This is a genomic window from Candidatus Berkiella aquae (assembly GCF_001431295.2).
Lineage (GTDB): Bacteria > Pseudomonadota > Gammaproteobacteria > Berkiellales > Berkiellaceae > Berkiella > Berkiella aquae.
The window spans coordinates 2,709,182-2,824,524 of sequence record NZ_LKAJ02000001.1 but is presented as its reverse complement, the minus strand read 5'-3'; the positions used below and the strand labels follow the sequence as shown (position 1 = coordinate 2,824,524).

General features: G+C 38.1%; 95 protein-coding genes and 2 tRNA genes (2 of these 97 running past the window's edge). 54 read left to right on the top strand and 43 right to left on the bottom strand.

All coding sequences use genetic code 11. From position 1 onward, the window contains the following. The 5 genes from HT99x_RS15980 to arfB all read left to right on the top strand — a co-directional run. A protein-coding gene (locus HT99x_RS15980) for a DUF805 domain-containing protein (protein ID WP_075067030.1) crosses the window boundary here: on the top strand, positions 1-277 show its 3' portion. Its footprint begins 131 nt before the window's first position; the window shows 277 of its 408 coding nt (coding positions 132-408); the start codon falls outside the window, past its left edge; its stop codon occupies positions 275-277. Positions 278-563: 286 nt separating this feature from the next. Continuing rightward, positions 564-640: transfer RNA gene (locus HT99x_RS12330), tRNA-Arg, on the top strand. An 89-nt stretch (positions 641-729) separates the two neighbouring features. Continuing rightward, positions 730-1,368, top strand: coding sequence for an HAD-IA family hydrolase (locus HT99x_RS12325; RefSeq protein ID WP_075067031.1), 639 nt, complete (start codon positions 730-732; stop codon positions 1,366-1,368). Between the two features lie 27 nt (positions 1,369-1,395). After that, the gene (locus tag HT99x_RS12320) at positions 1,396-2,469 is read left to right on the top strand and encodes an NAD(P)-binding domain-containing protein (protein ID WP_075067032.1); all 1,074 of its coding nucleotides are present in this window, start codon (positions 1,396-1,398) and stop codon (positions 2,467-2,469) included. 2 nt (positions 2,470-2,471) lie between these two features. Then, on the top strand, positions 2,472-2,879 hold the full coding sequence (arfB, locus tag HT99x_RS12315) for an alternative ribosome rescue aminoacyl-tRNA hydrolase ArfB (RefSeq protein ID WP_075067033.1): 408 nt from the start codon (positions 2,472-2,474) through the stop codon (positions 2,877-2,879). Between the two features lie 10 nt (positions 2,880-2,889). Here the strand turns inward: arfB and HT99x_RS12310 are convergent, their stop codons facing one another. Beyond that, complete coding sequence (locus HT99x_RS12310; RefSeq protein ID WP_075067034.1) at positions 2,890-5,442, bottom strand: ankyrin repeat domain-containing protein; 2,553 nt, start codon at positions 5,440-5,442, stop codon at positions 2,890-2,892. A gap of 298 nt (positions 5,443-5,740) precedes the next feature. On the opposite strand from HT99x_RS12310, the gene HT99x_RS12305 reads away from it, so the two are divergent. Further along, entirely contained in the window at positions 5,741-8,149 is a 2,409-nt protein-coding gene (locus HT99x_RS12305; protein ID WP_075067035.1) for an ankyrin repeat domain-containing protein, read from the top strand. Positions 8,150-8,288: 139 nt separating this feature from the next. Beyond that, complete coding sequence (locus tag HT99x_RS12300) at positions 8,289-9,155, top strand: ankyrin repeat domain-containing protein (RefSeq protein ID WP_075067036.1); 867 nt, start codon at positions 8,289-8,291, stop codon at positions 9,153-9,155. A 4-nt stretch (positions 9,156-9,159) separates the two neighbouring features. Here HT99x_RS12300 and HT99x_RS12295 read toward each other — a convergent pair whose 3' ends face one another. After that, entirely contained in the window at positions 9,160-9,744 is a 585-nt protein-coding gene (locus HT99x_RS12295) for a hypothetical protein (RefSeq protein ID WP_075067037.1), read from the bottom strand. An 85-nt stretch (positions 9,745-9,829) separates the two neighbouring features. Here HT99x_RS12295 and HT99x_RS12290 point away from each other — a divergent pair, with 85 nt between their 5' ends. The 3 genes from HT99x_RS12290 (at position 9,830) to HT99x_RS12280 (ending at position 12,263) form a co-directional block, all read left to right on the top strand. Then, positions 9,830-10,465, top strand: a complete 636-nt coding sequence (locus HT99x_RS12290; RefSeq protein WP_075067038.1) for a universal stress protein — start codon at positions 9,830-9,832, stop codon at positions 10,463-10,465. A gap of 86 nt (positions 10,466-10,551) precedes the next feature. Continuing rightward, positions 10,552-11,712, top strand: a complete 1,161-nt coding sequence (locus HT99x_RS12285; RefSeq protein ID WP_075067039.1) for a serine hydrolase — start codon at positions 10,552-10,554, stop codon at positions 11,710-11,712. Beyond that, positions 11,709-12,263, top strand: coding sequence for a hypothetical protein (locus tag HT99x_RS12280; protein ID WP_075067040.1), 555 nt, complete (start codon positions 11,709-11,711; stop codon positions 12,261-12,263). The genes HT99x_RS12285 and HT99x_RS12280 overlap by 4 nt, the downstream gene beginning before the upstream one ends. 287 nt (positions 12,264-12,550) lie before the next feature. Here the strand turns inward: HT99x_RS12280 and HT99x_RS12275 are convergent, their stop codons facing one another. Beyond that, the gene (locus tag HT99x_RS12275) at positions 12,551-14,479 is read right to left on the bottom strand and encodes a hypothetical protein (protein WP_075067041.1); all 1,929 of its coding nucleotides are present in this window, start codon (positions 14,477-14,479) and stop codon (positions 12,551-12,553) included. A gap of 189 nt (positions 14,480-14,668) precedes the next feature. Here HT99x_RS12275 and HT99x_RS12270 point away from each other — a divergent pair, with 189 nt between their 5' ends. Then, on the top strand, positions 14,669-15,109 hold the full coding sequence (locus HT99x_RS12270) for a PepSY domain-containing protein (protein ID WP_075067042.1): 441 nt from the start codon (positions 14,669-14,671) through the stop codon (positions 15,107-15,109). A 57-nt stretch (positions 15,110-15,166) separates the two neighbouring features. Here the strand turns inward: HT99x_RS12270 and HT99x_RS12265 are convergent, their stop codons facing one another. Then, entirely contained in the window at positions 15,167-15,487 is a 321-nt protein-coding gene (locus HT99x_RS12265) for a hypothetical protein (protein ID WP_139016628.1), read from the bottom strand. Between the two features lie 204 nt (positions 15,488-15,691). After that, positions 15,692-16,885, bottom strand: a complete 1,194-nt coding sequence (locus HT99x_RS12260; RefSeq protein ID WP_158003407.1) for a hypothetical protein — start codon at positions 16,883-16,885, stop codon at positions 15,692-15,694. 369 nt (positions 16,886-17,254) lie between these two features. On the opposite strand from HT99x_RS12260, the gene HT99x_RS12255 reads away from it, so the two are divergent. From HT99x_RS12255 to HT99x_RS12245, 3 genes are all read left to right on the top strand, one after another. Beyond that, positions 17,255-17,590, top strand: coding sequence for a hypothetical protein (locus tag HT99x_RS12255; RefSeq protein WP_075067045.1), 336 nt, complete (start codon positions 17,255-17,257; stop codon positions 17,588-17,590). Positions 17,591-17,670: 80 nt separating this feature from the next. Further along, complete coding sequence (locus HT99x_RS12250; RefSeq protein WP_075067046.1) at positions 17,671-19,668, top strand: ankyrin repeat domain-containing protein; 1,998 nt, start codon at positions 17,671-17,673, stop codon at positions 19,666-19,668. A gap of 172 nt (positions 19,669-19,840) precedes the next feature. Continuing rightward, complete coding sequence (locus tag HT99x_RS12245) at positions 19,841-20,299, top strand: YbaK/EbsC family protein (protein ID WP_075067047.1); 459 nt, start codon at positions 19,841-19,843, stop codon at positions 20,297-20,299. 18 nt (positions 20,300-20,317) lie between these two features. Here HT99x_RS12245 and HT99x_RS12240 read toward each other — a convergent pair whose 3' ends face one another. Further along, positions 20,318-23,656: an AAA family ATPase gene (locus tag HT99x_RS12240; protein ID WP_083482944.1), complete on the bottom strand. Its 3,339-nt coding sequence runs from the start codon at positions 23,654-23,656 to the stop codon at positions 20,318-20,320. A gap of 159 nt (positions 23,657-23,815) precedes the next feature. Between HT99x_RS12240 and HT99x_RS12235 the strand changes: the two genes are divergently transcribed. Next, positions 23,816-24,865 (top strand): Ulp1 family isopeptidase, encoded by a 1,050-nt coding sequence (locus HT99x_RS12235; protein ID WP_075067049.1) that lies wholly within the window; start codon positions 23,816-23,818, stop codon positions 24,863-24,865. Here HT99x_RS12235 and HT99x_RS12230 read toward each other — a convergent pair. Beyond that, the gene (locus HT99x_RS12230) at positions 24,852-25,604 is read right to left on the bottom strand and encodes a hypothetical protein (RefSeq protein WP_075067050.1); all 753 of its coding nucleotides are present in this window, start codon (positions 25,602-25,604) and stop codon (positions 24,852-24,854) included. The genes HT99x_RS12235 and HT99x_RS12230 overlap by 14 nt on opposite strands. A 249-nt stretch (positions 25,605-25,853) precedes the next feature. Here HT99x_RS12230 and HT99x_RS12225 point away from each other — a divergent pair, with 249 nt between their 5' ends. The 4 genes from HT99x_RS12225 (at position 25,854) to HT99x_RS12210 (ending at position 28,806) form a co-directional block, all read left to right on the top strand. After that, complete coding sequence (locus HT99x_RS12225; protein ID WP_075067051.1) at positions 25,854-26,900, top strand: alcohol dehydrogenase catalytic domain-containing protein; 1,047 nt, start codon at positions 25,854-25,856, stop codon at positions 26,898-26,900. A gap of 74 nt (positions 26,901-26,974) precedes the next feature. Then, positions 26,975-27,051, top strand: a tRNA-Arg gene (locus tag HT99x_RS12220). Positions 27,052-27,191: 140 nt separating this feature from the next. Next, entirely contained in the window at positions 27,192-27,431 is a 240-nt protein-coding gene (locus HT99x_RS12215; protein WP_075067081.1) for a GIY-YIG nuclease family protein, read from the top strand. Between the two features lie 91 nt (positions 27,432-27,522). After that, a complete protein-coding gene (locus HT99x_RS12210; protein ID WP_075067052.1) occupies positions 27,523-28,806 on the top strand; it encodes an Hsp70 family protein in 1,284 nt (427 codons plus the stop codon). A 92-nt stretch (positions 28,807-28,898) separates the two neighbouring features. Here HT99x_RS12210 and HT99x_RS12205 read toward each other — a convergent pair whose 3' ends face one another. The 3 genes from HT99x_RS12205 to HT99x_RS12195 form a co-directional block, all read right to left on the bottom strand. Next, positions 28,899-29,657, bottom strand: a complete 759-nt coding sequence (locus tag HT99x_RS12205) for a hypothetical protein (RefSeq protein WP_075067053.1) — start codon at positions 29,655-29,657, stop codon at positions 28,899-28,901. A 128-nt stretch (positions 29,658-29,785) separates the two neighbouring features. Continuing rightward, the gene (locus tag HT99x_RS12200) at positions 29,786-30,916 is read right to left on the bottom strand and encodes a hypothetical protein (protein WP_075067054.1); all 1,131 of its coding nucleotides are present in this window, start codon (positions 30,914-30,916) and stop codon (positions 29,786-29,788) included. A gap of 177 nt (positions 30,917-31,093) precedes the next feature. After that, entirely contained in the window at positions 31,094-33,718 is a 2,625-nt protein-coding gene (locus HT99x_RS12195; RefSeq protein ID WP_075067055.1) for an ATP-binding protein, read from the bottom strand. Between the two features lie 414 nt (positions 33,719-34,132). Between HT99x_RS12195 and HT99x_RS12190 the strand changes: the two genes are divergently transcribed. The 4 genes from HT99x_RS12190 (at position 34,133) to HT99x_RS12175 (ending at position 38,318) form a co-directional block, all read left to right on the top strand. After that, positions 34,133-34,966, top strand: a complete 834-nt coding sequence (locus HT99x_RS12190) for a hypothetical protein (RefSeq protein ID WP_075067056.1) — start codon at positions 34,133-34,135, stop codon at positions 34,964-34,966. A 3-nt stretch (positions 34,967-34,969) separates the two neighbouring features. Continuing rightward, entirely contained in the window at positions 34,970-35,785 is an 816-nt protein-coding gene (locus HT99x_RS12185; RefSeq protein WP_075067057.1) for a methyltransferase domain-containing protein, read from the top strand. A gap of 99 nt (positions 35,786-35,884) precedes the next feature. Continuing rightward, the gene (locus HT99x_RS12180) at positions 35,885-37,768 is read left to right on the top strand and encodes an acetate--CoA ligase family protein (protein ID WP_259566570.1); all 1,884 of its coding nucleotides are present in this window, start codon (positions 35,885-35,887) and stop codon (positions 37,766-37,768) included. 238 nt (positions 37,769-38,006) lie between these two features. Beyond that, positions 38,007-38,318 (top strand): hypothetical protein, encoded by a 312-nt coding sequence (locus HT99x_RS12175; RefSeq protein ID WP_075067059.1) that lies wholly within the window; start codon positions 38,007-38,009, stop codon positions 38,316-38,318. A gap of 79 nt (positions 38,319-38,397) precedes the next feature. Here the strand turns inward: HT99x_RS12175 and HT99x_RS12170 are convergent, their stop codons facing one another. After that, complete coding sequence (locus HT99x_RS12170) at positions 38,398-39,051, bottom strand: hemerythrin domain-containing protein (protein ID WP_075067060.1); 654 nt, start codon at positions 39,049-39,051, stop codon at positions 38,398-38,400. Positions 39,052-39,118: 67 nt separating this feature from the next. Between HT99x_RS12170 and HT99x_RS12165 the strand changes: the two genes are divergently transcribed. Further along, on the top strand, positions 39,119-39,742 hold the full coding sequence (locus HT99x_RS12165; protein ID WP_075067061.1) for a TetR/AcrR family transcriptional regulator C-terminal domain-containing protein: 624 nt from the start codon (positions 39,119-39,121) through the stop codon (positions 39,740-39,742). Between the two features lie 174 nt (positions 39,743-39,916). Then, entirely contained in the window at positions 39,917-42,985 is a 3,069-nt protein-coding gene (locus HT99x_RS12160) for a protein kinase domain-containing protein (protein WP_075067062.1), read from the top strand. Positions 42,986-43,055: 70 nt separating this feature from the next. Here HT99x_RS12160 and HT99x_RS12155 read toward each other — a convergent pair whose 3' ends face one another. Both HT99x_RS12155 and HT99x_RS12150 read right to left on the bottom strand, forming a co-directional pair. Continuing rightward, on the bottom strand, positions 43,056-43,922 hold the full coding sequence (locus HT99x_RS12155) for a hypothetical protein (protein WP_075067063.1): 867 nt from the start codon (positions 43,920-43,922) through the stop codon (positions 43,056-43,058). A 145-nt stretch (positions 43,923-44,067) separates the two neighbouring features. Then, positions 44,068-45,336 (bottom strand): hypothetical protein, encoded by a 1,269-nt coding sequence (locus HT99x_RS12150; RefSeq protein ID WP_075067064.1) that lies wholly within the window; start codon positions 45,334-45,336, stop codon positions 44,068-44,070. 243 nt (positions 45,337-45,579) lie between these two features. On the opposite strand from HT99x_RS12150, the gene HT99x_RS12145 reads away from it, so the two are divergent. From HT99x_RS12145 to HT99x_RS12130, 4 genes are all read left to right on the top strand, one after another. Continuing rightward, positions 45,580-46,944: an FAD-dependent oxidoreductase gene (locus tag HT99x_RS12145; protein ID WP_075067065.1), complete on the top strand. Its 1,365-nt coding sequence runs from the start codon at positions 45,580-45,582 to the stop codon at positions 46,942-46,944. 76 nt (positions 46,945-47,020) lie between these two features. Continuing rightward, positions 47,021-47,359: a hypothetical protein gene (locus tag HT99x_RS12140; RefSeq protein WP_075067066.1), complete on the top strand. Its 339-nt coding sequence runs from the start codon at positions 47,021-47,023 to the stop codon at positions 47,357-47,359. A gap of 161 nt (positions 47,360-47,520) precedes the next feature. Further along, a complete protein-coding gene (gene ybiA, locus HT99x_RS12135; RefSeq protein WP_075067067.1) occupies positions 47,521-48,087 on the top strand; it encodes a riboflavin biosynthesis intermediates N-glycosidase in 567 nt (188 codons plus the stop codon). A 119-nt stretch (positions 48,088-48,206) separates the two neighbouring features. Then, a complete protein-coding gene (locus HT99x_RS12130) occupies positions 48,207-48,404 on the top strand; it encodes a DUF1328 family protein (RefSeq protein ID WP_075067068.1) in 198 nt (65 codons plus the stop codon). 64 nt (positions 48,405-48,468) lie between these two features. On the opposite strand, the gene HT99x_RS12125 is transcribed toward HT99x_RS12130, so the two are convergent. The 3 genes from HT99x_RS12125 to HT99x_RS12115 all read right to left on the bottom strand — a co-directional run bounded on the left by HT99x_RS12125 (position 48,469) and on the right by HT99x_RS12115 (position 52,568). Next, positions 48,469-50,049, bottom strand: a complete 1,581-nt coding sequence (locus HT99x_RS12125) for a coiled-coil domain-containing protein (RefSeq protein ID WP_075067069.1) — start codon at positions 50,047-50,049, stop codon at positions 48,469-48,471. Between the two features lie 233 nt (positions 50,050-50,282). Then, positions 50,283-50,786, bottom strand: a complete 504-nt coding sequence (locus tag HT99x_RS12120; protein WP_075067070.1) for a hypothetical protein — start codon at positions 50,784-50,786, stop codon at positions 50,283-50,285. Between the two features lie 180 nt (positions 50,787-50,966). Continuing rightward, entirely contained in the window at positions 50,967-52,568 is a 1,602-nt protein-coding gene (locus tag HT99x_RS12115; protein ID WP_075067071.1) for a protein kinase domain-containing protein, read from the bottom strand. Between the two features lie 171 nt (positions 52,569-52,739). Between HT99x_RS12115 and HT99x_RS12110 the strand changes: the two genes are divergently transcribed. Both HT99x_RS12110 and HT99x_RS12105 read left to right on the top strand, forming a co-directional pair. After that, positions 52,740-54,428: a hypothetical protein gene (locus HT99x_RS12110; protein ID WP_075067072.1), complete on the top strand. Its 1,689-nt coding sequence runs from the start codon at positions 52,740-52,742 to the stop codon at positions 54,426-54,428. 141 nt (positions 54,429-54,569) lie between these two features. Continuing rightward, on the top strand, positions 54,570-55,322 hold the full coding sequence (locus HT99x_RS12105; protein ID WP_158003408.1) for a methyltransferase domain-containing protein: 753 nt from the start codon (positions 54,570-54,572) through the stop codon (positions 55,320-55,322). Here the strand turns inward: HT99x_RS12105 and HT99x_RS12100 are convergent. From HT99x_RS12100 to HT99x_RS12085, 4 genes are read right to left on the bottom strand one after another with little or no spacing between them, the layout of a single operon-like run. Then, a complete protein-coding gene (locus HT99x_RS12100; RefSeq protein ID WP_083482945.1) occupies positions 55,297-55,881 on the bottom strand; it encodes an HNH/ENDO VII family nuclease in 585 nt (194 codons plus the stop codon). The genes HT99x_RS12105 and HT99x_RS12100 overlap by 26 nt on opposite strands. A gap of 52 nt (positions 55,882-55,933) precedes the next feature. Then, a complete protein-coding gene (locus HT99x_RS12095) occupies positions 55,934-56,683 on the bottom strand; it encodes an ABC transporter ATP-binding protein (RefSeq protein ID WP_075067075.1) in 750 nt (249 codons plus the stop codon). Beyond that, on the bottom strand, positions 56,680-57,519 hold the full coding sequence (locus HT99x_RS12090) for an ABC transporter permease subunit (protein ID WP_075067076.1): 840 nt from the start codon (positions 57,517-57,519) through the stop codon (positions 56,680-56,682). The genes HT99x_RS12095 and HT99x_RS12090 overlap by 4 nt, the downstream gene beginning before the upstream one ends. Before the next feature lie 5 nt (positions 57,520-57,524). Further along, on the bottom strand, positions 57,525-58,523 hold the full coding sequence (locus tag HT99x_RS12085) for an ABC transporter substrate binding protein (RefSeq protein ID WP_083482725.1): 999 nt from the start codon (positions 58,521-58,523) through the stop codon (positions 57,525-57,527). 278 nt (positions 58,524-58,801) lie between these two features. On the opposite strand from HT99x_RS12085, the gene HT99x_RS12080 reads away from it, so the two are divergent. Next, a complete protein-coding gene (locus HT99x_RS12080) occupies positions 58,802-59,593 on the top strand; it encodes a GNAT family N-acetyltransferase (RefSeq protein WP_075064672.1) in 792 nt (263 codons plus the stop codon). A gap of 209 nt (positions 59,594-59,802) precedes the next feature. On the opposite strand, the gene HT99x_RS12075 is transcribed toward HT99x_RS12080, so the two are convergent. Then, positions 59,803-60,174 (bottom strand): hypothetical protein, encoded by a 372-nt coding sequence (locus HT99x_RS12075; RefSeq protein ID WP_075064673.1) that lies wholly within the window; start codon positions 60,172-60,174, stop codon positions 59,803-59,805. A gap of 184 nt (positions 60,175-60,358) precedes the next feature. Between HT99x_RS12075 and HT99x_RS12070 the strand changes: the two genes are divergently transcribed. Next, positions 60,359-60,691 (top strand): hypothetical protein, encoded by a 333-nt coding sequence (locus HT99x_RS12070; RefSeq protein ID WP_075064674.1) that lies wholly within the window; start codon positions 60,359-60,361, stop codon positions 60,689-60,691. A 97-nt stretch (positions 60,692-60,788) separates the two neighbouring features. Continuing rightward, positions 60,789-63,215, top strand: coding sequence for an inositol phosphate phosphatase SopB (locus HT99x_RS12065; protein WP_075064675.1), 2,427 nt, complete (start codon positions 60,789-60,791; stop codon positions 63,213-63,215). Between the two features lie 36 nt (positions 63,216-63,251). Here the strand turns inward: HT99x_RS12065 and HT99x_RS12060 are convergent, their stop codons facing one another. Continuing rightward, positions 63,252-63,581: a hypothetical protein gene (locus tag HT99x_RS12060; RefSeq protein ID WP_075064676.1), complete on the bottom strand. Its 330-nt coding sequence runs from the start codon at positions 63,579-63,581 to the stop codon at positions 63,252-63,254. A gap of 151 nt (positions 63,582-63,732) precedes the next feature. On the opposite strand from HT99x_RS12060, the gene HT99x_RS12055 reads away from it, so the two are divergent. Then, complete coding sequence (locus HT99x_RS12055) at positions 63,733-66,462, top strand: ankyrin repeat domain-containing protein (protein WP_075064677.1); 2,730 nt, start codon at positions 63,733-63,735, stop codon at positions 66,460-66,462. Positions 66,463-66,486: 24 nt separating this feature from the next. Here HT99x_RS12055 and HT99x_RS12050 read toward each other — a convergent pair whose 3' ends face one another. Both HT99x_RS12050 and HT99x_RS12045 read right to left on the bottom strand, forming a co-directional pair. Further along, entirely contained in the window at positions 66,487-66,897 is a 411-nt protein-coding gene (locus tag HT99x_RS12050; RefSeq protein WP_075064678.1) for a hypothetical protein, read from the bottom strand. 18 nt (positions 66,898-66,915) lie between these two features. Beyond that, complete coding sequence (locus HT99x_RS12045) at positions 66,916-70,314, bottom strand: RasGEF domain-containing protein (protein ID WP_075064679.1); 3,399 nt, start codon at positions 70,312-70,314, stop codon at positions 66,916-66,918. 222 nt (positions 70,315-70,536) lie between these two features. Between HT99x_RS12045 and HT99x_RS12040 the strand changes: the two genes are divergently transcribed. Both HT99x_RS12040 and HT99x_RS12035 read left to right on the top strand, forming a co-directional pair. Continuing rightward, on the top strand, positions 70,537-71,619 hold the full coding sequence (locus tag HT99x_RS12040; RefSeq protein ID WP_075064680.1) for a hypothetical protein: 1,083 nt from the start codon (positions 70,537-70,539) through the stop codon (positions 71,617-71,619). A 53-nt stretch (positions 71,620-71,672) separates the two neighbouring features. After that, positions 71,673-75,797, top strand: coding sequence for a DEAD/DEAH box helicase (locus tag HT99x_RS12035; protein ID WP_075064681.1), 4,125 nt, complete (start codon positions 71,673-71,675; stop codon positions 75,795-75,797). 9 nt (positions 75,798-75,806) lie between these two features. Here HT99x_RS12035 and HT99x_RS12030 read toward each other — a convergent pair whose 3' ends face one another. The 5 genes from HT99x_RS12030 to HT99x_RS12010 all read right to left on the bottom strand — a co-directional run bounded on the left by HT99x_RS12030 (position 75,807) and on the right by HT99x_RS12010 (position 81,383). Continuing rightward, positions 75,807-77,267, bottom strand: a complete 1,461-nt coding sequence (locus HT99x_RS12030) for a hypothetical protein (protein WP_075064682.1) — start codon at positions 77,265-77,267, stop codon at positions 75,807-75,809. A gap of 49 nt (positions 77,268-77,316) precedes the next feature. Next, complete coding sequence (locus tag HT99x_RS12025) at positions 77,317-77,652, bottom strand: SMR family transporter (protein WP_075064683.1); 336 nt, start codon at positions 77,650-77,652, stop codon at positions 77,317-77,319. 119 nt (positions 77,653-77,771) lie between these two features. Next, the gene (locus HT99x_RS12020) at positions 77,772-78,668 is read right to left on the bottom strand and encodes a hypothetical protein (protein ID WP_075064684.1); all 897 of its coding nucleotides are present in this window, start codon (positions 78,666-78,668) and stop codon (positions 77,772-77,774) included. An 82-nt stretch (positions 78,669-78,750) separates the two neighbouring features. Continuing rightward, positions 78,751-80,106, bottom strand: coding sequence for a hypothetical protein (locus HT99x_RS12015; protein ID WP_075064685.1), 1,356 nt, complete (start codon positions 80,104-80,106; stop codon positions 78,751-78,753). 107 nt (positions 80,107-80,213) lie between these two features. Continuing rightward, positions 80,214-81,383 carry a hypothetical protein gene (locus tag HT99x_RS12010; protein WP_075064686.1) on the bottom strand — a complete coding sequence of 390 codons (1,170 nt, stop codon included), beginning with the start codon at positions 81,381-81,383 and terminating at the stop codon, positions 80,214-80,216. Positions 81,384-81,645: 262 nt separating this feature from the next. Here HT99x_RS12010 and HT99x_RS12005 point away from each other — a divergent pair, with 262 nt between their 5' ends. Both HT99x_RS12005 and HT99x_RS12000 read left to right on the top strand, forming a co-directional pair. Then, entirely contained in the window at positions 81,646-82,857 is a 1,212-nt protein-coding gene (locus HT99x_RS12005) for a hypothetical protein (protein ID WP_075064687.1), read from the top strand. Positions 82,858-83,014: 157 nt separating this feature from the next. Beyond that, positions 83,015-83,344, top strand: a complete 330-nt coding sequence (locus tag HT99x_RS12000) for a hypothetical protein (protein ID WP_075064688.1) — start codon at positions 83,015-83,017, stop codon at positions 83,342-83,344. A gap of 2 nt (positions 83,345-83,346) precedes the next feature. Here HT99x_RS12000 and HT99x_RS11995 read toward each other — a convergent pair whose 3' ends face one another. Together HT99x_RS11995 and HT99x_RS11990 are read right to left on the bottom strand one after the other, a co-directional pair. Further along, entirely contained in the window at positions 83,347-83,739 is a 393-nt protein-coding gene (locus HT99x_RS11995; protein WP_075064689.1) for a hypothetical protein, read from the bottom strand. Between the two features lie 4 nt (positions 83,740-83,743). Next, positions 83,744-84,973, bottom strand: a complete 1,230-nt coding sequence (locus HT99x_RS11990; protein WP_075064690.1) for a hypothetical protein — start codon at positions 84,971-84,973, stop codon at positions 83,744-83,746. Between the two features lie 310 nt (positions 84,974-85,283). On the opposite strand from HT99x_RS11990, the gene HT99x_RS11985 reads away from it, so the two are divergent. Continuing rightward, complete coding sequence (locus tag HT99x_RS11985; RefSeq protein WP_075064691.1) at positions 85,284-86,786, top strand: hypothetical protein; 1,503 nt, start codon at positions 85,284-85,286, stop codon at positions 86,784-86,786. Next, complete coding sequence (locus HT99x_RS11980) at positions 86,773-87,078, top strand: DUF7683 domain-containing protein (RefSeq protein ID WP_075064692.1); 306 nt, start codon at positions 86,773-86,775, stop codon at positions 87,076-87,078. Before HT99x_RS11985 ends, HT99x_RS11980 begins: the two co-directional genes overlap by 14 nt. 155 nt (positions 87,079-87,233) lie before the next feature. Here HT99x_RS11980 and HT99x_RS11975 read toward each other — a convergent pair whose 3' ends face one another. Then, positions 87,234-87,482 carry a hypothetical protein gene (locus HT99x_RS11975; RefSeq protein ID WP_075064693.1) on the bottom strand — a complete coding sequence of 83 codons (249 nt, stop codon included), beginning with the start codon at positions 87,480-87,482 and terminating at the stop codon, positions 87,234-87,236. Between the two features lie 227 nt (positions 87,483-87,709). Between HT99x_RS11975 and HT99x_RS11970 the strand changes: the two genes are divergently transcribed. Further along, entirely contained in the window at positions 87,710-87,940 is a 231-nt protein-coding gene (locus HT99x_RS11970; protein ID WP_075064694.1) for a hypothetical protein, read from the top strand. On the opposite strand, the gene HT99x_RS11965 is transcribed toward HT99x_RS11970, so the two are convergent. From HT99x_RS11965 to HT99x_RS11950, 4 genes are all read right to left on the bottom strand, one after another. Continuing rightward, the gene (locus HT99x_RS11965) at positions 87,896-88,609 is read right to left on the bottom strand and encodes a hypothetical protein (protein ID WP_075064695.1); all 714 of its coding nucleotides are present in this window, start codon (positions 88,607-88,609) and stop codon (positions 87,896-87,898) included. The genes HT99x_RS11970 and HT99x_RS11965 overlap by 45 nt on opposite strands. Positions 88,610-88,744: 135 nt before the next feature. After that, a complete protein-coding gene (locus HT99x_RS11960) occupies positions 88,745-89,323 on the bottom strand; it encodes a hypothetical protein (RefSeq protein WP_075064696.1) in 579 nt (192 codons plus the stop codon). Positions 89,324-89,552: 229 nt separating this feature from the next. Further along, entirely contained in the window at positions 89,553-90,362 is an 810-nt protein-coding gene (locus tag HT99x_RS11955; protein ID WP_075064697.1) for a hypothetical protein, read from the bottom strand. Between the two features lie 104 nt (positions 90,363-90,466). Beyond that, positions 90,467-90,994 carry a hypothetical protein gene (locus HT99x_RS11950; protein WP_075064698.1) on the bottom strand — a complete coding sequence of 176 codons (528 nt, stop codon included), beginning with the start codon at positions 90,992-90,994 and terminating at the stop codon, positions 90,467-90,469. Positions 90,995-91,137: 143 nt separating this feature from the next. On the opposite strand from HT99x_RS11950, the gene HT99x_RS11945 reads away from it, so the two are divergent. The 7 genes from HT99x_RS11945 (at position 91,138) to HT99x_RS11915 (ending at position 98,431) form a co-directional block, all read left to right on the top strand. Further along, on the top strand, positions 91,138-91,488 hold the full coding sequence (locus tag HT99x_RS11945) for a YerC/YecD family TrpR-related protein (protein WP_075064699.1): 351 nt from the start codon (positions 91,138-91,140) through the stop codon (positions 91,486-91,488). Positions 91,489-91,670: 182 nt separating this feature from the next. Next, the gene (locus tag HT99x_RS11940; RefSeq protein ID WP_075064700.1) at positions 91,671-93,011 is read left to right on the top strand and encodes an alpha/beta hydrolase; all 1,341 of its coding nucleotides are present in this window, start codon (positions 91,671-91,673) and stop codon (positions 93,009-93,011) included. Positions 93,012-93,203: 192 nt separating this feature from the next. Next, entirely contained in the window at positions 93,204-93,938 is a 735-nt protein-coding gene (locus HT99x_RS11935) for a methyltransferase domain-containing protein (protein WP_075064701.1), read from the top strand. Position 93,939: 1 nt separating this feature from the next. Continuing rightward, positions 93,940-95,412, top strand: coding sequence for a hypothetical protein (locus HT99x_RS11930; protein WP_075064702.1), 1,473 nt, complete (start codon positions 93,940-93,942; stop codon positions 95,410-95,412). Then, entirely contained in the window at positions 95,409-96,476 is a 1,068-nt protein-coding gene (locus tag HT99x_RS11925) for an NAD-dependent epimerase/dehydratase family protein (RefSeq protein WP_075064703.1), read from the top strand. The genes HT99x_RS11930 and HT99x_RS11925 overlap by 4 nt, the downstream gene beginning before the upstream one ends. A gap of 91 nt (positions 96,477-96,567) precedes the next feature. Further along, positions 96,568-97,650: an NAD-dependent epimerase/dehydratase family protein gene (locus tag HT99x_RS11920; protein ID WP_075064704.1), complete on the top strand. Its 1,083-nt coding sequence runs from the start codon at positions 96,568-96,570 to the stop codon at positions 97,648-97,650. Then, on the top strand, positions 97,637-98,431 hold the full coding sequence (locus tag HT99x_RS11915; RefSeq protein ID WP_075064705.1) for a glycosyltransferase: 795 nt from the start codon (positions 97,637-97,639) through the stop codon (positions 98,429-98,431). Before HT99x_RS11920 ends, HT99x_RS11915 begins: the two co-directional genes overlap by 14 nt. 53 nt (positions 98,432-98,484) lie before the next feature. On the opposite strand, the gene HT99x_RS11910 is transcribed toward HT99x_RS11915, so the two are convergent. Beyond that, a complete protein-coding gene (locus HT99x_RS11910; protein WP_075064706.1) occupies positions 98,485-99,858 on the bottom strand; it encodes an arginase family protein in 1,374 nt (457 codons plus the stop codon). Between the two features lie 102 nt (positions 99,859-99,960). Between HT99x_RS11910 and HT99x_RS11905 the strand changes: the two genes are divergently transcribed. Beyond that, positions 99,961-102,972: a sulfotransferase gene (locus tag HT99x_RS11905; protein WP_075064707.1), complete on the top strand. Its 3,012-nt coding sequence runs from the start codon at positions 99,961-99,963 to the stop codon at positions 102,970-102,972. Here the strand turns inward: HT99x_RS11905 and HT99x_RS11900 are convergent. From HT99x_RS11900 to HT99x_RS11890, 3 genes are all read right to left on the bottom strand, one after another. After that, positions 102,947-104,107 (bottom strand): aminotransferase class I/II-fold pyridoxal phosphate-dependent enzyme, encoded by a 1,161-nt coding sequence (locus tag HT99x_RS11900; RefSeq protein WP_075064708.1) that lies wholly within the window; start codon positions 104,105-104,107, stop codon positions 102,947-102,949. The genes HT99x_RS11905 and HT99x_RS11900 overlap by 26 nt on opposite strands. Before the next feature lie 131 nt (positions 104,108-104,238). Continuing rightward, complete coding sequence (locus tag HT99x_RS11895; protein WP_075064709.1) at positions 104,239-105,642, bottom strand: macro domain-containing protein; 1,404 nt, start codon at positions 105,640-105,642, stop codon at positions 104,239-104,241. Between the two features lie 144 nt (positions 105,643-105,786). After that, the gene (locus HT99x_RS11890) at positions 105,787-106,683 is read right to left on the bottom strand and encodes an alpha/beta fold hydrolase (RefSeq protein WP_259566531.1); all 897 of its coding nucleotides are present in this window, start codon (positions 106,681-106,683) and stop codon (positions 105,787-105,789) included. A gap of 100 nt (positions 106,684-106,783) precedes the next feature. Between HT99x_RS11890 and HT99x_RS11885 the strand changes: the two genes are divergently transcribed. After that, positions 106,784-108,364 (top strand): autotransporter domain-containing protein, encoded by a 1,581-nt coding sequence (locus tag HT99x_RS11885; protein WP_075064711.1) that lies wholly within the window; start codon positions 106,784-106,786, stop codon positions 108,362-108,364. A gap of 48 nt (positions 108,365-108,412) precedes the next feature. Further along, a complete protein-coding gene (locus HT99x_RS11880; RefSeq protein ID WP_075064712.1) occupies positions 108,413-111,943 on the top strand; it encodes an autotransporter domain-containing protein in 3,531 nt (1,176 codons plus the stop codon). Between the two features lie 126 nt (positions 111,944-112,069). Here HT99x_RS11880 and HT99x_RS11875 read toward each other — a convergent pair whose 3' ends face one another. Then, positions 112,070-112,588: a thioesterase family protein gene (locus HT99x_RS11875; protein WP_075064713.1), complete on the bottom strand. Its 519-nt coding sequence runs from the start codon at positions 112,586-112,588 to the stop codon at positions 112,070-112,072. A 161-nt stretch (positions 112,589-112,749) separates the two neighbouring features. Here HT99x_RS11875 and HT99x_RS11870 point away from each other — a divergent pair, with 161 nt between their 5' ends. Next, a complete protein-coding gene (locus tag HT99x_RS11870; protein WP_075064714.1) occupies positions 112,750-113,604 on the top strand; it encodes a DJ-1/PfpI family protein in 855 nt (284 codons plus the stop codon). A 52-nt stretch (positions 113,605-113,656) separates the two neighbouring features. Here HT99x_RS11870 and HT99x_RS11865 read toward each other — a convergent pair whose 3' ends face one another. After that, complete coding sequence (locus HT99x_RS11865; protein ID WP_075064715.1) at positions 113,657-114,028, bottom strand: hypothetical protein; 372 nt, start codon at positions 114,026-114,028, stop codon at positions 113,657-113,659. A 290-nt stretch (positions 114,029-114,318) separates the two neighbouring features. Here HT99x_RS11865 and HT99x_RS11860 point away from each other — a divergent pair, with 290 nt between their 5' ends. Further along, entirely contained in the window at positions 114,319-114,699 is a 381-nt protein-coding gene (locus tag HT99x_RS11860; RefSeq protein WP_075064716.1) for a hypothetical protein, read from the top strand. Here the strand turns inward: HT99x_RS11860 and HT99x_RS11855 are convergent. Next, a protein-coding gene (locus tag HT99x_RS11855) for a hypothetical protein (RefSeq protein WP_075064717.1) crosses the window boundary here: on the bottom strand, positions 114,689-115,343 show its 3' portion. It continues 203 nt past the right edge of the window; the window shows 655 of its 858 coding nt (coding positions 204-858); its start codon lies off the right edge, out of view; it ends in the stop codon at positions 114,689-114,691. The genes HT99x_RS11860 and HT99x_RS11855 overlap by 11 nt on opposite strands.

The window sequence follows — 115,343 nt, the reverse complement described above, 5'->3', positions numbered from 1 at the left end:
AATATTTTTTCCAACAGATGGGCCTGTATATTGTGGCTTCATGATATGTTTTAAACTAGCATGTTTTATAGCACTATTTTATTCTCTGATTTGTTTGGCAATGAAAAGAATTCGAGATCTCGATTTGTCAGAATGGTATATTTTGCCGTTTGCTTTCATTCTTTTTTTATATCCTATCATTGATTTAACTTTTCTAGTTGTAGTTACACTTTCATTACATACCTCAAGTAGTCTTCGTATCTTTTTTCCGAATATATATTACAAGAATCAGATCTAACCAAAGAAAGGGTAGTGAAATATTTGAGATTGGCTCGGGATTTGTCGTAGCTAAGCAAAGGTGGGTTGCGTAGATGCATTAAGGAAGCGAACCCTGTCCGGCAAAGCTCAAGGCGAGACGGATGTTTTTTAAATATCAAAGGTTCTCATCAAATTCAGCGCTCTTCTAGCTTCCCATGATATCATCCATATGCGATAGATATAAAATAGTCAACTAAATCAAAAAGATACGGATGAGCAAAATCAATTGACAGCGCGGGGCAATATCGTGATAATGCCCCATCTTCGCGCCCGTAGCTCAGTTGGATAGAGTACCTGGCTACGAACCAGGTGGTCGGAAGTTCGAATCTTTCCGGGCGCGCCAGATAACAAAACAGCCACCCTTCGGGTGGTTTTTTTTATCTGCATCCGTTTGATAAACTAAGTCTTCTGCTTCTTCAGAGAAATCTCATCATGAAAGCCATATTTTTTGATCTCGATGACGTCCTGGTCTTTAGCGAGCGTTCGCATACTAAAGCTTGGCAACTTGCTTTGCCTCGTTATGGCGTTGATCCCGATTTAATTGATTTTCAAAGCTTGGTTGGGGTTTCTGATAGCCAGCAAGCGCAGATGTTTAAAGAAATATTTCATATCGAGGAAGATGCGGCGGCTATCTGTGAACATAAGCGCTTAACTTTTTTAGAAATGACGCAACATGGATTTGAGTCTGCGCCTGGTCGAAACCAGTTTCTGGAAAATATGACACAAAAGTGTATTATGGGTGTTGTGTCTTCTTCCCCTCGAAGTGTTATTGAGCCTGTATTAGCAGTAGAAGGCATCAGCGATTATTTTCAATTTATTATTGGTCATGAAGATTGTGTAAAACACAAACCAGATCCCATGCCTTATCAAAATGCATTGGCTTTGACGGGGCTCAAGCCTCAAGAAGCTTTAGTCATTGAAGATTCTGTTTCTGGTATCACGGCAGCACAACGGGCCATGATTCCCATCTTTGGTTTGTTTAAAGATCAAAGACCTGATCAAATTGTTCATCATGTGCAATATTACAATAATTTTATTGAAATTCAGGATGCCTTGATCAAGGTTGCTTAATCTATGGAATCGTTTTAAGAGCCGTCTATGCTGCATCAGTTTAAGCCCACGCACACTATCCATACCATCGTTATCGGAGCTGGGCCCACAGGACTGGCAGCCAGCTATTTGTTAAAGGAACAAAATATTCCTCATATCCTTTTAGAGCAGACACAGCTTGTTGCGAGCAGTTGGCATCGCTTATGGAATAATTATAAATTGGCGATGCCTGCTAAAAAAGTCGAGATGCCTGGTGTAAATCTAGGGGATTACATAAGACAAGATCAACATCCATCACGCGATGAAATGATTGCCTTTTTTGAATGGTATGCAGCCTATCACGCATTGCCTATTTGTTTTAAAAGTAGCGTACTGAGTATCCGCAAAAGTTTTGGAAATAAATTTATCGTGGATACGAATAGCGCTACGTATTTTTGTGACAAGGTGATTTGTTGCATTGGCCCAAGACAAAACCCCAAATATCCCATTGATGAGGCGAAAATAGCTAAGGTAACTCAAACACAGTTAATGCATAGTAGCGACTATCAATCTTGTGCTAATTTTGATCCAGCAAAAAAAGTATTGGTGGTTGGCAGTGGCGCAAGTGCTTTAAGTATTGCTTACGATGTGCTTAACCAAGGATATATGGTTGAACTTGCTTGTGCTTTTTCGCAGGAACATATTTTAGCGGCTAATCAACACCTTTATGAGTCATCCGATGAGACGATTGTGCCTACTTTAGGCTTTTTAGAAGAGGCAGGGATACTCAATCGAGGACGATTAATAGATATTGTCGATAATACGCTTATCTTTGAAAAAGAAAGTGAGATAGCGAAAATGGTTTGCAAGGACTATGGGGTGATTATTTGTGCGACGGGTTATCAACCTTCCTTCCAGTTATTAAATCATCTATTTCGTTATGTGGATTTAAGTTTAACGCCAAAGTCTGATTGTATTGGTGAAATACCTGGACTCTATATTGCAGGGATCCCCAAAGAAAATGAACAAACGGTAATTATCTCTCATGGGACAGAGCAAGCTAAAAAAATTGTTGCTGATATTATGAAATGCCAAGCAACACAAACAGTTGCAAACCACCGAAAATTTGTCGCAAAATACTAATTATGAAACAAATTGATCCAACCGAATTAAAATGGTCCCATATTCGCTCACCTGGCCCCGGTGGGCAAAATGTCAATAAAGTCGCAACAGGGGTGCAATTACGCTTTAATGTTTTTGAATCCCCTTCTTTATCAGAGGCGGTTCGAGCTCGATTAATAGCTCTTTTAGGAAACAAGCTGACTACCAATGGCGATCTAGTCATAAAAGCGATTCGTTATCGTACCCAAAATCGTAATAGAGACGATGCGTTGGCAAGATTAATGGAATGGGTAGAAAAAGCCAAAGTCGTTCCTAAAAAGCGCAAAGCAACTAAACCCAGTAAAGCTGCACAAACACGTCGCCTAGATAAGAAAAAGCGCCACAGTAGCAATAAAGCAACTCGGCGCCAGAATCCTCTATCCGATATATAAAATCCTTTTTTTATTGATAACGGCGTCGTTGTTCCTTCTTTTTGGGATAAACTTCGCGCATCACATAGAGTTTGCGAACTTTACCGTCTTTGCCTGGTATCGTTTGTTCAGCAATCCCGGTGGCACGTTCTGTCTCGCCTGTTTTTAATCGACCATAAGCCACTTTTTGCATCACCCCAAACTCAGATACCGTTTTAGTGCCTAATTTTATACCGTGTTGATTAAGACCTTTCTCTGCAATAGCAGCGACAGGAAAATAAACTGACTTGTCGGTATTGCGGATCAATTTGTAAAAAGGCGCAAAGGCTTCTGAATCTTCTGGCATGGTAATAAACAAGGTTTCATTAGGCAAACGTCTCGAGGTGATAGGGACAATCGGTGTAAAACCTAAAGGCTTTTCAAATCCATAAGTTTCCTCATGAGGTGTTAGCTCAAGCTTGGCGATTAAGCCAGCCATTGTGTCAATAGAGGTTGGCACTGTCATTGTTAAAACATTGGCGAAAGCCGTTATTGTTGACCTAAATGCTTTCAAATAAAGTGCGGATTGATTGATCATCAACTGAGTAGTCGTAATTTGTTGAAAATGTGCATTATTCTCTAAAAAGTCAAAATAGGGTGTTTGAAGATGGGGAACAAAAATAGGAATATTAACGGTTAAATAAATCTCATTCGTATCATCATTCGTGTTGACGTCGCAGGTTGGACCTAGTTCTTTTTTGATAAAGTCAACACAATCGAAAAAATGCATTTGCGTGATATCAGCATGAAGTTTCTTCAATTCGGGAATTTTAGCAGCAACAACAAGTGCTTGTTCTTGGGTTAGCAAAAACAGACTTTGTAGATAATCAATAGCATGCGTCAGTAATGCAAGCGCGCTACCGATACGGTTGTTGGTTGCTAATAATTTAGCTAAATATTCTGCTTGTTGAATACTGAGTTCTTCATAGAGTCCACCTTGACGGAGTAATTGTAATGCCTGGACTGTTTGCTTATGTGCTTTATTCATCCATCCCTGTGCAATATAGACTTCGGTAGCACTGGCTAGACACATGGCTTTAGTGACATCTGCACTGGCTTGTAATGCCGTATTATCTATTAGCATTTGATCATTTAATGCCATGGTTTCCAGTGCCAGGTTAATTGCCACATCATGCTGCCCCATCGCAAGATAAGCACGTGTGATTCTTGCGCAGACTAAGGCTCTTGCGTCAATAAGGGAATTATAAAGGTTCTGATCTGAAACTTTAAAGTTATCAGCATGAAGCTTAAGGATCCATGCAATTTCTTCATCTAAAATATTCAGAATAGGCAAAGCATCAAGGGGAGCAGTTTTCTGAATGGTTGGCATTAATACGCTAATGAAGATATTAAATCGCTGAAAGACGGTTTGGTATGTAGAACGCATGAATTGACTCAGACTAACCAGTTCATGCGTACTTTGTAAAGCACAAATAGTTAACGCCATAAAGCGTGTATCTGTAGGGTCTTGTTGGGGCATGCTCATAATAGAATGGGTTGCATTGTCCAACAATGTCAATTCAGATTGGAAACGATGTTCAAGTTCTTCAAAGGATAACTGCTTGAGAACATAAGGAGGTTCAAATTGTGCCTTTGCAAGGGAAAAAGTGACTTGAGGAATGCTAGTGCCAGCTATCTCTGTTGCAAGCAAATCACGTAATGACAAAAGGAGGGGCTCAGCATGCAGTTTTGGATGCAGGAAAGTTCGAACGATTTGTTCTGTTTCAAAATGCCACTCGGATTGATGATAGTGGTTGGCAAAATTTTCTTGAGAAACAATGATTCTTTTTTTGGTTTCTCCTGAAGATAAAGTTTCTTGACCAATCAGCAGGAAGTCTTTTATATCGCTTCGCTTAATACTATATAGAGCTAAAATTTCATCAGGAATATAATCCGGTGCTAAACCTGCCCCTGCTGCAAAAAAAAGATTTAAGCATCGAATACGATTTGCGTTGGGTTTTTGCTGACTGATAGACCATAACAGTCTATTTAATGCAGGTAAATCAGCAGGAATTGCACAGCTGGTTGGATGCGCTAATAAAAGGGATAATAGCACAGGGTTCATTGAAACTAATGCTAATCCGATGGGCGTGAGTCCATGAATATCACTGGTGTTGACGCTAGCACCCAACGCTAATAATTTCTTGACAAGATTAATATCCCCTTTTTGCGTTGCTAAAAATAACGGTGTGGCACCTTCTCGTGTTTGAGCATGAAGAATTTCTAATGGTGCATTATGAAGAATAATCTCAACCATCTCGTTAAGGCCATTACTAACACAATGATGCAAAACATTATGACCCCATGGTGGTAGTGTTTTAGTTGCATTAAAACCCGTGCGTAAGAGATAAGTTAATATTGCAGGATAGCCACTATTCGCAGCAGCAAAGAGTACATCGGCACTTAAGGCGGATTGCTTGTCTGCTTCAGCAATGATCTGTTTCAGTTGAGGATCATTGGCATTAAAAGATGTCTTGATAACTTTGAGGGCTATTGTTGGATTTCTATACCGTTTTTTTAGTGTAGATAATAATTTTTCAAACATTTTGTCAATACCAAGTTCCAATAATAGTGCTCATATTAACATGATGTTATCGCCATTTTCGAATTTAAAATGGATTTTAATCTTGCCATTTGCAACGGGTTACTGAAGAGAGTACCGTTTTATCGAGAATGTCATCGAGTTCATCGTTTTTATAAGAAATTATCTTATTGGCTATGTTAGCCTAGTTCTGAAAAAGCAAATAGCAATTCCTAATTGCAGATACACAGAAGAGGAACTTTATTCCGTGTAGGAACTCTAAGTTCAAAACCTTCATTACTTAATAAAAAGGGTGATAACGATGTTATATGGTGCTAAAGATTTACAACCTCAAATACAAGAAGCGTTTACTGAATTTTTTAATAATGCAATCACAGAAAGAAAAGTGACAACAGCCGCGGTAAAAAAGCTGTTACTCGATCTTGAAAGCATGGCGCGCACGGTAGAGAATCCTTCGCAATTAACATTTAATGTCAAATGTATCATCAATGGGAAAAAAGTCTATTCGATCCAAACGCTCCTACAGAGTTTAAAATTAAATGCTTTGGAACAAGCTCTCTCTGAACTTGCAGGAAAATATGGTATTTCTTTTGCTAAACAACCATTGATTAACAAAAGCCAATTGCCCACTCGTTTCACCCAAGTCGGTAAAGTTCTGTTTGATGAAGATTCTGGTGAACAATATAATGAAACCTTAGCATTGCAAGGACGAGGCCAGGCAGGGCTTGCCAATTTTTATATGGGACCGGATGGTAAAGAAAGACTGATTAAAGAAGATGATGTAGCAACCTGCTTAATGGAAGGAACCGCTTATTATATTCGCGATATGGGAATTTTACCCGGTAACTTAGGTTCCAGTGTTAATTTTGCAACGGTGGGCACGCTCATCAAAGAAGGAAGTCAATCTCCTTCGGTTGTCTCTATTCAAGATAGAGTGATAGGTTCTGAAGGCTCAAAAGCAAGACCTTGGGATGAATTAGTTTATGGTATTAAACGTAATCCTAAAACCTTATTGAGTTTTGAAGGATGGTACCCCCAAGCGATTATTGATAATATTTCTTTTCTGAATACACAACCCAAATGGCAATTAGCCGCAGGTATTATGGGCAGTGCGATTGCGGGTGATGAAAGTTTACATGTAGGCCAATTTATGGCTATTGTAGATAAAAATGGCCATATTGAAGGTATTAAGAGAATCGATTTAGGCGCACGTGAACGTTTTGCTGTTGCCAGAGTCAATAGTAAGACCACAATGCCCGATCCCTACCACGCCTCAAAATATTACCAAGCAAGTGGGCAATATGGAAAAGATTATGTAAGCTATTTATTGGCAGAACCAACGCTCAATAAAATGTATACCATGTTATGGATGAATTTATCGTTGACGCCCAATCTTGAAAAGCAAATTATCCAAGGTAGTAAAGAAGCCTTTATCCAGCAATTTAATGCTATTCCAGAACAATTACGTGAGCAAGCATTAAAAGAGGTACTTGCTACCATTAATAAATCCGCTAAGGTACCGGTGGTATTACAATCAAGCACATTAGAGAAACAAGCAGAAGAGCTTGCCGAGTTAATTGCTGATATGGATGCCCGTCGAGTGACGAGTATGGTTGGTGCGGGTAAAAAAGCCTATCTCAACTATGTAGAAACAATGAACAGTCATATTTCAGCTCACTTCTCTTCCGATATGCGCGATTTTTGCCATAATCTTCTAGAGTTACAACAAAAGTTGATTACCTCAAAAGATTTTGATTCTGAAATGATGCACGTTGCTTTGTCACAAATTGAAAAATTGAATGTTATTGTTAAAGAATTGGTGAAAGAAGTAAATCAAGCGCCTAATGACACCACCTTATTTAATCAAATTCAATTGCTGACGGAATTAGGAAGTGATTTAGTTCATGCGACGACATTGAACCTGCAATATAGACCGGATTTTGCATTAGTCTCTAATGGACCACTCAATCACTATTTAGATAAGCTACAAACCGTTAATGATGCAGCTATTTATTGTTTACAGACTCGCTCGAAGGATAAAGTACCCCATGTGGCGAAAATCATGGCGATGGCATTACATGATGATGATGAAGTACTAAAATCTCATATTCAAAATCCTCATCTGATTGACACCTTAAAAACCCATGGTGAAAGTCTAACATTGAAGACGCATACTAAGGGTGAGTTGTTACTGCTTAATATTTTTAAACGCTATCATTTAAATGACAAGTTAGTATCAATGACAAGACAGCAACGAGATCTTATCGCCGACATTCAAGTAGGGAATTTTGAAAAAGTCGCTAACGATTTTGGGAAAAAGCTTTTAAGATTTTATGATGCAGTATCCTTTGATGAACAAGGTAAAACAGCGTTACATTATTTGATGGAGTTGGGTGGTGCCGACGCGCACTCTAAAAAAGCGATTTGTGCTATTTTAAAGTCATCACTGGGTACGGCTAAGCTTCTTGATGCCAATTTAAATATCCCTGATGCCGATGGATTAACACCCTTGGATTATTTAATGGCTAATCCGCATGCGCCGGCTATTGTTAAAGCGATTGCGGATGCCTATATTGAAAGATATCCCTATGGTGGTCAATTTAAGGTTGAAGATTTCTTTGATATGGAAAACCATGATGTAGCTTATCAAGACAAAGTAAAAATTGCGGAACCGCAACAACCTAAAGCAAGCGGTTGGTGGTTTAGTTAAACATTTTTCCTTTATAATACATCCTATTCACCAGTTTATTATTTAGTTAATCAACTAAATAATAAACTGGGCGGTACTTTACTCGCGACGAATGGCAAAGTACAATTTGTCATCTTTGTAACTAATCGTGAGTATTCCTATGACTTTATCAGCTCCTCAAAGAATGTTAATTGATGCATTAAATAGCGATAGCGAAGAACAAGCGCTTACTGCGATTCAAGCATTAGATAATCTTAATTTCATTACGTCAGAAGGGAAAATGCCCTTACACCTTGCTTGCCAAAAGCCATGGGTAAGCGTTGTTAATGCCATTCTAACCAAAGGTGCTAAAAGCCATTTTAAAACCAGAGAAGGCAATAGCGCGCTTCATTTGGCACAACAACATGGACATCTGGCAGTGGCCGTTTGTTTAACTTCACATAACCCAGCGCTTTGTACTTTGGGCAACAGGGAAGGCAAAACCCCATTACATCAAGCTGCAGGTGCTAACCTTCTTCCTTTTTTAAAACATTATTTAACTTTAGAAATTGATGTTGATGTTAAAGATTTGCAAAAAAGCACACCATTGCATGAAGCCGCCAAAGGGAAGCACCTTGAAGCGATTCAACTACTCATTGCTGCGGATGTTAACATTGAGTTGTGTGATGAAGAAGCGAAGAAAGCCTATGACCACATAGAGACTTCATTGCTGCTTGAGCATGACCCTCTGCAAGTTGAGCAGCTTCAGCAAATGATGAAGCTGCTAAAAAAAGTGCCTTCCTTGTTTTTAACCGCAGCGATACAAGCATTTGATGCCTTAGAGGATGAACAAATTAATCTTTTACCAGAGATATTGCTAGAACAAACTAAAGGAGCGGTGACTTACTATCGTGAAAATAAGGAACAACAGGTTCGCGCTGAAGAAGAAGTGGCGCAATCACGTATAGATGCGGCAATTGCTATCAAGCAAGAAATTGAGTTTGATGTTCTTTTAACCAAAATGAGAGGACTGGGTTTTCATCAGTAAATTACTAATAACGCTTGCGTCTTTTGGGACGCGGGCGTGTTTCTTTTTGCGGAACGGTTTTCAATTTATTGGCAGATCGTTTTTGATCTTGAGTTGAAAGCGTTCTGGATTTATCTCTTGGCTTAACATGCTTGTGCAAAACGCGCTGAGTTAAAGCCAACTCCTTTTCTAAAGAAGCAACCGCTTGTTCTAATTTCTCATTGATAAGTTGATTTTGATGAATTTGTCGATCAAGCTTTGCACGTTCCATTAATTCTTGATACTTCATATATCCAGCCATAATAGAAATCCCTATAATAGCGGGTACATAAAAGAATGGGCTAAAGAGAAGCTCGGGCACTAAAAAATTGAGCACGGGTGCAGCAGCAATAACCGTGATAACGGCCATTGCAATCGGCATGACTTCAATGGTTAACATAAAGGTTGAAGTTGCCGAACCCGCCGCTGAAGTGTAATTCGTAAAGGTTGCGACCTGGGGTTGGTAAATTTCCCACTGATTGGTAAAAAAGGATTTTATCCATCGCCAATAAGTTGCCGCCCAGCCTGTGTTTTGCTGTAAGCGCGTTCTGGGTTGTTTTTGTTTTGCCATAGCTAAAAGCACCTTTTTAACATTGGCAGAATACTAACATATATTCTCGAGTATTCAAGTCGGATCGTTAAATTTGGTTAGTTATATGTATAAAAAAATTATCTATGCGACCGATTTAGGTCCGCAAAGCTTTTACATCGCAGAACAAGCTTTGGCGCTTGCCAAGCTATGCCAGGCAACGCAGCTTATGCACCATGTCGTTGAACCACCACCCACAGAAAAAATGGATTTCTCGCAAAGAGAAAGTGCCATTCACCAAAAACAAAGATTGGCAGAAAAAAGCTTACGTAATTTATGTAGCCATTTGCAGATTGATGAAGCACAGCAAATATTGACGGTAGGTGAAGGCCAAGCGGAAATTCTTCGTGTTGCGAAAGAACAGCAGTGTGACTTGATTGTTGTTGGTAGCCATGGGGTTGGCGGGTATTTACATGGTCTAGGTTCAACGGCACATCATGTCATTACCTACGCCCATTGCAATGTCTTGATAGTTCAAGTTGCCCACTTAAAAGCGATCATTGAAAAAACTATCCCTAATCCAAAAGCACATCCATGGCAAACGCCAAAAACGTGGGAAAATTTACGATTTTCAAGTGGCTTTGGTGAAGAGGTTAAACGAGGCCCTCGTTTAAGTCCAAGACCGCCAGGTTCACCTTATCGAGGTGGCACAAGAAAGTCTGAAGATGATCTCGAAGCAGATGAAAAACAAGATACAGAATAATGCTCTTTCCTTCCTAGTTTTTTTGGCTTATCTTCAACAATAAGGCTAGGAAGCTTTGAATAATAATAGAATAAATAGGGACTCATGTGGTTAAGTTAACCAGTAAACTTTTTGTATTTGGAACATTACTTTGCTCCTTTCTTGCATCAGCAACCCAATCGGCTGATAAAACCGTTTCTGATATCCTGCCCACACTTGAAAAAAATATTGCACAAACGATGAAAGCCAATAACATCCCAGGTGTCGCAGTGGCAATTGTCTCTAAAGACAAGATTTACTATATGAAAGGATTTGGCGTGAAAAAGGTAGGGCAAGCCGATAAAGTAACGCCGACGACCTTATTTCAAATTGGCTCATTATCGAAACCGGTTCATGCGACTTTATTAGCTATTTTGCAAGAGCAAGGAAAATTATCACTGCAAGATCCTGTGAATCAATATGTTCCACATTTTAAAGTCAGCAATGCCAAACAACCCGTTAAAATATGTCATTTAATGAGCCATAGCACAGGGGTGCCTAATAATGGCTTTAATGAACGCATCGAAGCGTTTGCACCTCGCCAAAATATTGTGGAAAAATTGCAAAAGACGCCAGCGGTTGCACAACCTGGCAAAAATTTCGTTTACCATAATGCGATGTATGGCGTGGTTGAAGATGTGGTGAATAGCGCTTGTGGAAAACGGCTAGATACCGTTATTCACAAAGAATTATTTACACCGCTTGGCATGCAACATGCAAGCTTAGGGTATGAGTCAATGCTGATTGCCTCGGACAAAGCCTATCCTCATATTCCCAATGGTCGTGGCAAATACATGCCCGCACAAAAGTATTCCACTAGTTATTATGCATTTCCTGCAGCAGGTGGTATTAATGCCTCGGTGCAAGATCTGGCTCCTTTTTTACAATTGTATTTAGGCAAACCCTCAACCATTGTCTCAAAATCAACCTTAGCGCAATTAACCCAACCTTTTGTTAAAAATCCCAAAGCGGTGATTGTTTGGCAAGCTAAAAAAGGCAAAGTCACCAACACCAATTATGGCTTAGGTTGGCATTCAATGAATTATGGCAACAAAAAAGTGATTTACCACCAAGGTCATTTAAAAGGGTTTCGTAATTTTATGGGCTATGTTGAAGATGATGTGGGCATTATTATTTTAACCAATGCTGAAAAGAAACATGCTTCAACCATAGCTTTAAACTTTTTCGATCTTTACTTAAATGCACGTGCAAAAGGAGCTTCATCATGAGAAAAGTGATTGCCGCTTTGGTAGGGGCGACCGTTGTTTTTATTTGGTCAGGTCTTTCTTGGATGGTTTTTCCTTGGCACAATTGGGATATCAAAACCTTTAAAGAAGAAGGCAAGGTAGTTGCAGAAGCATTGAAAACGCAAAGCGATGGCCATGGGTTATATATGATCCCTTATTGCGATCCTAAAACGGCTAAAGATCCGGAAAAAGAAAAAGAGTGGATTGCCAAAGCGCAACAAGGCCCCTTTGCTTACATGGTGGTAAAACCAGAAGGCGTAAAATGGGATATGAAATTAGCTTTAGCCGTTCAGTTTTTGATCGGCCTAGGCGTTGCCTTCATTGCTGCTATTTTGCTGGGTTACTGTAAAGCTACCTCGCTTATTGGGCGCGCTTGGTTTGTCACCTTTGCTGTGACCGCAGGAGCTGTTTTAGTTCAACTCTCCAATTGGAATTGGTGGGCGTTTCCAACCACGGCGACTTTGGTGAATATTGCTGATGTTGTAATTGCGTGGTATTTGGCCGGACTGTTCATGGCTAAAATCATCAAATAAAAAACGCTTCCTCATTTGTTTATGAAGATAAAAAATCCCCCGCTCGCTTTAAAAGCGAGCTGCCCCCTTTTAATCAAAGGGGGCTATCTTTCTGCTTCCTCATTTATATTTATGAAGATAAAAATCTCCCGCTCGCTTTAAAAGCGAGCTGCCCCTTTTAATCAAAGAGGGGTATCTTTTCTTAATTCATAAACTATCATTCATTTTATTTAAAGGATGTTATCTATTCTACTGGTTTGTATCCTACTGTACGCCCCCTTTGTATAAAAAGGGGCATTATAGAGCGTTTACCTTTTCAAACACCGCTGCAACACGGCATTATTTTTTAATGTAGAATCATCCGCTGCATTTGCAAAATAATCATAAGCACTCATGTTATACATATTTTTTTCGTTTAATTCATCAGCGGCAAAGGTGGTCGCATTGAGTAATAAAGCGGCTCTTTTGCCTTGTTTTTCTTTTAGTGCCCAATGTAACGGCGTGTAGTCTTTTTCTTTTGCCGGTTTATGTAGTAGCGCTTCATTTTGCGTTGATTTAAAATGATTTATAACAAACTCGAATTCACGTAAAGAACAATATCCTGCAGCAGCGCGCCGAATGGTTTGACCATCACTAGTTGAAGCTAATTTTTGAGCAATGTTTTCTATGGTTATTCCTCGAAATGGTTGATTGCAAAAATAGGTGAGCCCAAGCCATTTGCGACAATAGTCCGCATAAGTAGAGAGCATATCGGGCATATCCTGGGTTGCCTCTGTTAAATCATATTGGGTCTGATAGTTTGCAAATCGTTTTCCTAATAAAGTACGTAGTTCCGGCAACGTGCTTTTTAAAAGAATTGCTTTATCACCTAAGATGTTAATGGGAAACCAACTAACGTTGACGATAATCCCCAAGCGCTGTTCACTTTTATGGACGGTATCAATAAAAGCAGGGCAGGGAATGGCTTCTCGCTCAAGGCGAGCAACGGGCACTTGTGCAATCAAGCTGCAAAGACGAAGGGCATAAACCGCAGCATGTTGTTGTAACGAGCCAAAATCCGCTTGGCAGGCAAAAATATGCAAAGGAATGCGGCGGCTTCGTAAAAGATATTCTAGATTACTTAAAAGATCATGTTGTGCACCACAACGCTCAGGATGGATATTGACAACAATGAGTTTAGAACGAGTTGCATCATAGTGGACGTTGAAAAGATCGACATTGCCATATGGGCTACCATAATAAAATAATATTTGTGAACCTTTGGTTTGCTGATTCTTATAAATAGTTTGGAGCTTATCAGCCAATAATTTGAGAGAATCCTTAGATGGGCAATGAAGGCTGTCTTTAAGAGGAAGCATAACCTCGATATTGCTAGCGGTTCCTAGTTGGATGGCGCGATCATTTTTTCTTTTAACATGAAATAAAAGTTCTTTAGTCGAAAAAGGTAATCTCATTTGAGCCGGGATAACGAATTGCTCTGTCTGAGGTTGATTCATAAAATCGATAATCGAATCCAATGGCTTAGAGAACATTGGCAGGAATATTCCTTTTTGAATCGTCATATCCTGAAATGCTAAAAAATGTTGAATAAATAGGAGACGCATTTCTTCAAAAGAATTTTCTTTTGCTATGTGTAAATGATAAGTCTCAAGCAGCGTATTCCAGTTGTTTATCGTATTAAGCACAGTTGATATTTTTTTGGGATCACATTTTTCATGCGCAGGGTGGGTGAGATAAACAGCAATGTTAAGACCTGTTATACACCCTAATAAAAGAAAATGTCTAATGGCTTCATGAAATATCTGTTCTTGCTCTTTTGTCTTTTGTAAATCTTCTTGGTGGTCATATAATGTTTTAAAGACATGACTAGATAAAATAAAGCACGCCATAAATCGGTTATGTAATGCTTCATAAAAATCTTTTTTGCCTGAATTGGTTGGGGTTAGTCCAATATTAGCGGCCATTTGTTTTAGTTTGACAGTATCTTTTTTGGACGCCCCTTTTAGGGATAATTGACTGAACCCTTGAGTGACATCTGAAAGGGTTGCCATTTGTTCAATGTCTTCTGCCCGAAATTTCATTATCCATGGTAATTCTTGTTGTAAACGTGTGATGGTTTCACGAATGGTTGCCCCTGACACGACTTTGATGCCACCAAAGTGTTTATTAGCGAGCGAGTAAATACACTCAAAATGTTCGAACATTTTGCTGCTAAAAGTGATGGGTGCGCCAATCATAAAGACCTCTTTTAACCATAAAAAAGAAAGAAAAACTACGCTACTTGGATTTTAAAATCAAGGCAGTTGCACTTTAAATTGTGCTTTAAGAAATTGTTATCTTGCAAAAATAGGTCTATGTAATTGAGTGATGCCGTGCAAATTAAGCGCAGCTATTTTTTACACTGTTTTAATTTAAGGAGTCTTATCATGAGCAGATCTACTTTGATAGCCGTTTGCATGGGGGCACTGATGACCATGAGTGCATCAAGCGTTTTTGCAAAGGAGGCCATTACAAGCGATATGATGCCTATGTCAAAAGCACTCAATAGCTTACAAACAAAAGGTTTTAATGTGGTGAAGAAAATTGAGTTTGAAGATGGTGTTTATGAAGCAAAAATTTTAAATGCGGTGGGTAAAGAAATAAAAGTTAAAATGAATGCAAAAACAGGTGAAATTGAAAAACCTAAAGAAGGGTTAGCCTTGCTTTCTGCATTAGAAATTGCGAAAAAAGTTGAAGATGCAGGATATCGTAATATTTCAAAAATTGATACGGAAGGCAAAGAATATGAAGTCAAAGCATTAAGTAAAGAAGGTAAGGAAACGAAACTACTCGTGAATGCGCAGTCAGGTGAAATTACAGTAAAATAAAAGCGCTAGCTTAATGAAGCACTGAGAAACAAAGTTCTTAGTGCTTCATTTGAGTTATTAACGAGTATAAATTTCGTAAGATAACCCTTCATGATTGTAGACACGATAGAAGCCACGATAATGTGAGCACTTATGGCAAAGTCCATAAGGGCATTCTGCATGTCGCATCACTCTGGTATATTGATAATCTGGGATTTTGCATTTACCACATTGAGCATAAAAATAACCATTTTTGTGCTCACAGCATTGATAGTAGTCTGGAATACATTTATTCCAACGATAATGCGGTTTGCCAATCTCGCAACAACCTGCTTGCGCAGCGGTGGCGCCTGTCACGGCTGTCAATGCAACCGCAAGACTCATTATGACTCTTCTCATAGATAACTCCATTAATCTAACCATGGTTTACGTATAGGTTCGAAGGGTAAATCGACCTATAGACTATTTCGGCAGGAATAAAAGGTTCTTGGGGAGTTTGCTGGGAAAATGAGCAGCGATTAAACAGAATAAAAAAACCCGCTGTACAGTCGCACAGCGGGTTTTTAAATGGCTTGCAAAAAATATCGTTAGAAAACGAATTTCTTACAGTGCGCGGTGTAAAGATTTAGCTTTAACGCGAGTATTCGCTTCTGCTAAAACTTCAGCTTCTTTCGCTGTACGATCTTTGCCTGTAAGAGCGTCAATTTTAGCTAACATTTTAGCTTTAAAGCCAAACGCAACAAGCTTGTCAGTCGCAGCAGGTTGTTTCTTCATCAATTCGCCGTTCTTGAACTTTCTTTCAGCGGTGTGATCAAGATCCAATACTTTGTCAAACTCTACTAAGAACTGTTTGTCAGCCTTGGAGGTGAAATGTTCAGCAAGCTTAGCTGTAAGATCTTGCTTAGCTTTCAAATCATCGTGATATTTCTGATCTTCGGTACGATTCTCAACTTCTTTGGTTTTTTCATCAGTAGCAGGAACTTCTGAAGAACCAAATAATTTGCTGATACCATAGTAACCAAGAGCAAGAACGCCGACAACAGCGATACCTACAGCAAGAGAAACGCCTACTTGTGCAGCAACAGCAGCAGCAGGAATGGTTAAGCCCGCTTTAGCTAATAATGCAACGGCGCTTGGGTAAAAACCGCTGAACCAGAAACCGGTAGCGACAATACCAACACCTGCGACAGCGCTTGCAGCAGTAACATAGGAGCTGCTTGCTTTTTGGGTATCTTCGTCTTTTTTCTCGTCAGCTTTTTTAGCATCTTCTGCTTTGTTTTCTTCAGTCTTTTTGTCTTCGTCTTTTTTAGCGGGTTCTTCTTTAGCGGAAGATTTTTCTTCGCTAGCAGATTTGCTTGCTTTTGAATCTTCGTTTGAATCTTCGTTTGAAGCATCTTTTGAAGCATCTTTTGAAGCATCTTTTGAAGCATCTTTTGAAGCATCTTTTGAAGCATCTTTTGAATCTTCATTTGAAGCATCTTTTGATGGAGATACTTCTTCTTCTGAGCTTACTGAAGGTTTAGCTACTTTTGCAGTTAAATCAACTGCTTTGTACTTTTTGTTAACGTGAGCTAATGATGCGCTGACTAATTGAAAATCTTTAGCGTCATTAGGGGTCAGTTTAAAAATATTGATGACTTCGCCATTTGCTAAATCCAACGTATCGGCATGTGTTCCCTTTTTGCCATTAGTCGTGATTTCATAAATGGGATATTGTTGTTTTTTGCCTTCACGACCGTCTCTAGCAATTTTAACGGCATCATTATAAGACGTGGTGACATCAATTTCTTTGTCCATAGGAAATGCATCACGTAATACTTGTGCATTTTGCGCATTATCAACAGAAACTGTTGAGTAGATAGCGTAATATTTCATAGTCAACCTCATAGCGACACAACAAGAAATAATTATATATAACAGTCATAAATGAATATTTAGTTAGTAGAATATTATTTATGAGAGAGCGGCCAATATTATCAATAAAGCCATCTAACCACAAATTAAATTTGCTGAAAAATTGAGTATTTATTGAAAATAAATCCGAAAAAAATGTCAGCCATAGAACTAATATAATCCAAATGGCGCATATTTTTTACTTGAAAGCATGTTTACGATACTGATAATGTGGCAGCGCTAATGTCGTCGTAAATTAAGAGGTATTACAAAATGAGACAGTTAACTTTGTCAGAATCTTCTATGGTAAGCGGTGCAGAAAGTCATGACGTTATGATTATCGATCCGGTTGCTGCTGCTCAAACTTTTCTTTATTTAATTAGCGTAACCGATCAAGACTCATTTCGCTACGGTTCAGTCGTAACGGGTATGACCCTCGGCGCAGTTGGTGGTGGATTTGTTGGTTATGTTGCTGCAGCGGGTGCAGGCGTTGCTGCCGGTGTTGCTGCAAGCGTAGCTGGCGTTGGTTTAGGTGCTGTTGCAGGCGGTTTAGTTTGCAAAGGCGCAGCTAGCTTTATGGTCACTTCCTATAACTGGATTATGGCTTAATTTTGCATTGTTGAAGAGGCAATCATGCATCTAATGGATAGATTGCCTCTTTAGCGTTAAGCGTAAGAAGGAGGCTTCTCGTGCCAAGGACATCTCACTTTGCCACCAGCGAGCTAGATATGTTGAGAGTGGTGCTCAATAAGCGACACATTGATATCTCTCAACAAGCAAACAGACAAGAAGCTATTGTCTGTGTTGAATCTGCTCTAACCGATGTAAAGCTTGTCAACTTCAATGCCGAAGCAATCGTAGAACAGTTAAAATTAGAGACTCCTTCTTCTCGTCCCTTTATTTTCAATACTTCTGAGCAGCACGCTTCATCTATTCATCTTTCACTACATCAAGCAGCCAGGGTTGGTGATCTTGCTTTAGTGAAGAAATTAATGGCTGAGGGATCCAATGTAAATCAACAAGATTTATTTGGTAGTACTCCTTTGCATATGGCGGTTATGTATGGTCATAAAGCGGTCGTAGAATATTTGTGTGACCATGGAGCTGATATTAATGCAAAGACCTATCGCATGGATGAATATGCTTATACACCACTTGATTTAGCCGCAGGTTATTCCCCCAATACGCAAGTATTTAGCTATTTACTCAATAAAGGAGCACAACCCGATCATTGGGATAATTTAGTGTTCATCATGCTCTCAAATGCGGTTGAAAGTCATGAGAAAGGGGATTTTAAAACATTTGATTTAGCATTAAGCAAAATAGAGCTTGCTGCGTTTAAAAATAAGAATGCACTTTGGGTCTATACAGAAGATGAAGTAAAACCCACCGCTGTCTTTTATTATGATTTCGCCATATCTATCAATGATAAGCAGTATTATGATCGCATCATGCAGACAGTGAAGCATCTGTATGCGGTTGATAAAAGTGCGGTCATGAACCATTATGCGAGCGCAAAAAATCTGTTACATGCATTTCCTTCCGAGGAAGTTTATACCTATCTGATTGGACCTAATAAGGTCAAAATAACAGCATCCGGTTATTTTTCATTTTTAGCCGTTGATTTAGCAGTGCAAACATTGGGAGCCTTTTCAAAATCACAAAGTACGATAGTTGATGATGACGGTTATCAAAATATATTACTATCGTATGAGGTAGATGATGCTCCATTTCTGCAAAATGCACAGCGCTTTACTCAAGAAAAATGGCAAATAATCCAGCAGACTGAAAATCATTTTAAACAAGCAGCAATTGTCGCTCAACAAGTAGGATTATTTGAAGTTAGTGTTGATTTATTCAATCGCTATGAGAATGGAGAAACCATTTTATTAACGACGGGATGGGATGGTCATGCAATCGATATTATTTTGGATAAAGAATTAAATCTTTTCATGGTTGCCAACTCAGGCGAAAGATTCTCAAAGTTAGAATCTGGCTTGAATGCCTATGATATGCATTTTGCACTAACGGTTGATGATATTTATCTCATCTTAAATAATCGCGATCAGATAGATTTAGAATTTAAAGAGTTCTATGATTTAGGATTAGAGCGAAATGATGCCTATTCTTTCAATATGCCAGAACAGCTTTATGGTAATTGCGCTTGGTATAGCCAAGAAATAGCACAAAAAGCACTCATGTTTATTGAAATGGCAAAATCGACAGGAAATCTTGATTTAGCTTTTGATGTTGCAGAACAATGGTTTGATGAATATCGTAACTTTCATCAAACTTATGTATTAAAAACCTATCTTGAAGATCCTTTTTTAGAAGTCGCTGCACTTGGCGATATCTTGGTTGATTATCATATGACATTAAGCACGCCACAAGAACGAGAGCGCGCGGAATTAATACTGGATGTTTTAACCGATGACGCACATCAAGGCGATTTTGCAAAATATTGTGAAATGCATAGCAACGAATTGACTCCTCAATTCATCGAGTTTATCGCTGACAAAGGTTATGAAATTCCAGGATTTAACCCACCGTTAGAAGTTTTGCGTGAAGAAGATGTTTTAGTCTGGGATACAGAAATGATAGTAGCGCATTCACCCATGATGCCAGTGGTTATGTATGTGGCCTCTCCCAATCCATTACCTGAAGAAATGCCATTGGCTATTTTATAGTTTTGCCTTGGAGTGGCCTGACAGCGGGATCCAGGATTCGTTATGGATGCCGCGGTCAAGCCGCGGCAAGTAGCGTTCTTTCCCGAGGCCGCACGACGCAGCATATGCACATTTATTCGCATTTAAATAGCGTTATAATATGAGAGTAAGACTCATTGAGGAGGTATGAGCTATGCCGTCTCAAAAACTACAAGCGTATCTGCAGCAAAATGAAGTGAAGTATACATCGATTGCTCACCCTTTAGCTTATTCAGCACAGCATATATCTCATATGTGTAATGTTCCTGAGCACCAATTTGCTAAAGCGGTTATTATCAAAGTGAAAGATAAGCCAGCAATGGTGGTGATGCCAGCAAATTATGAGCTTGATTTTGATAAGTTGAAAAAATCATTGCATGAAGCAACCATTAGTTTAGCATCAGAAACGGATTTTAATCGATTGTTTACAGACTGCGAATTAGGTGCGATGCCACCTTTTGGTAATTTATATGATATTGACGTTTATGTTGATAAAAGCTTGGCGAATAATAAAGAAATTGTCTTCAATGCAGGGACACATACCGAGGCAATTAAAATCGCTTATCAAGATTTCGTTAAATTGGTGAAACCAAAAGAAGCAGTAGCGCACTGAACAGTTATAGTGCGTCGATTAGCGGATGATTTTCATCACTTCATCATGAGAAAGTGTTTCTTTCTCAAGTAATGCCTTGGCTAAAGCATCAAGGCGAGTTCGGTTGTCTGTAAGAATTTTCTGAGCTCGGGCTGCGCATTCTTTTATGATATCTTCAATTTGTTGATTAACAATTTCTCTAGATGGGGAATCAAGATATTCATAAGCAATGTAACTATCATCTCTTCCCATACCGTATTTCTTTACCATATCTTGCGCAAGCTCAGTTGCCTGTTTTAAATCATTAGATGGGCCGCTCGTAACATAATTTTTACCGAAGATCATTTCTTCAGCAATTTTACCTGCTAATTTAGTTGCAATGATATCAAGATAGGCTTCTTTGGTGTATCCATAGCGTTCTAAATGTTCTTCGAAGAAAGTCACACCCAATGTTTCATCTCTTACGCCAATGGTCACTTTGTAAAATTTTAATGGGTAATTTTTTGAAAAAATTCCGACAATCGCATGTCCTGCTTCATGATAAGCTGTATTTTTTTGTTCATCGGGTAAGACATTGGCTTTCGTTTCGCGTCCTAATAAAATAATATCTTTGGCATTTTCAAAATCATTCATCGTTACTTTAGCTTTATTATTCTCATAGGCAATCATGGCGGCTTCGCTGACCAGATTTTCAATATCAGCTCCGGAAAATCCGCCAGTGGTGCTAGCCAGTTTTTTGGCTTCGACATCGCTAGCGGGTTTTATTTTGGCAAGATACATGTTAAAGATATGTTCACGTTCTGCTAAATTGGGTAAACGAATATAGACACTTTTGCCGAGACGACCAGGGCGTGTCATCGCTTCATCTAATTTATCGAGTCGATTGGTTGCACCAATAACGACAATGTTAGCGTTGCGCTCTTTATTCACATTATCAAGTTCAACCAGTAATTGATTGGTTGTTTGGGCATATTCATCGCCACCACTGTTATTGGAACGCTTTGATGCAACCGCATCTATCTCATCAATAAAAATAATAGCGGGTGAGTATTGTCTTGCGACTTCAAATAGCTCACGAACACGTGTTGCGCCAAGTCCTACCCACTGTTGAACGAATGCCGAACCACTGGTTGAGATAAAAGTGACTCCGCTCTCGCCTGCAACCGCTCTGGCTAAAGACGTTTTACCGGTTCCGGGTGGCCCATGGAAAATCCAGCCACGTGGAATATTAATGCCTGCAGCTTGCGCTTTTTCAGGATTTTTTAAGAATGAAATCATTTGCGATAGTTCTTTTTTGACGTCATCTAATCCTGCAAGTGATTTAAAGTTACTGTTTAATTGATTAGGGCGAAATATTTCAATATCCAAATCAATATCCTGTTTGGTTAGTGATAGCATCTCTTCAGACACTTTATTGCGTACTGCATTGATGTCTTCTTCAGATATCGATGTTTTGCCTTTTTTGGCTGCATAAAGTATGGCTTGATTAATGAGATTATTCAGTTCAGCAGGAGAATAGCCTTTGGTATTGCTTATGAGTGTTGCCACGTCAAAATCAATCTTGATTTTTTTTGTGTGAAGGATCTGTGTGATAAGTAACTTTCGTTCTTCATCATTGGGTAGTCGAAATAATATTTTTCTATCAAATCGTCCAGGGCGTAAAACGGCTTTATCAAGCGCACTAATATTATTGGTTGCCGCCATGATAAAAACATTGGCATTACGGGATTTATCAAGATTATCCATTTCAACGAGTAATTGGTTAATCGTTTGATTACGTTCATTATTACCGCCACCACCTGTATCAGATTGTCTTTTGACAGCCAAAGCGTCAAATTCATCAATAAAGATAATACAAGGTGCATTTTGCCTTGCTAGATTGAAGAGATTACGGATGCGCATAGCGCCTGTACCAACCCATTCTTCAATAAACTCTGAACCGCTAACATTAATAAAATTGACTTGGCTTTCTCCGGCCAAAGCTCGTGCCATCATGGTTTTACCGGTGCCTGGTGGACCATAAAGTAAAAAACCTCGAGGCGGAATCGCTCCGATCCGTGCATATTTTTCAGGTTCACGTAAACCGTCAAGCGCATCTTTTAATTCTTCTTTAACATCTTGCAAACCAGCCAAATCACTAAAGCGATTCGTGATTTCATCAGGTGTTATCAGTTGAAAATCTTTGTTTAGTGATGATGTTTTTTTGTATCTATCGTAATTTTCTTTTGCTTCAATGGTATATTGCAATGCAAATGTCAGATCTTTTTCTGAAACCCGACTATTATTTAGGTTGGCTTTTAACATGCTTTGATTAATAAAATGATAAAGATCGCTTCTGGAAAAACCTTCTGTTTGTTTGAGTATATTTTTAATATCACCTGCTTTAATGTTAAAGTCATTAAATAGCATTTTTAATAATTCACTGCGCTCTGTTTCGTTAGGTTCTTCTACTTGAATTTGATAATCAAAACGCCCTAATTTAAATGCGGCAGGATCGATTTTATATAAATTATCGGTTAAACCAACGATTAAAACCGGTTGATTATTCTCATTGAGATCATCAAACCATTTATAAAAACGTTGCATACTTTCTTGGTAATCGATATTGGTATGAGAATCTACGGGTAATAAAAATTCAATTTCTTTAATAATGACAACAAGGGGAGCGAGTGTAATAGAGTCAGCATAAAGCTCACGAATTTGTGAACGCCCTTTGCCATCAACGCCAAAATCAGGACCATTGACGACAATCACTTTTTGCCCCCAATGCTTGCCAATAGCTAAAGCGAGCTTCGTTAAATCTTCCGAACCTTGTCCATGCAGCAATAACCCATGGGGTATGGTGGTGTTTTTGTTAAGATTGCTAGAATAATTGGCTAAGATTTTTAGCAAAGACTCTAATTTCGCTTTTACCTGTGTATAGCCAACTAATTTTTCATAACCGGTTGTGATATCCGTTGGATCTAATAAATCATAATCTAGATTGTTTTGCGTCAGATTACGATAACCTTTAAATGCAACCGGTCTTTCTATGGTTGGTGAAGGTTTTTCTGCTGGATCGCTATGAGTGGTTTCTTTGAAATCTTCAGCTTCTTCGAACTCTTGGGCATCTTCATTGCTCTCTTGTTGCGAAAGCTGTAATGGTTGGGATGGGGGCGTCATCTTAGATTGAGAAGTCTTTTTCGTTTCAGGTGGCTTATCAATAAAATGGATAAAAATGGCAAAAGTCGCGAAGAAAATGATATAAAATAGCCACTGGGTTGCTTTATTATCGTTGTTAGTTTCTTTCTTTACTACTTTTTTGTAGAAATAGCTTGCGATAACAATCCCGAGTATGACGAGACCTATCATTAATAAAATGTATGATATATCACTCATTTTTACAACGCTAAAGGCTTTTATGGTAATCGACTGTCATCCTTATCGACCATATATTATTAAGAGTAAATAGTGTATTGACACGTTTCTAAATCATTCTATACATTTTTTTTGTATTTAGTTATAATTCTGGCCTGATTTGTAGAGAGGTCGTTGGCAATGAAAAACGGGATTAAGGTTAAAAAACCGGAGGTTATAGATATTACGGATGAAGATGATGAGATATCAAGAGAAGAGTATTCACTGATTGAAATTTCGGATTCCGACGAGGGCTCAGAATTAGACTTGGTTTCTTCTGAAGAAGAGGCAGAACGAGTTGAACCCTCCTCAAGAAGACCCAAGCATACTATTGCGATTGTATTGGAAGAGGATGACAAAGAATCAGCAGCAGAAAAAGCGCTCAAATTACAACAACATACCTTAACTTTGCAATATTTAAAAAAGCTTGAAATGGGTGACACTGTAAAAAAGAGTGCTACGTTAGAAACCGTTCGCAAAGGATATTTTCGTGTCAAGTCGCTAGCGCAGGAAAAATATAGCGCAAAAGATAAAGTGAAAGCATTACAACAATTAATTGCTTTAAATCCCGATCTTAAAGATGAATCGGCAAGACGCTTATTAAAAGATGAATGGATGAATACTTCAACCATTGAAGCTTTTTTTAATTTATTAGAAGAAGATTATTCCGTCAGTGTGCTTAACAGTGATCTTGCAGTGAAGCCAAATTTTTGTGAACAATTAAGAAGAAAAGAAAAAATCTTTAATGCAATGCAAGTAAAATTACAATCAAGAAGAATTTTATGGCCAATGTGCGATGATACGCATTGGTACTTAGTGGTTATAAATAAACGGACAGATGGTCGTTATGATCTTTTTTGCTTAGATTCATTGAATACCAAAACACAAGATTTTCTTGATAAAGCAGTTGATTTTCTCCAAGCAATGTTTCCTGAGAAAGATCTAGAAGAATTAGTGGTGAAAAAAGAACATATCCAGATCCCAGAGCAAGATAATAATCGTGACTGTGGTGCATCGATTTGTTTTTGGGGTGAAAGAACGGCAAAAAACAAAACGTTGCCACGTCCCTCAAAAGGAAGTTGTGATTATTCGTCATTTAGAAAGGATATTGCTGATCGTTTTGCTCGAAAAATTCATGAGGATGAAACACCGGTTACTTTGTCTTCGACAAGGAAAATTAGAAATCAATAACTTTTGCTAGATCAACGTATTGAAATTTTTTAACTAGCAAGAGTTTTAATTTTTTTCCATACAAGGATGTTTTTAAAGACCCTTCTTTTTCACGCACTGCATATTTCACATGATGTGTTAAATTAAAATTGATATGTATCTCAATATTTTTAAATTCATTTTTGCCTTTTGCGCTAATACCTCCTTTCTTTTTCTGACCTTGTGCATAGTAAGTCGATAATATATAAAATTCGAAATCGGGAAAATCTCTATCTTGCCAAGAGACTTTATCATTTTCTAATCGATAATTTTTAGCATACTCGCGTTTAATGACCATAATTGTTTCATGGAAAGTCAAATGTGATATCTGTCGCTCTAAATCAATTAAATAATTATTCAATTTGAAGGCAATACGAGTCGTTTCATTTAGTTTGTCAGCATAAGATAATTCAAAAATGCTTTTTAAAAAAATGATGAGTACCGCAATATGGGCAATTTTCCATAATTCAATATTAGGTAGAAGATTAATAAATGGGTTATAAACTATCATTATCACAAGGTAAAGACACAGTGAAAGTAATTTTTTATTTTGCGCGTAGTGAACGAGTAATGTGATTGCGGTTGCAAAAATTAGAATGTGAATATAAGTCGCTATTTGGGGTAGTTTATCTAAAGTAAAAATTAAAAATAAAAGGCTCACTGACGAAATGGCTAAAATCGTAATGATGAATATTTTACTTTGTTCCCACTGTGTTTGCATAATCGATTGATGTTTTTAAAACTTACAGTTGTATAAAATTATCGGCATTTTATGGAGAGTGGCTAAGAAATAATACATTAGGTTTAAATACACATGCCACTTTTTGTTACAAATTGCATTATGCTGTTAATGATATTAACAATGTCTACATTATAGCTCACTCTGTCAAAAAGAGCAGTAAATAACGTTAGTCGTTGCAGATACGAGATTTTAAGGTGTACATGGTTCGACTTAAGTGGAGAAAATACAATGATTCCATCACATGGTTATGCGGCGACTGATGCTAAAAGTCCATTGCGACCTTTTGAATTTGAGCGACGAGACATTGGGCCTACTGATGTTTTGATTGGTATTGCTTATTGTGGCATTTGTCATTCTGATATCCATCAAGTTCGCAATGAGTGGGGGAGTTCAAATTACCCGATGGTGCCAGGTCATGAAATTGTTGGCACCGTATTACAAGTAGGAAATCAAGTTAAAAAATTTAAAGCTGGTGATTTAGCGGGTGTAGGTTGCTTTGTGGGCTCTTGTCGCACTTGTGAAAGTTGCAAAGAAGGTTGTGAGCAATATTGTGAGAAGGGATTTGTAGGAACGTATAACAGTGTAGCAAAAGATGGTACACGAACAATGGGAGGCTATTCCAACAATATTGTTGTTGATGAAGCATTTGCTTTAAAAGTTCCTGCTAACTTAGAATTAGCTGCGGTTGCGCCTTTACTGTGTGCGGGGATCACAACTTATTCCCCCCTGCGTCATTGGAAAGTTGGAAAAGGGCATCGAGTTGGCGTGATGGGATTAGGCGGACTCGGACACATGGCAATTAAATTAGCCAATGCGATGGGAGCGCATGTTGTGGTATTTACGACTTCACCACAAAAAGTTGAAGATGCATTGCAGTTAGGCGCGAAGGAAGTGGTTATTTCCAAAAATCCTAATGATATGCAAGCGCAAGCAAATCGTTTTGATCTTATTTTAAATACCATATCGGCACCCATTGATTTAGGTCCTTATTTACAATTACTAAAACGTGATGGAACGATGGTCTTGCTTGGGGTGCCGCCTCAAGATCCGGTTATTGCAACGGCGAATTTAGTGTTTCAACGAAGGGCTATAGCTGGTTCGTTAGTTGGCGGACTTCCTGAGACTCAAGAGATGTTAGATTTTTGTGCCAAGCACAATATTGTCTCTGACATTGAGATGATACCGATACAGCGAGTAGATGAGGCCTATGAACGCACGATTAAAGGAGACGTGAAATATCGCTTTGTTATCGATATGAAGTCCCTTAATCAATAGCTTAGATTGACTCTCGGGCTTATTATCGCTATATTTCGCCGGTTGATATGGGCAGGCCAGTAGGCCTGCTTGATGCGCTCGTAGCTCAGTTGGATAGAGTATCTGGCTTCGAACCAGGTGGTCGGGAGTTCGAATCTCTCCGGGCGCGCCATCCGCCTACGCTTAAGCTTCGGCGTGATGGGATATCACGAACCGAAGATTTAGCGAGGCGTATGCCACGCCGAAGCATTTATGCGAAGGCGGATAGCTGCGGCTTGCTTCCATTCGTACATTATGTTACTGCAAGTTTCTATGATGTATGTCTATATCCTGAAAAGCCTTAAAATTCCTGAGCGTTATTACGTTGGCTCAACCCATGATTTAAAGCGCAGATTAAAAGAACATAATGCTGGGTATTCTCATCACACAAACCGATATAAGCCATGGAGAATTGAGCTTTATCTAGGTTTTACTGATGAACGTAAAGCAAGAAAATTTGAAACCTATTTAAAATCAGGTTCTGGAAGAGCATTTGCAAAAATGCATTTTTAGAAATGAATGCGCGCACTTTAATGCAAAGTATATTCATTCTCGGCTACCTGCCGGCGAAGCGGAATCGATATAATTCACCCCGAGGTGTTAAATGGCTAACAAGAAATATATCGATAATATAATAAGCTGTGGTTTAGATTTTGGCACCAGTAATTCAACACTGGCAACGTCTCACCATTCGCAAACAACCTTAGCAACCTTGGATGGTAAATCTCCGATTCTTAAGTCTGCTATTTTTTTTGATTCCGAAGTAAAAGAACATTTCATCGGACAATGTGGGATAGATCGTTATCTTGAGGGTGGAAAAGGCAGATTAATGCTGTCGCTAAAAAGTATTTTAGGTTCCCCCTTATTGAATGAAAAAATTGCGGTATGCGGCAAATGGTTAACCTATCGAGATATTATAGGGTTGGTAATCAAATATATTAAGGATACGGCGCAAGAACAGCTAAATACGGAACTGACTCAAGTCGTTTGTGGACGACCTGTGCGTTACCATGATACCGATGATGCTCGAGATAAGTTGGCGCAAGACACCATGGAACTTATCATGAAGGAGCAAGGGTTTAAAGAAGTGAGCTTTCAATTTGAGCCAATAGCCGCAGCTTTAGATTATGAAAGTACCATTAATCATGAACAGCTAGCGTTAATTATTGATTTGGGAGGCGGAACCTCTGATTTTACTATTATAAAACTTAACAATAAAACCCAATCAATCCATCGAAAATCAGACATTCTTGCCAATTGTGGTATTCATATCGGCGGTACTAATTTTGACAAAGATCTGAGCTTGCATACCATTATGCCTTTGCTGGGAAAAGGGAGCAGTATTTTAGGGATGAATGGGGCTAAGCTTGAAATGCCAGTTTCATTATATTATGACTTAACATCCTGGCATTTGTTAAATAATTTATATGACATTAAAAATATCAATAATGTTAAAGATTTATATTTGGCATCTGAACAAAAATGGTTAATTAAGCGAGTCATTAATGTACTACAAAAACGGTTGGGTCATTATTTACTACAAGCAGCTGAAAATTCTAAAATCAAGTTAAGTACTACGTTAAACGACGTCATTGATATGGCTAAAGTTGAACATGACTTGCAAGTATTGATCTCACGAGAACATTTTGAATCCTATTGTCATAATTTAATCAACGATTTGCAAGATACAATACAAAAAACACTCACCACAGCCGGAATTAATGCCAATCAAATTGATTCTGTCTTTTTAACCGGCGGAACGACACAAATTCCATCAGTACATCGTATGATAGAAGCTATTTTTCCCAACTCAACCTTTGTCACCGGTGATATTTATGGCAGTGTTGGTAAAGGACTTGCGATTACAGCGGCACAATTATGGACATAATGCTTGTGTAGTGATTTCAGATAAAATAGTGAGTGCAATTGCGCGTGCAAAATGATTCTGCACGCACAACATTTAGACCAGAGATATCGGTTTTATCTTCTGAACTGCTTCTTTGGAGAAATATGAGGAAACGCCAGATTTTGCTTATTGTTTTCTTTGTTGTTAAAACGAGGTGTAATTTTTGGAGTTTTTTTACTGACGTTAACTTCTTTCATTAATTGCGCTAATCCTTGCTGTAACAAGCCACTCGGGTGTTTAATATTACTTTGTGCAAATTTAATCGCTCTCTGTGCTAGGTTTTTTAAGCGTTTATTCATATCGGTAATATTATGTTGACCTGACACACAGATAAATTTATGCAAGGATATCACCATCTTGGCATAACGAATATCATAATGATTCCAGCCATGTACTTCGAGATTATCTAAATATTTTTTAATACTTTTTTCATAGGTACTGATAAATTGATTATGTCGTAATAAATTTTCGACCTCTTGATCATTGACCGAAAATTTCCTTGAGGTCTCACTGGCAAAATTGGGCGCTTCCTGGGGAAACATCCACCAATCATAATGAAAAGTAGATTGATGGAAATTGTTGGGATTTTCTAAAAAAACATTGTTATAGGAATCTTGTTGATTTTTAATCAATTCTTGAAGCTTTGCACTTAACGGTTTATTGACAGAGATACTTTGTTTGAGTGGTTGTTGCGATTGATTAAAATAATGAGAGAGAATCAACCCACTTAACAAAGGCAAGCTAAGAAAGCCCAGCCAAATATTAACGGTGTATCCCATAAAAATAAAAAGTGCGCTTGCAGTTAAAAGGCCTGCGTTTCTCGAAGAAATCATGATTATCGTATTCCAATATTGAAATAGTTAGAATGTAAACAAACTGGAGAATAGCGTAAATTCAAAACGATAACAATAGATTGACTGCTCCAATCAAGCATTAAAGCTTGTAACTACAGATGTTCTAGCTATTTTCCTAAACGTTTATCATCAGAAGAAACAACAGCTATCGGTGCTTCAAGTTCTCCTATTCGTGGAGCAACTTTTTCACGGAGAAAATTGATAAAATATGGCGTAAAACGATTGGGTGAGAGGTTCGGGATCATGCCATGTTCAGCGTAAGTTTTTTCTAGAACGGTTCCAAAATAATCTTTTGACACATCTCCCCAACGTGTAGATACGATAGGTACATTTCTCCAAGCTGTGGATACAATATCTGCAATCGCTACAGGATGCGAATTTGAAGGTTGTGTTCGGGGAGGAGGGATAAATCCAATTTTAAACCAGGTTAGTTCTTCTTCATTAAATTGGCTTGTTGGTAGATTGCCCCAGGGAGTATTAACAATATTTTCTGCTTCTTGTGGCCTTTGGATAGGTGAAGGCTGAGCCCGTAATCGAGAAGGTGGGTGTGTTCTATTGACAGCTTTTTGCGTGCTAAAAGCTTTTGCACTCACTTTTTTTGGGGTACCCCCATCTGCCACAGAGGGGTGAAGAGCAATTATTCTTGCTGCAACTTCTGAATCTAAAACAGGAATAGCGATATTATCGATATTAAATTTATTATGAACTGATATATGTAATTTTGTTTCTGATGGAAGTGTTTTCATTGCGATGATGAGCACTCTACAGTGCCCCAAAAATTCTGCTTGCAAGTTTTTTAAAACTTCTTGGCGTTCAGTTGAAATATATTCATCTTCGAGTGCCGTGCTAATTTTGTCGAGGACATTTTGAACTTGGTTATAATTTGTTGCACATTTTTTACCATGATCTCTCCCTCTAATTAATTTTCCAGCGTTAATTTCATATAGTGTTGTTCCTGCAATATGGTAAAAAAAAGTAATTTCACCATCTCCTATCGCATTGTGTTCAATCACTTCAGCATAAAGCGTACTTAAGGATTTGCGGATATCGCCAGCAAGCTGATGAAGTTCAGGGCTATGAAATTGATCGAGACCTAAAATGACAGTCTCATCGGGCAGTGTATTTAAGATAAGAAAATCTAAACTGATATCTTTATCAACTAAATTTTGATCATGGGCTACAATTGCAGTTAATGCTTTTCTAAGACCAAAGGCTCTTGGGGAAGGGAAGCTGAGCATACATCACCTATATTTTTCAGTTAGACAGGCTTCCGTGCGGTTTCTAAGAAAATGCTCAAAAATTCTATAACGAATAAAAAGAATATTCAACTATTCGAAACGCAGCCGAGCAGTGCTGCATGAAGTTCGTACAAATCGCATTGCACGTCAAAGTAAGAAAATTAAGTATTGTAGTGCTCACATTTGCGCATGATCAATTGTTGTTTGCGCAGATAAATGTTCTAATTCAATTTGATCCGGTAAAATAAAAGGTAAATTAAACGTGAATATTGTGCCAACGTTTACGGTGCTCTCAACGGAAATCGTGCCACCATGCAATTCAACTAGGTGCTTAGTGAGAGCCAGCCCAAGCCCTGTACCTTCCTGCGACTGTGACGCTCGATAAAATTCTACAAATAATTTACTCAGTTTTTCAGCTGAAATTCCTATCCCGGTATCTTTAATTTGGCAGGTGATCCAAAGATTATCGTGTGAATGATAAAAATTGACATCCACTTGCCCATCTGACAAGTTAAATTTAATCGCATTATTAATTAAATTAATTAAAATTTGCTTCAGGCGAATCGGATCGGCTTTTATCCACTTGAGCGAAGATTGACATTCAAATTGCAACTTTACTTTTTTCTTTAAAGCTAAATCATTCAATAATGAGTAAATTTTAGAAACAAAGGGACGAATTTCAATCCATTCTAAATTCAACACTAATTTGCCAGCTTCAATTTGCGAAAGATCAAGGCTATCATTAATTAAATCTAACAAGTGTTGTCCGGCAACAATGATATTTTTCACGGCGTTTTTCCGACTTTCAGCGGTATCTAGCATACCCATTTGCATCATTTTGCTATAGCCGAGGATAGCGTTGAGAGGCGTTCTTAACTCGTGTGACATATTGGAAATAAACTGACTTTTAAATTTTGAAATACTATTTAACTCAGTCATTATTTTGCATCGTGCACGATGAAGATCAAGGTTGGTTTTTACCCGTGCCAACAGTTCTCTAACACTAAAGGGTTTAATTAAATAATCATCGGCTCCGGCTTCTAAACCTTCAACTTTTGCTTCTTCACCTGCTCGCGCTGAAATTAAGATGAAAGGCAGAGATTGGGTTGCTGGGTTACTCCGTATCGCATTAAGTAACTGAAAACCATTCATGTTAGGCATCATGATGTCAGACAAAATAAGATCAGGAATGCTTTCTTGTATTTTATCGAGAGCAACACGACCATCCGTGGCAATTTGTACTTCACAATGTGGCGTTAATAATTTTGCAATGTAATTTCGCATGTCATTGTTGTCATCAACAAGCAATATGACTGCTTTACGGGTTTCATCCATGCTGAGCCAAATGTCTTCACTTGCAGATAGATGGGCTGAAGACGCAGTTGAAATGATAGCATCAGAGGGCAGCCAATGAAGTGATTCTTGAACAAATGCCTTTGCCATCATGGTTGTTGACGAATAGTTTTGCATAGTTTGTGCGACCAGATAGGGAGGAAGGTGGTCTTTCCCTGCGGGAATTGACACAGTAAAAGTAGTGCCTTGACCTTCGATGCTGACAACATCAATTGAGCCATAATGAATTTTAACTAATTCTTTAACAAAAGCTAACCCTATGCCACTTCCTTCGTGGGTACGTGATTTAGCATTGGCAACCCGATAAAACCGCTCGAATAAATGCGGGATTTCTGATGCTGGTATGCCAATCCCGGTATCTTGAACAGTCAGCACTGCTTGATTATTTATCCAACGAAGTTGAATTGTAATATGGCCTTCGAAAGTATGTTTAATAGCGTTTGACAATAAATTAAGCACCACCTTATCCCATAAGTTAGGATCAATATAAATATTTTCAGGCAATGTTTCGCAGTCAATAATGAATTTTAGTCCGGCCTTATTAATAGCAGAATCAAAGTTGCTTGCAAGATCTAATGTGAATCTTGTGAGATCGGTTGGGCGATAGGTAATCTGGATGCGCCCCGCTTCAAGCCTTGAAAAATCAAGTAAGGTATTAACTAACTTCAGCAAACGGATAGAATTTCTGTGTGCTACATTTAGGTGAGACCTTATTTCGTAAGACAGCTCTTGATTCTCGAGTAGATCCTCAATCGGACCTAGCATCAGCGTTAATGGCGTTCTAAATTCATGAGAAACATTAGAAAAAAACTCTGTTTTAAGGCGGTCCATTTCTTTGAGGCGATCATTTAATTGTGCAAGTTCTTTTTCACGATGTGCGAGTGTTTCATTTGCAAGTTTAATATTCTGATTAGATTCCTTCACTTGCCGCATCATTTTTAAAATTTCAGCTTCTCTTTGCGCTTGAAGAGAATTTACCTTTTCATCTGGTGTGCTTTGCTTTAGCAAAATATATTCCGTCACGTCTTCGACACGATGAAGAATAAAAACAACGTTTCCTTGTGCGTCAAAAATAGGAGCCTGAATTGGACTCCAATATTTAATTTCAAAGGTTTCAATTCCATTTTCAAGTACAGGAATATCATAGCGTTGAACACCTAAAACATCTGGTGTTTTTGTTTGTAATACTAAATCTAATGAAGTGCGCAAATCTTTCATGCCTGTTGTCGATTTATCAACAGGATTTTCAGGGAATGCTTCAAAAATGCTGAATCCAATGAGATTTTTTCTGGATTTTTTTGTCGCCAGCAAATAAGTGTCCGTTGCTGCAACTATCGTAAAATGAGGAGAATTCGCTTTAAGAATCAGATGAGGTGTTGGGACTGATTCAAAAAATAAACGAAAATCAACTTCAAACCCTGAGTCGTTCGATGTTTTTTGAATGTCCATATAAGAGGTACCTATATAATAAAATTGGCCAGTATATAGTGTGATTTTTAAGGTGAGAAGTGATTAATTAATCAGTATTTTTATCAATGAGTCATGTCAGCAAGATCATTTTCTTATCGTCATGTTTTCAGAACATTATATGAAATATACTTTATTTCACTATCTTTTCAGTATGCAACGTTTAAAGATATTGGCATTGCTGAATATTTTTAAAATGCCAAGCGATAGACGAATTTTAAAACTTGAAAAAATAGGGCGGTATATAAAAATGGTAAGGTGGTTAAAATTAGATTTTAGTAAGGAGACATAATAACAATATGTCTCACTTAAAATTGACATTTCAATTTGCTTGAAGAAGCTATTTTTAATAAAATTAATTCGGAAAATGACTATTATTTGAAGCAAGGAACGCTAATGTCACTATCAAACAATACCAAGTTATCATTATTACCCTTAGCATTATTTACTCCGACATTAGCTTTGGCAGCAAATGGCTTTCATAATGGATATTACGCAGGCGCTTCTGCGGGTGTATTACGTTTAACGAGTGAAATGTCAGTTTCTTCAACTACACTTTATCTAAACGAATTTTATAGTTATCAACAATTCAATCTCCCTTATGATGTTGATGTGGTAAATAACTATGGTATTGGTTCTATCTATTTCGGTGCTGGCGAATTTATTCATGGAACACCCTATTATTGGGCCATTGAATTTAGTGGTTCTTGGTCAAAAAATAGAGCTATTTTTTCCAATGCTTCATTTTTTGAAAATACGAATAGACGCGAGGCAACTCAATTAACGTCAACCGTTAAAACAAAATTACATGAAGGTGAATTTGCATTTGATTTTAAACCAGGTTACCTGATGGATCTTAATACGATGTTATATGGTCGTATTGGGTTTGCTATTAATCGATTAAAATCGACAGCGATTCATCATTTTGATTTAAATCATTTTGATCCTAATACAGAGTTAGGTATAACGCTTGATAAAACGAAGAAATATCTTAAACCGTTTCTGCGTCTTGGCGCCGGTTTAGAGCATAAAGTGGGTAATACTGCTTCATTAACGGCAGATTATATTTATACTTATTATGGAACTATTCGTACGGCAGGAACAGCAAGAGACTTTGCAGTTATTGCAGGAGAAGACACTACTTTTACCCTTATAGGTAACTCCAAAAGTAAAGCAACCACTAATGCACTTATGTTAGGTATTAAATATTACTTTCCACATTTGCCTTAAATTATGGAGTTATGGGAAAAACAAGCTAGCCGCTGGCGCTACATCGGAGCGCCATTGCGTCCTGATGTATCAGATATTCAAACCATCACAGCTTGGGTCCAACAGTTAGCTCAAACGCAACAAAAGCCTCTTACCGTGTTGTTGCTGGGTACAACACCTGAAATAGCACATATTGTTTGGCCTAGTCATACTCGGTTAATTGCTGTCGATAGCAGTTTTTCCATGATGAAATCTATTTTGCCTTCACAAACACCTCATTTAAAGCCTGAGCCCGTATTAGGTAATTGGTGTAGGCTCCCTTTTGCTGATACACAAATTGATTTAGTCATTGGTGATGGTTGTTTTACCGTTATGCAAAGTCAATATTATGCGGAGTTTATTAATGAAATTAAGCGCGTTTTAAATCCGATAGGATCATTGATAGTAAGATTTTTCATGCGCCCAGCATGCAGTGAATCGATTGAAATAGTTCAACAAGATTTTGTGCAAGGTAAAATTTCAAATTTCAATATTCTTAAATGGCGAATTGCCATGGCGTTACATGGTTCATTGGTCCAAGGGGTTTGTTTAAAGGAAATTTGGGATTGTTGGTATCATCATTTCAAAATGCCCCATGAAGCGGTTATCAAAAAATTAAACTGGTCTTATGAAGTAATGGATACAATTAATAATTATCACAATTGCAGTGTTTATTATACCTTTCCTGATTTAGAAGAAATCAAAACATTATTTCATGAATTTTTTAAAGAAGAAGAATGCTATTTTCCACGGTATCCTTTAGGCGAGCGATGCCCTTCATTTTTATTTTCCCCAATATAATAAGCAGTATTTATAATGAAAACGATCAATATTCAATTTCAACAAAACATTGCCCTGTTAACAAAGCATACAACTTGGGGAGCTACTTATCCTCATAATATGAATGAAAATGAAATTTCACTTAGCGAACTATTCTGCTTGAAGGAAAAGCCGAAATTTTATAAAGGATATCAAAATGGATATCGACAACCAGTTGTCAAAATCATTTTAAAAACCATAGACAAAAGTGATATTTCATTAAAAACATTACACCAAGCATTGCATTATTATTTTAATGATCAATTTTCAAAATCGATTTCGGATGATTTAATAACTTGCCTAGCTAAAGGGGTTGTGGCTCTACAAAAAGCTGCATTGCTGCCAATTTTTGCAGATATTCAAATCAGCACGTTATTGGATGTAGAAAATAGTTATGAAATTTGGATCCCTGCTTTTACTGAAGATTGTTTTCATCCGGCAATGGCATTTATGTTAGATTTTTGCCATAGACATATCATTACTGATATTTTTCAACCCAATAACGCATTGATACAACATATTAATGAACTCATTGCTGGAATTAAAATAGATGCTCCTAAAAATGCAAATACCTTTCGATTTATAGAAGCTGCACATCAAGCAGGTATTGCATGGACTCATATAGGTGGCAATATTTATCAATATGGTTATGGTTGTCATTCCCGTTGGTTTGATGATTCCTTTACTGAGAATACTTCTGTTATTTCAACTCGTATTGCTCGTTATAAAAATGGTACGACAGCCCTATTACAAAGAGCTGGTTTTCCCGTTCCCAAACAAATTGTCGTTTATAACGTTGAAGAAGCTATTGAGAATGCAAATCAAATAGGATATCCCGTTGTCATCAAACCTTATAATCAAGATAGTGGTGCTGGTGTTTTTGCTCGATTAACTAATGCGGAGCAAGTCAAAAGAGCTTTTCAACAAGCAAGCAAGTTTTCTGATATTATGCTGTTAGAGCAACATGTGGCTGGTAATGATTACCGTTTAATCGTGCTGGAAGGACAACTTATTTGGGCAATCGAAAGAATACCGGGCGGTGTAAAGGGTGATGGAGTACATTCTATTAATGAATTGATAGAACAACATAATCTAGTGGCTCACAACAAATTTGACATCACTGAAGATACCCTTGAATTTTTAGCAGAACAGGGTTGTCAGCTAAATTCAATTTTAGAAAATGGCAAATTTATTCCAATTAATCGCATTGCAAATATCTCAACCGGTGGTACACCCGTTGCGGTATTTAATAAAGTACATCCTGATAATAAAATGCTTGCTGAAGCAATAGCTAAATTATTGCGCTTGGATTTGGTTGGTATTGATTTTATTACACCTGATATTGAAAAATCATATTTTGAAGTCGGTGGCGCGGTGATAGAGGTCAATGCGCAGCCACAATTTGGCGTTGTTACTGCTGCCCATATTTATAAACAGATATTAATGACTCTCATTCCTCATCAAGGGCGTATCCCTATAATTGCTATTTGCAATAATGCAGAACAAAACGATTGTGTCGATAATTTAACACAGATCCTAGAAAAACATTTTAAACATATTGGTTTAGTAAAAAATAAGAAAGCTTTTTTAGATAATATACAAATATGTAAATCATCAACGCAATTTAGTGCTGGTGAAGCATTACTGCTCAGCAATCAAATCGAACTACTAATTTATTGCTTTGATTCTAATGAAAAATTTGAAGATGGCTTGCCTTTTGAACAATATGATTATTTGATTTTAAAGGATCGACCTTCGCTTCATTGCCTTTCAACCTTAATTAAACATTGTCATCATAAAATAATTATGAATGATGAGTTTTTAGAGCAAATTAAACTTTTTAATCAAGCAGGTGTGCCTTCAGTATCTATAAAGACATTTATAAATACTGACTTATCTAATGAAGCACCAATAGATCTACTGTTAAAAAATTGGTTAAAAACGGGTAATAAAAAATCGGTTTAATTGCCGAGGAACAGATAGAAGATTGTGATTATTCGCCATTTAGAATGGATATGGCTGAATATATTATTAAGAATGAAATGCAAGAGAAAAAGTCATTAAGAATAAAACGAAGTAATTAAGATGTATAGAGGTATTTCATCCAGCCTTTGTTCTGTATTTACTATCGGGTCTTTAAATGAAACAAATTCACGTGATACGATGTGAACGTCATAGTTAATAGCCTTTTCAGGAGGGCGCGATGAGTTTAGATGGAATTTTTTCAGCAGTGACTAATCTTGAAAAACGAGTTTCGGATGATGAAAAGAGTAATGTGGCTGAGTCTAATGAGAAAAATACGCCAACAAAGCCGATACTGATTTCTGTCTCAGCTTGTTTAAATCATCGTCGGCCAAGCACCGATTCGACATCACCAAAGAAACCATTCTATGTTGGTTCGCCAGATGGTGAACGTGAGATTCAATTAAGAGAAACAATTGAAACGCAATTATTAGGTTACAAATCCCCAATCCCGCCAGATATAAAAACTAAAATAAAAGGGCCGCGTAGGTAACCTATTGAAATAGTATTCTCATCATCAATAGCGCTTGTCGCTATTGATGATGAGATAGCTTGTAATGTGCATTTTTTCTTTATATTCTCGCTTCTAGTTGTTCTAAATGTTGTTCAGAGAGCACCTTTTTTAAATAAGTACAAAATTGAACGAAACGTTGAGGCGATGCGTTTTGCTTAAACCCTTGAAATAGTCGTTGCTGTGTATGGTTCTCTAGCTTTGGAAAAGTGGTTACAATAGTTTCTAGTGCTTCATCGATACCGATACTGGCTTTAAAACTATTAATGCATAGCATGAGTTGTTCATCGCTATAGGTTTCCCATAAAAAGGGTAACATGCGTTCTTCTTCATCCATATGTTCTAAATAATGGCTAATAAAACGATTAAAGCTTCGATAAAAGATAAGACCTAATGTATTACGTTTTTGCGCATGGTTTTCTTGTTGAATGATTTGCATCTGTTGTTCTAAATGGTTGAGCATTTGTTCTAATGATTCATGATCAGCATGCAAGGGATCTGCCAATTGAGTATCCTTTGCTAGGAAGAGAGGATGAACAAATGCTTCTTCCGCACGTACATGCTGATGCAATTCAGCAATCAATTGATTGAATTTTATAGAAAGCTCACCAAATGACTTGTTGTCAGCATAATCAATTTTACCTGCTTGAATTGCAAGATGATAAAGCCATTCTCGTTGCTCTTTATGAGGATTTGTATATAAATCAACACGCATTATATGATTCTCCAAGTAACTATCAATTAACTATACTATTGGGTATAGTTAATTTCAAGGGGCAATAATGGAAAAAGTGACACGTAGAAATAATCAACGATGGGTGCATAAACACCATTTAATTATGGAAGCAGCCACGGATCTTTTTTTATCTGAAGGTTATGCTGCAACCAGCATGGATGCCATTGCCAGTAAAGCTGGGATTTCTAAAATTACCATTTATAAGCATTTTGAAAATAAATTGCATCTATTTAATGAAATGATGATTTATCATTGCCAATCATTATATAAAGATGCCCCTATTATTACTTTTTCGCTGAATGTTAGCTCTTATGATATTTTGCTTCCATTTGCCAAGAAAATAATAGAATTACTCTCACAACCTCGTTCAATTGCTTTGATTCGTGTCATCATTGCTGAATCAGAAAAATATCCTGAAATTGTGATGGCAGTATGGGAAGCGGGAAGAATGCCACTACAAGACATTTTTTGTAACTATCTTGCTGAAGAAGTAGCACATGCAAGAATGCAAATTTCGAATAAATTAATAGCCAGCAAAGTATTTTTTGGCATGCTGAAAGAAAATTTCATTTGGCCAGCATTGACGGGGATGCCTGTGCCTAAAGCCGAACTTGCTGAAGAGATTATAGAAACAATTGTCGCAATATTTTTGAAACAATATCAAATTTGAATTTTTAATAAAAGGATTCGAAATTAAAAATAGTCTATTTGATTTTTATGTTCTAACCTAAAAAAAGAATTTTGAACTCGTGCATGAAAAGTGGCAGTTCTATCGGGAAGTGTTTTAAAACCCAATTTAAATAATCTTAGAATCTCCTCATAAAAAATAAAGGGGAGATAAGTCATGTTAAGTAGTCCAATTCCAACAAAGCGACATGTAAATACATCAGATAATAAAACGGAGATCTTCTACGCTGATGATGGCCAAGCCTATGTTGTCGATAGTGCGCCAGAAAGCGTGTTAAAACAAGAAGCCGATAAACAAAATCATATAATCTCAGAAGTTCGTTTAGTAAAGAATTTGCAAACGGGCGAAATGGCTGTTCTCAAGATGGAAAGATTACCTTCCTCAAGCCAAATGCAAAAATTTGCAAAAGAATTTATTGATAATGAAGTTGTTTGTGGGAAAAGGGCAGGACAGCTATTAGGAAGTCGCTATATTGGCGATAAACATTATCAGCTACTAAAATATCAGACTGGATTGCCATTGATATGCGGATTTAGCGCACTTGAAACAAAAAGATTCAATCCCTTTGTCATTAAAGAAGACGAAAAAATTGAAATCCTTCAGGAAATTATTCGAGAATTAAAGAAATTACACTTTGATCACAAAATAATTCATCGTGACTTATATGGGGATAATATTTTAATTTCCAAAAATGAAGGGCATTACAAAGTTAATATTATTGATTATGGCATAGCGGCTCCCCTTTGCGACAATCACCATGGATTAGTTTATCGAGGTATCAGTGGTGATTCCGTCTATTCTGCAAAACAAAAATTACGTGATGGGATAATGCCAGGCCAAGCAACAGATAGAACCCAAACATTAGATGAAGATAATTTTGTCCACCAAACTATTATTGAAGGGTTAAATATTCAAAATCCGGTTATTCTATCTAAGCTTCAAACCTTTTTTGAAAAGATAGTGTTTTCTCCAGAACAATACGATAATTTGATTGATGAATTAGAAATGCTTAAACATTCGAGCAATCTCAGTTTTAATTTATTTGATACGCAAGTGTTACCGCAGGCAACTAAAGGAAAAAACATCATTTGCTTAATCATTCATAACTATGTAGATGGTATTGGCGACTTTATGCATGGTTGGGATTTTGCCAAGCAAATAAAGCAAGCTCTGGCAGAAAAAGGTTATGAGTTACATGCCCTGGTTAAAATTCATAAAAGCGAGCAAGAAGAAGAGAGTGGGTTAAATCAACGTGCTAAATTTGTCGAACAAATGCTCATGAGCCCTGATTCTCCGTTTGATCACCATTTAGCCTATACTCGTTTCACAGAACAAGAAGGTGGATTCAAAAAATGGTGTGAGGAACATGCAAAAGAGCTGGCGCATTTAAGCGATAATACTGTTGGTGCAATTGAGGTTTCGTATCCATCTGAACTGCCCGAAGTTTTCCCTAAAGATTTGAAGATTATAAAATGTTTTCAATATGGGTATCAATCAAGTGGCTCCAAGAAGACACCGACCTTTAACAATGCGCCTTTAGGAGTAAACAATGACAAAAGGAAAAATAACTATGGCGTTGTGATGCATCATAATCCAATCCCTGAAAATACAAAAGCAGATAGGTTAATATCTATTGCTAAGAACAATAAAAAATTTATTGAACAGCTACTGAATACTGATGTGCTTAATAAAAAGAATGCGACAGCCTATTTAAAAACACATCGATTGATGCCAGCTTATTTACAGACAGTCAGTGCGGCATGTGCATTTGTTTTAACCCAAGCATTACGTTACAAAAATGATGAAAAGGTATGTGACTTTTTGCTTCCACGAAATGTGATTGATGAGAAGACGGTTAAAGCCTTATTAATTAAAGCGGGATTTGGAGACAATGAAATTGCTTTTATCTATCCTGATACCCCAATAAATGCTAGTCCTCACGCAAGGATCCGAGTATTTTGCTCAAGAATTGTCGATAATGATGATTATCAAGCACTATATAACCTCACTGACGATGGTGCAGGCTGTTCGGGTGACTCTTCGTTTAGCACGGTGATATCTTCTGATCATCTTCCTTATTATGAATACAAAGGAGGGCCTATTGGAAAGTTATATGAGCCGCAATTACTTAATTTTGTAAAATCCTGTATCAAAGAAGCAAAATTATTAAATGATAGAAATCTTGAGCAAGGATTAGAAAATTTAGCCAATTATTTTTATCATTTAAATAGATTTCGTGCTTTAGGAAAGAATGTTGAAAATCCTCAATCATCACCGGGCGAGGATGTTTTGCCACATGAACCTGAACAATTTTCTTTAGAACATGAAATAGCAGAAATTATGAGTGAAGCTTTTTATCAATATTGTGTCACAACTTCTCAGTTTCAACAAAAGGAACATATTAAAAGGGCTTGGAGATATGTTCAAACCAAACTCAAACAAAATAACACCCATGATCATTTATTGAGTATCATAAAAGGAAGCATCTTCTTAACAGAGAAATCTAATCGAGAAGTCAATGAAATTCTTAAACAGTCTAACGAAATAAAAGGTTTGCTGCTGGATGGAGTTGTCAAAGAATCCGAAATAAACAATCTTCCTTATCAGGTCGTGATGCTGCTAGCAGATACAAGAATTGCACAGTTGATAAAGAATCAATATCTAACCGTTAGAATGGTGGATGCTATTTTTGGTGAACAAGCGATGTGCCATGTAGGATGGAAAATTAAGAAGGGGATTAAGGAATTACATAAAAATTTAACCGGTATCTATGATCCGGATGAGAAAAAAATCTTACAACAATCTCCAGGCGTTATTTTTGCACTAGCAACAGAAATTATCACTTTTGATCAATTTCGACAAAATTTGGCTTACTTTAAGTTAGAATCAGATCATCTAGAGGTATTAATGCATATTGGCAACTTTAAGGAAGCTTTGGCAATGGCGTGTAGAACAGAAAATAATACAAGCATTGTTACTCAACTCTTAAATGAATTCTATGCGCATTCGCCTCGTTGTGACACGAAAATGATAGATGAAGTGCTATCGGGTTATTATCGCGAGGAATATAAGGACCTATTGCTGCGGGCAAGAGAATGTAAAGAAAAATTACAGAATAGAATTGCTTATCTTAATAGTTATGATTGCAAGAGATTGTCAAGAAAATCAGATACGATAAGCAGTGAAGTACAGCCCAAGATTAAGCAATTGATTTGTTCAAAATAATATCTGCTTAGAACCAAGACTTATTATGGATGCCGCGGGCAAACCGCGGCAAGTAATATTCTAGTCTATCTTATCGAATATCTTTGTTTAAAAAGCTCAGCTTGAGAGCAATATCTTTTTGATAGCAAAGCGATCTAAGGTCGTTGTATGATTTAACATGCAATTTTTCCATAACGCTTGTTAAGGTTTCAATGTGCACGCTGTCAGAGATATCAAGTTTTTCAGCAGACTCTTGCATGCTATAACCTTCTAAGAAATATTTCAATGAACGCGCTTCTTTTAAAGATAAAGGAACATTGACAAACTCATCATCTAAATAAACCTCCAAGAGGGGCATTTCTTGCATGACTATTTTGGTCATGCTTTCATTAATGCCAAGTAACCAATTGTCTTGTAAATTATATTCCCCCGTATCATCAACTTTGAATTTTGCTTCTTCAGCTTGTTGCAGCAAATCTTTGCCGCGTGATTTAAAATAGAGGAAAAAATGCTTATATAGATGTTGGTTATTAAAAAAATAATCATTAGTTTGGTGAGCATCACCTTTGAGCCCAAAATTATATGATTCGAAATAATCTTTATATTTTACAAAAAAATAAATAAAGCATGTGTAGTCACCAATTTCACTATTGGCACGCCAAAAATTGCAGGCAGGATGATCTCGGGTGCAAGGATGATGGATATGCACTCCTTTTGAGCCGATAGGATGTTTTCTGTAGTCGGCTAATTCATTGTTATAAAATTTTTCTGCGAAATAAGCTTTTAACCACCCTTCATTATTGCAGATGATATATTTTTCATTGGTAGGGTAAGATTTGACATAACGAAAGAAAGTAACGCCTAAATATTGTTTGAGAGCAAATGCCAGTTTATCTGCATCAGAGCATAATCCAATTAATTTTTGTTGTTGTTCTAAAAATGATTCTTCACTCATCATACCCTCGCCTGGATATTAGCATTATATACACTCGATAGACTGTTTAAGAATGAGAATAGTTCATTTTGTAATAACTGATTCTTTATGCAGGATTAAAGGTGCGATGGATTTCAAGTTTTGAAACAAGAAATCCATCGGTCAGCCATTAAAATGTCATTCGGGTCGGTAGATAAGGTGCTTTAAATGGATTATTGGTCGTTGCCTGGGTATTTGCTAATTGTGTTCGTAGCTGTTGGCTAAATGAAGGCAAAAAGTGATTAGCAGGCGCTGATGTCACTTGAGGCGCATTGCTTAATAGCTTCTCCATCTGAGCTTTTCCAGGATACCCCTGACGTTGCTGCCATTCTTGATATACATAAGGCATTTGAGTCGATGCTTTACCTGGTTGTAGTTGCAGTAATTGCTTCTCTTGTGGAGTTGCTTCTGCCCAAAAAATATCACCCATATTAAAAGTTTGATTAGCTACATTTAAATGGAAATTGTGATGTAACAAGAATCCTAACAGCAATTTTGATGCTGGTTGATTATTGTATTTTGCATCGGTAATAATTTCTTTCATTAACAAAACAAAAACATGATTTAATTCTTCGGTTCTGCTGGGTGCCCAAACATTCGTTGTGCGTGCAAGTTGGGCAAATTTTGTCATTAAATCAGAAATCTTTTGTGATAATTGTGGCTTAAATTGCCATAAATGATTTTGATTTGCCAATCTTACTATATCAGATTTGATAAAAGCTTCTAACGCATAGGATAGCTGATTTAAGTTAAGAACCATGCCATCAAAATGATGTTGTGCTCTAAACGCCAGATGTTGTTGGTGTTCCCATTGTTTTAATTGGGCTTTGTATTGCGCTTGCTGATCTAATCTGGCCTTTTCTTGAGTCCAACGAACGTTTAATTCAGTTAAAGAAGGATAATTTCGATTGTTTAACCAGTCTTGATTTAAAAACGCATAACCACCGTGTGGAATGAATGGTTCATGTATTTGATGGTATTGGCCTGTCACTAAATAATATTGAATGTAATCAGGTAATTGCGTCAAGATTAAATCACGGACTGAGTATGAATGATTGTTGATTTCTACTTCAATCTGATGATGTACTAAGAAACCTGCTAAATAAGCCGCTTGTTGATTTTCGGTATTTGCTTTTGAACCATGATATTCGATAGCAAAGGTGGTTAGCTGTTTTATAAAATTTTCAAATTCATAATGGGAGTTGAGTATTTTATTGACGCTAGATAAATGCAAGGAATCGTCAAGTCTTTTCATTGCCCGTGAAAGTTCATAGGGTAATTGATGATATTGAAGATTAGAATGCGCTGTTATTTGATGGCGAGAGATATGTTGTCCTAACACTAAGGCATTAAGAACATGTGCAAATTGTGATAATGATAATTTTACTGCTTGCGGCATTTTAGCCCCCATTTATGTTATAAAAAGTTTAGATGGGCGACTTTATGTAAATGTGAAATCTTATTCAATGGGAGGCAGACGAATGCCATGAATAAGCAGTTAAATTGCGTGAGTTATTCAACTGTATTTTGTGTTTTGCTTTTTTAATCATGTACTTTGGCAAAAAAACCAAAATTGTTTTGTCAAAGTGTGAAACGATATAATAACTTCTACAGGAAGTAATCCTTTGTGGAAAGGCAATCGATGAATGCAAAATCTAAAATTATTGTGATTGGTGCAGGCCTTGCAGGGCTGGTACTTGCCTATCGATTGAAGCAGCAAGGAAAAAATGTCACCGTTTATGAGGCAAGACCTCGTGTAGGTGGGCGAGTCCAGACCGTCCTTGTGCAAAATAGGCAAGGCGGCTTTTCTCATGCAGAACTTGGTGCACAAAATATCATGGATGGTGGGGTGGCAACCAACATACTTTCTTTAATAAAAGAACTTAATCTTGAATTAAATGAAGATGCTATCCCCTTTGAAGGAGTCTATTATGATGGCGAAATACTTCATCAGAGAAATGCGTTGATTTCTCAAATTCTTACTAAACATGATAAACCGCATTTGACAATCCCACAAATTGCTGCAAATTGTCAGAATATGCAAGAAGTGCTAACTAGGCTGCAGTTAACACCTGCACAAGAGGGCTTTTTAAGTTTTTTGCTCAATGGCTATGAAGGAATAGATCCTTCATTGTTATCAACGAATCCTCACAACCTTAATACTTTAATACATATGTTATCGGGTGGATTATCGCAAGTTCACCAGGTGGCCAAGAGCAAAGCAGTTATACATCGTGTTTCTCTTAAAGAAGGCAATGCTAAATTACCACAATGCCTGGCAGATAGGATGGGGCAATCTATCCATCTCAATAAAGCATTATCCGACGTTCAATATACTCATGATAAAAAGATAGTTTTAACCTTTAAGGATGGAAGTAACACGCAGTGTGATAGTTTAGTATTAGCAATCCCTTGTACGGTGTATCGTGATATTGCGTTTGCGCCTGAAATCATTGCTTCAGATAGATTAAATCGTATTCGTGGTATGCATTATGGTACAACCACCAAAGTATTAATGCCAATCCAGTATCCTCCTGGCACAGGCCATTGGGCAGCAAGTCCTAAGATGGGCGCCTTTTTTAACGATGACCAAAAACTTTTAAATCTTTATTTTACTCATGATGATGGAAAAATCCTTTTTAGTGAAAGGACTTTTCAACAAACCCATCAGTTACTGAGAAAAGCGTTTCCAAGCGCTTCTTTTAATGAACTGCCCTTTATTGAAGTCAATGATCTTCATTACGTTCAGTATAGCGAACCTGCTGCTAAATCTTGGAAAAAAGATCCCTATGCACAAGGCTCTTATTCGGGATTTGATATTACCCTCGAAAATGAGATTGACAAACGAGTTGATTATAACGGCACCATATTTAAACCGTTATTTGCACCTATCGAAGATAAGATCTATTTTATTGGTGAGCATGCGACCATTTTAGATGAAATAGGCACCATGGAAGCAGCGGTTGAATCAGCGGAACGACTTGCAAAAATGTTATCTGATTATTAAATCAGCCCACTATCACTAATCAAGATCTCTTCTGCTACATTAAAATTAAGAGGCTAAGAAAAAGCAGAGGTTTGCCATGAATAAAGCAATGATCACTTTTTTAGTCTGGTTTTTGCCGATTATTTTATTGTTAATTTCGTTATTGCCTATAAATTGGCCAGCGTTATTGTTTCCTCTGTTATTACAAATCGTGGTTTCAATTGCTGCTGCTTATATTGTTTATTTATTATTCACGACTAAACCGCCATATTATATGATTTGGGGCATTGTCTTCATTTTGTTTGTGATGATTTACAATCCCATTATTACTGTCAGTGCTTTCTCTGGCATATTATTGCCACTTGCATTGGTCACTGCCATTATTTGGTTTGCAAATTGGTGGTTTGTCTTTCGTGGTAATTACAAATTGTTTTAACGTCTTGTCTAAAAAAACTTGTCAAAGTTATCAAAAAATCAGGATCCTCATCAAGATCCTGATTTTTTTTCTTCGATTGAATAAAATTGCAAAAAAGGTAAATATCATTATAGTGATTATTCATAAATTATATCATGTGATTCATTTTCAACAGGTGTGTTATGTCATTCCGTGAAAAGTTTTTTGATGATGTTGAAGCTTTAATTCAAGCGATCCGCGAAGGCTTTAATCCACAGTATCTCTTTTTTTGGGGACATCAATCTAAAGTAGGCACAAGTATCGGTAAAAGCTGCTTGAGTCAGTGGTATCCTGCGCCATTTCAGATTAATAACCTGACCTATTTAACCGCTGAACACTATATGATGGCAGAAAAAGCGCGGCTTTTTAACGATCAGGTGATCGTTGAAAAAATATTGAAGGCAATTTGTCCACAAGAAGTTAAAGCCTTGGGAAGAGAAATAAAACATTTTGATGAAGCACAATGGCGAGAACAGCGCAGTGAAATAGTGATTCAGGGCAATCTAGCCAAATTTGCACAAAATCCTCTGTTAAAACATTTTTTATTAAAGACCGCCAATCAGGTTTTAGTAGAAGCAAGTCCGGTTGATAAAATCTGGGGTATTGGCTTAGCAGAAAATGATCTGCAAATTCAAGATCCAGAAAAGTGGCTGGGATTGAATTTGCTAGGATTTGCTTTGATGAAAGTGAGAAGAAGGTTGAAAGGCTGATATCAAAGCATACTGCTTAGGGTATCAGTGCATAAAATGCCTATAGGTCGATATTGAACTAATTTGTACAAGAGGAGTCTATCTAGATAGAGAAGCGATATTCATAGGAGTAATTTCTAATGAGATTTTTTGGTGAGAATTCTCTTTTGTATTACGCCGTGGTTTTTGCCATCATCGCGGTTATCATAGGTTATTTAGGTTTTGGTGGATTGGCAGGAGCTTTAAGCGAGATTGCCAGAATCCTGTTCTTTGTGTTTATCTTATTGTTTGTGATGTCATTAATCACGCATATTGTGCGCCGAGGGCCAAAGGGATAGTAACAATAACAGATTAAAGGGGAGAAAACCTATCACTCCATGGGAGTGATAGGTTTTTGAAAGGTTAGAATCCAGTTATTTTTTGTTTTCTTTTATTGGTGGTATCTGGGTTTCTATTATCATTGCCAGCTTGTTGAGCATTACGCGCAGCAAGTGTGGTTGAACGAGTTCCAATGACATCTCTTAAAGGAGTTGACCATTTTTGCTTCGAACGAGCATTTCTTGAATTAGATTTTTCCGATGAAGCTTCTTCGTACGATACGTCATGAGACAGTTCTGAATCAGATTCTAGAATTTTATGTAAAGTAGAAGCTGCCTTTTGTTGTTTTTGTGCCGTTGATTTTGCAACTTGGGGTGCACTTTCTGTTGCCGCTGTTTTGGCTGCAGGCGTTGAAGTTGCAGGTTTTATCAACGATATTCCATACTCAGCAGTTTTCGTACCAAGGAATGCAAGACTTGTAGCAAGACCTGTCAGTGCAGCATCAAGTCCAGCGGAAGGCATCACATAATCTGCTAACAATCCAGCTGCCGCTTCAACGCCACCCGCATAAAAGAACAAAGCGCCTACACCTGCCGAAAACGTCAATTGTAGCCCGTTTTTAAGAAGGGGGCGTTTATTTAATCTTGCAAGAAGCGATGGATTCTGTTCTGAAAGCTCGGGCTTAGAAGCTGCCAAGGTAGGAGGTGCTTCGACGGCATCTTCAACATCAAGTTCATTCTCGAGTTCATCTTCGAACTCATCATCATATTCATCTTCTTCAACATCAGACTCAGAAACGTGTTGAGGTGCTGGACGTTGTTCATTGATAGCAGCAATCAACCGAGCTTTTAACTCCTCAATTTCACTGGTAACACGATTGCCAAGCTGTGAACGAACTTCAAGATCGGCATCACGGTCTTCTTGTCGTGCTTGTTTTTCGTCTTCTAATTGACGAGATAAATCATCAAGTTGTTCGCTTAATTCTATAATTTTGAGCTTTAATGCGTCTTTTTCTTTGTTTAACGCACCATAACGTCTAGAGATTTCTGCAAATTTAAGTTCTTGCTCTGCGAGTTGTTGATTTTTTTCTTCCGTTGCTTGTTCAAGACGAACGTCAAAACCTTGTCTTTCTTGTTCTAAGCTTCTTTCTTGCTGTGCAAGCTGGTGATCTTTGTCTGCGGTTGTTTCTTCAAGTTGTCTCTCAAAAGCCAGCCTTTCTTCTGCAATTGCGTCTTCAAGTCGTTTGAGTTGTTGTTCGTAATCTGCTTTTTGTTGCGAGATTGAGCGGTGTAATTCAGAAGCGGTTTTTAGACCCTCTTCTATTACTTGATTCAGCAATGTTTTGTCATGTTCATGCTTAACATTGGTCGCTATTCTGAGAGCTTTAACGATCTGATCTTTTTGTTCTGACCAAGCCCCTTTAGCATATTCAATTTCCCATGCTGGAATACTGACTGTTGGACCTGCAATAGGGAAAGATGATGTGTCACCGATAAATTTCACTTGAATAACGGGGTAAGATTCACCTTGGTGGGCTTGATAGGCATCTTGAATGCGACGGTATAAGGTAACTTGATATTGTTCTAAATTAATTACGCCCTCTTCAGAAGGTTGCAGTAATTTCCTCAAGTCATTTTCTGCTGTTGCCCAATATAGAATCGTCATTAAACATCTCCTTATTATTCTAATGAACAAAAAACTCAGCTGATTTTATATGCTAAAAAATAGCCAGTGGATTTTTATCTTAATTAGTCGTACTGAGTCAATTAGATTGTTTGTAATGGCTAGAATACCATCATTGATGTCAGGAAATGTTCGAATACGCTGTGACTCTTATTCAAGAATAACAAGCGACAACTTTTCAGAAAGTTGTCGCAAAATTAAATTGAATAGGCGATTTATTTTCGCAAACGTACGATCGTGGAATGATGAGCATGAGGTGCCGTTGCGGGTTGCATTAAAGCAGGATTACTGGCAATCGCGTTTGTTGCAGCAGGCAAAAAAGTTCGGGCATGGGAAACTGGATGGGTTGCTAATAGTGCTTGGGTAACATGTGCGGGCACGAATGTTCTTGCATGGGTAACAGGGCGTGGCGTTACTGCAGGTGCTGGTACAAACGTTCTTGCATGAGTAACAGGGTGTGGTGCTACTGCAGGTGCTGGTACAAACGTTCTTGCATGAGTAATAGGGTGTGGTGCGGTTGTTACGGTTATTGCAACTGCTGCAGGAGTCGGTGTTCGGGTATGAGTGGCATGATATACTCTTGCCGGTGTGAATGTTCTGGTGTGTGTAGCATGCGATGTATGAGCATGAGGTAACACACGATGAGGCTTATGAACGCCTTGTGGTCTTGCGGTAACGGGATGATGAGGTTGATGAGTATTTTGTTGATACTTTGGCATGTGATCTTCTCCTTAAGTAAATGATTAGCAGAAATTATCGTAGGCACAAAAAGAGCGCAATCCTTGTGGTGATAAACGCGATAGTTGGTTATGACTGGCGGATAATCGGTCACAATAATCAGACATTTGGAAAATTAACTCATTTTAATATAGCCCTGATATTATCAGGGCTATTCAGTCTTAATGAGGTTTTTCTAATTTTTTATTTTTGCGCTTTTCTTTTTTTTCTGTTTTGTGTTCTTCTTCTAAAAACGCTCTCAAAGTTAATTGTTTATGATCGGGTTCAGCAATAGACGGTAGGGTTGGTGAATTGGGAGGCGTTTTGGTAGTTTTAGGGCTTACCGAAACTTTCTTACGCCGTGATTTTGCAATGCGTTCACTGCTTTGAGGTAGGCTTTCAAGATTTAAGGGCGGTATTTCAGATTGGCTTCGTGGTCGAGTGACGTTATAACCGCTAGGGCTACTGCTTGAGAAACTTAAGGCAAAATGGATTTGCATCGTATCCATTGAGGAAGATGGCTTATCATTAAATTGGATACTTTTTAATTCAGACGTTAATGCTTCTAATTGTCGTGTGAGTTCTTCTTTCTTAAAACCCGTGAAGCGAATAGAAAAATCTTGCGATGAAGTGGGTTCTCGGGGTGTTGCAGACTCTGATTTTGGAGAATCAGGTCGTAGGTAATAATCTTGCTCCATAGTTGTAAGCCGCTTAATCATTTTCTCAATATCTAGATAGGTTGGACGTTTGAAAGGATCTTTCTTGGTTAACAATTTTATCATTTCAACAAAAGCTGCAAACGTGGGGTAACGTTCGTTTGACTTATCGGCAAAGACACTAGGTAAATTGGCTTTTAGATCACTTTTTTGAATGGTTCCAAGGAAATTGCTACTGGCAAAATCGCGCATTTTATATTCAATATATCGGTGATAATTCTCATTGGCAATGAGTTCTGCCAATATTACACCGACTGAATAATATTCGTGTTGTAAATTATAGATGCCATGTTGATTAGGGGGCAAGGTTAAATCAGGCGCTTGATAACCAACCGTGCCGCTAAATGATTTATTTGACTTTTGTATTAAACAGGAAGTGCCAAAATCAATTAATTTAACGTTGACTTTGTCATTGTTAATCTCGACTAAAAAATTGTTGAGTTTTAAATCGCGATGTAATACGCCATCCTTCTGATGAAGTTGTTGTACTTCTGATAAAATTCCCTGAAATAATTTGATCAACAACAATTCGTTAAGGGGTTTTTTTACAAGTTGCCCGCTGAAATTATAATAGCAAATGTCTTGTAAATTAATGCCAGGATAAAAGGGGCTAAATAAGAAAGTCGTTTCGGCTTCGTTTTGCTTATAAAGGCACTGCTCGGCGTTACGATGGATATGATTCAATATTTCAAATTCATTCTGATAATCATCAAAATGAATTTGATTACTGGTTATTTTCACAATCGATAATAGGGGTTTTGTGGGAGTTGGTTTTTTATCTTCGAATAATTCTTGTGCTAAATAGACTTCGCCTTGCGCCCCTTCGCCAAGTTTGGCATTTTTATCGATAGCAAAAACGCGCACTAGCTGATGCCCATCAATAAAGGAGACAATCTCATATTGTTTAGGGAAGAGAGGATTGCTGTTGTCGGTGTAGAGGCTTATCGTGGTTTCTTGAAGTGTTTGCTTACCTAATGCCTGTTTGCGGGCGAGTAAAGCCTCTTTCGATAGTAAAAGCGGTTCTCTCGTGATTGAGGGGATTGTTTGATCAGTTGGACTCAGCAGCATGTTACCTCCAAGATAGTTAACCAAATATATGATTCAACTATAGTCAGTGCAAAGCATTTTGGGTTGAACTTGCTGTTAATTGATCAAGGAGGCGGATGTTGTTTCAATATAAGATGTCATGTAACATGCTTGCCTTACATACATAAGTCAACGAACTAATAAATCTGTCGTATGCCAGAATTAACGATTAAACAAATACAGCAAAAAGCGCGCAAAGGAACGTTACCTGTTCAATACACCATCAAAAGTCCACTGCGGCTTAGCAGTGAAGACTTGATTGAGACTTTAAACTGTTTTAATGACAATCATCAGATGCTGGATTTTATTGATTTATTAAGTGAAAATAGTGAGATCACTATTCTTGTAAACAATAAATTGATTCAACAAGGCTCACGAGATAAATTTATTCATGCTTATACTAATAATTTATATCCTAAAGAGTTAGATAAAACCAAACAAAATCATATTATTGCGCATCTTAAAAGTATTCAATTACCCAAAAAACAACTCAGTTACTTGCTGCGCAATTTAAATTGGAAAGGAATTCAGGATTTTCTACTAGTAGGAAATTATTTTTCAGAAGATTTACTTGAACTTTGTCAAGATTTCGATGAATTAAAAGTCATTCCTGAATTTGCCATTAAGATACTCTATCATTATTTCAATGTCAGCCGACAATGGAGTGCATCTGTTACCCCCTTAATAGATATGTATTATTTTGCATATCGAGCAGGACATGTTTTAGGGTTAGGAGATCCTGTGACGATGTCCTATCATGGGCATCAATATTCTTTTCAAACAGGATATGCACCAACCGAAGTTTCAGCCAAAGTATTGATAGATTACCTCGATGCTTATGCCAAGACAAATTATTCGTCACCTTTATTTGTAGAGATTGAAGAAGCTTATCGGCGGAATTGGCAGCTATTGATAAAAAATACTTGTAGTTATCAAGATAATGCTGCGAAAACATTATTAGCACAATATCAAGCAAATAAACTGATTGCACTGACGCCTGGTTGGGATGATCATGCTGTTAGCATTTCATTGCGTGGTGATTATCTGGTTTATACCAATCGTGGTCCCTGTGGTGATCCGCGTTATGGTTCAAAAATATTTAAAATAAAAGCTCAAAGTTTAATAGATGAAGATTTTCTCAAAGAGCTTATGACTGCGCAATCTCATACGACATTTAATAATCTACTTAAGCGAGTGATTGATTTTAAAAGCTCCGTGGCTCGTTTTTCAAGTAAGATTCAAAAATATGACAATTGTACTTTTTCCAATCCTAAAGCAAATATCGAAGCACTGATTGTGTTATTGCAAACCAAACCCGATGCCAGTGAAGCAGAGATTAGAGAGGTTGCTTTCGCTGAAAGAAATCGTAGAAAATATAAGCGTTTTTCAAATTTCATGAGAAATCGAGAGATTGATGAGCTGGTGAAAAATATGTTTTATGCTCAACATCCTATGCTCATTCAATTTTATGCTCATTTGGTAAAGCAAGTCATCATAGCTCATCATGGTCAAAGAAACAAAACTATCAAAGATAGAAATGACAGAGCGCGAGCACTCGATCTATTTGCAAGAACACCATTAAAGATTCAAACATTGATTCGTCAAGACTCAGCTTTTATGGCTACATTCGATCAAATCCCAAAGCCTGCGGCACGCAAAACTCCGACTGGTTTTTTATGGCGTCATATTGAATATGTCAAAAAGAATCGAGGATATTATTCACATAAAGTGGAAGTAGAAGATGGTTATATTTCAGCAATTGATGATATCGCAACCCCTAAAATGACTTTCAGTTACGCCAATACCAGAAGGCTATGTATGCGCGTCTTAAAAAATTGGTAAGTTAGTCAAGTGTTTGCGTAAACTAATTAACTTATTTAATTAATCCTTAATCCTAGCTTGTTCTAAAAGGTGAATGTATACTTGGCGAATTTTTGTAGTAGTAAAATAGTCTCATAACTAATGAATAACAACGAGCAGTCAATGCACACTTACCTACATTTGTGTACGCAGTATTATGACTGGGACAAGCCGAAGGTTTTTGAAGATGAATTGGCATTTTATATGCAGTACATTCTGGCAGCAAAAGGGCCAATTCTTGAGCCTATGTGCGGGACCGGACGCTTTCTATTGCCTGTTCTAGAAGCTGGATTTGATATTCATGGTTTTGACGCATCCGTGTATATGCTCGAAAAGCTTCAGCAAAAATGCCAACAAAGAAATCTGCAGCCGCTGGTGTGGCGACAATTTTTACATGATTTTAAGACAACCACAGCCTATGATCTCATGCTGATCCCTGGTGGTTCCTTTGGGTTGATTATCGATCCGGTCCAGGTGAAACTGAGCTTACAGCAGATGTATGAACATCTCCTGCCTGGTGGCAAATTGGTTTTTGAGATTGAAACACTTAAAGCCGTTCCAGAACGTTTGGGCGTTTGGGAAGGGGATGCAAAATTCAATCAAGATGATAACGACAGTATGATTATCTTAAGTACTTGTGCATTAAGGCCACAAGGACAGGTAGGTTCGATTATCTGCCGTTACGAATTAGTGCAAAAAGGCAATTTAGTAAAGACTGAAATTGAGCATTTTCAATTGCGGTTTTATACGATAGAAGAAATGAATGAATGTTTAAAATCGGTTGGTTTTAACCAAATCCATCATTATAAAAAATATGACAAGTCACAAGCTGCAAGCAATCAAGATAAATTTATAATTTATGAGTGTGTAAAGTAGCTTTTTTTTCTAGCATATCAGCAATGAACCGCCAATAAGCTTGCCTTTCTTTGGCAAAGACATGACGAATAACCCCATTCTTAACTCGAATATGGCTGTGTAGTTCGCGATCATATTGTTCATGAAAGCGATGGGGCAGAATGATCCAGTCGCCATCATGCGTTTGATCAAAATGATGAATTGTTAAATAATCTTCTGCATCAAGTGTAATAGGACAAAAACCTTGTTGCATGCGTTGTAAATTCGTTTTGCCATGTAAATCCACTTGTGCAAAATCATATAAATGCAAATTTTGATAAACAATATGATTTTTAAATTCAATACAATCTTGCAATAAATGATGCTTTTGTAAAAACTGCTTGCGTTGTTCTAAATAAACTTGCTTGATATAGCCATTGCTGTCTAAATGATGGGTATCTTTAAAAAGCGTGTTAGTACTATGAAACCATCGTCTAGGAACTGTGGATGATGGTTGCTGCGTTATTGATAAGCTTTGCATGGCTTGGCAAAGATCAATTTTGGATGCTCTAGATACTCTGGAACAAAATAGTACTAACATAATTATAATACAAAGAATTTATCAGTTGACTACAATAACAAATTCAATATCGTTATACAAAATATTTCATTAATACTTCAGGTTGCATTTGTGCCCTACGAGAACCATAAAGATCTTCAACAATGTTACCCTCACTTAACACCAAAGTTCGATCACCAAAATGTAGCGCTTGCGACAAACTATGCGTAATCATCAACGCCGTCATTTGCCGTTCTTGGATGATTTGTTGAGAAAGTAGCATAATATTCTGCGCTGTTTTGGGATCTAACGCTGCTGTATGCTCATCAAGCAATAAGAGTTCAGTTTGTTGTAATGTTGCCATGATAAGGCTTAAAGCTTGGCGCTGCCCCCCAGAAAGAGTGCCCACTTTATGATGCAGTCTTTTTTCTAATTGTAGTTTGAGCGGCGCTAACAAAGACTTAAAATTTTGTCGCAATTGCGGATTGATATGGCGTTGTAGGCCACGTTGTTTTCCACGTTTAACAGCGAGACTGAGATTTTCTTCAATCGTTAAATGAGCAAAGGTGCCTTGCATCGGATCTTGAAATAAGCGTGCAATTTTGCAAGAGCGCTTGCAAGCAGACCATCGGGTAATGTTTTGTTGATTGAAATAAATGTCACCTTGAGAAGGAAATGCCTCTCCTGCTAAAACATTCATTAAGGTCGATTTGCCTGCACCATTGCCGCCAATAATGGTAATGAACTCTCCTTGATTGATTTTTAAATGGATGCCACGTAATACATGTTTGGCAAGTGGAGTTCCATGATGAAAATGAACATGAATATTATTAAGTATAATCATTGTTTTAACCTCGGCAAAATCAGCGTGCTAATGACAAGCAAAGCAGTTATCAGATTTAAATCAGAAGGTAATAAGCCAAATTGATTACCATTTAAGGCTAAAACAATAGCAACGCGATACAAGATTGAACCGATGATGCAAGCCAGTAATGCATAAACGACTTGTTTAGGTGAAAATAGAGATTCTCCTAAAATAACCGATGCCAATCCTACAATGATAGTGCCTGTTCCCATCGAGATATCAGCAAAACCTTGTGATTGCGCGAATAATGCGCCGCTTAATGCAACAATGCCATTACTCAATGCTAAGGCAATTATTTTCATTAAAGTAGTTTGGATCCCATAAGCATGACAAATAGCCATGTTGACATGCGTAGCGCGCATCGCTAAACCAAAATGCGTGTGAAAAAAGCAGACGAGTATTACCAAACTCAAGATGACAATGAGAGCTGTTATCCATAAAATAGACCCCCATGAGAAAAGTGTTAACTCATTTTGTAAGGCGACGTTAGGTTGGTTCATCAAACGCAAGTTAACAGAATAAAGCGCAGTCATGACTAAAATGCTAGCCAATATGCCTAAGATATTCCAACGAGTATGTAAATAGCCTGTCAGTATGCCAGCCATCGCACCACAAAGCGTTGCGATGAATGTGGCAAGTAAAGGAGGGTAATGGTTTAGCAGCAGTACAATTGCGACGACACCTCCTAATGCAAAACTACCATCGACCGTTAAATCGGGGAAGTCAATAATACGAAAAGTGATATAAACACCCATCGCGACTAATGCATAAATGAGCCCTAATTCAAAGGCTCCTGATAACTGTAACCAATTCATGATGTTTAACTATCCTTATGAACAACAAGAACAGATAAACCCAATAATTCAGAGGGAATATGAAGATGCAATGCTTTGGCGGTTGTTTCATTAACTACGAGACTCATTTTTTCAGGCGTCATAATAGGTAATGCTGTTTTACCTTTTAGTACTTGGAGAACTTGTTTCCCTGCGGCTCTTCCTACCTCATATTGTGTGTAACCAATACAGGCTAAAACCCCTTGTTTGACTGAATCAGGATCACTTGAGAATAAAGGGAGTTGGTGTTGACGCGTTAATTTCACCAAGGTAGGTAAACAAGAGAATACGGTATTATCAGAAGGGATATATAGCGCATCGATTTTACCGATCATCGAGTTGAGTGCATTTTTAATGTCATTCGTATTATTAACACTGACCGCTATGATCTTGATAGAAGAGGGCGCTCTATCTTTGAATAATGCCAGTGTTTTGGCTGAATTGGCTTCACTGGGATTATAAAGAACACCCACCGATTTCACATTGGGAAGGAGAGCTTGGATAAGCGCCCATTCTTCTTGTAATGGCGGTGAATCGGTAATACCAGAAATGAAATCATTGCCTGTTAATTGTGACACTAAACCTGCTGCAATCGGATCGGTAACTGAAGCAAACACAATGGGAATGTTTGTCCCTCTAGCTGCTTTAATGACCGTTTGTGCGGAAGGTGTGGAAATAGGGACTATCACATCGGGCTTTTGACTCACCCATTTTTTAGCAATCAATGCCGCTGTTGCAAGACTATTTTGAGCATTAGCTTCAAGAACCGTTAGATTGTTGCCTGATGCATAACCATTTTCTTTAAGAACATCTAAAATACCCTTTTTCGCTTGAATTAAGGAAGGGTGAGAGACAATTTCAGTAATGGCAATGGTTTTAAGGGGAAGTTCGTTAGCAATAAGAATGGGAGAAGAGAAAGATAAGAGACAGAGAAGAATTAAAACAAGCTTTACGTTTTTTGCTGCAGTTTTGATGATCTGTTCCATAATAGGCTCCGGTTCAATTGAATAAGGTTACAAAGTAGCTGATTAAAGGCAAAAATCACGGCATAAAAATAGCCTTTAAATCGATAAGAACCGAAGGATGCATAATAATAAAGTTGTGCCATGATTTATTCTTCCAAAGTTAACACTATAGAACATCGAATGTATCTGATATCCTAAGAACTGTAAAGGGGTAAAAATCACGAAATCGCGAGCGGTAGCATTATCGTGATAAACTTAAAAATGATAATAAAGACAATAACTTAATAGAAAGTGAAACCATGCAGACATTTCAAATTGAAATTGAAGACCAAGCGTTACTCGAACAAGGACTAAGCGCAACTATGCGCTTTTTTACAGCATTAGCCAGTAATCAAAAAACGTATAAAAATACTACCGCTATTGTGACTGATATTGACTCTCCGTTTTTAAACATTGCTTATTTAGGAGAAATTAATACTCACGATATCCATGATATTTGCGAAAATATGCATGAATGGTTTAGCCATTACCAAGTTCCTTGGACCCTGGTTAGAACAGCTTTATCAACACCAGCTAATCTTCATGAACTTTTATTACAAGAAAAATTTGGTGTCATCGAATCGGTTCCTTGTATGTATTGCGATTTATCAACCGTCGACACACAATCACATCATCCTGGCATTCGTGTTCAGGAACTATTAAGTAGCGACAATTTGCTAAAATGGATACAACCTATCTGTGAAGGATTTGAAGCGAAAGATGGTGGTGAATTATTTCGTCAATTAAATGAGAAAGTCTCTAAAGAAACAGGCGTCTTAAAACAGTTTGTTGCCTATTCAGAAGAGGAAGTCGTTTCATCCGGTACGCTCTTTTTAATAGACGATGTGGTGATGATTCACAATATCGCCACTAAGACATCTGCATTAAGAAGAGGCTATGGCACCACACTCACACGTCATCTCATGAATGTTGCAAAGCAGTTAGGATTTAAACATTGTTATCTTGAATCTTCGGATAGTGGTTACAATATTTATCGTCGATGCGGGTTTAAGGTGTATGGTATAAACCACTACTATGTCAAAAAACAATAACCAAAACACTCTTTTTGCGTTGATCCTGCGTTACAGGTTGTTTTGCGCTGCTCATTTACGATTAAGTAAACTGCGCTGCTCAAACAACCTGTGCTTTGGCTGAACGCAAAAATATTATTTTTGCTTTAGAAGCAGCTGAATTGGAGGCCTACCCGACCAGGTACCCTTGAGGGGGCAAGTCATCTGCTGTGGGTAAAAAAACACTTTTACTATGCGGCGCTATCTCGTTCTTTTTGTAATTCACGGAAAGAACCGTTGATTTTAGTCACTAATTCAGCAGGGCATTGCGATTTAAATTCGGTCACAATCATTTGCATTTGCGCTGCCTCGTTGGGACCTAAAGTTGCTGAAAGCTCTTTACAAGCTGCATTTTTAGGATTGGGATAAATTTCGTGAAAATAGAAGCGATATAAACGCCCAATCGATTTAATGCAGTCTTGAGAAAGATCTTCTTTGGCATTATTCTGTGTTTCGTCGCTGGGTAAATAGTTTTGTAGATCATTTTGTGGGTCATTTTGCAGATCATTTGCCAATACGTTAAGTGAAAGGAGTAGGAGTAGCCCTGCGCTGATGCTCTTCATTTGCGTTTCCTATATCATTAAAGCTTTCTGACTATGTTTTTTGATGAACTTAATCTTTTGCTAATGAATATTCGATAAGTTGTTGGACGTCAATAGTGAGGGGCATTTCAGATGATATTTTGCCTTATTAAGAACTTTAAGTAATTAGCTGCCTAAATATTTTGTTTTAAAAAGGAATCAGATAATGATGTTAAGAGACTTGAAAGATCAGAAAAAATTGGAAACATTTTTACCTGATGATTTGGATATTTTTCGTAGAATTCTTAAAGCACAACGCGAAAATGATTTGCAACGCTATGAAGAGCTCCAAAACGAATTAACAGATGCACAAATTAATGCCTTCACAGAGTACAAGCATACCCTTAATATGGAAATCTTAGAGCCTACGCCAAGTATGACGACAGCTTATGCTCAAGCGAGGAATACTAGGTCTGTAGTAGGAGAAGCCCCTTCTGTGCTTGAGCCAGAAGAAACAATGCCTTCTAAAAAGAAAAAGAGAATGTGCCATATCCTATAACACAAGGAACTAAGTTTCCTCTTTTGTTGTCTTTAATATAGGTATTCCTCCCAGTGGATGGGTGTGGATGCAACTATTTTAAAGCGCAGGAGGAGATATGTTGCCAGGTGCTCATCAAGAAATTTCTGAAATCATTTACCGAAATGATGAAGAGAGTAAAAATACGCCTGTCATGGATGCGCAAATGTTCAGGCGCTATGCTCTTAACCGTATTGCTGCTGCACGCGCATTAAATGGGGATGAAGAGCAATTAAATGATCTCGAGAGAAAAATTGATGCGCTTTTTCACCCCGATGATTTTTTTGCCTTTCAAAAAGCAAAAAAAGAACAAGAAGACTTTCTTCGTTTTGCTAAAGAAATGGCAGAAAAGGGCTATCATAAAACCCATCAATTAGAAATTCACGAAGCACAAGCGCAATATAAATTAGCATTTGATAGCACTTATAGAAGCGCTATTGAAAAAATGCAACATATCAATCAATTGCTTGCATTTGCGGTGGATCCTAAAAAAGATCCTGCTAAAGTCATTAAGAAAATCAATAGTAAAGCGGATGATTTGCGGGCTAAACAGGCAAGGCCAACACAACACAATACCTATGATATTCAGGGATTAACGGTCACCAGTTCACATATTCCTGAAGGCTGGTTAACCAGCGAGCAAGAAAAGCTATATCAACAGGTACATAAGACAGAAGCACCTAAAGGCAGGCCTTATACCAACCCCAGTACCATTCGTGATGGCCGCCAAGTTGGCCAAGCCAATGCCGTGCGCACTGAAGTAAAAATCAATGATAAAACCGTTTTTGCGGGTCATCGACATGGTTCTCCTTCCGTTTTAAAAATAAACAATGATGCACAAAGGCAACATCGAACACTACAAAATGTGAAACAGATGATGACCTTGGCTGCCCTTGAAAAAATTTCAAAAGGTGAAAATTTAACCGATCCCTTAATATTAGATATTTCTTCAATGAGCTTACTTTCACCGGTGATGAAAGGCGATTTGGTCGATGGTATGAAACAATATCGCCAAGTGGATGATTCACGCTTAGCCTATTGGTCACTGCAAGGGAGACCCATTACCCTTGATATTCAAGGCCCAGATGGCAAACCACTGAAAGTGCAACTAAATTCAACCTTCATGAGTATTGGTGTGAATGCAGTAAGAGGCATAGGGACACCAGCGGCTCGTCAATTAGTACAACGCGTTAATAATCGTGGATTGGATCAACTGATTAATAATGTAACCAAGACCTTTCCTGAGTTGACGGATACTCAATTAAAACGGGTAGCCAAGAGGTTTGAAGAAATGGAAAGTTTACCAGGGATTAGAGACAATAAAGAAAAAATTGCGGCCTTTAATCATCAACCGCTACATGAAGCCTATGCAAAATTAGAGCGTTGCAATGAAGCATTATCTGATCCTAATTTTACAGGAGATCTAAAGGCAATTAAAAAGGAAAGATCCAATGCATTAAAGATTATTGATAAAGAAGAAAAAAAATTAGATAAATTACATCAAGCATTAGCAAAAGGCCGTGAAAACGTTTATAAAAATAGAGCAAATGATTTAAAACTCGTGCTTAATCAATTGCAAGAAACCGGTAGATATAAGGACAATAAAGATTTTCAGAAAATGCAAATTTTTGTTGATGCATTGGATATATATTATAACCAGCCCCAACCTGGCTTAAAGCGGTTTATCGATGTAAAACGTAAAACCAGTGAAAAAAACAAAATTCTCAAGAAAATTGCAAAAACCTCTGATCTAGAAGAAAAAATTGCATTGCGAGATCAAGCCGATGCGATGCAAAAGGAAATTGATTTTTTAAATAAATCGAATTATCGTTTTCAAGCACGATTTGCCATGCTTGCCTCGCACATGGATCAATTTACGGAATGGTTTTGTAAAAGCGGCGAAGATAGAACGGGCTTATTAAATGAACATATTGAAGCATTTTGTATATTTATAGAAAAACACGGTCATGCACCACGTTGGGATAATGCTGATGATCATGTGAAATTTCATGAACTCATGCCTGATGTGCATACTTGTGCACCCAATAGAAGAACCAATCAAGAAAATGATGATTGCCCAGGATTAAAAGTATCCGATCCTGATTTTGAAATGCCAACGGTCAGCTATTATACCGATAAGAAGATGGCAAACATTGTTAAAGAATCCACCAAAATAGGCCTTAGCTGGAAAGAAAAATTACAGCAAGCGTTGAATAAAATCATTGGTGGCGATCCGGTTCACAGCAAAGCAAATTTAGCTACTTCCAGAATTAATCAAGCCGCTACGGCAAGAGAGCCTGTAAGAGAGCTAGAGAGTGGAATACCTCAGCCTGAAATAAGTAAACGGCACAAAGTCTCAAATGGCCAGAATGAAAGGTCGGTATTGGCACGCTCAGCTAGCTATTTACCGTCGGCTTGGAAGGAGCCACATAAAGAAGAGCAACCCAAAACGCCTACTAAAGGCGATGAACCAAGCAAGTCTCGTCGCAAATCAAATAAATTATAGAAATATAGACTCCGATTGAAAACTGCATTTTTATCGTTATGAGATGGTGCAACCGGGCCCTTTTCGTTTGGGTGGTCGTTCTGGAGTAGGTTCTTTTTTCTGAGGTGTAGAGGGCGGATTGCTATCAATGAAATACCCCTGTCTGCGTAATTGCCTTTGCTTAGCCTCAATTTTTGCGACGTCTTCTTTGTATTGACTGAATAAGTAGGGCTCATTACCAGTTAATTTTTTTAATAAGTCTTTTGCATATGCGACGTTTTCGGGAAGTTCTGGTGTCGTTGCTTGTATAATTTCATCAAATTTTTGACGAAGCCCAGGTTCGTATTTCTCAAGATTGGGCATTTCATCTGAGCTACCACCTTTCATTATACCTTCTCCTTATATTCAATAATTTAAGCCGTTAATTCTTTATTACGTTGATGTTGCACGCTTAATTTAATTGCGTAATACAGTTATTTTAGGCATAAATAGTATTATAGCTTCCACAATTTTAAAATTATAGAGGGAGTTAGAATTTATGGTAGATCCTAAAAAGCTTGGAAATGAGTGGATAACTCAGCTTGAAAAGCTTGAAGCAGGATATCGTGAAGTTAATGCTTTAGAAAAAGCCCAAAGTTCAGCAGAAATAATAGCTGAAAAAACGAACCAAGTTCAAGCAATAAAAAGCAAACTGACTGAGATTAGCAGAGAAATATCTCAACTGGGTAGCGATCAAGAGAAGCAAGCCGCATTAAATTGTTTCTATGAAGGTTCTGGTCCCTACAAAGGAAGAACGCCACTAACCGCATTATCTTCTCTTGACCCAGGTGTGTTACCTGGCAATGACGCACAAGATTACCTTGAATTTCTGGTCGGCAATGGTGCAAACCTGAATCAGCTGGATTCTGCTGGATACGCACCGATTCATTATGCTATTCATAGTGCTGCCAACAGTTTAAAAAATAAAGGTGTAGGAGCAGTTGAATATTTTGATCAATTAATGGCACAAAACGGAATTGATATTCATGTGCAAAGCCGAGAAGGCATCACGCCCATCCAACAAGCGATGATTACCAACGAATTGGGTCTTATTACCCCCTTGGTCAAATTAGGTGCAGGCTTGGAATTGCTTGAATCTCATAAAAAGATTCCAGGAAATGAAAAGTCAGCCAATGCAGGCGGCAACGAAGGAGAAAATAAATTTCAAGATTTATTTATATATCCTAACAAAGGAAAAACCCGTGCCTATGTTGAAGAAGCTTCAACCGAAAGAGCTAGAATAGTAAACCGAGATGGTCCTGGAGGAAGATTTACTATCGATAATCTAGAAACTCAGTTTCATCGCGACAGCATTCTTGCACTCGCGGATAAAAAAACGGATGAAGATGGAAATCCATATCGCACTAAAGTTTATCGAAGTCTCGATGAGGATATAAAAGCAAAAGAAGTAGAAATTGCAAAACGTCAGGCAGAATTATCAGCTGATGGCCAAGTACAGAAAGAAGAAATAGATAATCAATTAAAAACATTGAGAGATGAATTAGCAAATTTATCTCGATTGAATCAAAATGTCATATTTGAAAACATGGATAAATTTTATGCAATCATTGCCAATCCTGCTGAGTTTTTGCAAAAAAATCAAGAAGAACAGCAAACACTCCTAACGAGTATATTTGACCCTAAACATATTCCTCCCTTTGATAAGCTGAACCCACTGTTAGAACAGCGTGCAGCATTCTTAAAAAAACTTCGCGAAGAGCGTTCAGCAACCAAGGAAATTGCAAATACCATTATGCTTGGACATCGACTTGGTTTTGTTGGAAAGTTTGACTATGAGGTCGACGGTAAAAAAAGAAAGGCAATCGCTTATGAAGGGTTCAGCGTCTATCATACCATGTTAAGTATTAATACGCGTGTCAGTGATTTGAATGCGCTGGTTCAAAAGGGAGAGCCTATACCTCATGTCACAGCTCAGTTTACTCAGGCAGAAAAACAAGCTTTGCAAATCGTTGCTGATACGTATAAAAATATGGATAAAACATTTGACACCGACACTTATACGGCACAAGCAAATCGTTATAAAAATAATCAGCCTATTTTAATCCCGTGTCATTGGCCAGGTCATATTGCTAATATTGTGATGTATAAAGATAAAATATATGTTTCCAATAAAGGTGGCGGTACTTTAGTGCCTAGTGTCAGATGTTATCAAATCGATGTTTCTAAACTACCCAGAAATGCTAATGGAGAATTGGATGGTACCAAATTAGCGAGTTTGATTGAAACGTTAAGCACCAAAAATCGGAAATCAGATATGTCTGCCAGTTTAGATCTCGATGAACTTAAAGCCCTTGGCCCCAAATTACTGTATGAACGAAGGCTACAAGGACAAAAACAAGGTAATTGTACTTATACCAATACGAAACGTGGGGCCGATGCCATTATGATGGCGCTAAAAGATGATGCAAATCAACTGCAACAGAAAAAAGATAAGGGTGAAGAACTTACGCCACAAGAAAACGATATTTTAAAATATAAGGATATTGACAATCAAAAAGTATTTAAAGCCTTCACAACGTATGATCGCTTTTCCAGCATTGATGAGTATATTGAAAAACATAAAGATTCCTCTAATATTCACAAATGGGATCCTCTTGTCAGATATTTACAAACAAAAGCTAATGGTAATGATCCTCGCTCAATCGAAATTGCAAAACATGTTTTAGACAAATTAAAATCACCGCCTATTAACAAAAAGGAAAATGAGATTGTTTTGGATATGAAAAATCTTAAACATAAACCGAGCCGTGGTGATAATTTTGGGTATTTTTTACGCCATTTAGAAGCAGGGCTACTAAAAGGAGATCGTCAACATCTCAGTAAGGCGTTTTATTTGACAATTCCTGGTGGGGTTGCTTTCCAACGAAATAAAGGTTTAATTGCTGCAGGGATGAATCCCAATGAATTACCCCGCAGTAATCTGCAAAAAATGATTAATTTTGTCTCTAAACCATTTCGTTCAAAAGAAAAAGAAGCAAGGACCTCTGTGCAAAGTGTTATACAAGTTAATCCTTCTTCTCTTGCACCATCCACCGATAGTGCTGCAGCAAATGTGTCCACAGCCAAGCGCAATGTTGAACAGAGAAAAAGTGCAGTCCTATTTGATTCGCCAACACAAGCTGGTGAGGGGCACTTTGAAAGACAGCGTGCCCAAACGGAATTATCAAGTCAAAAGGCAGACCAGCCAAAAAGAAAATTAACCCACTAGCGTTCTTTCATGAATATGAAGCCTTTATTGATCTCGCTTTCTTTTACGTGAACCGTCACTATGATGATGTTGTATTCCTTTGCTAACATGTTTATCCTTTTGCAAGGCCTTCATTTCACGTGCTAGCTTCTCTTTCTCAATTTTCATGGTATGTTCTACAGTGATGGCTGCGCGTTTAATAGTGCTTTCATTTTCTTCTATATTGGAATGGTCATTGTGATGTTGAAAATCACTGGCATTAATCAGCATTTCTTTGCGTTTTTTTGCCTTGGCTTGTTGTTTCTCTTTTTTTGCTTTTGCTTTTTCAGCGATTTGCTTTTTTGTTTCTTGTGCTTTTAAACTGGTTTTTGCATTGGTTACGAGCTTTTTTTCTTTAAGCTCCTTAATTTCATCCTCTGTTTCTTGTTTACGTTTATCATATGGACCTAAGTGCATAAATCCTCCTCATTCGTCTTATCTTCTTGGGTTATACGTTGTCCTTGCATCCATTTTTTCTTCTTGGGAAAGGGTAGCACCTTGTGAGAGCGTTGCTTTTAAATTGGTTAAGAGCTCTTTTCCTTCTGGCCAATTCTTTGATGTTTCATTTAATAATCGCTCAATAGTGACAATGCCAGGATTATCTTTTAAGCTGCGAGCAACATAATCAAGTGTTGATACTGCATAAAACTTGTCATACTCACGGAAAGAGATGTTAAATGCTGGATCATGCATGGTCGTAGCATGAGCGGTATTGGCTTCATTGAGTTGCTTTAAGATTAATTTTAAACTGTGCCGTTCTTGTTCTTTATATTTAGGCTTGCCATGAAATTTCTCTAAAATAGTTTTGGCATGAACTAAGTCATTAATAAAATCATTCATTACCTTTTCATTGGTGTTATTAGAGGGTGGTTTTTGAGTTGGTGTCGCAGAGGCATCAGGCGTCACAACAGTCACCGGCACAGCTTCACTCAGAGGCAAGGGGCGGTGAGGGCTGATAAGCATTGCTTTGCGTTTGTCAACTTGTGCTTTTTGCGGCGCTTTACTAGGAAACCTTGCTACTTTTTGTTCACTAATTTTATGGGCTGTTAAGGCGTTTTCAGCTAAGGTTCTGATTCGTGGATCGCTATGTTTTGCAGCTTTACGTAATTGTTCTTCAATGTTATCCATTTGATCTTGAATGCTAATTTTTCTTTTTAAGCTATCAGGACCATGTTGCATGGTTGTGAATTCAGTTTTAAGTGATTGATATTTTTCACTTAACGTAGGAATATTAGCCATTAAATCTACTAACACGAGAGCTTTTTTCGCAAGCTCAGAAATTTGTTTATCAGGATTGGTTGTCGCTTTTGTCAGTTTATCTTTTATTTCTTCTGCTTTGATGGCTAATGGTTTGGCTGCATCATGATTACCATGTTCTTTGAGTTCTGCTTGTAATGAAGTGGTTTGATGGTATTTATCTGTTGCATTTTTTACAAAATCAATAGTATTTTGTGTGTCAGCATCAACTTCTGTTATCACCCGTGCAGCTTCAATAAGCTTATTTAATCTTTTTGTGTCAAGGTTGTTTTTTTCAGCAACCTTGGCAATATTGTTGATAAGGTTATAAGCAGCCGCTTTATCGACCTCATTTGCTTGATGCGCATTTTTAATAATTTGTTTAATGATAAACTTATAGGCCTTTTTATTTAAAAGTACAGATTCCTTTTCATCTTTCTTTATTTTAACTTCAAGATAGACAGGCACAGCTTGTGCGGGAAATTTAGCAAGTAGTTCGCCAAGTGGCATATTGTCCGATAAGAGAATTGTCCGTGCTCGGAATGACATTGAACGATGATGTGCAACGTCTTCATCTACTTTAAAACGATTGACTCTTTCTCTGATTGATGATTGCTGACCTGTTGGTTTCTGTTTTTTTACTTGTTTGGTGAGATGCTCAAAGCGCTGATAAATTCTACTGAGAACATTTAATTTGTTTGCGTTAATATCACCATTATCTAGCCGGTCTTTGGAGCCATCATCGGTAAAGGTCAGATCTTTGGTAAACATGCCCATATAAGGAATAACAATTTCGTCTTTATGATCATTCATTAATGCTCGTAAATTTTTCAGATCCGCGTCAGTCGGATTCAAGACATTTTTAGAACGATCAAGAATTGCAGCAATTTCTTTGTTTTCGTGAAGATGCGTTTGACGGAAAACAGAGGTTGTATTGAATGCACCATAAATTGCCATTGCTGTACTGTAATCATGAGTACGAATAGATTCTTCTAATACTTTGCAATAAAAAAGCGCGATTCGTTGCTGATGTTGAATGGTTTTTGCACTGACAATATCATCAGCAATAGCGTGTGTTAATGCATCAGCATAACGCATGAAAGCAAGGATATTGGTTTGCTCTTTTCTATCGGCTTTACTCCAGGCTTGTCGGTAAAGGTCAGAGGATTTGACGTTAACAAGATGTGCCATACCTATTTTTTTGAAATCGCTCGCAATGACTTTTGCCACCTCATCTAATCGTTTTCTTGAAACGGTTTCGTCAAGCAGCTCATGTTCTAAAAATTGATCGATATCTAAAGGCGTAACGCCTTTGAGAGGGCTTAATAAAGCATTGATTTGTTGTTGGTTATTTTCTTTTAAACCTGCTGCCAAGTCAGATGCCGATTTGATATTTTGTTCAAATGCAGCAGCTAAAGATTTTAATTCAGGGGTTATTGTTGCATCTTGTTTTATGGTGTGAATGAGACCATTAAATGCTTGAGCAGTCAAATTGTCTTTGGGTAGTTCTTGAGAAAAATTGGGAAAAAAGTTTTGCATATTGTCGACTAAAATTAACTCATGTAGCAAAATCATTGCATTATTTAGAATTTGCTCTTTCCTAGAGGCTAACGTTGTTTTTTGATACAGTTGATTGATGGCCTGAAATATTTCCTCAGGTTTCATAACGGTTAATAAACTATGAGCATAAGCGGCAATGTCTTCTGGACTATATTCGATTGTTTCATTTTCTTTTAATTTTTCTGGATTTTTAAAACCACTCAATAACTGATGAAGAAAATTATCTTCAACTTTGCCCAAAAGACCTGCCTCGGTTAACGCCTCGATAGCTGCCTTGCGCACTTGTGGATTAGGATCGGCAGTAAACTCATTCATTTTTTTCATATTGCCAGTAATAGCAGCATTTAATTGTTCAATTGCCTTTTGATCCATGTAGGCATATTGTGGATCCTTCCTGTTAAGAGCCGCGACATACTCATCTCGTTTTTTTACTTTACCGGCATGTTCTTTCTCAAACGCTTTAATAATATTCATTTTTATTCGTGCTTCTTTATCTGGCGCTTGCCATTGCACATTGGAATTAGTTGGTGCATGTTGTACGGTTGTTGGCATGAGGACTTGAGGTTTAATTGCCTGTAACATGGTACTCATTAACCCTGCTAGATTTTCTTGAGGGTTAGGTCTTTGGTTTAAGATCTTGCCATGATTTTTTCTTAAAGCTTCAACAGCTGCATTTTTATCATGCTCTGCATTTTCGTGAATTGATTTTAGATAGGCATCTAATTTTTGTTTATAGAGTGTCTGTAAAGCGTGTAATACCAATTGTTGCTGCGCCGTTGCCTCAGTTGCATTTTCTGACCATTTCATACCCGAGGTCTTATTAGAGATGAGGCGTTGTACTCCTCTTTTCTTGGGTTGCTGCAGGAGCTGGTTATAAACATCGCTCAATTCATTTAAAGCGGTTAAAGGATCATTAGAGACCCTTGCCCGGAGTATATCCGTGATGTCACCAAAGACGGCTTGGTTAGTATTTGTGATAGGTGCAATAAAACGAAATCGAGCGAGTGCTCGCTGGATGCTTTTAGCATTATGATCCATGGTGAACTCCGTCAGTTGTATACACCTAATATAATATCTTTTAGTTTACTGACATAATGTGATGTTATACAAGGCTGGAACAAAATCGAGGTCAAAATACTATTGGTGTATTTGCAATAGACATCAATTAATCACAATATGTTGTGGCATCCATAACTATTAGTCGTTATCATATGGCAGTAATTTAACTTTACCAATTAACAGCTGAAATTGTACAAACTGATGAAAATACACTCCTCGTTACTCGCCTCTATTTTGTTCGTTGCAAGCTTTAACGTAACCCTGTTGCGTGCAACTGAGCCTTTAACTGTGCCAGCAAGCCCAGCGCCTGTAACGTTGCAAGATGAAACAGCCTATTTTTCATTTGTGAATGAAACGGGAGGTTATGTTACCAAAAGCATGCATGATGAATTCTGGCTGATTTTGCAAGCCAAATATGACGAGCATCAACGAGCTAAAATTGTCGCCGATGTGCATAATGCCCTAGATATTATTAGAGATTTTCAATACCAAACTTGGGAAAGCGCAAAAACCAGCTACTTTGCGAAAATGGCGCAAAAGAGTAATGAATACGAGCGTTTAAAAGGGCAACTTGAGAAACAAAATTCCCCTTATTTTACACCACAAGCAGTCATTGAAAATGCTGAAAAAATAATTGAAGCTGCAGCAAATCGTTTCCCTTTAGATTTAGGGGCCGGTAAATTTTATATTACCCCCGAGCTAATTCAAGAAAATATGGTGGGTATTAAAGGGAGTTATGAACGCTTAAAATTACTGCTGACACCTGAATGGAAAGATGAATATAAAGAATATATCTTGCCTAAAGAGATGGTGTCTTTATTGTCACTTTATTCTCCAGATGAATATCATGAAACAATTACGCATACCAATGAAAAAATTGATATTCATATTGCACAGCTCAGTACCGATAAAAGTTCGCTTTATGAAATTGGCGCGGTAGATTATCAAAAAGGAGATAAAAAATTTGCCAGTTTCCTACCAGAAGAAAAAGAGATTTATATTCAAGAATTTGTCAAAGAACAATTCTCTGGCTACAAAGTGAGTGAACCGATGCTAAGTCGTGGGATGTGGCGCGGATACTCTTTTGCTAAAGGCGTCGCTAGTTTAGGTGATTTAAATGTGATTGTGATGAGCTTCTTTGTCAATGATAAGGCGCTTTATTTTAAGTTTGTATCGGATAAGAATCTTTCACTGGCCAGTGCTGACTTTAACGATTTTACTAAACGCATTCAAATTCTTGAGAGCAATGCCACGAATAGCCCATTTGAGCCACCTATTCACTAAAGCTTGGCGCAGGACCCGCTTAAAATAGGTTTTAGTAATGCTATAATAAAAAAATGAGTATTAATCATCTAGCATGGGCACATCCTTTAATCCAAACCTGGTTTAACCAAACATTAGGATTGCCGACAGAACCCCAGCAACAGGGGTGGCCAGCCATTTTGGCAGGAAAAAGTACCTTAATTTCAGCACCAACCGGTTCAGGGAAAACGTTGTCTGCGTTTATGATCTGCCTGAATGAATTGGTTAGCCAAGCATTAGAAGGCAGATTAGATGATCAAACGACCGTACTTTACATCTCGCCATTAAAAGCACTCAGTAACGATATACAAAAAAATTTGCTACAGCCTTTGGCACAAATCAAGCAGCTTGCTCACGAACAACAAATGCCTATGCAAGAGATCCGAGTGGCAGTACGTACGGGCGATACGTTAACCAAAGAACGCCAAGCAATGCTGCGACATCCTCCGCATATTTTGATTACAACACCAGAGTCACTTTATATATTATTGACAGCCGTCAAAAGTCGCGCACTATTGGCAAGCGTGAAAACGGTTATCGTCGATGAAATTCATGTGATGGCAGATGATAAGCGTGGCACGCATTTAAGCCTGTCATTAGAAAGGCTTGAAGCATTGACCACCATTTCGCCCATTCGAATCGGACTTTCCGCAACGCAAAAGCCATTGGAAATTGTTGCGCAGTTTTTAACGGGATCTTCACGGCCAATGCCTGCCATCATTAATATTGGCCACAAAAGACAATTAGATCTTGCCATTGAAGTACCTAGGAGTGAATTAGGTGCGGTTGCTTCACATGAAATGTGGGATGAAATTTATGAGAGGATTGCTCATTTAGCAAAAGAAAATCGTTCAACCTTGATATTTGTGAATACGCGTCGTTTAGCCGAACGTGTCGCACATCACTTAACTGAGCGTCTAGGCGAAGATAAAGTCGCTGCGCATCATGGCAGCTTATCCCGAAAAATACGTTTACAGGCAGAAACACGCTTGAAAAACGGTGAATTAACGGCCTTAGTCGCAACGGCTTCATTAGAGCTTGGAATTGATATTGGTAGCATTGATTTAGTTTGTCAAATTGGTTCTCCTCGAGCGATTGCAACAGGCCTTCAACGGGTAGGAAGAGCAGGTCACTGGCACGCCGCTATTTCGAAAGGACGATTTTTTGCCACAACGCGTGATGAATTATTGGAATGTGCTGCCCTGATAAAAGCGATTCAGGAAGAAGATTTAGATCAATTGATTGTTCCTTTAGAACCACTTGATGTGTTAGCACAACAAATAGTCGCCTTGTGTGCAACCGATGATTGGGATGAAGATAGGCTTTTTCAACTGATTAAAAAAGCCTATCCTTATCGAAATTTGACTAGGGAAACTTTTTTGCGAGTATTAACGATGCTTGCTGAAGGGATTGCAGGTTCACGTGGTCGCTATGGGGCTTATTTATTTCGAGATCAAGTCAATCATCAAGTGAAAGCACGCCGTCACAGTCGCTTAACGGCTATTACCAGTGGCGGAGCAATTCCTGATAATGGTTTGTTTACGGTGGTGGCTGAACCTGATGGTACGATGGTTGGCACCTTAGATGAAGATTTTGCCGTAGAGAGTACCCGCGGAGATATTATTCTGCTAGGAACAACATCATGGTTAGTACGCCGTGTTGAAAGTGCCTCAGGGCGTGTACTTGTTGAAGATGCAAAAGGAGCGCCTCCGAGTATTCCATTTTGGGTAGGGGAGGCACCCGCCAGAACCAAAGAATTATCCTTGCAGGTTTCATCATTAAGAGAAAATATAGAAAATCAATTAGCATTAAATAGTTCATCGACTATTGAGTGGCTTATAGCGCATTGTGGAGTCGACATACAAGGCGCAGAACAATTATTGAATTATATTGCAGAAGGTAAAAAAGTATTAGGCGCGGTGCCAACCCAAAAAAGAATCATTGCTGAGCGTTTTTTTGATGAAGGCGGTGGCATGCAACTTGTGATCCATTCACCGTTTGGTGCTCGTATCAATAAAGCATGGGGTTTAGCTTTACGCAAACGGTTTTGTCGCTCATTTAATTTTGAATTGCAAGCAGCTGCAACAGATGATGGCCTAAATATTGCCTTAGCAGAGCAGCACAGTTTTCCTTTGGCAGATGTGTTTCGTTTTTTAAATGCAAATACGTTAAAAGAAGTGCTAATTCAAGCGGTATTGCAATCCCCCATTTTTAAAATCCGTTGGCGTTGGACCGCCGTAAGAGCTTTAGCATTAGTGCGTTTTCGCAGCGGTAAAAAAGTGCCGCCGCATATCATGCGTATTCTCTCCGATGATTTGTTAGCTGCAGTGTTCCCTGATGCCGCAGCTTGCCAAGATAATTTAGCTGGTGAAGATATTCAGTTACCTTCGCATCCTTTGATTGATGAAACGATGAAAGATGCGCTCACCGAGGCATTAGATGTGGAAGGGTTAACAAAGGTTATTGAAAAGCTAGGTTCAGGTGAGATTGAATGTTTAGCCGTTGATACACCGATGCCATCCGTATTTGCGCATGGTATCTTAAATGCGAATCCTTATGCTTTTTTAGATGACGCTCCCTTAGAGGAAAGAAGAACGCGCGCAGTGCAAATGCGTCGTACCTTACCGCAAAGTGTTTTAGATACGGTGGGTAAGCTTGATCAAGGCGCTATAGAAGAAGTACGCCAGCAGGCATGGCCTGATATTCGCAATCCAGATGAATTACATGATTTTTTACAAACCGTCATTGCTTTACCACCAGAAAAAAGTTGGCAAGTTTTTCTTGATGAACTAGAAAAACAAGGCAGAGCAACGCAAGCAATCAGTCATAATCAATCTCTATGGGTTTGTGCTGAGAAAATAGAATCTTTCTTAACAGTTTATCCACAAGCCCAAATGAAGACAGCTTTAAAACGAATTGAAAAGATCGTTCCTTCAAGAGAAGCGGTTATTCTTGAAATGATAAAAGGTTGGGTATTTCATCTTGGGCCAACGACGAATCGAGAACTTCAACAAAAACTTCATTTAGAATCCAATGATATTGAGATAGCTTTAGTTGCATTAGAAACTAGTGGATTGATTTTACGTGGGCAGTTTAGAACACAAATCACAGACTTAGAGTGGTGTGAAAGACGGTTATTGTCGAGAATTCATCGCATGACGATAACGCAGTTGCGAGAAGCTATTCAACCGGTTACTGCTTTGCAGTTTATGCATTGGTTACTGGAATGGCAACATATAGCGCCTGGTACCCAGTTGGTGGGTGAGCAAGGGCTATTTCAGATCATAAACCAATTACAAGGATTTGAAGCACCGGCTAATGCCTGGGAAAAACAGATTTATGCAAAAAGAGTGCTAGATTATGATCCAGCATGGTTAGATAGATTCTGCTTAGGCGGTGCCGTTGGCTGGGGACGTTTATCCCCGGTTGAGAATAAGTCAATGCTACCCAGAAGTATTGCACCAATCACTTTTTTTGTGCGTGAGGAAATGGATTGGATGTTACCTGCTGTGAATCAAGAAACAGAAATGCTTGGTGTAAGCTTTGTTGCGGATCTTATCTATCGTTATTTGCAACAAAAAGGCGCCAGTTTTTTTGCTGATATTGTTCGAGGGGTTGCTCGATTACAAGCGGAAGTGGAATCAGGCTTGTGGGAGCTGGTGGCATTAGGACGTATTACCGCTGATGGTTTTGATAATTTGCGCGCTTTAATTGATCCCAAACGACGCTCTGATCAAAGGCGACGTCGGATGCAAATGCGTTATAGTACAGGGAGATGGTCAATTTTAGCTCCCCATGCACTTGAAGAATCAGCCGTGAGGCTAGAAGCAACTTGTTGGATGTTGTTAAATCGTTATGGTGTGGTTTTTCGTGATTTACTGGTTCGAGAAAGAAATATTCCCCGTTGGCGTGAATTGTTGTTAACCTTTAGACGCATGGAAGAAAAGGGAGAAGTCAGGGGAGGACGATTTGTTGATGGATTTTTAGGAGAGCAATTTGCGTTACCCTATGCGGTTACCTCTTTACGAGCGAGAAAGAATGAAGTAACAAGTAGCCTCACTTTATCGATTGCCGCAGTCGATCCTTTAAATTTAGTTGGCATTATTTTGCCTGGCGATAAAGTAAGTGCGTTGTCAACGAAACAAGTCATCATACATTGAGATTATTCATTATTTTAATACTCTCAATATCGTTGCTTTATTCGTAAACGCTTTAACACTGACTTCTCCAATAGACGCTAAACTTTCTTCTTGTTTTATCAAGTTAATATCTAATGGCTCTTTGCAATAGGTGCTAGTGACAGTTTTAATAGGACGTCCCGTTTGTTCTCTTTGTCTGATTGCATGAAAAGCAGATACAAAGGGTTTTGCCATGAATCCATAAGGATCAGGTAACACACTATTAAAGGGACGGTCATCTAATAATGAAAGTGTCTTACATAATTTCTTATAGGTGGTTGTTTGTGTTTGACCGTTAAGATAAATAGGGCGAGAATCAAAACCACTGATTGGGAAGTAAACGGGACGTAATAATTCAATATCCTCAACATATTGATTGAGTGTGGCCGGTAACAGTGGAGGCAGATTTCCAGTCGCAAAGTGCATTTTAACCCGCTTTTCGCATTGCTGTTGCTCAACGAAATTCTGGCTATAAAAGCCAAAAGCATAGGCTATATCGATAAAATCATAGGGAATATATAAAGCAATTTCATAACAATGATGATTTTTGGCAATTTCAACCATCGTTTGAAAATATAAGGGTAGTACTTGGGTATATTTGAGTTCAGCATAAGGTCCCATTAATACGCTTGCCAATTGTGGCGCTTGATACTTTAAGTGACCTTGTGATTGTACCAATGTGCTTTGCAGAAAGCGCTGTGATGCCCCATCATCGCAGGTTTGAAAGATCGTGAAGGGAATAGGTTTGTCATTCTTGGAAGGATAGCGAGGGTAAACACTTAAGTTAATAGGAATCATGTTACCATTAGCAAAAAAAGTGAATGTACAGAGATCGGCAAAACGAGGTGTCGCTAAAACGGAAAAATTTTCTTGGGTTTTTAACTGAGCAGCCAATGCATAATGCGAGCCTTGATATTCAAAATTCTTGAGGACGATTTGTTTATTAATAACTCTTCTGATTGTAGTAAAGGTGGGAACATTTTCTACGATTTGCATTCGAAAGCCTTCAATCATTGTTTTTAATGCGGAAAATTGTTTGGCTTTTACAGTTTCTTGTAATTTGGATAAAATATCGAGCGCATTTTTTGCTGATGATTCAAGTGGGTGATTGTTTAAAAGAGAAAATTTATCTTCCAGAACATCATGAGTTGCTTGTAATAAAACACGCAATCCTTGATAAGCTTGGCCAAGTTGATAGAGTTCTTGTAAGTTCTTAGCCGGTACAGTGTTAAGATGACTTAAACGATTTTTGACGACATTGCCCAAATGAGGTAAGGCGATTTTTAAACGAACTAAAGCATTGATAAATGACTCGTGAGTATCAATGCTTGCAGCAATAATAGCAGTGAGGTTGCCTGCTGGGGCGGTTGTCGGAGGATTCCACAGATGAACTAATTTATTAATGCTATCTAACGCTTGTTGTTCTTTGGGGCTGACTTCAAAAGTTAACATGCTATTACCTCACTGCTACAAGAGCGGGATAATAGCAAATTTTTGTGATTTATCCTACATTATGGGTTGTGTTTGAAAACAATTGGATAACAACAACACCTAAAATAATGAGGGTAATGCCAATAATGGCAGGGAAATCGAGTGATTGCTGATGAATGAAATAGGCAGCAGCTGCAATGAAAATGATGCCCACTCCTGCCCAAATGGCATAAGCGATACCAATAGGGATAACACGTAATGCTAAAACTAAGAAATAAAACGTGCATATGTAGCCAAGAACCCCTATTGTAACGGGAACCAGCTTGGTAAATTCATCAGATGCTTTCAAAGCATTGATTGCAACGACTTCTCCGATGATGGCGAAAGCGAGATACAAATAATGCATATTATCATTGATTACTCCAAGTGGTTTCACGCTCTAATAATATAGACGTTCTTTGATAACTTAGAGAGAAAGCACGTTGTGCTTAATCAGTGTTTGAATAATGAGTGCTGAAGATTTATTTATTTAGCGATGATTGAATAATAATTTCCACATACTTTATCGATTTCGCCTTCATTGCAACGATAAGCAATAGCAAAATCTTTATTTTTTCCTATGGCGACATCAACATGCCAAGGCCAAGAATAAATTTTTTCGCGATAAATAACTTCTTTATTGAGCAGATCGTAGACAGCAATGCCGCCCCAGCTTGATAATCGTGATGGCATTGTTTCTGAGAAAATAATATATCGACCACTGGAGTCTATTTTCATATTATTCATATCAATAGAAACTTTGCTTAAGAATTGCTTATCCGGCTCAAAAACCGTTGCAACTTCATTTTTTTGCACATCGTAAGATTTTAAGGCGCCTTCTTTGCAATAAACATAGAGTAAGTGATTGAGTTTGTCATAGTATGCAGTGCCTGGATATTCACTGCATTTAATCGTATCGGTTGAAACCGTTTGCAGAATTTTACCCGTTTCAAAATCTAATATATCGATTTTCGCTTTTGCAAATGAATGTAAAATAATGCCATTGGTTGAATAACCGATAGGCTCACCTTCATATTCATCTAAAGGATATTTCCAAATAATATCATTGTTATTTTTGGCAATTAGGGTGCGCGAAGGGCAGGGTGAATAAAAAATGCGTGGAAAGACCGGGAAGTAATAGTATTCTGACATAGTGGGATCGCAGCGCATTGATTTATCTTGATAGGGTTGTTCATCAAAATAAATGACAGGATTGTATTTTTCATCAAAAACAATAAAGGGCTTTGATCCTTTAGGAACGGCGATGGGGCCAATACGGCTATTTATTTTAGCAGTGTATTTAATTACATCATCAGCAACCGTTTGATTATTTATGATGATCAGGAGTAAGGTGCCAATGAATAACAAGAATTTACGTGTCATAAGTTCGAGCTATCCCAAAGTATCTCATATTATCATAGCAGCTATTCACCTGTGTGCGGATACGATTGCCAGGCTCAAGAGCTTATGCTGCTTTGCAACCGAGTGAACGATTAGGCATTTCGATTTCTTGCTTATTCGCTTTGGCAAAGCGTAGAATAAAATCAGTCTGCGTTGCCGGATTCATTTTGCTAAAAGCTAATAATTTTGCTTCGTTGAATTGTCTTGCGAGAGATTGTGCAATAGCTGGTTGATATAATCCAAGAATTTCAGAGGCCATTGGATTTTGAGTCAATAATAATAAGAATGATTTTGCCGCATCAGAGGTGAAATACTGTTCAATAGTATCAGGTATGGGTTGTATAGCGGCAAGATATCCAGGGGTAAAGGTATTTTCGATATCAATTGAAGGGCATGTTTCAAGGGAGGTATGCGGTTCTGCCATGCTTGTTAAATGGTGATTGAGTTGCTGATAATATCGAAAATCTCTTCGATAAGATTCGCTATGACTATATTCCTTGCCATGATTTTCATTGACTGAATTCCAGTAACTGTCAAATGATGCATACGAATTAACAATTTCATTGTTCACCGTTGCTGTAAAATCAATGTTATGACGCCATAGTAAAGAAGCAAGACTCAAATTGGAACGCAGCGTTGGTAGTAAACGAGTATAGCGCTCATAAGATAAATATTCAGCTTGTTCCATGTTGTAAGCAAAATCATCTGCGTTGCAAGAACCTGCAAATGTTTGAGTTGCAAGATTGGTATTCGCGGCATTACAGAGTTCAAAAATCAAAGTGGTTATAAAACTATATAAAGATTGATTATTAGCAAGACGAATGGTTTTAGTATAATGGCAGCAATCTCCCTCAGAATAGAGATAATCAGGATTAACGATTTGTACATTAAAACGTTGACCATTAAAAGCTTCTGTTACCAACGCAGAAAATTCTTCTGTTTCGAATAGTGCGGAAAATAACCGTTTAAAAATATACTTTGTTTCACCTAATGAAGTTAAATCAGATTGCAGGGTATTAAACGTAAATGTATCACTCTCATCCACTATCATGGGTGGGTAAAATTTAGGCAAAGCTTCTTCATTCACGATATAGGAAGACGAAGCAAGTGCTAGCATTCGGTCGTAAATTTTTTCAGAGAGTTGTACGGTTGATTGATTTAATTGTTCTACAATCAACTGTGAACTGTTTGGCTCTAATTTGAAGCCAAATACAACGAGTAAATCAAATGCTATTTCATTTCCTGAAATAATGGCATACAGTAATAAACTTTCATGATCGTCAGTAAGTTTATTTACCAATAAAGAACCGCCTTGATAAAGCAGCTCATGATAGAGTCCAGAATGATCATGGTTACTTATTTTATCTCGTATTTTACAAAAAAGTGTTTGTTCAGTGGATAATAGTATGTTGCTTGGCATGATCATTTGCCTAAATTGTAAATATTAAGTTGTAAATGTTCGAGCATGTTATTTCACCGTGAAACTTAAAAGAAGTAAATTACAATAAAAACAGACAAATGTGGCTATTAAAGCGACGATGTGGTCTTCACAGCAGAGATTTTAGGTGGCATTTCGATAAGATGACTATTAAGGATGGCATATTGCGATAAAAAGTACGCTTGTGATGCCTGATTGAGTGCTTTAAATTTTTGCAAATTTTTTTCAGTCACATGTTTTGCAAGATGTTGTGCAATCGATTTTTGATAACTATTGAGTATTTTTATAGCATTGGCATTTTTCAGAATTGCTTGTAAAAAATCTTTCGCCATTGTCGATGAAAAAATAGGAAACAAATCATTTAATCCTAGTCGTTTTTTTTCATGGTTGCTTGTTAACATAACAGGCTGATGAATAATCAGCTGTGAAGAATGGCTGGGCTTATTATCTTTTTTATGAAAAATGTGATTGAGTTCTTGCAATTGCCTGTAGTGAATTCGATAATATTCACTATGGCTATAACCTTTAATACGGCTATCATTTGCGCCGCGCCAATATTCGGAGAATGAAAGATATGAACGATTAATTTCACGTTGTATCTTGTCTGGATCTTCGCCATTTGTTTCTAGCACCTTCACAAATGATTCCTGACGTTGCAAAATAACGAGCAAGTGAATGTGTCGGTTATAAGTTAAATATTCGGCTCTTTCCATAGCGAGTGCATAATCATCAGCTGTTTGAAAACGTTTCACCGATACGACTGCTAAAGAAGTGTTTGCAGCATTGCAAAATTCAAATAACATCGTAGAGATGATGTCGTAAATGCTTATATTGCTTGCAATGCGGATTATTCTGCTTTGATAATTGCAATCACCTTCCGAAAAGAGTTCATCATCACTGACAAATAATACTTTGGATGGTTGTCCATGAAAAACCTGGCTAGCAATTGTTTTAATAGCCGGTATTTCAAATAAAATCGAAAAAATATTAAGTAACTGCTTTTGCTTACTCTTGATGGAAGCTAAATCAATTTCGATATGCGCAAATACAAATAATTGTGTCAAGTCACGAGGGCTTCGTAAAGTATCAACATCTAAATTTGCAAAAAGCGCATTTAATTGATTAATGTAAAGGCTTGCTCGAGCTTGCAATGGGATAATGAAATGACGTAATCGTTCATAAAAGGGTAGTTTATGATGGCAATGAGAGTCCCTAGGGCTCAAGATGGTGCTGTTTTGTGAGATGCCTGTTGTACTCATGATTCTGTGTTGTCTAATTGAATTCGCGGAGTTTAGCGTATCAAGGTGCTAGCGATAATGAGATCAGCCATTTAATCGATAAAAGTACAGGATAGCTGGACTAACTGATAATTTACTCTCTGTAAATATAAGTGTGTAATTACACTTAATTGATTTTTCTTTCAATTTCCCTGCCAAATAACAATTTTTGACCTATAACGTTTTATATACATGACAAATCCTTCCTGATGAGTTCAAATGGTGGAGTAGTAAAGCTGTGCGAATGAGCAATGAACAACTCAAAAATAGTTGTCTCAGCCAAGAGCGAACGCAAGAAGTTGTGCTGATGACGCTATTTAAACTGAATGAGCGACAAATGCCCCAGGACGATATCTTGCGTAATGTTACAGATTTACTTAGTGAACTTGAAAAACTCACCGTTTATAAAAATATTGAGCAAGTAGAGAAGCATGAACTTGAGCAGTTTAATCAAGATTTCATACTAAATAAGGAAAGCTATTTTGCCAAGTTGATTCGTAAAGATAAGCTGAAGGCAACCCTTGAGCATTTGATAGATAGTCTGATAAAGCATCAGATGAGTAAACACATTATCGAAGGTAAGATTGCCAATAGACGCTACCATGCCGCAAAACGTTTTAAAACAATATTTATTTCAGAATCATGCCATCCAATAGATACCCCAAGTCAAAGAAAGGGATTGCACCATGGTATTCATTTAATTCATCAAATTCATGCATTAATACAATTGCGTGAAAATAGTGTAAAAATAATACTACATTGTCAGTCGATGATCGTTGACTCTAGAAGATTTCACACATCAAATTTAATTCAATCTCTAATCGAAATGAGGCGGTATCCCTTGATATTTTTTAAAGGTATGACTTCTGAAAATCAGAGCTTATTTATAAAAGAATATATAAAAATAAGGGAAGATGAAATCGTTCAAACCACAACGGTTGATATCAAAATTCAATCAGAAATTCAGCATAACGATATAAAGCAAGAGCGGAAAATGGATAGCATGCTAGTGCGCTATCGCGTTGAGGCTGCTTATCGTCCGATTTTGCAAAAATGGTATGATGATAAAGATAGAATAAAATCATCGGCTTTACAGAAAGTCAAAGTGTTAGGTGAAAAAACCAAAAATCGCTATGTCAATATAGCAGCTGAAGATGAAGTTTGTCAGAAGCACTTAGAAGACTTTGAAAACAATGAGCTGGTTAAAACTTCCTTATCAAAGCATTTAGCTTTGACTCGAAAACAAACCATCGAAATTGAAAAAGAAAAAAAGAAGCTTAAAGAATGCGAACAGCAAATCAGTGAGTTGGTAACAAAAGCGGATCGTAAAAAAGTACTCACCAATCTCGAGAGGGAAGATCTCACTTCTTTATTAAGTGAGTTTGATGAAACCATGCTTGAACAGATATCGAATGACCATGTTACTTTAGTTAATAACTTAAAATTGAAAAAATAAGTTGGAAACCAACAAAAATCCTGAACATCTCAACAATAATTGACAAAGCAGGAAAAGCAAGTAGAATCTGACTTGCTTTTTTAGTTTGTCAACATATAGTTGCTGCAAGGTGTTATTCTAAGCAGTTGCTATATCGTAGTAGAAGTTGGAGTTTGAGATGACAAAAGGACCTATCGTTTTTACTCAATCAGAAAAAACCGAATTTAATCCCCTCTTTCTCGAATATGCTGCAAATCGCGATGCTGATGCGGTATTAGAAGCCTTAAATAATAACCAAAAAAAATATGAACGGTTTACATTATATGCTGATGGTCTTTTAGCATTGCTTAAAGAACGTCAGAAATCATCGAAGATTGATTCATTAACAAAAAACAAAACAATGCTGACACAAAGCATTAAGCAAAGAAAACAAAGCATAGATGAATCAAGAGAAATCACATTTCAATCTATTCATTCAATGACAGGTCGTTCGGTAAAAGTTCGTTGAATTTAGCGAAGCCGCCTTTGAGTAGAGGATTTGTCGTGCGTATTTTCAGATGAAATTTTACGATCCTTGATACTGTCTCCTATTTTTTGGGAGTGTTGTTGTATCAGGGATTGTTTTTTATCTTGAAGCTGTGTTTCTTGCTGTTTTAACATCTTTTGAGATTGTTCATATTGAGCAAGGTTTTTCTGCGACATTTGTAAGGCATTTTCAAAAGACACTTTGAAATCTTTAAATCGCTGCAATTCGCGATTATCTTCAAAATCCGTTACCATTTTTTTAGCTAAGGCGACATTGGGCTGTGGTGAGTGGATCAATTTAAGAATAGTTTCAAACTTACGGATCTCGGTAGAGGTATAATCTTTATAGAATGCAGGATTTTGAGTAGGTGTTGCCATAAGATTACCTCATTGCCATTTTAGGTTTTATTTCAACGGTCGATAGAAAATCATCAAATTCAAGTGATGCAGGTGTTTTGTTAAATTTGGCATCGGCAGGCATGCCTAATTTGTCTTGAAGCATTGCAAATTGTGATATTTCATGTTGTTTTGCTTTTTCAATATGGGCATGTTCATGTTGTAGCATTATCTTTTCTTTCTTGTCGTGAATCATTTGTTGTGCGATAGGTTTAAATTTTCCTGCTAACAATGAAGCTTCATCTTTAATTTGTTCATGGGTCATTAAATGCAATTTAGCATTATGTTTTAAAGCGACATCAATAAATATCTTTTCAAAGTCAGGCTCTTTTTTTGCAAGCTCATGAATGTTTTTGTTATTATTGCGTGCAAGATGATAATTAATCAGAGAGGGTAGCTGCACGGAAACTTTAGCCTGATCAGCTTTATCCATTTCCGTGTATTTTCTGAGCTCTTCTTTTTCTGCTTGGTAGTATGCAAGCAAGAAATCTTTTAGAAAGGCATCTCTATTTTCAGCAGAGATAACATCTTGGTATACCAGGAGGTCAGAATCTTTAGCAGTATGATCTGCTAATTCATTGCCTACTTTCGTAATCGTCTCATTAACAATGGTTTGCTTTTGTTCTTTAATATCTTTAATTCGATTGTGAATATGATCTATTTTATTGTCATGTTCTTTTATTCGCTCAAGGTACCCTTGTTGAATACGTTCTAGGTTTTTTTGATATATTTGATCAGACATAATGCGTTGAATTTCAGATTCATAAGCGACTTTTAATCTGTCATCTTTTTCCCTATGATAACGAGCCATAAATTCATGCAGGGCAAGGGTAAGATGTTTAATTTGTTCTTGCGTTAAATAATTATTGATAGCTTCTTCTAATATCGTATTTAGTAATTTTTTGGTAATAACGGCTATGATTCTTATTTGTTCGATGTTTTTTTCAAGATTTTGTTCTTGTATCACATTTTGATCAGTTGCAAAATTACTTTCAATTAAATGCTTGAAAGTAATAATTTTTTTTGATGTGTGTAGCGAGCTTAAAATATGGGTAAGAACGGCTTCTTTGGAAGCTTCGTGACTAGCACCTGCTGGAAAGTATTGTTGATAGTCAATATCAACGGTTGCCAAAATATGTTTCAATTTAGATTCAGGTTCAGAACCCATTAAATTGAATAAATTATATTTCCCAACCATGACCGCCGCCCCGTTCATTTTTTCTCATTTTCTGCTTAGACACTAATTTAACTAAATAGGTTCTCCTTATCATCCTAAAGCGATGGACGTAAGTACACGCAAATATTCTGAATAAATTAGATATTTTTTGGTTGCATTTTGCAGGATAGTTTTGAATAATGCCGCGCAGCATCAGGGAGCTTAGGAGTAGTGATGCGTTTAAGGGATAGAACTTGAAGCCGATTAAAAAAAGGGATTTTATATTGGCTATCACAAACTCATTTCTTGCTTTGCTACTTCTTCCCTATGCTGTTCAAAATACAATGTAGTCGCAGTATAAGGAAGTTGTATGAAGTTTTTGTTAAACACAACACCATGGGAAAATAGTTGCGGTCTTGCCGCTTTGAGTCACGTCCTCACGCAAAATATCTTGGCTCCGATGAAGCGAAATCCGCTCAATCAACAAGCACTCAATCTCATGCTAAGTGCGTTTTCAACTATCTACCAAGTAACCGAACTTAATTGGCTTCAACTGAGAAATTTATTACAACTTTATCAACATCCCGAAGATCAACAAAAGTTATGGATAGGGCCCTTACGATTAATCTTAAGTGAAAGATTACTCTCTCAAGATGAGTATCGAAATACACTGTTTCACACCTTTGTTGCTGGGCTTCGTCATTATGTCTTAGAAGAGCAGCCCAACCTTACTGATGAATATGCAAATATTTATCAAACGAATAAAGCCTTTTTTGAATTTGCCAGAGCAAGCTATTGGAGGGTGCGTGCGGTTAGGCGTATTGATAAAGAGCGTGATATTTTTCAAGAGAATGCATTACAAGCCTATTGGCAGCAAATAGGTTACATACAGTACTGCCATCAACATAAACAAGTGATTCATCATGCATTAATGTTAACCGCAGAGGAAATGTCGCATCTTTGTGATGCATTAGAGATAGAATTTAATATTTATGAAAGTGCAGCTGATAACTCGCTAAGTTTTAATCCAATAAATCATACCTGTAAAGGCTTTGAAGGAGAAGCATCCTTAGATATCCTGGATGTGATTTGTTCAAATCATCATTGGCAACCACTCACGGATTCAATGAGTGAAGCATTCCGTCAGCAATTATTGTGGAAGAATGGTTATCGACAATTAGGTCATCATAGTTATGAAGCCTTACGACAAGCAGGTAGGGCGGGACTTTTATGTGATACCAAACAATTTACTGCCCCTTTGCTTCATAAAGCATTACAGCTTAGAGTTTACAATCAAGTTGCTAAAATTTGTCAAAGTCAAGCTGACAAAAGAGATCCAGATAATGGTTTCTATAATTGTATTGATGAGGTTATTTCGCAAAAAGATCTTTCAATGCTTTTGACTATCTATTACTTCAAACCCAATACGCGTAATTATATTTTAGATAAATCATTAAGAATGTATGGCACAGCTTTTGTAGCAGATTTTTTGAAGTATTATCAACGCTTACCTAAAGAGATGACAGATACAAGAAATTGGGATGGTGAAATTGAAAAGTTACTCCCTTGTATTGATAAAATTGATCAAGATAGTGATTTACATATTGTCATTAGAAAAGGAGAGACGGTTAAAGCAAAAAAGTTAATCACTGAAGAGGAGGACATTTATTTAGAAAATCAATATCAAGTAAGCCCTTTGCATTTAGTCTGTGAAAAGGAGAATCTAGAATTATACCTGCGTCTTTTGCTCGCAATGACGAAAAAATTTCGTGGGGATATCTCAGTCGGATACCGGAATCCATTCTTTCAAGTGAAATTATTAAGAATACAGAAAAAAATAGAAGCATTAAAAAATATTTATGAGAGATTTTGATATGGTAATGGATGTTCAAGGTATTGTCAGAGTAGTAATTGGATATAGTAAAATTCCTGATGCAGATGGTGAACTTCATCTTGAGGTTGAATATAGATTAAAACCCTTAAATTTAGAATTTTTGCAGAAATTATATAATATTTCTCCCAATGATCCAGATTATGGTGTAAGGGATTTAATAGACTGTTATCCTATTAATGCTGAACAAGCTAAAACATTACAGCCGTATGTTATTGATGGAGTAATTGATTTGGAAAAATATGATTTTATGCTGGAGTGTTATCAAATATAAAGCAAAGATTTAGCACGCCCAATGATTTTTGAAAAGTATTTTGAAGTTCGAATGGAAAATCCAAATCTCAGGAAACTGAAATTTGGATGAATAGATTTAGAGTGTAGGAAAAACTTTAACTATGCTTATATAGGGCGTGCTTAGAATAAGCAAAATTAAATGGAAATTTCAGCTGTCGCAAATTTAATTGCTGCTGCACCAAATACAATAACTAAGCCGAAGGTGCTGCCTGCCATACCACCCAAAACACCGCCGAGTATAGGATAAGTGAGGCCGCCGCTAGAAAAACCAAATCCTGCTAATGCTCCCATGCCTGTACCAACGCCCGTTGATAAGAGAAATGTGCTGAGATTACTCATGCCACCACTGACACTGTTAACTTCAGAAAAATTGAGTTCTTTCATTTGAATTATCTCCAAATTGCTTATATTTGTTAGGAAATTAGGGCTGGTTTTATAACATAAGTTGAGCGTATTGTATATACCGCACCATGTGAAGATGCAAGATTAGCGTGCATTTCCTCATTATACCTAATAAACCTGAACTAATGTGATGAAGCGTTTGTCATTTCATTATCACGATCACTGTATTTAATTTTTGTTGTAATCAATAAAGTTGTATAGGTGGATTGATGAAACCCTTTAAACAGAAATCGCCAGAAAGCTTACAACAAGATGTCGCAAAACATTACGCAGATAATCTTGCGAAAATGTCTTCCATGATCATTTTAGGCTTAGATACCGAAGAAGAGTCCAAAATATCGTTGCCTCCTAATCTGACGATTATTGAAAATAATGAAGGATATCTACCCTCATTTTTAACCGGGGCTATTCCTATTGCTGTATCTTCTGTCGATAACTGATTTATATTCATTCTGTATAATATTTTTAATTGACTGTTCTTGTTCTTTTACGCCGACAACATTTTCCGCTTCATATAATAATGAAGCACCCCGCGGATGACGTTGACTGTATTCATCGTAAGCTGAATACTGTTCATTATGGAATTGGTTAAAAAAAGGTTCTTTGTAAGAAAAATTGTAATGACCACCGCCTCGTTCAGTATGATAAAGATTCACTTCCCATTGTGGGTGCGCTATTGGAAATTTAACATCAAAATCGGGTGCTTCATCGGTTAGATGAATAGTCAAGGAGGCTCCCATTGCATTGGCTAATTTTCCGACTAATTCATCGGAGATAAGATTGCCTGCTTTGAGTTCTTCTTTATGTGCAGGAGAGGAATCAGGAGAATTGTCTATCATTTCTCGTAGGAGCTTTCTCATTACCTCACCAAATGCAATTTCTTTATCTTCAGGGTGTGAAAAGCGATTCACTAAAGACAAAAAATCATCAACATCATAATTCTGTCCTAATTCATAATAGTCATAAAATTTGATTAGTAAATCGGTGAAAATTGGATTCTTATTAAAAAGATCGTGCAATTTCTCATCACTCATATTAAATAAAGTATGAGTCATGCAATGAAAAGCGCAATTGTTACGATAAGCCCCAGCTTGTGCGTAGTCAGGCATTGCGTCGTTTCCTTGAGTGGTTTCAATTTAGTGTTTAGGTATATCTTGAAGAGATAAAGTTCAATTTATTTGTGAGAGAGTCTTTAGGGGTAGGTCGTGGAGGCCTTTATTGGGTAATAAAGGCCCCTTGTAGAATTAGAAGCGTTTTCCACTGCGTGTGGTATGGTGTGGAATCTTTTCAATTTCTTGTTGATTCATTGCTGGCAGAGTGTACTGTACCGGTTTTTCTGAACTGGTGAGCGTAGGGGTGGTGAATGAGTCAACAGAGGTATGCTTTAAATCTTTACACAACTGTCTAACATCGGTTTTATGGAATGTACCTGCTTTGGTGAGTCGCATATCGCCAGGCATATTGAACGCGGCAGGTGGTAGAACATGATCATAATTATTTCTATCAGCTTTATCGGGAGTGTATTCTGTCCAACGACCTAAACGAGATTCAGGATGTGAAGCCGCATAGCTTTCAATTGTATCTGAAGCTGTACCTAACACATAATCGGCTGCTTTTTTAGCGCCATAAGCAATACCCGCAGCAGTTGCGGTAATAGCAGTTGTTGCTAATGGGGTTGCAATTCCAGTCAACCAATTAATGGGTGCTGAACCAAAACCTAATGAGAAGGCAGCCCAACCTAAACCTGCGGCAGCGATTCCACCAGCGGCAAGACCGATTTGTTCATTGCGGGTAATTTCAATATTAGTAAAAGGGATTTTCATTCTCTTCTCCACGTCCTAACGACTTTTATAAAGACAAAAATGTTAGTTGAATGAATTTCTTATATCAACCAAATCAAGCTTTTTGAAGACCGCCGAGCCGCTAATGCCTCTAAGCGGTCTAACATTCGAACACAACTGGTGCATTGATGCCTATCTTGAGAAAAGAGATTCATTGAGTTAAAGAAAAGTAACGCCTGAAAATCAGCTGATTTTCAGGCGTTACTGCAGATTATCTTAATCTGGGTTTAAGAGAAGGGGTGTAGTGCAGCTTCTTTACCGCTTGTTCAAAAATAGCTTGTTGCTGTTCTTGATTGCCGGTCATTTTAGCAATAATTTGCTTTAGTTTTACTTCTGTTTTGGCTTTAACCTTTTCATCGATCAGCGCTTTGACTCTGGCATCGACATTCGCTTTGACGCAGCAACGCAGAATATGTAGCTGATATTGATACAATCGGGTATAGGCATTGCGAGCATGCGATTCAATCCATCGAAGCTCTGCAAAAAAGGCTTTCTTTTTTTCTTCAAACCAAGAATACCATAAATTTTCTAAAGGATAAGCAGGATGATATTGACGTAATTTCTCTACGGCTTTTGTTTTATCAGCAGCAAGCGTCAACAAGTTTTCTTCAATGAGGCGTTTAATATTCATGGTTTCAATATCAAGGCGTAATTTACGCTTCGCCTTAGCAAGTGCTGTATCAATTTCATGGGAAATGACGGCAATTCTTGATAATTGGCGACGAAATTCATCAGCAGAAGTCGCCTCGTTGGATAAATTCAGTAATAAATGTTTTAAAGCACCTATTAATAAAGATTGGAGATTCATTAGGTGTTGATCATGCGAAAAGTGAGTTGCAAACTGTTTTAAACGTTTCTCTTCGCAGGTTAGAACATTGCGTAATTTGTTTTCATCTAAATTATCGATGCCAAGGGCTTCGCGCAGCATGTGCATTTTGGTGAATACATCAAATCCCAAAGTAGATAACCTGGAACAAAGGAGTGAAATAGGGTTAATTTGGGAATCAATGATAAGCGTCACAACATCTTCCTACTGCTTAAAAGAAAGTTGACAATCTAACATTGTAGGCAGATGAATGGCAAGCGTCTTTTATAAAAAGTTTAAAAAACGCTTGCAAGTACACATCATTTAGAAACAGTTCTTCCCTTTGTGGGGCTAAAATGTTTGTATGACAGTGTATCGCCATCTTCACAGGGTGGTCGAGATTTCTGCAGTTCATTTCGCAAAGCCCATTGCTGAAGAATGGGTTTTTGTTCTTCAAGCGTTAAAAGCGGAAAAACAATTTCTTTATCCATAAAATTGGCTCGTTGATACCAAGCATCAAAACCAATACGATCAAATTTATCGTCCTCAAGCCAAAATGGTAGGAATTGAGTTAAATTTGCACGAAGCATTTTGTGGCTTTGAGAATGCCGAGCAAAAAAAATCGTACTCCAAATATGATAATGATTAAGCACTTGTGTCATCTCATCAATCGTTAATTCACGTAACCATTTATTTCGTTCTGACGAGGTTTGGGTATTAGCCCACGCCAAGAAGCCTTGAGCGCTAAATTCACTATCGATAAACCATTGAGGAAAATGTTGTTGCAAGTAAACGCGTTTTTCACTGTATTCACTAGGGCAATCTTGAATATTGGGGCCGCTAAGCATAAGCGCTCCTTAGTAAGGCATTTAAGAAGTGCGCAGTATAGCTATCTAGCTTCCACTTTTAAATGCTTTTTGACAGCTTTTAGAGCCTACGTTATAAAGGTTGCATCGCGCTGTCATAGCGCGTTGATACGAATGAGTGCTTTATGAAAACACGACATACCGATACTGATAGTAGTGAAACAGAAATCTCTGAGCATCAACTTTATGAAGCCATTGTTGCTATTCGCGATATTGACGAGGCAAAAAGGTTTTTTGAAGATTTATGCACGCCAACAGAGCGTCAATCCATGGCCGATCGTTGGCGGGTTGTGCCTCTGATTGAGCAGGGCATTCCTTATCGCACGATTCATGAGCAAACTGGGGTGAGTGTCACTACAATTGGGCGAGTCGCACGTTGTTTAACGCAAGGTGAAGGAGGTTACAATCTCATTCACGATAGATTAAAGCGTAAGAACCGAGTCAAAGATAATTCTAAAAATAATGATGATAAATAACTTATTATCGAGTAGCACCTCTTTCTGAGTTGATGAAGTAAATAATAATCATTAAAATACCCTTCTTTCGATTTTAGCAAACTTACATTCTTCAGAACTGGATGGATATTCAACTTCATCAAAGCATGATAACATCCACTTCCAAAACGTTGAATTACACTCGAATTCAAGGGGTGAAATAGATGAATTGGCTCAAAAAACTTGCTGGGTTGGTTGTTGGTAAATTCGTTTTGCGAGCCCAATTGCTCCCAATCGGTGAATTAAAAGGGTTACGTTGGCTTTGGTCCAAACTCCATTATTCCCAAGCCCGAATTAAACAATTAAATAATATTTGGCCCGATTTTGTTGCCAAAAATACGGAATATAAAAAGAAAGCCCCTGAAAAAGCCATTGAAATCTCACGGCAATTCTTCACAACCGAGGATGGTTCACAACTTGATACCGTTGAATTGTATGCTCCCCAAAATAAAGCAGCAAAACAATATGTGATCTATGGTTGGGGACGAAGCGATTGTTATGAATTCTTTTTACCAAGACTTGCAAATGATGCTCTAAATCTGAATAAGAAAATTATTAGCTTTAATTTTCGCAATGTGGGGCATAGTAAAGGACAGGTTTATCATGAACATGATCTGGTTCGTGATTATAAATTTCAAGTAAAACGTCTACTTGATAAAGGGGTTGATCCTAAAAATATCACCTGTTACGGCCATTCATTGTGTGGCGCGATTGCAGCCTTTGCAGTTAAAGAACTGCATCAAGAAGGATATCCGGTTAAACTTTATAGTGATCGTTCATTCTCCAATTTGATGAACACTTCTATTCATTTATTTTTTAAACCCGAACGACGTATCCGACGTGCAATCGTCACAGCAGGCACACTCTTTTTTGGTACATTATTACTGGGCACATTGGCCTTGCTGGGTATCATTGCACCGCTGAATGCGTTAATTGCTGCGGGTATTGGTTTCACGAGTTTATGGGTTCCACCGATTTTTTCATTGTTTGATAAATCCGTTGGGTGGGTGTTAGAAAAAGCCTTGTACGGGATTATGATTTATGGTGAGTGGGTCATGGATGTTGCGAAAACGTACGATGCCATTCCAGCAAAAGACAAAATGCATACGGTTTTGCGTACTGCAGATAAGTCTCATTCTCCCTACTTAGGTGAACGTAAAAAAATAGCACCAGGATATGATAAAGTGATTTTATATCCTGATTCACTTCATCATCATTTACCTTCTCAGCGTCGTCAAAAAATCAATCTTAAAGACAGATTGCACAAGGCACTAGAGAATGGGGACAAGCGAAAAGCGCTGCAGTACAAAAAACAGCTCAGTACACTATCCAACAGTAAGATGACCGGCGGCCATCATACTGCATGGCCACATGAAATGTATACGCGATATAAAACACAGGCTTCAGGGCGTTGGCTCACGGGGCAAGAGCACTTCTATGCCTTTGTTGAACCCAATGGAGTGCACGATAAGCCTAAAGCGCCGCGATATCGAAAATTCCAGTAATGCACCATTGTGCGTGCAGGTTTGTCATCGTATGATTGAGCGCACTCAATGGTGCGCTTAAAACTATCTAGCTGCCTTTGCAGCAAAGAATTGAATTGGATAGTCTCATAACAAATGGAGTGGGAAGCTTACCTATCGCAGACTGAGGGTAAAATTCAGCTGTGAAAGGGTTATCAATGGAATAGGTGTAACGTGCAACAGGACAAGCAGAAAGAGGTTGCTTTTTTTGACAACCTCGCTTCTTCGCAAGAGTACAATGTCTTCACGGATGAAGCGAATAATAAAATTATTCATACTCTCGAAACACTGCTGGCGCTTGAGCCTGGTGCACGCCTTTTGGATCTGGGATGTGGTTCGGGGATCTTTACCCAGTTACTACAAGCCCGTGGTTACCATTGTGTTGGTCTAGATCTCAGCCAAAAATTGTTAGGGTTGGGTAAGCAACAAACGCCTGCAATCGATTATGTTCAAGCCGATGTTGAAGCCTTACCCTTTGCTAGCGAAAGTGTTGATTATGTGATTTTAAGCTGTTTGGTACATCATCTACCGAATCCCAAACGATGTGCTGAAGAAGTCTTCCGCGTTTTAAAACCTAACGGCAAATATGTTGCGTTTGATCCAAACCGATTAAATCCATTCATGTATCTTTATCGTGATCGCAGTTCACCTTTTTATAGCTCAAAAGGGGTGACTGAGAATGAGCGTCCTGTGCTTCCTAAGCAAGTGCAGTCTGTTTTTACGCAAGCTGGATTAGAAGCGGCTTCACATTTTGTCGATGGGCTGGCTTTTCGCTATGTTGCTTCTGGTGCTGCTAGAGGTATATTACCGATTTATAATTTCTTCGATCGTACTTTTTTCCGAGCGCAATGGCTTTCATTGTTCAGAGCATTTGTTTTCACTTATGGTATAAAACCAGCAGTAATTTAATATGAAATCCAAAATCGATTCACTGGGCCCTTTTTTTCTGAATCTGGGTGCTTGGGTTGCACTGTTGTTAGTCGCCCTAAGATTCGCGCAAGTTTTCTCTTTTAGTGCTCCTATGCATGTGATCACCAGTGGCTTTGAAGAGGAATCATTATTTGCGCTTTTCAAAGTTGCCCATGGTTTACCGGTATACACAGATCCTCATCAATTACCTTTTACCGCAACGTATTTTAATTGGTTTTTCTATGCGTTTTACGGAAAGCTAACCACCTTTGTCATACATGTTTTTCATTTAAATGATGCTTGGATCCCAACCATTGGGCGACTTATTACTTTTGCCATTGTGAGCGCAGGTTTTGTGCTGACTTATCGGCTGTTACGTTCTTTACAGCAACAAAAATTAGCTTTTAGTTTAAGTGTTTTATTGTGGTATGGGCCTTTAATTGGCTTTTGGTCGATGACCGTCAGACCCGATTTGCTGGGATTGTTTTTTGATGCTTGTGCTGGCGCTTGCATTTTGCATTATTTTCCACAAAAGCGCTTACCCATGGTGATATTGGCTGCATTATATTGTTACTTGTCATGGTCTTGTAAGCAGATCAACATTGTGATGCCTGGGGCGATTGGATTGTTACTACTATGGCGTAGGCAATGGTTTGCTTGCGTGATATTTAGTTTATTATTGGTTAGCTTATATGCCTGCTCTTTTGCCTTGTTATCTGCCAATGCCCGTAATATGCTCTTTTTCGTTAATACCGCGATCCCGCTATCAAGCGCGGTGTTCCTTGGCAATACGCTCGCGTTTTTTAAAAAGACTTTCCCAATCTGGTTGATTTTCGTGGCTGTATTCATTGCTGCGATTCGTAATGCAAATGATGCTCGCCAATTACGTCAAGATCCTGCCATTCAATTAAGTATTTTAGGATTAATGGTGTGGTCGCTGATTTTATTGCCTGCTAGTAGCAAAGTGGGTAGCGCTGAAAATTATCACTTTATTGCATTATTATTTTTAACGTTGTTCATTGGTAAAGCGCTTAGTTTGATAGTCATTCCTTCTAGAATGATAACGCTAGCTACCGCTATCGCAGGATTACTATGGGTAGGGGCGATTGGCAGTGTGATATTACAAAACCGGTCGCAAGCTTTATCATCACAACACCATTCAATGACGGCATTACAAAGTTGCATTGCAACGTTACCCCAACCGGTATTTGTCATTAATCACTATGGCGCTTTGCCTTGGATGAACGCAAGCCCTCATACCTTTGTATTGGCTTATAACTATTGGAGCGATCGACAAATGGGGATCCCTTTTGAGGATAACGGGATTGGTGGCCTTATTGAGAAGGGATATTTTAATGCGCTCATTTTGCCTTCTCCTGTCACCGATGAATTTGATGGCGCCAGTTTACAAACGTTTAAGCGACAAGAGAGTTGTGAGGGGTATGCCGTCTTTACGCGCAAAGGAACCGTATGAAAAAAATATTAATCACAGGCGGTGCTGGCTTTGTTGGCTCAAGCCTAGCAATTACCTTTAAGCAACACCATCAAGATTGTCATGTTATTTGTCTAGATAATTTGAGTCGTCGGGGAAGTGAATTAAATCTCACACGATTAAGAGAACAAGGTGTTGAATTTGTGCATGGTGATGTGCGCAATAGCGAAGATCTTGCCAAAATTAAAGAAATTGATTGGTTAATAGAATGCTCTGCTGAGCCTAGTGTTCATGCCGGATATGGTGATAGCCCTGCTTATTTGATGAATACCAATTTATTAGGGCTCATTAATTGCTTGGAATATTTGCGGCAATACGGCGGTAAGATGGCATTTCTATCGACCAGTCGTGTTTATCCCATTCAAGCTTTAAGAGCATTACCCTTAAAAATAGAGAACCAACGCTTTGAACTTGATCTGAAAGAAACGGTAAGCGGGCTTTGTTCAAAGGGAATTGCGGAGCATTTTTCAATAGAAGGTTTTCGTTCTCTTTATGGGGCAACCAAGCTTTGTGGCGAATTATTGATTCATGAATACAGCCAAATGTATGGTATTCCTGCCATCATTAATCGTTGCGGTGTACTGGCAGGTCCTTGGCAAATGGGCAAAGTCGATCAAGGGTTTATGGCATTGTGGGTTGCAAGACATGTCTTTGGGGGCGGCCTTAAATACATGGGATTTGGTGGGGAAGGTATGCAAGTACGAGATGTCTTGCATGTGAATGATTTGTATCAGCTCTTGTTGCGGCAAATGTGTTCAGCAGAAGATCATCAAGGTGCGGTGTACAATGTGGGAGGCGGCTATGCGAACAGTCTTTCGTTATGCGAGTTAACAGCCATTGTGTCTGACATTACAGGAAAGCAATGTCAGATTGATTGTGATCCGCAAACACGTGAAGCTGATATCCCATACTATGTTACTGACATTACCAAAGTAAATCAGAAAACTCAATGGGCACCACAAATCAAGATCCCGCAAATCGTGGAAGAGATTGATCGTTGGATGTGTGAGCACAAAGCGATGCTTGCACCCATTTTCACGGCATAAACCCCTACAAGTTCGTCCTTTAAGTCATGCTTCGCATCTTGGAGCGCACTGAGTATAATAAAAGGATCAATGGATAAAAAGGAAGCGTATTGTGGCAGTAGCAATCATTACCGGATCAGCAGGATTAATTGGATCAGAGGCCGTGAAATTTTTGGCTGACAAAGGAATGTCAGTTGTTGGTATCGATAACAATATGCGTAAATCCTTTTTTGGGGAAGAAGCTTGCACGCAGTGGAATCTGCAATCATTAAAACGTCAGGTTCCCAGTTATCAACATTATGATTGTGATATTCGCGATAATGCGACTCTAGAAAAAATATTTAAGCACTACGCTAATGATATCGCCGTGATTATTCATGCAGCAGCTCAGCCTTCGCATGATTGGGCAGCATCCAATCCTCATGTTGATTTTACGGTGAATGCCAATGGTACTTTGAATTTACTTGAACTCACTCGTCAACATTGTAAAGATGCCACGTTTATCTATTTGAGCACCAACAAAGTCTACGGCGATACCCCGAATAATCTACCATTAGAAGAACTCGCCAGACGTTTTGAAGTTGCAACGCTTCATCCTTATTATGGTTTTGGTATTGATGAAAATATGAGCATCGATCAGAACAAACATAGTCTTTTTGGCGTTTCTAAAGCGGCAGCTGATTTAATGGTCCAAGAATATGGACGCTATTTTGGTATGAATACCGTCTGTTTTCGCGGTGGATGTCTGACAGGGCCTGCACATTCTGGTACTAAATTACATGGTTTTTTAGCGTATCTCATGCGCTGTGCAATCACGCATAAGCCTTATAGCATCTACGGTTATAAAGGTAAGCAAGTGCGCGATAATATTCATAGTTTCGATTTAGTTTCCGCCATGTGGCATTTTATTGAAGCCCCTAAATCGGGTGCTGTTTATAATCTTGGGGGCGGGCCAGGAAATAATTGTTCGGTACTGGAAGCCATTAGTTTCTGCCAAGAAATCAGTGGTGAAGAATTAATGTGGAATTATGTCAATGATAACCGCATTGGTGATCATATTTGGTGGGTTAGCGATGTGCGTAAATTTAAACAAGATTATCCTAATTGGGATTTTCAATATAATTTAATCACCACCTTAACAGAAATTTATCATGCCATTAAAGAAACCCAAGGTAGCTCTTATGAATATGCATGATAAAAATGTGCTTGATAAATTGTCCGTTGTTATACCTGCACACAATGAAGCGGTCAATTTGCAAAATTTATTACCAACATTGATCGCACGCTTAAATCAAGCCAATATTCCTCATGAAATTTTAGTCATCAATGATAATAGTAGTGACAATACTGAATTGACACTCAAACAATTGATGAATCAACATCCAACGTTGCGTTATATTAATAATGCACCTCCCAATGGATTTGGTTTAGCAGTTCGTTGTGGGTTACAAGCATTTACCGGCGATGCGGTTGTAATTGTGATGGCCGATGGCTCTGATGCACCTGAAGATATTGTGAGATTTTATCGTAAGCTACAAGAGGGCTATGATTGCGTTTTTGGTTCAAGATTCATGCCAGGTGGCAAAGCCGTTGACTATCCACTACATAAAAAAATCTTAAACCGGTTAGCCAATAATTTTATCAGAGTTCTATTTCAGTTTCGTTATAATGATATTACCAATGCTTTTAAATGTTATCGTCGGCATGTGATAACAGGATTGCAACCCTTATTAGCACATCATTTTAATTTAACAGTAGAATTACCTTTAAAATCAATTATTCGTGGTTATCAATATGCCGTGATCCCCAATGCTTGGTATAACCGCAAAGAAGGGGTTTCTAAATTAAAAATACGTGAAATGGGCAGCCGCTACTTATTTATTGTTCTTTACTGTTTAATCGAACGATTATTCTCTCGCGGCGATTATAAAATAGAGCCCCAAGCTAAGAAAAAACTACAGTCGGCGCATAATTGAAAATACGACTTTCAGAGGGAGAGTCGCAACTCTTCCTCTGATTTTCTTAAAAGTTATTTCTTTTTAATCCGCGACATTAACACTTTGTTTTGACCTTCGCTCGCGGCAAAGCCAGCATAAAATGCTTTTGGAGATCGATAAGCAGACCAAGAAAAAAAGCTTCCAAGATGTGCTGTGTAACTTTGGGCTGCTTTTCTACCGATTGTAAAAGCTTCCGATTGAGATTGTGTAAGGTGTTTAATATCTTTTTCTGTTTTTAAACAATAGTTTTCATGTTGCTGTGTTTTGAATTGATTTCTACATGTTCTAATCAGATCAAGTGGAAACAAAACCATACAAAAGTTGAGCAAAAGAGTCGATGGAAAAGCGACTAATGCAAAGCGACTTAACTGTGTTGCCATTGCTAACGTAGATATTAGCAAGCTGGGGATGAGTGTTTTAACCTTTTTCACTTGAGATAAAATAGGGGGGGTTAAAGAATGCTCAAATTTAGGGACCATCGCCTTCACATGACTTTTCACAGATGCAGCCAATGCTTTCACGTTATAGCCACCTTCTAACGTTGAGATCACTCTTCCTTTTGCAAATTTGTCTGCAACTTTACAGATCTCTTTTGTGACGAAAGCATAATCTTCTTCATTGAGATTGATAGAGGAAAGCTTGTCATCTTTATGAGCATCAAATCCTGCGGAAATAAAAATACATTCTGGCTTAAATGCGATTAAACTCGGGATGAGTTGTGTTTCTACTCGTTTACGAAACTCGTTACTACCTGAGTTTGCATTCAAGGGAGCAAGGTTAATATGAGATGGATGCCCATCTAATTTAGTTCCATGCGGATAATGAGGATGTTGAAAGCTAGACCAAAACAGGACTCGAGGATCTTTATAAAATATTTTTTCTGTCCCATCACCATGATGTACATCAAAATCAATAATAGCGATGCGCTTTAATTTGAAAGCATTCAGAGCATGAGCCGCACCTACGGCGACATTATTAAAAAAACTAAAGCCCGCAGCTTTATTCTGACTAGCATGATGGCCAGGAGGACGTACTAAACAAAACGCTCGTTTTGTTTTCCCATTTATGACATCTTTAACAGCAGCAATTTGGGCACCGGCAGCGCTTAATGCGGCTGACAGTGTGTAAGGATTCATTTTTGCATCAATATCCTTTTTGATAATCCCTTCACGAGGTGAAAGAGCAAAAGTCCTATCAATATAGGTTTTGTCATGGACCCTAGCTAATTGTGCTTTGGTTGCTTTAGGTGCATTTTTCCACCGCAATTGGTTGGCGAGAGAAAGATCGGCCTGCAAAGCTTGTTTACAAGCAATTAAGCGTGTAGGTGCTTCAGGATGGTTCTTTTCCATCTTATGTTTTAAACAATCGGAATGGGTGTAAATGTTAATTGTGTTTGAATTTGTCATATAAATTACCTACATGAGTTTGTATGCTGGCAATTTATTCGAACATGATTAATTTGGCAAGTATTTTTGCATACAAAGAGGTAAATACACGGTAAAACGCTAGTGAGTGAAAAGCCTTTAACCGATATCTTTTGTTATAGATTATGTGATCTCATGCTGGATATTAAGCCAATGTCTGTGTCAGTGCCTATCACACTTCAAAATTTACCCCAGCATTTAGCGCGTGCGCATGAGCTCCGTCAACAAGCTAAGGTAACCGAAGCTTCACTGCTCGCCGAGCAATGTCTAGCTAAATTTCCTCAAAATGAAGAAGTGCTGTGTTTATGGTCATTGATTTTGCTCGATAAAAAAGATTATGAAGCAGCAGAAAAAACCATTCAAACTGCTATTGCAATAACGCCAAGAAATAGCAACTTCTATTTTGTATTGGGATGTATTGAAATTGCCAGAGAACATTTGCAAGCAGCTGAAAATGCATTTTTACAATGTATCAAATACAATGAACAACACATAAAAGCTTATTTAGTTCTAGGGGATCTTTGCGAGAAGCAGAAAAAATATTCAGACGCTATCCGTTATTTTAATAAAGTGTTAAGGCTTGAACCTAAAAATGCAAAAGCTTTTTATCATCTTGCAGTTATTTATCAATTGCAAAGTCGATTTGTAGAGTCAATACATTACTATGAAGAGGCTGATAAATTAATCGAAAATGATCCTGTATTTTTAAATAATTTTGGCACGGCGTTAACGATGGACAAGCAACTATTGCGAGCCAATACCTATTTTGAAAATTCACTCGCATTAGCTCCCAAATATATTTCAGCCATGACGAATCTTGCGAGTAATTATATTGAATTAAACGAGATATCTAAAGCAGAAGATTTATTACGTCGTACCCTTGCTATCAATCCTCGATTACCATCCAATTGGCGAAATCTTTCAATGTGTCGTCAGTATGAAGTGTTGAATGATCCTGATCTTGTAAAAATATTAGAATTGAAAGATGAGAAGCTATCGGTTGCGGATGAAATCCAATATGATTTTGCGCTTGGAAAAATTTATCAGGATTGTCAAGATTATAAAACATCATTTCAATACTATAACAAAGGCAATCAATTGCTTGCCAAAAACAGGCAGTTTAATGAAGAAAATTTAATCAATCATATTCAGCAAATTATTAAAATAGATAAAGCGTTTGAGCGTGATAAATTTAGTAAAGCCCAAGAAATATCAGCACAGCCTCTCATTATCATCGGGGTTCCACGATCAGGGAAGAGCTTATTAGAGTCCTTACTAATGCAGCATCCTGAGATTGAAGGCAAAGGAGAGCTAGGGCTCTATCATTGTACTGAAGCTATCCCAATTAGTGATAGACCACAAGGTAGTTATCCTTATTGGATGAAACATTTAACACAAAAACAGGTTGACTTATTGCGAGAAAGTTACTATCAACGACTGATACGAGATAATGTGAAATCTCCACGTTATTTGATAGATACCATGCCCAATCACTTTTTGTATTTGGGGTTGATGAAAACGCTCTTTCCTCAGACTAAATTTATTTATTGCCAACGAGACTCATTAGACAATTGTGTTTCGTTATATTTTAAATATTTTATTCAAGGTCATGCTTACAGTGTCGATGTAAAACAGATTGCGAGCTACTATCAACAGCATTTGTTACTAATGAATTATTGGTTAAGTATTTTTTCTGATGAAATATTAACAGTAAAATATGAAGATTTAGTAAAAAAACCGGAAGAAACAGTTTCTACGGTTATCTCTTTCTTAGGTTGTCAAGAATATAATCATTTCAATTTTAGTCATATTCATGAAAAGGAAGTTGGCCTATTTCAACTTTATAAGCAGCATTTTTCAACACTTGAAAAAGCGCTCAATGAGCCTGCCGGTCCCCCGCAAGTGACAGATGACCATGATGTTCTGATTAAAGAACATATGAGAAATGCGTACTTTTGTTACAATAGAGGAGATTTGGAAGCGGCAAAAAGGTTATGCCAAGCATTGCTATTGGAAGAACCCAATTATTATGCTGCGTATCATTTGTTAGGGATTATTCATAGCCAGTTAGGTGATGACGAGACGGCTATTTCACAGTTGAAAAAAGCGCTTGAAAATTCACCGTCTAATCTTCAATTACATCTTGATTTAGTGCAAGTGTTGAAAAAAAATGGTCAGCTTCGAGAGGCTAGTAAAATCTACCAGAACGCTGAAAAATTAAAGCGTGGCAACAATAAAAGCAAAGAAAAAAACTTTCATGATTTACTTCTTAATGCCTTTCTTTCGCCACCTAGCATAATCGAAGAATCCGAAAATCAACTATTAGTGCAATCTACAGTTTCAGTGACCAAAATAACAGAGCCGATGATTTCAACGTCGTATCGTCATTTTAATGATATCTATGAAGGTTATTTGCATTCTGTAAAAGACGAAAAAGATTCAGCATGGCATTATCTTTTTAAAACTACAACGTTATTGACTCAATTATTCAAACAAGCAAAACCTAGCATGTGTGTTTTAGATATTGGTTGTGTGACTGCTTCATTTCGTGATTTTTTAGTAAGTCATCAATTATCAGAACAGAATCAGATTTTGTATTGGGGATTGGATGATAATGAAGTAATGTTGGCGAAAAAATTTAAAGCAACGGAATTACCTTCGCTTTTAGTCTCTCATGATATTCAAAATGGTCTTCCTTTTAAAAGTGATTTTTTTGATTATGTTGTTGATTTAGAAAAATTTCCTTTTTTGTCTATCGAACAAGGAAAATTTTTATTATCAGAAATGTATCGTGTCTTAAAACATGAAGGACTTTTAGCAATATCGATGAACTATTCAGCCGAACAACCGGGCAATATGCAAAGTGTTCCTAAAGAGCAGTTTGAAAAAATGCTGCATGAGCATGGCTTTGAAATTATGCAGCGTTTTGGTTCACAAACATCTTTGGATAACTTATTGCCTTATCTTAGTGATGAGCACAAAACCTTGGTGAATGCGTTGCTTTTAATACATTCTCGGGAGATTGTCGCTGCGATTATGGCACCGTTGTATCCTGAATATACGGAACAAACTACTTTTGTGTGTCAAATAAGATAGTCGCAAGCCGTTTCATTTGCGTTAGTAGCGTCTGTAACGCATTTTCATCATGCTTAATATTGAGCGCTAGACGTAAGCGCGCTTGATTGGCAGGAACCGAAGGTGGCCTAATCGCACTCACACGAATATCCTCTTTCAAGAGTTCGCGTTGTGCCCATAAGGTTTTTGGTGCTTGCTGTAAAATAATGGGGATAATATGTGTGCAAGAATTCCCCAACTGAAATCCAAGCGCCTTCAGTTGTTCGCGCAAGGATGTGGCGCGTGCTAATAATAATTGTGCCTCTGGTAGAAGTTCGGGAATTAATTCCCATGACTTTTGCATTACCGCGATTTGCATCGGTGAAGGCGCAGTCGAATAAATAAAGCCATTGGCTCGATTCATTAAATAGCGTTTTAAAGGTTTAGCACAAGCAATATAGGCACCACTACCGCCCAATGCTTTACTAAAAGTCCCCATACTGATAGCAATGTCTTTACCATAATCACAGGTAAAACCATAACCCTTTGAACCAAAAAGACCGGTGGCATGGGCTTCATCAACATAAAGTAGCGCATTATATTGATAGGCAAGCTTAATCAGCGTCGGCAAACATGCAACATCGCCATCCATTCCAAAAACGGATTCAGTTAAAATGAAGCGAGGTTGTTGTAATGTTTTTGATTTCTCTAAAAGCCATGCTAAATGATCATAATCTAAATGTCGAAAGCGTTGCTGTCTCACTCTGGCCATTTGACAGCCTGCATGCATACTCGCATGGTTTAATTTATCGGCAAAAACTAACGGTGTTTGGCCGAGTGCTTTACTATCGAGTAGGGCACTCAGCACTGAAATATTGGCTTGGTAGCCTGTGGCAAATACCATTGCACTTGCACTGCCTTTGCTTTGGGCAATGAGGGCTTCGAGTGCGTCAGATCGGGGATGATTGCCAACAAGACGAGAGGAGGTGCCTCCAACTCCCAGAGCATGAGCTGCCTCAATTGCAGCACTTGCCAATGCGGGATGTTGGCTGAGTCCTAAATAGTCATTATTGGAAAAATCATATTGATAGGTTTGTGCTCGAGGGAGGTGCCGCAGGAGCGCATTTTGACGTAATGTCGCACAAAATTGTCGATAAGGGCGTAAGGCATTTTTCATCAGCCTACGCTAATGCTTCAGCACCATGAAAGCAAGATAATTTGCTTTAAAACAATGTTTTAGATAGTCGCACAACTAATGATTTGAGTGCTACACATGAAAGCAAATCCCTTTGCTTTTGGCGAGAAGGTTTATAGATTAGGTCTTTGACGAGGAGCAGGATTCTCCTGGCGCGGACGGTTTAGATTAACCACTTTGTTTCTACGACGTGGTGGGTAAGCATAGACAACCGGCTTAGCCACTGGTTGTTGAACATTCTGATGCGTTGGATTTTGCAACAAGGCCTTTAATGCTTGGCCAAACCTATAATCATTCGATGCGGTATTTTTACCATCTCGTAATGGAAAAATAACTTTCAATGAAGCATTTTGTTTATAGAATTCTGTTAATGCATCAAAAGCGCATTGTGCAGAAATCTCCGCTGGGATCCCATAAATGCCAATACCTAAGGGTGGGATTGCAACCGTATTCACTTTCTGTTGCGAACTCTGATTATATTGATGAATTTTTTGTAAAACCTCTTTATAAGCAGCCGTTAATTGATTTTTGATTTGTGTTTGTTGCACCGGTGATTGATTCCACATTGGGGATCCTGCATGGACCAGCAATCCTTGATTTGAACCAAATTGAAATAGATGAGGTTGCCCTTGCGGATTGCTAACGAACGCTGCACTACCTGGAGTGACACATTGACCTAAAGAATTCCAATGAGAATTTAAAACTTGTTGATCGTTGTCTGAGTTTAATAATCGTGCAATCGCACCAGCAACGCCGCCCCATTGGGGAACCGGTAAACGATTAATGCTTGCAGCATTCACATAAGCATTGGCATTAACCTCTAATAAACCATGATCAAAATCAATCGCAATTTGCTGTAAAAGTGGATTGGTTGTTGCGGCATTGTTTGGTCGTGCAGGTTGTATTTGTGGTTTAGACGCATCAACACCAGATTGTTGTTTAGTCGTTGGTACATTGGCATTGGATGCACGATTTGCAGGTTTAGCTTGTACACGAGGCGCCATCGTGAGAGTTTGTTTGCTTGCTGGATGATGAATTAAGAATTCATTTAAATTATATAAAGAAGTTTGTAAAAAGGGAGAAGGTTGTTTTATTTGTTGAGCAAAACGACTCGCTTTTTCAGCAAGCAAAGTTAACAAATGCTTTATTTCCCCCATTTTTCCTTCTGACGAAATGGTATGAACATTTTTAAGGAATAAATTTAAAGAACTTAACATTTTAGCATAGCGAACATCATACTTATTCCAGCCAAATTGGATTAAATTATTTAAATATTTATTAATGCTGTGCATATAAGTCGAGATGAATTTAGGATGACGAAGTAATGTTTTTGCTTGTTCATCATTAATTGAATATTGCCTAGTCGTAGGGGTGACATTGACATTAGCCGGTGCTTGTAACGGAAACATCCACCAATCGTAATGATGCGTTGGTTGATGGAAATTTTTAGGATCTTTTAAGAACACATTTTGATAAGTTGCTTGTTGTTGTTGAATAAGATTATTTAAATCTGCCATGAGTATTCCCCTTTAATATATTTTTTAATTGGTATCTAGAGTAATCAGAATAACTTATAAATAACTTTTTTCTACTTATTCGAGATAAAAGGCTTTTCTGAAAAGATAAATGCAAGCTTTAAAGAGAGGGCAGCGCAATAAGGTTCAAACATTTCCCGAAAGAGATGGGTTAGAACATTCAAGAAAGCTTTGGATAATCTCAGGCCATTTTTCAACCCAACCGGCATGATGTGATGCATTAGTGAGAATATGAACCTGGCAGCAACTTGGATTATTAACTTTTTTTGCAAATTGCTGTGCAATCCAAGTGGGAACAATCGCATCATGAGAAGCAGACCAGTGAGATTGAGGTAGCTTTTCGACTTTTTCAGTTACATCCATTGGATTCAAAGAACCCGTTAGAGGACTCGTCTGGTGATGACGATTCAGTGCAACATGATTTAAATCTCCTGCAACGGTAATCAATCCAACCACATCGGATCGATTACTGGCTATTAATGCAGCAACACTAGCACCACCTGAGAATCCAATTAATAAAAAGCGAGTGTCCTTTTTTTTCAGTTTGATTTGATTCAGCGTTGCTTGAAAAGCTTCAATGACTTCGGGTGCATAACGATGGCTGGACCAGTATTTGGGAGCACAACTGGAATCTATTGCGAGTGGCGTAAACTGACAAGGCCTAGCGATATAAATCACTTGCGGATGTTGATCTTGCAAGGCAAGCTGTAATGCAAGAGGTTGTTTAGGGGTTGGATTGTTCGATAATCTATGTTTTGTTTTCCAACTATTCCCGTCCCCTTCAATGTAGATATGACAAATAGGATTAGGGGTCGTATCAAGCTCATAAGTTGTTAATATAAAGGTGGGTGTCTCATAACGTTGTAATGAAAATCCAGCCTCTTCTGCTTTTTTAACAATTTGCGTGGTAGGCTTAGGTAAAACCATCGATGGATTGGTACTACAACTCAGTATACAAAACAGACAAAACAGGATAAAGATAAGATGTCGATTTGCTAACAAGGCTTGAGACTCTATCGTCAATGCTTATAGTCACCGTAAATGATTTCAAAGACTATATCATGACATAAAGGGATTTTTTTATGATAGGATTGATTGTACTCGTGACATGGAGAAAGGGATAATGATTAATCGTCGGAAGGGTGCCTTATTAGCGTTAGCCCTAACAAGTTTCTCCTCCATTAGCTGGGCAACATACTCTGATGTGAATGCAATGCTAGAAGCATTGCGTCCTAATGCGCCTGTTATTGCACCAGAACTGAATATCTTGATTCTGTCGCTTGATGGTTTAAATCCGATCCCAATACAAAAAAGGGATGCGCTATTTACCTTAGCACCTGCTGCTGATGGCTCTTTGCGTGAGGTTTCGCAAGCTGCAATGCATCAAATGCATGCTACTATTTTTGATCGTGTTGAGAAATTAAGAGAACTTCCGCCTAAACCCACTGGGATTGCATGCGGCGATCAGCATGTAGCTTATAATCCAAAACCTTATTACATAAAAGACAAAACGGGCGCGACTAAAATAACATCGTCGACGCCGGCGCAAACAACCTCATTAAATCATGAAGCTAAAGCAGCAGCGAAAAAAACAGCAGATAACTCAGATTTACCGCCTGTTAAAGACAATGCAGCAAGTAGCAGTGATTTGCCTCCCGTAAAAGACAAAGCGGCAAGTTCTGATCTGCCGCCGGTAAAAGATAACGCTGCAAGTTCTGATCTTCCACCCGTGAAAGATAATGCAAGCCCTGCGGCTAAGGCGACTGAAGCCACTGCCGCAACGACGGGAACAAGCGATTTGCCTGCGGTTTCAGATGATACACCACTGATTGGTGATATCCTCAGCGAGCCCAAAGGCGCTTGGATGCAATTAATAGGTGCTGACACTTGGCAGTATGAAAGAGAAAATCACCCCGGGTATCATTCGCAAATGTTAGGATTACTCATTGGCCGAGATAAGCAAATCAATGATGATTTGTTTATTGGTATCGCAGGTGGTTACCAGCAAGGTGATGTCGATACTATCGGTCTTTCGGGTAGCTATCTTGATGTAAAACGTTATAACGGCACAGTGTATGGTCGGTTTGATTTTTGTAATAGGCGCATGTTTGCACAATTAGCGTTAACATTGGCACTTAATAACTATGACAACAACCGCTATATTTTAGTGCCACCTGCGGCTGGTTTTGGCTTTGTTAATATTGCTCATGGTGACTTTGATGGTTGGGAAACAAATGCACATTTTGAATCAGGTTATACCTTTGTCTGCAAGCAATTGCGTGTGATCCCTAAACTTATTCTTGAGTACTCTCATATGGAATTTAACAATTACGAGGAACATGATGCTTTCTTCCTCGATTTAAATGTTAAATACGATAATATGAATGCCTTTGATTTAGGCTTAGGTGCTCAAATTGATTATCGTAATGATTTTGAGCAAGTCTCTGTTATCCCGCAAGCTCATTTTTATTATTACTACGACTTTATTAACGCTAAACAAGTTGCTACAGCGAATTTCTATAGTGGCGGTTATGCTTTCTTGAGCGAACAAATAGGGCCAAGCGCCAGTACGGTTGATCTTGGGGTGGCCTTAAATATTCATAGCAAAGGACAAACGTTAGTAAAATTCCAATATGATTATGTCACTCGTAGTGATTATCATCGTAATGAAGCCTTTATTAAACTGCGTTATGAGTGGGTATAAAAGGGAATATTTATACTAGAAAGAATTTAAGGAATAAGAGTAGCGTACATGAATCAAGCACGTCGCCTTAGCCAAGCCGTTTTAGCATCTACGCTGTTTATTGTACCGAGTATCCTTTATGCGGATACCATTGTCAGTAATGTGCAAATAAACCAAGATTTTACAACAGGCGCCCCTCAGACTCGCGGTAATATTCAGATCACCAATGCGGGGCAATTGCAAATGAATGCCGCAGCGCCCAATAGTGGTGATGCTGTTGTGATCAATACCACGAATACCACATTGACTTTGGATGCCAATAACGCCAATGTGAATGGGATTTTAACGCTTGGCGCAGGTCGAAATGGTGTGACAACCACCAATGGTGATACCGCTACCATTAGTATTGGTGCGAATACCGGTATCAATACGGTGGGTGTTGGTGTTTTTGCGGACTCCCCAACCAATGACATTATCAATGCAGGCACCATAACAGGTACAGGCGCGGTAGAAGCAACGGCTAATGCAACGGATGTATTAGTACAAAACCAAGCTACCGGTACGATTACTTCGGCAGGTGGGCACGCCATTGTACTTAATGGCTCTAATGCTTCTGTTAATAACTTAGGAACCATTTCGCAAACCGGCGGCGGATTTCATGCTATTGATATTGGCGGCTTGAATGCCATCATTGGTAATACTGGAACCATTACGGGTAATGGTAATGGTATTCATCTTAGCCCGGGTGGGCAAAGTGCTTCTATTACGAATAATACGGGTGGCACGATTAAGGGTACAACAGCATCAGGCCTTCAAGCTGATGGAATAGGTTTATCTTTATTCAATAGCGGTACGATAACTTCTGTGGCAGCAACCGGAGACGGTGTTCGACTCAATCAAAATTTTAATCAAGTGATCAATAATGCCGGTGGTGTGATTTCTTCGACCAATGCCAATGGTATTAATCTGACAGCGGCAATCACAGGTTCAACAGGGATCCAAAATAGCGGAACGATCACTTCTGCGGGAGCAGGCGGCGCTGCAGGGATTTTGATAGGTGCTAATTATCTAGGATCGATAACCAATAATAGCGGCGGGATTATTCAAACGACGAATGGAACTGGCGCGGATGCTATTTTAATCAAAGGTTCTTTTACCGCTATCAACAATAACGGCACAATTCAGGGTATTAATGGGATTGATAGTGCGATAACGATCTTAGCTGGTGCGACGGGTGGCACCATAAACAATAATAGTTTGATTCAAAGTAATACCAATGTTGCCATCGACATTGAAGGTAGCATTACACAAATTAATAATACGGGCAGCATTTTAACCTTAGCAAATTCCCCCGGCGCGATTGTTGCTAGCCTTCCTGTTACCCTAACAGGGGGCATTGTGAATAGTGGTACGATTCGCAATGGGGCGGGCGGTGCAGGATTAGATGCGATTGATTTGCAAGTAGGTGGCCCAGGTATCAACGTTAAACTCACTCAAAATGCAGGCACGATTGATGGTGATGTATTACTTGCCTCAGCCGGTGGTAGCATCTTTGATATGAATGGTGGGGTGATTACAGGGAATGTCTATACCAGTAATCTGGTTGTACAAAGTACCTTGAATCTCAATGCAGGCACCATCAATGGAAACCTCAATTTACAAGGTGGCAATGGCGATATCGTTAACCTAGCAGGCTCGACTTTAAATGTTATTAATAGCGGCCCTGGTCCTGATACCTTTAATTTATCAGGTGGTAAATTTACGACCCTCAATGGGGGCGTTGGCGATACGCTGAATGTTCTCAATTCATTTAGTACCACAGGAGATATTCTTGGGGTACCAACCGTTAATGTTAAAGCCGGAACTTTTACCGTTAACAATAAATTAACTGGATTTACAGCACTGAATGTAGGGCCCAATGCATCGATGGTGGTTAACTCCACAACTGTGACGGGTGATGGTGGTGGTGCTGCTGTCGTTGTGAATAGTAATTCTACTTTATCAGTGACGAGTAACAATCAAATCGATACCGGCGCAGGCGGCACAACGGGCTCCATTACTTTAAATAACGGTGGCGTGCTGAGTCTGCAACATAGCGCAACAACAGCGGGTGCATTAACCAATACCTTTACAGCGAATGCGGGCGGTGTTTATGCCGTACAAATCCAAGGTCCTGGTGATTTTGGCAAGATGCAAGTGAGTGCAGGCGGTGCAACGCTCAATGCCGGTAGCTTTGTGAATGCTCAACTTGGAAGTGGACAATTTATTCCAGCAGGTACTCAGTTTGATATTATCACGGGCGGTCCTGTGGTTGATAATTCAACGTTAGCTCAACCCAGTTCGTTAACAGTGCGTTTTGATAAATCAGTCGTCGGCGGCAATATTTTACGTTTAACCACCCAACGCAGTGGATTTAGTCCCTTTGCAAATACCGATGCTTCGCAAGGCGTTGCGGGTGCATTAGACACAATTGCTTTAGAAGGTACTACCAATCCGCAATTATTAGCCGTTTTAGGGCAGCTTGATCTTATCAATAATCAAGCGACTTTAGTGCAAGAATTAGAGAGTTTAGCACCTCCTGTCAATTACGCAATGATTGCAGCAACCCATGTGAGCATGGATCAAATGTTCCGTAGCCTTTCTCGTCGCTTAGAAGATATGCGCTACTTAAGAACACTCGGCGCTGAAAGCTATCAAGTTGTCACACCGGCTGATATGGAAGATCGCGGCGGATATAACTATGGTGATTCATTCTACTATAGGCCAACAACCAATGGTGCTTGGGTGCAAGGTTACGGCGCGATATTAGATCAGCGTTTCCGCAATAATGTTGAAGGTTACTTAGGGGATGCAGCAGGTTTTGCCATTGGTATGGATTGGGGGCAAACGGGTTCATTAGTAGGGGCGGCTGTTAATTTCACTCAATCTCATATGGTGGGTAAGACAGAAGATGAGAATGTGCAGAATCTGCAAAGTGTTCAAGGAACTATTTATAGCTGGATTGATCTGACCAATGATCTTTACTTAGACAGCATGATAGGTTTTGCATCTCATCATTATAAGACGCGCCGTAACATAGGCATTGGTACGGTGACGACGGCAGGATTTGGTGATTTTTATGGCGTGCATTATGGTGCTCAATCAGAATTAGGCTTTGCATTCTTATATGACTTTTTGACAGTTGCACCGATAGCTCGAGTGCGTTTCACGCACATGAAGATTGACGATTATTCTGAACAGGGTGCAGGTGGTTTAAGTTTAACAGTCAATAACCAGTCACTGAATGAATTTATCGGCGGCATCGGTATACGCTTATTAGGTAAAATAGATTATGCACAAGCGGTGTATGCGCCTGAATTTTCGTTTATGTTAGCTTATGATTTCTATGCTGATGAACAAGCAACTTCTTCGCGCTTTTTAGGGGGCGGCCCAGTGTTCCCAACCCAAGGCGTTAAACCACCACAAACAATCATGTTGTTTGATTTAGGGGTCAATGTTCATACATATGATTCTTATATCTTCACCGTAAAGGGTGAATTTGATTATCGCGACCATTATTATGGTTATTCAGGTTGGGTACAACTTTATCGGGCTTGGTAATTTTCACGTATTACCCCACGCAGCGATTTAATCGCTTTGCGTTTAAATCTTGCGCGGGGCTATTATCTTGCGCCCCTATGGGGCTGTTAATATCGGTTTATTCCATATATAGGGTGGTAATCTTTACTAACGGCTTGCTTTTTCTGCTGCTATCCAGTGTTCGACTTGGGGTGGTAGAGAAGGCTGTGTGGGCGGCTTGGGGAGAAGCTGAAAAAGTCTCTGGGGCGCGACTTTGCCTTCTTTACTAATAAATAATATTTTCATTAAGGCCGTGACATAAAGTTCTTCGCCTTTAAATATTTTTTGCTCGATGTAAAACCATTTTTCATCCCAATAGATGACTTGCGTTGTTTGTTTGAATTTTTCAAATACACGTAATGAACGTATAAAATGTACTTTAACGCTGCCAAGTAATGGCGCAAAACCACTTTTTTGGATGGGTTTTAACAGTCCCATAACGGCCATGAGATGCAGGCGGCCTAAATCCATTAAGGTTAAATAGCGACCGTTGTTTACATGTAAATAAATATCGAGATCATTGGGCATCACTCGCATATTTAAGACAGAGGCTGCTAAAGGATCAGCTTGTTTAGGAAGCCAAGGCAAACGGATGAGCAACCAAAGTAAACGAAGATATAAATTCATGAGGTGTACCACTTATAATGACTATCAGGATGACATGATAGAAAAATTCAAAATGAGCTTCAAGTCAACAATCGATGGTATTAATTGTTATCAATAGATAGTTTCAAGTTAGAAAATTGATTTTGTTATGGTTAACTATTTTCTTTTAAACAAGGATGAAAATGATGAGAAAACTACTTTTAGCGTTTATGACCGTATTACTGTGTTTATCTTTTAATATTCAAGCAACACAGAAAAGAAAAGTTCTCGTTATCATGTCTAATGTTGATAAATTACAATTGAAAGATGGTAAAACCTATGAAACAGGCTTTTTTCTCAATGAGTTTGCAGTACCTGTAAAGGCAATACTCGATGCGGGCTTTGATGTAGTGGTTGCAACCCCACAAGGTAAAAAGCCCGCTATGGACAAACATTCAAAAGATCCGCTGTTTTTTCAAAATGATAAAAAAGAGATGAACGATGCATTTGAACTGACTGAGAAAGTACTAGCAAAAAGGAATATTAAAAAATTAAGTCATATTTCCGATGGCAACTTAGATGAATTTGCGGGTGTGTTTATCCCAGGTGGTCATGCTCCCATGACTGATCTCATGGTCGATCCTAGTGTGGGAAAAATCTTAACGTATTTTCATAAAAATGCGAAACCGACCGCCATGATCTGTCATGGGCCTATTGCTTCGATTGCTGTTTTAGAAAACCCTGCTGCTTTTCGCAAGAAATTAACGATTGACGATAAAGATGCTGCTGAAAAGTTAGCAGAAGATTGGATTTACAAAGGTTATGAAATGACCGTTTTTTCAACTGACGAAGAAAAAGCAGCTGAAAAAGGCCAATTAAAAGGAAAAGTAGAATTTTACCCTGAAGAGGCTCTAGAAATTGCAGGTGCAAAGATTAAAAACAAAGATGCAATGCAGGATAATGTCATCCAAGACCGTGAACTAATCACAGGACAAAATCCCGTTTCTGATAATGATTTGGCTAAAACATTCATAGAAGCAATGAATAAAGCAAAATAAGTATCATCATGAACAAGATTCCGCATCGTTATCGCAACGATGTGGGATCAAGTTATTTTTTAAATAAGGGTAAAACTTTTAATCGTTCTAATTCCTCATTAATTGAAACAAATCGCTTTTCAAGGATACCAATTAAATAAGGCAAACTTTCTAAACGCATTTCTTGAGCAGCCATTTCAAGTCGTAAACAATCGAATGAGAATGAAATAGCGCCTACATCAATACTGCGCTGGCGTAATTCTCTTGCCGCATTCTTGAAGTGAGCAAGATTTTGTTCTTCAACCGCTTTATAGAGAGCGCTCACTTTTCTTTTAGCATCGATTAAGTAGACATCGATGAGTTCCCTAACTTCTTTTTGAAAGGTTTGTTGTAAGTCTTTCAAGAAAGAAATTTGAATGAGCGGGGAACATTCTGTGTTTCTCATAAAGTTACCCTAATGTCTTTATTTTTATTCATTCATCGTTTTACGGATGCATTATAGTGTATATACACAATTTTCCGTTACTATCGGCTTTTTTATGTCGCTCGTCCTGGAATACTTGACTTCAACATGGAACAGAATTTAAAACATAAATAGGAGTAACCGCACGAAATTGTGGTGGAAGGTTAACAAAGCCTTAGCGATAGGGCAAGTGGTTCTAAATACTGATAAAATGGAATAGCTTAGTTTACTTAATAATTATGATTTGTTAAACTGACTGGATTGTCCAATATATGAATGACTCCAAAAAAATGAAAGACTTTGGCGCAGAGCGTATCCTGTTTCTTGACCGTTTGTCTGACTTGGTAAGTGAACTTGATTTCAAGGGATCTATCAAAGGCGAGCCTAGTTTGCCCGATCCTAAGAGCGATAATTTGAGCTTAGAAGAGATAGCTCGAATACAAGTGATGATGGGGTTCCCAGATAGAGTGGCTCTGGCTTTAGAGCTAGGGGCGAATCCTTCAGACACGCACCAAGGCACTTCTTTACGTCGATTGAATGAGGCCTATACAGAGGTTCATGGCGCGAAAGTACACACCAAAATGCTTAACCTGTTAGATCAATATGGCGCAGAAGTCGAAAACCGTAAAAAACCTCGTTCCACTAAAACGTAACATTATTCGATTTTTTAGAAATAGCACTTTGAACTTTCACTTGAGTTTTCTTTGTTTGTGGCAATGCCTTATTATTATTACGATTCTGTAAGTTATATTTATCCGTTAATAGAAAGACAAGTGACCATGGTCCGATTATCATCAGGATAATATCTGCGACTAATGCAATTGCCCATTGCGGCGCACTTTTAGCAGCGGAAAAATAATATTCTATTAATCCTGGAAGCTTGATAAGAAAAACAATCACAAGCACAGCAAATAAAGCATGAATAAAGCTTTTAAGAAATCTGCCCTTCACGAGCAAGCCACTCATATCTTGAGCATCATTCGCATCCAGTCCATCACTAAAAATTAACCAAGGTGCATAGATTTTTGTCACAATCGTTAAAAACACCAGTAACAAACTGAATATTTGCCAAGCAAACAGTGCCGGAACAGGTAGGTGAAGATAAATCAGATAGAAATAAATAGCGTAACAAACACCAAAAAGTATCAATGGCAGTAAAGCAATCGAAATGAGTGCTCCCATCAAAGATAAGAATCGATCACCGACTTCTTTTGTTATTGTCCAAAAAGTATAAGGCGAATTTTTTGCTACTTTGTCGATAACCGTTATCATCGCACCTATCACAGGCAAAGATAAA

Bases quoted from the DNA above. Each gene is read 5' to 3' on its own strand.
- HT99x_RS12325 (WP_075067031.1), top strand. From the start codon at position 730: ATGAAAGCCATATTTTTTGATCTCGATGACGTCCTGGTCTTTAGCGAG.
- HT99x_RS12320 (WP_075067032.1), top strand. From the start codon at position 1,396: ATGCTGCATCAGTTTAAGCCCACGCACACTATCCATACCATCGTTATC.
- arfB (WP_075067033.1), top strand. From the start codon at position 2,472: ATGAAACAAATTGATCCAACCGAATTAAAATGGTCCCATATTCGCTCA.
- HT99x_RS12310 (WP_075067034.1), bottom strand. From the start codon at position 5,442: ATGTTTGAAAAATTATTATCTACACTAAAAAAACGGTATAGAAATCCA.
- HT99x_RS12305 (WP_075067035.1), top strand. From the start codon at position 5,741: ATGTTATATGGTGCTAAAGATTTACAACCTCAAATACAAGAAGCGTTT.
- HT99x_RS12300 (WP_075067036.1), top strand. From the start codon at position 8,289: ATGACTTTATCAGCTCCTCAAAGAATGTTAATTGATGCATTAAATAGC.
- HT99x_RS12295 (WP_075067037.1), bottom strand. From the start codon at position 9,744: ATGGCAAAACAAAAACAACCCAGAACGCGCTTACAGCAAAACACAGGC.
- HT99x_RS12290 (WP_075067038.1), top strand. From the start codon at position 9,830: ATGTATAAAAAAATTATCTATGCGACCGATTTAGGTCCGCAAAGCTTT.
- HT99x_RS12280 (WP_075067040.1), top strand. From the start codon at position 11,709: ATGAGAAAAGTGATTGCCGCTTTGGTAGGGGCGACCGTTGTTTTTATT.
- HT99x_RS12275 (WP_075067041.1), bottom strand. From the start codon at position 14,479: ATGATTGGCGCACCCATCACTTTTAGCAGCAAAATGTTCGAACATTTT.
- HT99x_RS12270 (WP_075067042.1), top strand. From the start codon at position 14,669: ATGAGCAGATCTACTTTGATAGCCGTTTGCATGGGGGCACTGATGACC.
- HT99x_RS12265 (WP_139016628.1), bottom strand. From the start codon at position 15,487: ATGAGAAGAGTCATAATGAGTCTTGCGGTTGCATTGACAGCCGTGACA.
- HT99x_RS12260 (WP_158003407.1), bottom strand. From the start codon at position 16,885: ATGGACAAAGAAATTGATGTCACCACGTCTTATAATGATGCCGTTAAA.
- HT99x_RS12255 (WP_075067045.1), top strand. From the start codon at position 17,255: ATGAGACAGTTAACTTTGTCAGAATCTTCTATGGTAAGCGGTGCAGAA.
- HT99x_RS12245 (WP_075067047.1), top strand. From the start codon at position 19,841: ATGCCGTCTCAAAAACTACAAGCGTATCTGCAGCAAAATGAAGTGAAG.
- HT99x_RS12240 (WP_083482944.1), bottom strand. From the start codon at position 23,656: ATGAGTGATATATCATACATTTTATTAATGATAGGTCTCGTCATACTC.
- HT99x_RS12235 (WP_075067049.1), top strand. From the start codon at position 23,816: ATGAAAAACGGGATTAAGGTTAAAAAACCGGAGGTTATAGATATTACG.
- HT99x_RS12230 (WP_075067050.1), bottom strand. From the start codon at position 25,604: ATGCAAACACAGTGGGAACAAAGTAAAATATTCATCATTACGATTTTA.
- HT99x_RS12225 (WP_075067051.1), top strand. From the start codon at position 25,854: ATGATTCCATCACATGGTTATGCGGCGACTGATGCTAAAAGTCCATTG.
- HT99x_RS12215 (WP_075067081.1), top strand. From the start codon at position 27,192: ATGATGTATGTCTATATCCTGAAAAGCCTTAAAATTCCTGAGCGTTAT.
- HT99x_RS12210 (WP_075067052.1), top strand. From the start codon at position 27,523: ATGGCTAACAAGAAATATATCGATAATATAATAAGCTGTGGTTTAGAT.
- HT99x_RS12205 (WP_075067053.1), bottom strand. From the start codon at position 29,657: ATGATTTCTTCGAGAAACGCAGGCCTTTTAACTGCAAGCGCACTTTTT.
- HT99x_RS12200 (WP_075067054.1), bottom strand. From the start codon at position 30,916: ATGCTCAGCTTCCCTTCCCCAAGAGCCTTTGGTCTTAGAAAAGCATTA.
- HT99x_RS12195 (WP_075067055.1), bottom strand. From the start codon at position 33,718: ATGGACATTCAAAAAACATCGAACGACTCAGGGTTTGAAGTTGATTTT.
- HT99x_RS12190 (WP_075067056.1), top strand. From the start codon at position 34,133: ATGTCACTATCAAACAATACCAAGTTATCATTATTACCCTTAGCATTA.
- HT99x_RS12185 (WP_075067057.1), top strand. From the start codon at position 34,970: ATGGAGTTATGGGAAAAACAAGCTAGCCGCTGGCGCTACATCGGAGCG.
- HT99x_RS12180 (WP_259566570.1), top strand. From the start codon at position 35,885: ATGAATGAAAATGAAATTTCACTTAGCGAACTATTCTGCTTGAAGGAA.
- HT99x_RS12175 (WP_075067059.1), top strand. From the start codon at position 38,007: ATGAGTTTAGATGGAATTTTTTCAGCAGTGACTAATCTTGAAAAACGA.
- HT99x_RS12170 (WP_075067060.1), bottom strand. From the start codon at position 39,051: ATGCGTGTTGATTTATATACAAATCCTCATAAAGAGCAACGAGAATGG.
- HT99x_RS12165 (WP_075067061.1), top strand. From the start codon at position 39,119: ATGGAAAAAGTGACACGTAGAAATAATCAACGATGGGTGCATAAACAC.
- HT99x_RS12160 (WP_075067062.1), top strand. From the start codon at position 39,917: ATGTTAAGTAGTCCAATTCCAACAAAGCGACATGTAAATACATCAGAT.
- HT99x_RS12155 (WP_075067063.1), bottom strand. From the start codon at position 43,922: ATGATGAGTGAAGAATCATTTTTAGAACAACAACAAAAATTAATTGGA.
- HT99x_RS12150 (WP_075067064.1), bottom strand. From the start codon at position 45,336: ATGCCGCAAGCAGTAAAATTATCATTATCACAATTTGCACATGTTCTT.
- HT99x_RS12145 (WP_075067065.1), top strand. From the start codon at position 45,580: ATGAATGCAAAATCTAAAATTATTGTGATTGGTGCAGGCCTTGCAGGG.
- HT99x_RS12140 (WP_075067066.1), top strand. From the start codon at position 47,021: ATGAATAAAGCAATGATCACTTTTTTAGTCTGGTTTTTGCCGATTATT.
- ybiA (WP_075067067.1), top strand. From the start codon at position 47,521: ATGTCATTCCGTGAAAAGTTTTTTGATGATGTTGAAGCTTTAATTCAA.
- HT99x_RS12130 (WP_075067068.1), top strand. From the start codon at position 48,207: ATGAGATTTTTTGGTGAGAATTCTCTTTTGTATTACGCCGTGGTTTTT.
- HT99x_RS12125 (WP_075067069.1), bottom strand. From the start codon at position 50,049: ATGACGATTCTATATTGGGCAACAGCAGAAAATGACTTGAGGAAATTA.
- HT99x_RS12120 (WP_075067070.1), bottom strand. From the start codon at position 50,786: ATGCCAAAGTATCAACAAAATACTCATCAACCTCATCATCCCGTTACC.
- HT99x_RS12115 (WP_075067071.1), bottom strand. From the start codon at position 52,568: ATGCTGCTGAGTCCAACTGATCAAACAATCCCCTCAATCACGAGAGAA.
- HT99x_RS12110 (WP_075067072.1), top strand. From the start codon at position 52,740: ATGCCAGAATTAACGATTAAACAAATACAGCAAAAAGCGCGCAAAGGA.
- HT99x_RS12105 (WP_158003408.1), top strand. From the start codon at position 54,570: ATGCACACTTACCTACATTTGTGTACGCAGTATTATGACTGGGACAAG.
- HT99x_RS12100 (WP_083482945.1), bottom strand. From the start codon at position 55,881: ATGTTAGTACTATTTTGTTCCAGAGTATCTAGAGCATCCAAAATTGAT.
- HT99x_RS12095 (WP_075067075.1), bottom strand. From the start codon at position 56,683: ATGATTATACTTAATAATATTCATGTTCATTTTCATCATGGAACTCCA.
- HT99x_RS12090 (WP_075067076.1), bottom strand. From the start codon at position 57,519: ATGAATTGGTTACAGTTATCAGGAGCCTTTGAATTAGGGCTCATTTAT.
- HT99x_RS12085 (WP_083482725.1), bottom strand. From the start codon at position 58,523: ATGGAACAGATCATCAAAACTGCAGCAAAAAACGTAAAGCTTGTTTTA.
- HT99x_RS12080 (WP_075064672.1), top strand. From the start codon at position 58,802: ATGCAGACATTTCAAATTGAAATTGAAGACCAAGCGTTACTCGAACAA.
- HT99x_RS12075 (WP_075064673.1), bottom strand. From the start codon at position 60,174: ATGAAGAGCATCAGCGCAGGGCTACTCCTACTCCTTTCACTTAACGTA.
- HT99x_RS12070 (WP_075064674.1), top strand. From the start codon at position 60,359: ATGATGTTAAGAGACTTGAAAGATCAGAAAAAATTGGAAACATTTTTA.
- HT99x_RS12065 (WP_075064675.1), top strand. From the start codon at position 60,789: ATGTTGCCAGGTGCTCATCAAGAAATTTCTGAAATCATTTACCGAAAT.
- HT99x_RS12060 (WP_075064676.1), bottom strand. From the start codon at position 63,581: ATGAAAGGTGGTAGCTCAGATGAAATGCCCAATCTTGAGAAATACGAA.
- HT99x_RS12055 (WP_075064677.1), top strand. From the start codon at position 63,733: ATGGTAGATCCTAAAAAGCTTGGAAATGAGTGGATAACTCAGCTTGAA.
- HT99x_RS12050 (WP_075064678.1), bottom strand. From the start codon at position 66,897: ATGCACTTAGGTCCATATGATAAACGTAAACAAGAAACAGAGGATGAA.
- HT99x_RS12045 (WP_075064679.1), bottom strand. From the start codon at position 70,314: ATGGATCATAATGCTAAAAGCATCCAGCGAGCACTCGCTCGATTTCGT.
- HT99x_RS12040 (WP_075064680.1), top strand. From the start codon at position 70,537: ATGAAAATACACTCCTCGTTACTCGCCTCTATTTTGTTCGTTGCAAGC.
- HT99x_RS12035 (WP_075064681.1), top strand. From the start codon at position 71,673: ATGAGTATTAATCATCTAGCATGGGCACATCCTTTAATCCAAACCTGG.
- HT99x_RS12030 (WP_075064682.1), bottom strand. From the start codon at position 77,267: ATGTTAACTTTTGAAGTCAGCCCCAAAGAACAACAAGCGTTAGATAGC.
- HT99x_RS12025 (WP_075064683.1), bottom strand. From the start codon at position 77,652: ATGCATTATTTGTATCTCGCTTTCGCCATCATCGGAGAAGTCGTTGCA.
- HT99x_RS12020 (WP_075064684.1), bottom strand. From the start codon at position 78,668: ATGACACGTAAATTCTTGTTATTCATTGGCACCTTACTCCTGATCATC.
- HT99x_RS12015 (WP_075064685.1), bottom strand. From the start codon at position 80,106: ATGCCAAGCAACATACTATTATCCACTGAACAAACACTTTTTTGTAAA.
- HT99x_RS12010 (WP_075064686.1), bottom strand. From the start codon at position 81,383: ATGAGTACAACAGGCATCTCACAAAACAGCACCATCTTGAGCCCTAGG.
- HT99x_RS12005 (WP_075064687.1), top strand. From the start codon at position 81,646: ATGAGCAATGAACAACTCAAAAATAGTTGTCTCAGCCAAGAGCGAACG.
- HT99x_RS12000 (WP_075064688.1), top strand. From the start codon at position 83,015: ATGACAAAAGGACCTATCGTTTTTACTCAATCAGAAAAAACCGAATTT.
- HT99x_RS11995 (WP_075064689.1), bottom strand. From the start codon at position 83,739: ATGGCAACACCTACTCAAAATCCTGCATTCTATAAAGATTATACCTCT.
- HT99x_RS11990 (WP_075064690.1), bottom strand. From the start codon at position 84,973: ATGAACGGGGCGGCGGTCATGGTTGGGAAATATAATTTATTCAATTTA.
- HT99x_RS11985 (WP_075064691.1), top strand. From the start codon at position 85,284: ATGAAGTTTTTGTTAAACACAACACCATGGGAAAATAGTTGCGGTCTT.
- HT99x_RS11980 (WP_075064692.1), top strand. From the start codon at position 86,773: ATGAGAGATTTTGATATGGTAATGGATGTTCAAGGTATTGTCAGAGTA.
- HT99x_RS11975 (WP_075064693.1), bottom strand. From the start codon at position 87,482: ATGAAAGAACTCAATTTTTCTGAAGTTAACAGTGTCAGTGGTGGCATG.
- HT99x_RS11970 (WP_075064694.1), top strand. From the start codon at position 87,710: ATGAAACCCTTTAAACAGAAATCGCCAGAAAGCTTACAACAAGATGTC.
- HT99x_RS11965 (WP_075064695.1), bottom strand. From the start codon at position 88,609: ATGCCTGACTACGCACAAGCTGGGGCTTATCGTAACAATTGCGCTTTT.
- HT99x_RS11960 (WP_075064696.1), bottom strand. From the start codon at position 89,323: ATGAAAATCCCTTTTACTAATATTGAAATTACCCGCAATGAACAAATC.
- HT99x_RS11950 (WP_075064698.1), bottom strand. From the start codon at position 90,994: ATGCTTAGCGGCCCCAATATTCAAGATTGCCCTAGTGAATACAGTGAA.
- HT99x_RS11945 (WP_075064699.1), top strand. From the start codon at position 91,138: ATGAAAACACGACATACCGATACTGATAGTAGTGAAACAGAAATCTCT.
- HT99x_RS11940 (WP_075064700.1), top strand. From the start codon at position 91,671: ATGAATTGGCTCAAAAAACTTGCTGGGTTGGTTGTTGGTAAATTCGTT.
- HT99x_RS11930 (WP_075064702.1), top strand. From the start codon at position 93,940: ATGAAATCCAAAATCGATTCACTGGGCCCTTTTTTTCTGAATCTGGGT.
- HT99x_RS11925 (WP_075064703.1), top strand. From the start codon at position 95,409: ATGAAAAAAATATTAATCACAGGCGGTGCTGGCTTTGTTGGCTCAAGC.
- HT99x_RS11915 (WP_075064705.1), top strand. From the start codon at position 97,637: ATGAATATGCATGATAAAAATGTGCTTGATAAATTGTCCGTTGTTATA.
- HT99x_RS11910 (WP_075064706.1), bottom strand. From the start codon at position 99,858: ATGACAAATTCAAACACAATTAACATTTACACCCATTCCGATTGTTTA.
- HT99x_RS11900 (WP_075064708.1), bottom strand. From the start codon at position 104,107: ATGAAAAATGCCTTACGCCCTTATCGACAATTTTGTGCGACATTACGT.
- HT99x_RS11895 (WP_075064709.1), bottom strand. From the start codon at position 105,642: ATGGCAGATTTAAATAATCTTATTCAACAACAACAAGCAACTTATCAA.
- HT99x_RS11885 (WP_075064711.1), top strand. From the start codon at position 106,784: ATGATTAATCGTCGGAAGGGTGCCTTATTAGCGTTAGCCCTAACAAGT.
- HT99x_RS11880 (WP_075064712.1), top strand. From the start codon at position 108,413: ATGAATCAAGCACGTCGCCTTAGCCAAGCCGTTTTAGCATCTACGCTG.
- HT99x_RS11875 (WP_075064713.1), bottom strand. From the start codon at position 112,588: ATGAATTTATATCTTCGTTTACTTTGGTTGCTCATCCGTTTGCCTTGG.
- HT99x_RS11870 (WP_075064714.1), top strand. From the start codon at position 112,750: ATGATGAGAAAACTACTTTTAGCGTTTATGACCGTATTACTGTGTTTA.
- HT99x_RS11865 (WP_075064715.1), bottom strand. From the start codon at position 114,028: ATGAGAAACACAGAATGTTCCCCGCTCATTCAAATTTCTTTCTTGAAA.
- HT99x_RS11860 (WP_075064716.1), top strand. From the start codon at position 114,319: ATGAATGACTCCAAAAAAATGAAAGACTTTGGCGCAGAGCGTATCCTG.